Genomic DNA, 115343 nt, shown 5'->3' with positions numbered 1-115343 from the left:
CTGGTACACAATATTTTCACGCGGTTCTGGTGGTAGCTTGTCGGCGAAGCGGCCCAGATTATTCAGGCTGAAACTGTCTGCCGCCTCAACTGTTACCACGTCGCCCAGCAGTGAGCCATCAACGGGTGTCACCGCCGCCCCGAGCACATCGAATCCAACGCTCATATTGGCACTGGAAGCCGGGGCATAAACTTTAACCATGTTAGACTCCTAGCTTCCATGAAAGGGTGCGCAGCAGGTCAGCAAACACCCCTGCCGCCGTGACGTCGTTACCCGCGCCATAACCGCGCAGAACCAGCGGCAGCGGTTGATAATAGTGGCTGTAGAACGCCAGCGCGTTTTCGCCGTTTTTCACTTTGTACAACGGATCGTTACCGTCCACTTCAGAAATCTTCACCCGACAGACGCCGTCTTCTTCGATGTTGCCAACATAGCGCAATACTTTGCCCTCATCACGGGCTTTTGCCACCCGCGCGGCAAAGGCATCGTCAAGCTGCGGCAGATTCGCCATGAACGCGTCAACGTCGCCTGAATCATCAAACGCTTGCGGCAACACCGGTTCAATGACGATGTCAGACAGTTCCAGCTCGCGTCCGGTTTCACGGGCGAGGATCAGCAGCTTACGCGCCACGTCCATCCCCGAAAGATCGTCACGCGGATCGGGTTCGGTATAACCCATTTCACGCGCGATGCGGGTCGCTTCAGAGAGGGTCATGCCTTCATCGAGCTTACCGAAAATAAACGACAGCGAACCAGACAGGATACCGGAGAACTTCAGCAATTCATCGCCCGCATTCAACAGGTTTTGCAGGTTTTCGATCACCGGCAGACCGGCCCCCACGTTAGTGTCATAGAGGAATTTGCGCCGTGACTTCGCGGCAGCGAAACGCAACTGATGGTAGTAATCCATCGACGAGGTATTCGCCTTTTTGTTCGGCGTGACCACATGGAATCCTTCACGCAAGAAGTCCGCATACTGATCGGCCACCGCCTGACTGGAAGTACAGTCCACAATCACCGGGTTCAGCAGGTGATATTCCTTCACCAGGCGGATTAAGCGACCGAGATTGAACGGCTCTTTCGCTTCAGCCAGTTCGGCCTGCCAGTTTTCCAGGTTCAGGCCATGCACGTGGGTCAACAGCGCTCTGGAGTTCGCCACGCCGCACACGCGCAGGTCGATATGTTTTTTCTTCAGCCAGGTTTGCTGGCGCTTAAGCTGCTCCAGTAACGCGCCGCCTACCCCGCCGACGCCAATGACAAACACTTCAATCACCTGATCGGTATTGAACAGCATCTGATGGGTGACGCGTACGCCCGTCGTGGCATCGTCGTTATTGACCACTACCGAAATGGAACGCTCGGAGGAGCCCTGAGCGATAGCCACGATATTGATATTAGCGCGCGCCAGTGCGGCAAAGAATTTCGCCGAAATACCGCGCAGCGTCCGCATACCATCCCCAACGACGGAGATAATCGCCAGCCGTTCAGTAACTGCCAGCGGTTCCAGCACGCCCTCTTTCAGCTCGAGATAGAATTCATCCTGCAAGGCACGCTGTGCGCGGGCGCAGTCGGCCTGCGGCACGCAGAAGCTGATGCTGTACTCAGAGGATGACTGGGTAATCAGTACCACGGAAATTCCCGCACGGGACATCACCGCAAACACGCGCGCCGCCATCCCCACCATCCCTTTCATACCAGGACCGGAGACGTTGAACATCGCCATATTATTGAGGTTGGAAATCCCCTTCACCGGCAGATCGTCTTCATCGCGGCTGGCGCCGATCAGCGTGCCTGCCGCCTGCGGGTTACCGGTATTTTTGATGAGGCAAGGGATCTGGAACTGCGCGATGGGGGTAATGGTACGAGGGTGAAGCACTTTTGCGCCGAAATAGGAAAGCTCCATCGCTTCCTGATAAGACATCGATTTCAGCAACCTGGCGTCAGGTACCTGGCGCGGGTCGCAGGTATATACACCGTCGACGTCTGTCCAGATCTCGCAGCAGTCGGCACGTAAGCAGGCCGCCAGAACCGCAGCAGAATAATCAGAGCCGTTGCGCCCCAGCACCACCAGTTCACCCTTCTCATTACCGGCAGTGAAACCGGCCATCAGCACCATGTGGTCTGCGGGAATACGCCCGGCGGCGATGCGGCGAGTCGATTCGGCGATATCGACGGTGGATTCGAGGTAGTGCCCCACCGCCAGCAGTTTTTCGACCGGGTCAATAACGGTAACGTGGTGGCCGCGCGCTTCCAGTAACCCCGCCATGATGGCGATCGACATCTTTTCGCCACGGCAGATGAGCGCAGCATTAATGCTGTCCGGACACTGTCCGAGCAGGCTGATCCCATGCAGCACATGTTTGATTTGGGCAAATTCCTGCTCAACAAACACCTTCAACTGCGCCAGCGGAAAGCCCGGCTGGGCGTCGGCGAGTCCGGTCAGAAGTTCGGCAAAAATACGTTCGGCATCACTGATATTGGGTAATGCGTCCTGACCTCCGATGGTTTTTTCAATCATCGCCACCAGATGGTTGGTAATTTTAGCGGGGGCAGAAAGAACGGTCGCTACCTGCCCCTGCCTGGCATTGCTTTCCAGAATATCGGCAACCCGCAGAAAACGTTCTGCATTTGCCACTGATGTACCGCCGAACTTCAACACTCGCATGGTTGTTACCTCGTTACCTTTGGTCGAAAAAAAAGCCCGCACTGTTCAGGTGCGGGCTTTTTTCTGTGTTTCCTGTACGCGTCAGCCCGCACCGTTACCTGTGGTAATGGTGATGGTTGTGGTAATGGTGGTGCTGATGCGTTTCATGGATGTTGTGTACTCTGTAATTATTTACCCTAAATAATTCGTGTTGCAGGAAGGCGGCAATTGCGTGAAGCCCCTGGAGCATAGAAAACTATGTGACTGGGGCGAACAAAAGCAGCCAACGCACATGCAACTCGAAGTATGACGGGTAATCTGTCTGTGCTGTATGTCTATATTGGTTAAAGTATCTGGTGACCTAAGTCAATAAATATTTGATTTACTCACCTGACGAAACTTGTTCATGAGCTGCTGGCGAAGGGTTTATTTTCAACCAAACCCGCAGGATAACCCCTCTTGAAATTAGCAGTTATCACCATAAAGAAAACTAAAGACAAATTATTATTTTGTGACATTTTTTTCGATATCATGGACCAGGCGGTGCAACATTGCCGTGTCTCGCTGCCCTAATTGCCCCAGACGCTGTTGCAGCCAGTCGACCAGTTTGATGTCATCTGCAACCTCCAGAGTGGTCAATAGAGTCATGATGCGCGAGCGTAATGCCTGTAACTGAAATTCATCAGATGAATCGACTTCTTTAGCGGGTTGTTGCATTAAATTTGTTAATTGATAGCAGTAGACCATCACCGCCTGCCCCAGATTCAATGAAGGATAATCTGCAACCATTGGCACGCCGGTCAGAACATCCGCCAGCGCCAGTTCATCGTTAGTCAGTCCGGAATCTTCACGACCAAAAACCAGCGCGGCGTGATTCATCCAGGCCGATTTTTCTTCCAGCAGCGGAACCAGTTCCGCCGGCGTCGCGTAGTAGTGAAATTTTGCCCGACTGCGCGCCGTGGTAGCGACGGTAAAATCAACATCAACAAGCGCATCCGCAAGGGTCGGGAAAACGGCAATATTATCAATAATATCGCTGGAGCCATGCGCCACCCAACGCGTAGCGGGTTCAAGATGCGCCTGACTGTCAACGATACGCAACTGCGTGAATCCCATGGTTTTCATGGCGCGTGCCGCGGCACCAATGTTTTCCGCTCTGGCGGGAGCGACGAGGATAATAGTAATGCGCATTTTTCTACTCTTTATACCTGTCCGCAGGCAATTGTGTGAACTATGTCAAGATATTACGCGGAGCGAATTTACAAAATTTTAACGAAAATCAGTGGAAAACCGTTTCACCTTCCATAAAAGACGCTAAACTGTTTCCTTACTTTACTAAAGTTTTTTATGTTAACAGAAACAGTATATCCTTCTGTTTATCAGAGATAATTTGATTTAAAATGAATCTCATTCATAGGATTCGCCGTGTTAATTAGTTATCCTGTGCAACTAGTTGGATTATTGCAATTTTGTGATGAAAGCTAGCATTTGGATACGATGATTTCATCAAACTGTTAACGTGCTACAATTGAACTTGATATATGTCAACGAAGCGTAGTTTTATTGGGTGTCCGGTACGTCTTAGCCTGTTATGTTGCTGTTAAAATGGTTAGGATGACAGCCGTTTTTGACACTGTCGGGTCCAGAGGGAAACTACCCACGACCAAGCTAATGATGTTGTTGACGTTGATGGAAAGTGCATCAAGAACGCAATTACGTACTTTAGTCATGTTACGCCGATCATGTTAATTTGCGACATGCATCAGGCAGGTCAGGGACTTTTGTACTTCCTGTTTCGATTTAGTTGGCAATTTAGGTAGCAAACATGCAGACCCCGCACATTCTTATCGTTGAAGACGAGTTGGTAACACGCAACACGTTAAAAAGTATTTTCGAAGCGGAAGGCTATGATGTATTCGAAGCGACTGATGGCGCGGAAATGCATCAAATCCTCTCTGAATATGACATCAACCTGGTGATCATGGATATCAACCTGCCAGGCAAAAACGGTCTTCTGCTGGCGCGTGAACTGCGCGAGCAGGCTAACGTTGCGCTGATGTTCCTGACTGGCCGCGATAACGAAGTCGATAAAATCCTCGGCCTCGAAATCGGCGCAGACGATTACATCACCAAGCCGTTTAACCCGCGCGAACTGACTATCCGTGCCCGCAACCTTCTGTCTCGTACCATGAACCTGGGTACCGTCAGCGAAGAACGCCGTAGCGTTGAAAGCTACAAGTTCAACGGTTGGGAACTGGACATCAACAGCCGTTCTCTGATCGGGCCTGATGGCGAGCAGTACAAACTGCCGCGCAGTGAGTTCCGTGCCATGCTGCACTTCTGCGAGAACCCGGGCAAGATCCAGTCTCGTGCTGAGCTGCTGAAGAAAATGACCGGTCGTGAGCTGAAACCGCATGACCGTACCGTTGACGTGACCATCCGCCGTATTCGTAAGCATTTCGAATCCACGCCGGATACGCCGGAAATTATCGCGACTATTCACGGTGAAGGTTACCGTTTTTGTGGCGATCTGCAGGATTAATCGGGTTACCACCGTCAAAAAAACGGCGCTCAATGCGCCGTTTTTCTTATCTGCTTTTTGCTAAATTCACTTCCAGACGCGTAGCGCATCGTCCACGGGTGCGGACGGTTTCGGCGCTGTCGGTGTTGGTGTCGGTTTCGCGCGCGAGAACGCATACCAGTCCAGATGTCGCGTCAAGAACATCACGCTCCCCAGCGCCAACAACAGCACACTCGTCCCTAACAGCAGCGCGCTGTCTTCCGAGCGCAGCAGTACCCACATCACGCCATCCAGCGCTAACAATGCCAGAGTGAAGACCACGCTACTACGCCAACCCTGTAGCACCGCCTGGAGATAAACCCCGTTCATCAACGCGCCCACCAGGCTTGCGACAATCCATGCCTGGGTGAAACCAATGTGTTCTGAGAGCGCCAGCAACAGCAAATAAAACATCACCAGCGACAGCCCCACCAGCAGATACTGCATCGGATGCAATTTTTTACCCGTCAATGTTTCGAACACGAAGAAAGCCATAAATGTCAGTGTAATCAGCAGAATGGCATACTTCGTCGCCCGATCCGTCAGTTGATACTGATCGGCAGGAGTGGCAACCGCGACGCTAAATGACGGCAGGTTATACCACCCGTCTTTTCGCGCATCCACAAACCGATCGCCCAGGTTATTGGCAAACCAACTGCTTTGCCACTGCGCCTGAAACCCTGACACGCTGATTTCGCGCTTGTCGGGTAGAAAATCACCGAGGAAGTTGGGATGCGGCCAGTTGCTGGTGAGCGTCATTTGGCTGCTGCGCCCCACCGGAACCACCGAGAAAGAGCCGGTACCGCTTAAATTGAGTGACATCGCCAGGTTCACATCGCGCATCGCCCATTGCGCATCCGGAAGCGGAATGTGGAGCCCCTCCCCGCGGTCCGTTAATCCCGTCCCCGGTTCGACGGCAAGCGCCATTCCGTTCACCTTCGGTGCTTTCACCACGCCAATCCCCCGCGCATCGCCCACACCAACCACGATAAACGGTTTTCCAAGGGTTACGTTGGGCCGGTTCAGTTCACTCAGTCGCGCGGCATCAAACTCCGCTTTCAGCGTAACATCGGTATGCCAGACCTGCCCTTCGTAGATGCCCACTTTTCGCGGTTCGACATTCTGGTTCCCCTCCACCATCAGCGACTCCGGCAACCAGAAGTGGATAAAACTGCGCCTGTGCTGCACCTCTTTCTCATTTTCCAGCACGGTGTATAACTCGGTCACGGGTACGGCAATTAGCGGACCGACCACTTTTTGCGGTCCGCTGGTACTCTGCCGAATCGCATCTTCCACCGCATCACGATAATCAGCACGTTCCACAATAATCTGCCGGACCATCATCAGGGGGATCAGCAGCAACACAATCGCGCCACCTAAGGTGACGATTTTCCAGAACAGGGGGGATTTCAACATAGCGTTCTCCTTATGCAATACCCGCAGAGTACGCACGCTATGTGGGGGGAATTTGAAGTTATGTGAAGTGACGGTGAAGTGTGAGCGTGGCCTCGACGCCGCCTTCCGGCCGGTTACGTAATTCCGCACTCCCCTTCAACAGTCGCGCCACTTCGCGGACGAACGCCAGTCCCAAACCGCTGCTTTTGAGGCCATTCTCACGCGGCAGTGAGTAAAAGCGGTCAAATATCCGCGGTAAGGCAAAATCAGGAATGCCTGTACCGGTATCGGCCACCGTCAGCGTCACCGTCTCTGCATGCGCCTGTGCGCTGAGGGTGATCGCTCCGCCTGCCGGGGTGAAATCAATGGCATTGTCCAGCAGGTTACCCAACGCCTGTTCCAGCAGCGCCGGCTCCGCAGAGACGCTTAACGCCGAGGACACAATCTCCAGCGATATCGCCTTCGTCGCCAGTTGAATAGCGCGCGCGTCGCTGATTTGCGCAAACAGTTCATCGACCGCAACCGGAGAGAGGGCAATATCCTGACGGTTTTCCAGCCGCGCCTGGCGCAGCAAGGTTTCAACCAGCGCCTGCATCCGCGCATTTTGGCTGAGAATATTGTCGGTAAAGCGCTTAACAATGTCCGGAGGCGGATTTTCCCGCAGAATTTCCGCCGCGCCGCGAATGGCTGCCAGCGGACTCTTCAGCTCGTGGGTAAGCGCGTACACGTACTGTTCGATGTAATTCTTGCCTTCCAGCTTCAGACGCATACTCTCCAGCGCCTGCGCCAGCTTGCGCAACTCACTGCTGCCCAGTTCGGGCAGCGGCATCGGCTGGTTTTCGGTTACGGAATCCGCATAGCGCGTCAGGCGGGCAATCGAACGGTTAATCCACCAGACCATCCCGGCGCCAATCATCAGCGCAATGCCAAGCAGAATCGCGCTGGCCCAAAGGATCCGCCGTTCGCTGCGTTTAATCACCGGCGCCATCGCGGCATTGGGTTTTCCCACACTGAGCACGCCGATGATCTTTCCGCTGTCGACAACCGGCGCAGCAACATACATGACCGAGCTTTCCGGATCGGCGGGATCCTGCGGCGTACTGCGCGCGCCATACTGTCCACGCAGCGTTAGCCAGACATCGTTCCAGCGAGAGTAATCCTGCCCGACCGCTTTATTGACGGAGTCAAACACCACGTTGCCCTGCGCATCCGTCATGTAAACATGGTACTCGTTGCGGACTTTATTGATTCCGCTGATGTTGGCACGAAAGGGACGGTTATGCAGTTGCGTAAACGCCTGCGCCAGTTGGCCATGCGCCGGGTTACCCGACAGGAGATCGTCACGCGCCAGCGCCGCCAGCAGCGTGGCGGTATCGATCAGCGTCCCTTCTGTTGCGCGCCGTACGCCAGGTTTAATCTCCTGTACAAAAATAGAGAGAACAAACCACGCGGCAACAGCGACAATCAGGAAATAGCCCAACAGCAAACGCATGCCAATGCGCATCAGAGGCTCCTCAGGCTGTAGCCCATCCCACGATGCGTGTTGATCGGCGAGAGCGTCGGGTTGATAGCGCGCAGTTTGGCGCGCAGCGTTTTGATGTGCGTATCGACCGTCCGGTCGTATGTATCCTGCGCATCGGCCCAGACGATATCCATCAGTTGCTGGCGCGAATAGACACGCCCTGGGGATAACAGCAGCGTTTTCAGCAGCAAAAACTCATAGCGCGTGAGCGACAGGGGCGTGCCAAACCAGGCCACTTCGGCAGCCGGTTCATTCAGCTCAAAATGGCCGGTTTTGACAACAGGCGACGGCGTGGAAAACTTCTTCACCCGACGTAGCAGCGTGCGGACTCTGGCGCAGACTTCCCGCGGCGAAAACGGTTTGGCGACGTAATCGTCGGCACCGATTTCCAGCCCCAGCAGACGATCCACCTCGTCACTGCGCGCCGTCAGAAAGAGGATCGGTAATGCCGGATGGTATTCCAGCAATCGTCGGCACAGCTCAAAGCCGCTGATATCCGGCAACCCGACATCGAGAATCGCCACATCCGGGCACTGATGACGCGCTTTATCCAGCGCGGGCTGCCCGCGCTCAAAGGCTTCCACGCAAAACCCTTCCTGCTGGAGCATATAAATCAGGGTATCCGCGATACCCTGCTCATCTTCCACCAGCCAGACCGACACCTGCTGCATAATGCTTCCCTGTTATTCGCGCCACGGCATGATAGGTACCGCGCTAATGGCATTTTTCGGCGACCCGTCGACCACCTTGTCGGAATAGGCCAGATAGGCCAGCGCGTTGCGTTTGGCATCATAGAAACGCACGACCTGTAAGGATTTGAAGACCAGCGAGGTGCGTTTCTTAAAGACCACTTCGCCCTGCGCTTTACCGTTCTTGATTCTGTCGCTCAGTTCTACCGGTCCTACCTGCTGGCAGGAGATGGCGGCATCAGAAGTATCTTCTGCCAGCCCCAGCCCGCCTTTTATGCCACCGGTTTTGGCACGACTGACGTAGCAGGTCACGTTTTTAACATCGGGATCGTCAAACGCCTCCACGACAATTTTATGATCTGGTCCAAAGATCTTAAACACCGTATCGACGGAACCGATCTGCTCGGCAGATGCCAGCGGTGCCAGCATGACCAACAGGGAGGAAAGGATTAAACTCTTGTATTTCATATTGTTACCATTATTAAATTTTACGCTGCGCAATTATTCGACATTGTAAAAGAAACTGTTTACAGATCACAGGATTACAATAATCTCGTTTTATCGAATCCAAAAAAAGCATTAATGCGCAAAAAAAACACTGAATGCTAAAACAGCAAAAAATGCTATTATCCAATAATCTGATGTCAGGTGTTTGTAGTTGAAAGGATGAGGATATTTTATGGATCAGGCCGGCATTATTCGCGACCTATTAATCTGGCTGGAAGGTCATCTGGATCAACCCCTGTCGCTTGATAATGTGGCGGCGAAAGCGGGTTATTCCAAGTGGCACCTGCAGAGAATGTTTAAGGACGTGACGGGCCATGCGATTGGCGCGTATATCCGCGCGCGCCGCTTATCGAAATCCGCCGTTGCGCTTCGCCTGACGGCTCGTCCGATTCTGGATATTGCCCTGCAGTACCGCTTCGACTCTCAACAAACGTTCACCCGCGCCTTTAAGAAACAGTTTTCCCAGACGCCTGCACTGTATCGCCGTTCACCGGAATGGAGCGCATACGGTATTCGCCCGCCTCTGCGTCTGGGCGAATTTGCCATGCCTGAACATAAGTTTGTCACTCTGGAAGATATGCAACTGCTGGGTGTCACACAGAGTTACTCGTGTTCGCTGGAACAAATTTCCGATTTCCGCCACGAAATGCGCTATCAGTTCTGGCACGATTTCCTCGGCCACGCGCCAACAATTCCGCCAGTACTCTATGGCCTGAACGAAACGCGTCCCAGTCATGAAAAAGATGACGAGCAGGAAGTGTTCTACACCACAGCGCTGCCGCAGGATCAAGCCAACGGTTACGTACAGTCGGCACAACCGGTGCTGTTACAGGGCGGCGAGTATGTGATGTTTACTTACGAGGGACTGGGAACGGGCGTTCAGGAGTTCATCCTGACGGTCTATGGTACCTGCATGCCGCTCCTGAACCTGACACGCCGTAAGGGCCAGGATATCGAGCGGTACTACCCGGCTGAAGATGCCAAAGCCGGTGACCGCCCTATTAACCTGCGCTGCGAATTCCTGATTCCGATTCGCCGTTAGCGCTGTAGCTCATCCAACGCAGGGGCGTCCAGATGCGAGATGTCCCCTGCCGTTTCAACCACCCATCCCGGCGCCAGCCACAGGCTTTCCTGATAATCCACCCGCGAAATCGAGCAATTACGCAGGCGCAAGCGGCGTTCAGCATAGGCAGGAAGCCCCAGAATCGTACTGACCAGACAGCCCAGCGCAATGCCATGACTGACCAACAGCGGACGACTCCCCTGCGGCAGATCCAGGCACGCGGCAAGCGCGCCATGAACACGATCGCTCAGCTCCTGCATCGACTCCCCTTCGGGAATACGTCCGTCGACGGTGCCGTTGACTAACTGGCGACGCCAGTTCTCTTCTTCTTCGGTCAGGGTATCAATATGACGTTTTTCCAGCACGCCCATGTGCAGCTCGCGCAGGCGAGCATCTAAGGTGACATCACAACCACAGGCCTGGGCGATGATTTCAGCGGTGCGGCGGGTACGTCCCAAATCGCTACTAATAACGTGGGTGATACCGAGGCTTTTCGCGCGGTCACCTACCTGCATAGCTTGTTGCTCACCTTTAGCGGTCAGCGGACTGTCGGACTGGCCTTGAATGCGTCGCTCGGCGTTCCACTGCGTTTCACCGTGGCGAACAAGGTATACCTGTAACATGCTATTTTTCCGTATACTGCAAAGAGTTTTTATAAAATCGAGCTTAATTATGCACCATGTTGTCTCAGCAACCACCAATCCCGCCAAAATTCAGGCAATTCTGCAGGCATTTAACGAGATCTTCGGTGAAGGATCCTGCCATATTGAGTCCGTGGACGTCGATAGCGGCGTACCGGAACAACCCTTCGGAAGTCCTGAAACGCGTGCTGGCGCACGGAATCGGGTCGAAAACGCTCGTCGTGCGCGCCCCGATGCCGACTTCTGGGTAGCCATCGAAGCGGGTATTGATGAAGACGCAACCTTCAGTTGGGTGGTTGTCGAAAACGCAACCCAGCGCGGTGAAGCGCGTTCTGCAACGCTGCCGCTGCCTGCGGTGATCCTTGAAAAAGTGCGCGAGGGTGAAGCGCTGGGCCCGGTGATGTCACACTACACAGGTATCGATAAGATTGGCCGAAAAGAAGGGGCGATTGGCGTGTTTACCGCCGGGAAACTGACGCGCGCCAGCGTCTACCACCAGGCGGTGATTCTGGCGCTCAGCCCGTTTCATAACGCGATTTATCAGTGAGAGTGTAGGCCGGATAAGACGACGTCGTCATCCGGCGATGGTGCGGCTGCGGGCCTGATGGCGCTACGCTTATCAGGCCTACGAAAACGCTTTTCAGGCGTTTTTCAACAATACGGCTTCAAGCCACTGACGCAATTCAACCGGGGCAGATTTCAGGCTGTTAGAGCCGCGGGTAATAGTGGCAATCCCTGCACCCAGCTCGTTTTTAAGCTCGCGCTGGCTCATTTCGCCACGTAATAACTCTTCGATAATGCGTACACGCGTCCCCAGCGCTTCGCGCTCATCCGGGGTCAGCATCAGTTGCAACAGCGGTAAGTGCAGATCCTCTGCGTAAGACTGGCGGAGCAACTCCACAAAACGAAGCCACTCCTGATTACGTTGTTCGGCCATCGCCGATGAATAAGGGGAATGCTGGGTCATGTTATGCCGCCCTGTTGTACTCACACACGAGTACAAATCATAACATAACCCACCAGATTAATAACGTCTCTGCCACTCAGAATCGCTCATCAGGGTGTCTTTCTGCCCCATGAAATAGCGATAGTAAGCATCGTAAGCCAGCACGTTCTTCACATAGCCACGCGTTTCCGAGAAGGGAATACTCTCGACAAACGCCACGGCGTCGATCCGTCCCGCGCTGTTGCCAAGCCAGGTACGCACGCGCCCGGGTCCGGCGTTGTAAGCCGCTGACGAGAAGATCCGATTATTGCCAAACTGCTGATAGACGTACTGCAGGTAGCTGGTGCCGATGTTGATATTGGTTTCCGGATCCAGTAACTGATTCTGGCTGCTGTAACCCGGAATAGAGAACATCTTCACCGTGTGCGTCGCGGTACCTGGCATAATCTGCATCAGCCCGCTGGCGCCGACCGGCGATTTCACCTTCGGGTTCCAGGCGCTTTCCTGACGCGCGATCGCCATCGCATAGCTTTGCGGAATATCTTTGCCGCGGGTATAGCGGGTAAAGAGATCCTGATACGCCAGCGGGAAGCGCTCCTCCAGATGATCCCAGAGTTTACCGGCGATCGTCGCCTGCACGCTCAGATCCCACCACTGATTATTGAAGGCATAACGCGCCAGTTGCGCCTGCTCCGTCTTCGTCCGGCTGGTGACGAGATTCGCCCATTCGCTGCGGGCGGTGTTATCCATATTCCAGTACATCAGTTCGCGAACGCGGGCCATTTCCGCTCCCTGAGTCAACGCGTTATTCACATCGCCCGGCGCTTTATCAATTTTCAGAACGTACTCTTCTCCCAGACGCTGCGCTGCCACCATCGGGTAGAAACCGCGCTGCTGCATCAGCGCATGCAGGATCTCTTTTGCTTCCGCTTCCCGTCCCCGCTCCAGCAGCAAATCGGCCTGCCAGTAGCGCCATTCGTCCTTCTCCTTCGCTTCCATCGGCAGACGCGCCAGCCAGGTGTTCAGGCCACGGCGATCGCCAGTCCCGAGCGCCATGCGCACCCGACGCTCCACCAGCGTGGTGGACTGCGAGCGCATAATCGCGTCGTCTCGCCATTTCGCCTGCTCGTCGGTGACGTCGTTGCCCATTAATCGCCAGGCGACGATATCGCGCAATTCCTGGGTTTGATCTTCATTCAACTGCTGCGCCTGCACCAGTGACGGAATCATCAGACGTGCGTTTTCCGCATCCTGACGAGCGACGCTGGCAAAGGCCACCGCGGCCATCTGACGGGTGAAATCGGTCGCACCGGTGGTGCGCGCAAAGGTCATGACGCTGTTCGGATTGTTCGCCAGTGAGATAATCGCTGACGCAATCGTCTGGTACTCTGCCGGCATCTGCCCGGCCAGTACCGTCACCAGTCCGGTATTGCCCGCTTTCATCGCCAGGCGAATACGCTCCAGGTAAGAGAGCGGATCCTGTGTACCAGACGCGCGCCAGACGCTGAACAGTTTGTCACAGGCATTGGGCTGGCTTTTACCGGTCAGCCACAGCGCTTTCGCCCCCTGCCAGGCCTCTTCCGTTTGCCCGGTATTCCACTTCGCGTAATAGTAATTGCACTGCGCCTCGGTGGTTCTCGGCTTCTCCGGGCTAAACGCTAATAATCCGCGCCAGTCTTCACGCCGCGCCAGCTCGTTTACGAAACGCGATTCCAGCGTACGCGCTGGCGGCAGGGTTGGGTTGGCACGGACAAAGTTGGTCACCGTGACGGTCGGCTGATTCATCAGATCATCGGTGATTTGCCGATATTCCAGATAGGGATACAGGGGGTAATTCTTCAGGCCCGGCATCATCTGCTCCACGACATCCATCTGTCGGTTATCCCAGGCCTGCTTAATTTGTGCGTAACGGTTACGCTGTTCATCCAGTGAATCGGCTCGCGCAGCCTGACTTAGCGTCAGCAGGCACACACCGGCGGCAATAAGACGCCTGGTAAATCGTTGGGCTTTGTCCACAAGCTCTTCCTCTAAATATGATACGTCGTTGCAGCCTCATGCCGCCTAATGATTTCATGCTAACCAGTCATTGGCATTTACGCCACGTCGCGGACACTTTTTTACTTTTACTGCGAGTGAGATCTGCTGGCTGGGATTGAGAAGGGAAAAAGGCTACACTTCGCCTCTGAAAACATCTATATCCTAAATAATTCGAGTTGCAGGAAGGCGGCAAGGGAGTAAATTCCCCAGGAGCTTACATAAGTAAGTGACTGGGGTGAACGAGTGCAGCCAACGCACATGCAGCTTGAAGTATGACGGGTATATTCATCACGATAAATACAGAGGCGAGTCCAACGTGGCCCAATTCGTTTATACCATGCATCGTGTCGGCAAAGTCGTTCCGCCGAAACGTCATATTCTTAAAAACATCTCGCTGAGCTTCTTCCCTGGCGCAAAAATCGGCGTACTGGGCCTTAACGGTGCCGGTAAGTCCACCCTGCTGCGCATCATGGCGGGCATCGATACAGATATTGAAGGCGAAGCCCGCCCGCAGCCTGGCATCAAAATTGGTTACCTGCCGCAGGAACCTCAGCTTAACCCTGAACACACCGTACGCGAGTCTGTTGAAGAAGCGGTGGCGGAAGTGGTCAACGCACTGAAAGGTCTGGATGAGGTTTACGCGAAATATGCCGAACCGGATGCCGACTTCGATAAACTGGCCGCGCAACAGGGCAAGTTTGAAGAGATCATTCAGGCGCACGACGGTCATAACCTGAACGTGCAACTGGAGCGCGCTGCCGACGCCCTGCGTCTGCCAGACTGGGACGCCAAAATCGCGACCCTCTCCGGGGGTGAACGTCGCCGTGTCGCACTGTGCCGTCTGCTGTTAGAAAAACCTGACATGCTGCTGCTCGACGAACCGACCAACCACCTGGATGCAGAATCTGTGGCCTGGCTGGAACGCTTCCTGCACGACTTCGAAGGCACCGTGGTGGCGATTACCCACGACCGTTACTTCCTCGATAACGTCGCAGGCTGGATCCTCGAACTTGACCGCGGCGAAGGTATTCCGTGGGAAGGTAACTACTCCTCCTGGCTTGAGCAGAAAGATCAGCGTCTGGCGCAGGAAGCCTCTCAGGAAGCGGCGCGCCGTAAATCTATCGAGAAAGAGCTGGAGTGGGTTCGTCAGGGCGCGAAAGGCCGTCAGTCTAAGGGCAAAGCCCGTCTGGCACGCTTTGAAGAGCTGAACAGCACTGAATACCAGAAACGTAACGAAACCAACGAACTGTTTATTCCACCTGGACCGCGTCTGGGCGATAAAGTCGTTGAAGTCAGCCACCTGCGTAAATCCTACGGCGACCGCGTGCTGATTGACGATCTGAGCTTCTCCGTACCGAAAGGCGCAATCGTCGGGATCATCGGTCCGAACGGCGCGGGTAAATCCACCCTGTTCCGTATGATGTCCGGTCAGGAACAGCCAGACAGCGGCACCATTACGCTGGGTGAAACCGTTAAGCTGGCTTCCGTCGATCAGTTCCGTGATGCCATGGATAACAGCAAAACCGTGTGGGAAGAAGTGTCCGGCGGGCTGGATATCATGAAGATCGGCAACACCGAAATGCCAAGTCGCGCCTATGTGGGCCGCTTTAACTTCAAAGGTGTTGATCAGGGCAAACGCGTCGGCGAACTGTCTGGCGGTGAGCGTGGTCGTCTGCATCTGGCGAAACTGTTACAGGTTGGCGGCAACATGCTGCTGCTCGATGAACCGACCAACGACCTGGATATCGAAACCCTGCGCGCGCTGGAAAACGCCCTACTGGAGTTCCCGGGTTGCGCAATGGTTATCTCGCACGACCGTTGGTTCCTTGACCGTATCGCCACCCACATTCTGGACTACCAGGATGAAGGGAAAGTGGAGTTCTTCGAAGGTAACTTCACTGAATACGAAGAGTACAAGAAACGCACGCTGGGCGCAGACGCGCTGGAGCCGAAGCGTATCAAGTACAAACGTATCGCGAAGTAATCAGTAAGATTGCCGGATGGTGGCGCAAATGCCTCATCCGGCCTACAGGACGCGTATCTGTAGGCCGGATAAGCGCAGCGCCATCCGGCATTTTCGATTATTGCGCTTTAGCCGTTGCCGGTTGCTGACCCGCTGCAGGTTCCAGTTGGAACACCACATCGACCTGATCATCAAACTGAATCGCCGCCTGCTCGTAAGTTTCCTGCGCTGACACCGGTGCCGCATCCGCTTTCATCATCCGCACCATCGGGCTTGGCTGATAGTTCGAGACATGGTAACGCACGCTGTAAACCGGACCCAGTTTGCTGTTAAAACCGGCCGCCAGTTCCTGCGCCTGATGAATAGCATCATCAATCGCCGCTTTACGCGCTTTGTCTTTATAAGCATCCGGTTGCGCCACGCCCAACGAAACGGAACGAATTTCGTTCAGCCCCGCTTTCAACGCGCCGTCCAGCAGCGGGTTGAGTTTATCTAACTGACGCAGCGTCACTTCGACAGTACGTACCGCACGATACCCTTTCAGAACGCTTTTCCCATTCTGATAGTCGTAATCCGGTTGAGTGCGCAGGTTCGCTGAGCTGATGTCTTTTTTCGCGACCTGATTTTGCTCAAGGAAAGAAAGGTATTGCGCAACGCGCTCATCAGCCTGTTTCTTCGCCGTCGCTGCGTCTTTCGCCGCAACATTAACCTCAATTGCCAGCGTGGCAATATCAGGTGCAGCGTCCACGCTTGCCGTCCCGGAAGTCACGATGTGCGGTCCGTCAGGCAATTCGCCTGCCTGCACCGACATTGCACTGAATCCCACTAATGCCGCCAGGGCCATCACTTTGAACTTCACTGTCGCTCCTCCATGTTACGTAAATTGCCCCAAATTTCAGGGCGCATGCAGGCAAGCTTAGCGCGAAATAGTGCGTTGTCCATCAGACAACGCCTGGAGCGTAACGGACTGGCGCTTAGTTGAACAAGGCGTGAACATGCGCAACGCCTTCTTTTGCCAGTTGAAAAGCGATGAACCACATCACCAGACCGACCAGCGTATTGATGATCCGCTGCGCTTTAGCCGTGCGCAGTCGCGGCGCAAGCCACGCCGCCAGCAACGCCAGACCGAAGAACCACAAGAAGGAGGCGCTGACGGTGCCGAGCGCGAACCAGCGTTTGGGTTCGACATCCAGTTGTCCACCCAGACTGCCCAGCACCACGAATGTATCCAGGTAGACGTGTGGATTCAGCCATGTCACCGCCAGCATGGTGGCGATAATCTTCCAGCGCCCCTGCTTCATCACTTCCGCGCTGGCCAGTTCCAGATTGCTGCTCATCGCCGTCTTTAAGGCGCCAAAGCCGTACCACAGCAAAAAGGCGACACCGCCCCAGGTGACCAGCGCCAACAACCACGGCGACTGCATCAGTAATGCGCTGCCGCCAAAAATCCCGGCGCAAATCAGCAGCAGATCGCTGACGGCGCACAGTAGCGCAATCATGATGTGATACTGGCGACGAATCCCCTGATTCATCACAAAAGCATTCTGCGGGCCGAGCGGAAGTATCATGGCTGCGCCAAGCGCAAGACCTTGAAAATAATACGATATCACGGTAATCATCCTGAGCGTTGTCTCTATAGCGCAGACTATAGCGCGGGATGATTATTAGCGGAAATGGATAATATTAATCGCGGATTAGGGAAATTAATGACGAGGGAAGGTTGCCGGATGCCACGGTGCGCATCCGGCATACCATTATTCTGCCGCGCCTTCTTTCACACGTTTGAAATTCACGTCCATCTGCGGATACGGGAAGCTGATTCCAGCGGCATCAAACTCACGCTTAATCCGCTCCAGCACGTCCCAGTACACATTTTGCAGATCGCCGCTGTTGCTCCAGACGCGCACCACAAAGTTAATCGACGACGCGCCCAACTCATTCAGACGCACCGTCATTTCGCGATCTTTCAGAATGCGATCTTCTGACTCGATAATCCCGGTGAGGATCTGTTTCACCTTATCGATATCAGAGTCGTAAGCGACGCTGATAATAAATTCATTACGGCGTACCGGCTCGCGGGAAAAGTTGATGATATTGCCGGCAATGATTTTACCGTTCGGGATCACGACAATTTTACCGTCCACGGTTCGCATGGTGGTGGAGAAAATCTGCACATTCAGCACCGTCCCGGCAACGCCGCCCAGATCCGCATACTCACCGGCACGGAACGGACGGAACATGACCAGCAGAACGCCTGCGGCAAGGTTAGACAACGATCCCTGCAACGCCAGACCGACCGCTAAACCGGCGGCACCGAGCACCGCAATCACCGACGCCGTCTGTACCCCTACCCGGCCCAGTGCGGCAATCAGCGTGAAGGCAATAATTCCATAGCGCACCAGCGCGGAGAGAAAGTCTGCCACGGTAGCATCGATATGACGCGCCACCATCAGGCGGTTAACCGTATTCGACACCAGGCGCGCCACGATCATCCCGACAATAACAATGGCCACTGCCGCCACGATGTTGACGGCATAGCTCAACAGCAATTCCTGGTTGCGGACCAGCCAGGTCCCCGCACCGTTGATGCTGTCGACAACATTCAAATCTTCCATTACATGTTCCTTGGTCATAACAAATCAGAGCAAATGAGATCAATCTCACGAAAACACCCCGTTAAAGGTAAACAATAATGGGTGAATATGCCATTTTCGTTATGTTCCAATTCTGGATATCACGACTATTGCCGTTCTGCGGGACGATCGACCATCCGCAAAAATCCCCCCACCAGCACATGTTTTTGTTTAAAAATTGCGGCGATTTCACTGACCACTTTTCCACTTCCGGCATTCTTCCAGGCGATAGAGAGCGGTGACGGCTGGCGAGGGTTCACCACCGAACGAGCCACCAGTGCACCGGATTCTACGTAAGGTCGACACAGACGTTCCGGTAAAAAACCGACGCCCAGGCCACTTAAGTGACAGGCCAGCTTGGTGCTGAGATCCGGGACTTTAATTTCCTTTTGTCCGCTCAGCAGCCAGGCCACGCGACGGGTGAGCGTGCGCGACGTATCTTCAATATTGATAGCGGGGTAGCGACGCAGCATATCATCCGATAACACCGTTGCCGGATGGCTGGCCAGCGGGTGATTCTGCGCCACCACAAACTGCCAGCTAATGTCCCCCAGCGGCAGCAGCGAAATGTTGTTTGACAGCGATTCGGAACCGGTCACGCCAATCGCCAGTTGATAGTCGTCATACAGCAACGAATCCCACACGCCCATATAGACCTGGCGGGAGATCTGGAAACGGGTGAAGGGAAATTGTTGATGCAGCCACGTCAGTAAATCGGCGGTCGTCTGCGGCTGATAGAGCAAATTGTTGATGACGATATTAACCTGACGCTCAACGCCCGCATTAATCTGCTGCAACTCATCAGGCATGGCGTCCAGCCAGTTTAGCCACTGGCGACAATGTTCGAGCAGATGCTGACCGGCCAACGTCAGGCTGACGGAACGCGTGGTTCGTAAAAAGAGCTGCGTCCCCACCTGCTCCTCGAGCGTTTTGATGCGGTAGCTGATTGCCGCAGGCGTTTTATGCAGTGAGCTGGCAGCGCGGGAAAAACTCTCCGTTTCAGCTACCCGAATAAATGTGCGTATTGTTTCCTGATCGAGCATGCTTTCCCCTTGAGTCAGCCATCTGCAACCAGCGTTGCGCCAGCGCAATCCCTAACACAGTGTCAGCGCCGGAGGTGTGCCCCACCGTGAGCAGACGACGAAGTGCGTGGCCTGCGTCACGCCCGGTATGCAAGCTGCGCATCACCCCCAACACCGGCGTCGAAAATTCGCCCACTCTGGCGCTATTAAGATAGCTACAGCTTACCGAAGTTGTCAGCCGCGCAAGTTGATCCGCCGGGGGTAAAAAAAGGTGAACCGGTATCCCGGCAGCAATAAAGACCGCCAGCATTCCCGTAAGCATATCATCACCGCTGGGCGTGAGTCCGGGGCCTCGTCCGATAAGCCAGCGCCAGTCAGGCGCGGCGCCCTTCGCCCAACGCTCCAGCCCGGCAACGATCTCTGAATAGCACGACAGGGTATGGAGTGGCTGATTGAGTGTGCCCCCCAAACCCGTTTGCTGGACACAAGAAGACAGGTCGAGCAGTGCGATGGCGGAAGGAGTCAGTTGCAGCCTGAGCTGGCGCTGGGGGCGAAGGGTTACCCCCTGCCCGGTCAGCAGATCCCCGGTTTTGCACAGGCGCGAAACCGTCGTCAGGCGGGAAAACTGTGTACGACTCAACAGTACGCCGGTCGGCCCCATGCCTTTACCGTAGCGGTATAACGTCAGTAATTCGCCATTTGCATGGCTGAAATTGATCGCCTGCGAGAAGCGACTGTGCAGCGTCCATTCACCCTCTGGAAGTCGATAAAGCCCGGCGCAGGCCAGGGCATTGAGAATGAACATAGGTTGCTCCGAAATGCCGGATCGCGGCTTCACCTTATCCGGCCTACGATTGACGCAGATCCGTAGGCCCGGTAAGCGTTAGCGCCACCGGGCATTGCTGTTACGCCGTGATGTGATGTTCTTCCGCCAGCGCTTCCAGCGCTTTTTCAAAGCACAACAACGGTGCGCGTACGGTCCCTGCGCCAACCTGACCGATTCCGGCTTCGCGGTGGGCGATACCGGTGTTGATCAGCGGCGTAATCCCCGTTTCCACGACGCGACGGATATCCAGCCCCAGACACGCCCCTTTGAAATCCCAGGACGGGATCTGGAACAAAGGGTTGTTGGCGAGGTAGATTTCCGCCATCTCCTCGGACGTTTCCAGCGCGGCCCCCATACCGCCCGCGCCGACGAAACGCGTCACGCCAGGCGCAGCAATCATGGCTGCGCCACCGATGCCCAGCGTCTCGGTAATGGCACTATCACCGATATCCGGGTTAGCGTCAGCCTGACTGTAGCCGGTAAAGAACAAACCCTGCGGTGTATTCACTGGCGCGGTAAACCAACGGTCACCGGTACCGCTGACGCGAATCCCGAACTCACGCCCGTTGCGCGTCATTGCCGTCACCACCGAACCGGCTTTAATCACTGCCGCCGCATCCATCACCGCTTTGCTGTAGGCCATCGCCAGGTTAAGGAAGAACTGATCGGTCACGCTCAGGAATTGCAGCACCTCAATGATTTCAGCTTTCGGGCGGTCAAGACCGGCGATCACAGGAGACAGCGTGCGCAGCAGTAGCGACGAGGCCGCGATATTACGCTGATGGAATTCGTCCCCCATCGTAATCGCCTGGGCCATCATCGCCGTCAGATCCACGCCGTTATCCATGCACGATAAGGCCTCCTGTAACACCGGTGCCAGCGTATCGCGCATCCAGCGTAGACGCATCTGCACATCCTCACCGTAGGCGCCGAAACGCATGACCTTGCCGATCCCTTCGTTCAGGTTGCAACAGGACTGATTGCCGTGCACCACGTCTCGTACGACCAACACTGGCATATTCGCCGAGGTGATGCCGCCCATCGGGCCGACGGCGCCGACATGATGGCACGGGATAAATTCCACTTCGCCCTGGCTCAGGAGACTGACGGCCTCCTCTTCAGTGGTTGCCCACCCCTCAAACAGCGATGCGCCGATACAGGCACCGCGCATGGGCCCCGTCATCTCTTCCCAGGCAATCGGCGGGCCGGCGTGCAGCAATTTACGCCCGGAGGACAATTCAACCACCGCCTCTTTCGCAGGACGGACAGCAACCCAGTGCGGGCGTGCGGCTTTGATGCGTTCAATAATGGCGTCGTTGGCCTGTGCAATTGATGAATACATATCGGTACCTCTGAATTAATGTAACTGCTTGAGTAAACTGGCGAGACGCACATTGCCACCGGCAATCGGCGCCCACTGATAATGCACAACCGGCGTGCCGCTGCTTTGCAGATCCAGCGCGAAGCTGCGCAGTCCGGCATTGATCACCTGTACACCATCCAGCAAGGGGTTAGGTTCAACGGATGGGCGGGAGTCCTGATGATGTGTCAGGCTGATTGCGAGCAACACGGCCTCTTCCAGGGTTTCCACCACGGCGATGCCTGCATCACGCAGGATGTCAGTTTGTCCACTGCGTCCCTGTGGGTCGGCATCGGTTCCGGTCAGGGTGGCGATGGTGACCAGCGGCGCGTTCCGCGTTGCGCGAACCTGCTCGACAGCCTCAACAACGGCGCCCGCCGGGTCAGCACAAGCGCCATAGCCCAGCACTACATCCAGCAGCAGCACGCCCACGTCCGGCATCGCTGCCAGCTTTTCGATTTCAATGCTGCGGGTTGTCGGGTCGATCATCGGGTGCGGTCTGCCCAACGTGTAGCTGTCATCCCCCAGATCGACAATGCGGTGGCCCTGCGCGTCGAGCATGACGCCAGCAGCGTGGCTTTCGCTCACCGGCACACCCAGTCCGGCCGAAAGCAACATCGCCGCTTCAGCCGCGAGGGTTCCGCCGGCATACAGCCCATAAATGCCTTTTCCTGCCACCTCAGGTTGAATCAGGCGCTGCTGAGCCACGCGCATCAGCAACACGGCCAGTTGGGCGGCATCTGAAAGCGAATTCGCCAGCCAGACATTCCCTTCACGGCGCTGTTCCGGTTTATTCCCGAGAAAGAGCGCGACCACCGGTTTACCTACCTTTTGCATCGCATTGATAATGCGGGTTCTGACCTGCGGCGACGGCGGCTTGGAGACAAACGCGATCACCCGCGTGGCATCATCAGCCGCCAGCATCTCCAGCGCCGTTAACGCACTGATGCCTCCCACTTCCGCACTCAGATCACGCCCCCCCAAACCGATGGCATGGCTGATCCCCTGCTGGTGCAGCGCAATCTGAGAGGTGACCTCCTGAATACCCGTTCCGGACGCCCCAATTACGCCAATCCCGCCGTCGGGCAACACGTTCGCGAAAGCCAGTGGGCTACCGGCAATCATCGCCGTCCCGCAATCCGGCCCCATCACGATCAGCCCTTTCTCGCGAGCCAACGTTTTCAGCTCAACTTCCTGCTCCAGCGGTATGTTATCGGAGAACATCATCACGTTTTTACCGGCCAACAGCCCCTCTTTAGCGACGGAGGCCGCATACTCCCCGGCAACCGAAACCAGCAGCAGATTGGCCTGCGGTAATTTCTGGCACGCGCTCTCCCAGCGACGCGCCTTCAGCAGTTGCTGTGAACTGCCTGAGGCGCTGGCAATTGCGCTCAACTCTTTTTCCAGCTGTTCGCGAATTAATTCGAGGATCGCAGGTTGCTCGTCATGCGTTCGTACCGCCACACAAATATCGTTCGGTGTGGCCTCGACAAAATCGTCATGCCAGAAGCCCGTAGAATCCAGCATCGCTTTATTCGCTGGCGTTCCCATCATCACGGAAACCTGGTCAACTTCCGGCCGCTCACTTAATTTCCGGGAAATGATCATCAGGCTGACGGAGTCCTGAAAGCTTCCCTTTTTAATAAAGGCGTAAATCATTACCGCTACCTCTTATGTACGTTTTTCTTTCAAAAACAGCATCGCAACCAATCCAATCGCTAACAGAATGGCTGATACATAAAAACTGGAAGCCAGGCTGCCCGTTATATCGCGCGCCGCACCAGCAATAATGGGCGCAAGAATAGATGAGCTCATGCCGATAAAATTAAATAAGCCAAACGCGGTGCTGTAATTATTTTCATCAACGCTATCGGCAACCAGCGCAACCAGCACGGGATCCAGCGCCAGTTTGCCGACGAGACCGTAAACACACAGGGCGACAATCACGCCGGTCATATTTGGCATCCAGACAATGGACAGCATGCTGATGATCGCCACCGGGACGAGGAACATAATTAACGGTTTGCGCTTACCTAATTTGTCAGACAGGCTGGAGAATAACAGTGCGCCAGGAATTGAAATCCAGGCGACCAACGAAGAGATAAACCCGGTTTCGCTACCGGCAATACCACGTTCATTTTGCAGATAATAGGGAAGCCAGGTCAGAATAACGAAGAAACCAAACAGGCTGCAGAACACCATGATATAGGTCAGAACGAGATTGCGGTTTTTCAGGAGATCGCTGAATTTGCCTTTTTTTACCGGCTGACCGTCGGTATCTACGGTGCGTTTCTTTTCTTTCACAAACAGCCAGATCGCAATTCCCACCAGTACCGAAGGAACCGCCATCGCGTAGAACGGCATCCGCCATGAATGACCCTGATCGTACACCAGCCAGCTTGAGGTCATCAGTCCCAGCGCGATACCGAAGGCCATGCCGCTATTGATAATTGCGCTGCCAAGCGAGCGATATTTTTTGGGGATTTGCTCGGAAGAAAGGCCGTACTGTGGACCGTAATAGGTCCCTTCTCCCGCGCCCGTGACCACGCGGGCAAACAGCAGCGTGTACCAACTTTTTGCCCAACCGGTAACGGCCGTGAAAACGCCAAAGAGAATAAACCCAGGCACCAGCACTTTTTTCTTACCGATTTTGTCACCCAGTATTCCGGCCGGGACCTGTAATAACGCATAAGAAAAATAAAACACAGAATTAAGAATGCCTAATTGTGTTCCACTTAAGCCAAACTCTTTCTCCAGTTCGCCCATCACCGGGTTCAATACCGTCCGGTCGGCATACATGAAAATCCATCCCAGCCAGAACAGGAAAATGGTCACCCACCAGGCCGGTATTCCTTTTTTCTTCGTGACCTCAGTCACTTCACATGATTCAGACATAAGCAATCTCCCGGTAATATTTACCGTTGAACACCTCAGATTATCTGACGATTGATGAGGCTTGATGTTTTAACTCTGCTCACCATATCGGGCTGCGACATCATTTCGTTTGAGCAAAGTCACACAAAATCCATTGTTATAAATTCCTGGGAACTGACCGCAACATTATTAAAAAAAGTCTAACAATCATTTTTTAAATATTTTAAACAAAGTCATTAAAAACAATCCTAATTAACGCGTTATTTTTATCAGTCAATAAGCTGTCGAATAAGTCACATTATAAAAAACCCGGAACGTTATTTTGACCACGAGATATTTTGCACATTGAGGTCATAATGAAAAAGAAACTGGTCATTGCGCTGGGTGGGAATGCATTATTACAGCGCGGAGAGATATTGAGTGCGGAAAACCAACAACGCAGCATTCAGGTTTTTGCGCAACGGGTGGCGACCCTGGCTCGCGATTATCAACTGGTGATTGTTCACGGAAACGGGCCTCAGGTAGGGCTGCTGGCGTTGCAGAACGCGGCCTACACGGAATCACCCGCCTGGCCACTGGATATCCTGGTGGCCGAAAGCCAGGGAATGATTGGTGTCGCCATCGCCCAGGCGCTGACGCAAAATACGGGGGGTTGCCCCGTGACCACGCTGATGACACGGGTAGAAGTAGACCCGCAGGATGAGGCATTTGCCGCTCCGGGTAAGTACATTGGCCCTGTCTATCAACCGGATCAACAAGCTGAACTGGAACAACGCTATGGCTGGACGATGAAGGCGGATGGGCAATACATTCGCCGGGTCGTTCCCTCACCGATACCGCAAAACATCCTCGACGGCGAGGCCATCCAGATGCTGATGGAAGCGGGGCATACGGTGATTTGCTGTGGCGGCGGCGGCGTTCCGGTGGTGGCTCAGGGTAACGGATACCTGGGAACTGAAGCGGTGATCGATAAAGATCTGACAGCCGCGGTATTGGCGAATGCCATCAACGCCGATCATCTGCTGATCCTGACCGATGCCGATGCCGTCTATGAACACTGGGGCACTCCGCAGGCGCGTGCGTTGCGACATGTCACAACAGAAGAGTTGGCGCCGTTTGCAGCGCCGGATGGCGCTATGGGACCAAAAGCGGCGGCAGTGATCCAGTTTGTTAAGCAAACCGGACGCCTGGCGTTTATTGGCGCGCTGAAAGATGCGCCGCAGATATTAATGGGCGAGAAAGGCACCTGCGTGACGCAGTAGACCCCTGCCGTTTGTCATTGTCGGATGGCGAGCCTCTCCGGCAACAACGCAAAAAAATGGCTTCCCGAAGGAAGCCATTTTTACCAACAGCGGACCTTATTACAGCACGTCGATGGCGTTCAGTTCTTTGAAAGCCTGTTCCAGACGCGTGATCATGGAAGTCTGGCCAGCACGCAGCCATACGCGCGGATCGTAGTATTTCTTGTTCGGCTGATCTTCGCCTTTCGGGTTGCCCAGCTGACCCTGCAGATACGCTTCGTTCGCTTTGTAGTAGTTCAGAACACCTTCCCAGGTCGCCCATTGGGTATCGGTATCGATGTTCATTTTGATTACGCCGTAGCTTACGGAGTCTTTGATTTCCTGAGCGGTAGAACCGGAACCACCGTGGAAGACGAAGTTCAGGCTGTTGTGCGGCAGGTTGTGTTTCTTAGAAACATAGTCCTGAGAGTCGCGCAGGATGGTCGGGGTCAGAACCACGTTACCCGGCTTGTACACGCCGTGTACGTTACCGAAGGAAGCCGCGATAGTGAAGCGCGGGCTGATTTTGCTCAGCTCGGTGTACGCGTAATCCACGTCTTCCGGCTGGGTGTACAGAGCAGAAGCATCCATGTGGCTGTTATCCACACCATCTTCTTCACCGCCGGTGCAACCCAGTTCGATTTCCAGGGTCATGCCCATTTTGGACATGCGCGCCAGGTATTTGGAACAGATTTCGATATTCTCTTCCAGTGACTCTTCAGACAGGTCGATCATGTGAGAAGAGAACAGCGGTTTACCGGTCGCCGCGAAGTGTTTTTCACCTGCGTCCAGCAGACCGTCGATCCACGGCAGCAGTTTCTTCGCGCAGTGGTCAGTGTGCAGGATAACCGGAACACCGTAGTGCTCAGCCATCTGATGTACGTGGTGCGCACCAGAGATCGCGCCCATGATTGCCGCACCCTGAGGAACGTCAGTTTTCACGCCTTTACCCGCGATGAACGCAGCGCCACCGTTGGAGAACTGTACGATGACCGGCGCTTTAACTTTTGCAGCGGTTTCCAGAACGGCGTTGATAGAGTCGGTACCGACGCAGTTAACTGCTGGCAGAGCGAAGTTGTTTTCTTTTGCTACCTGGAAAACTTTCTGTACGTCATCACCGGTGATAACGCCAGGTTTTACGAAATCAAAAATTTTAGACATGTTACGAGTCCTGTATCTTCGGCCTTGGAAAGGGGTGCGTGCCACTAAAGCGCGCTGAAAATTGGGCAGGTTTCCCTGCCCTTGAGTGTCTTACTTCTTAGCGCGCTCTTCGAGCATCGCTACTGCAGGCAGAACTTTACCTTCCACGAATTCGAGGAATGCGCCGCCGCCAGTGGAGATGTAGGAGATTTTGTCAGCAATACCGAACAGGTCGATAGCCGCCAGCGTGTCACCGCCGCCTGCGATAGAGAACGCGTCGCTGTCAGCAATCGCGTTAGCCACGATTTCAGTCCCTTTACGGAAGTTCGGGAATTCAAACACACCAACCGGGCCGTTCCACAGAATGGTTTTCGCATTCTTCAGGATTTCAGCCAGTTGCTGTGCAGAAGCGTCACCGATATCCAGGATCTGCTCGTCTTCTTTCACGTCGTTGACGGATTTCAGCGTTGCAGCAGCACTTTCAGAGAACTCGGTCGCGACGCGAACGTCAGTCGGAACCGGAATATCGCACGTGGTCAGCAGACGTTTCGCTTCGTCAACCAGATCGGCTTCGTACAGGGATTTGCCCACATTGTGGCCCTGAGCGGCAACGAAGGTGTTCGCAATGCCGCCGCCAACGATCAGTTGATCAGCGATTTTGGACAGGGAATCCAGAACAGTCAGTTTGGTGGAAACTTTAGAACCGCCCACGATAGCCACCATCGGACGAGCTGGCTCTTTCAGCGCTTTACCCAGCGCGTCCAGTTCTGCGGCCAGCAGCGGACCGGCACATGCGACGTCAGCAAATTTGCCGATACCGTGAGTAGAAGCCTGCGCACGGTGAGCCGTACCAAATGCGTCCATCACGAATACGTCACACAGTGCAGCGTATTTTTTGGACAGCGCTTCGTCGTCTTTCTTCTCGCCTTTGTTGAAGCGAACGTTTTCCAGAACCACCAGTTCACCGGCAGCAACTTCAACGCCGTCGAGGTAATCTTTTACCAGACGAACCGGGTTAGACAGTTTGTCTTTCAGGTAATTAACAACCGGCAGCAGAGAGAATTCTTCGTTGTACTCGCCTTCGGTAGGACGACCCAGGTGGGAAGTAACCATCACTTTAGCACCCTGTTTCAGGGCCAGTTCGATGGTCGGCAGGGAAGCGCGGATACGCGCATCGCTGGTCACTTTCCCTTCTTTAACTGGTACGTTCAGATCCGCACGGATAAAAACACGTTTACCAGCAAGATCCAAATCGGTCATCTTGATTACAGACATGGTGAATCCTCTCGTTGATTCTTGATAAAGTTTTGCAGACGCCCTTGCGCCCTACCTGAAACCTTTTGCAGCCATCGCTAACGTGGTGTCGAGCATTCTGTTAGCAAAGCCCCATTCATTGTCACACCAGACCAGTGTCTTAATAAGGTGCGCGCCACTGACCCGCGTTTGTGTACCATCAACAATGGCGCTATGCGGGTCGTGATTAAAATCGACGGAGACCAACGGTAATTCCGTATAGTCAACTATATCATGAAATGCACCTTGTGCCGCTTTTTGCAGCAACTGGTTGACTTCATTAGCTTTTACGGGCTTCATCACCGTGACGCTTAAGTCGATTGCCGTGACGTTTATCGTCGGTACCCGCACCGCAATCGCTTCAAAACGATCGTTAAACTGCGGGAAAATTCGGGTGATGCCTGCCGCCAGTTTGGTATCGACCGGAATGATCGACTGACTCGCCGCACGCGTACGACGCAGGTCAGAATGGTACGCATCAATCACCTGCTGGTCGTGCATCGCGGAATGAATGGTCGTCACCGTACCGGACTCTATGCCATAGGCATCATCCAATAATTTGATAATGGGAATAATACAATTCGTGGTACACGAAGCATTGGAGACGATGCGATGTTCCGCGCGCAGTTGATCCTGATTGACGCCAAATACCACGGTGGCGTCGAGATCGTTGCTGCCAGGATGTGAAAAGAGCACTTTCTTCGCGCCAGCGGCGATATGCGCTTCGCCGTGTTCACGGTTCCCGTAGACGCCCGTACAGTCCAGTACGATATCAACGCCGAGCTCGCGCCACGGCAGCGCCTCAAGCGAAGGCTCATGCAGGATGCGAATCGCGTCGTCGCCCACCATGAGCTGCTCGCGCTCCTGGCGAACGTCCCATGCAAAACGTCCATGGCTGGTGTCATATTTCAACAAATGCGCCATGCCTGAAGCATCCGCCAGTTCATTGATTGCCACCACGGTGATTTCCGCCCGACGTCCGGATTCATATAAAGCACGAACCACATTACGTCCGATGCGACCGAAGCCATTAATCGCTACGCGTACGGTCATAGATCTCCTGCAAGGCTATCCCGATTCAGATGTGGCTGACAGAGTAATCCAGCGCATCGTTCAGGGAAACCTTACCTGTCGCAAACTGCGACTGATTGATTATTTGTCGAACATTTAATCGACTGAAACGCTTCAGCTAGAATAAGCGAAACGGGGAATAAAAGGAACGATTGTCCAGATGGATTCGCCATTTATCTGACTTGCGTCACATTTCAAGCCGCTTGACCGGGAGATTTATTCCATATTCCAGAATCGTGAATAAGCGATGCAAGATCTTTTCGTTGCCCTGTTCCAAATCCTGATTTATATCAGAGAGTACCGTTGCCAACGGCGATATTATCAACGCCACGTCCGAGTTTCGGAGTCCCGCACATTATGACGATCATTCACGCCCATTCCTCAACGGCACGCTTTTACGCGCTTCGCCTGCTTCCAGGGCAGGAGATCTTTTCCCGGTTACGTACCTTTATACGTCAGAACGCATTACACGCCGCGTGGATAGCAGGTTGCACCGGTAGTTTGACCGATGTTGCGCTGCGCTATGCCGGAGAAGAAGACACCACTTTGCTTACCGGCACATGGGAAGTCATCTCCCTCAACGGCACGCTGGAATTAACCGGCGAACATTTACATCTCTGTGTTGCTGACCCGCATGGCGCAATGCTGGGAGGGCATATGATGCCAGGGTGTACCGTACGCACCACGCTTGAGTTGGTGATCGGCGAGCTGAGCGAGCTGGAATTTAGCCGGCAAGCCTGCGCCCTTTCCGGCTATGAAGAATTGCATATCTCCCGCCGTTAATTGACTATTCAACAAGAGGTTACCTATGGTACGCCGCCCGTTTTCCAGCCAATCCTTAGTTCTGATTGTGATTGCTATAGCCATCAATATGATTGGTGGCCAGCTAATCAGCATGTTAAAGCTTCCCATCTTTCTCGACTCGATTGGCACGCTGATTAGCGCCGTGCTGCTGGGGCCTGTCATCGGTATGCTGACAGGGCTACTGACGAACTTACTCTGGGGGCTGTTAACCGATCCGATCGCTGCCGCCTTTGCCCCTGTGGCCATGGTCATTGGTCTCGTTGCCGGATGGCTGGCACGGGCAGGCTGGTTTCGCACGTTGCCGAAAGTGGTCGTCAGCGGTGTCGTTATTACCCTGGCCGTTACGCTGGTTGCGGTACCGCTACGTACTACATTATTTGGCGGCGTCACTGGCAGCGGCGCTGACTTATTTGTCGCCTGGATGCATTCCGTCGGCCAGAATCTGGTGGAATCCGTTGCCATTACGGTTCTGGGCGCAAACCTGGTCGATAAAATTTTGACCGCGATTATTGTCTGGATTTTGCTGCGTCAGTTGCCTCTACGTACGACACGCCACTTTCCAACGATGTCTGCTGTGCGCTAAATGCATCCGTTTACCTCGTTGACATTGTGGGCGCTGGCAGCATGCACGACCTTGCTTCTTCCGGCGCAGACGGTCTTGCCGGTTTATAGCGCCGCCACCTTTCTCTGCCTGCTGGTGATGACGTCGACGCGGCGACGGGCGAAATATGTAGCCTGGCTGATGTTCTCTCTGGGAATGGGACTATGGCTGGTGCATGGCGGCTGGTTGACGGAATGGATCAGCGGTCAGCCCCGGGATCCGCAACGTTGGGCGCATGCCGTCACGTTGTGGTTGCGAATACTGGCCATTATTTCAACGTCACAGCTCTGGATGCAGTACGTACCGGTGCAGCGTTTCATTCGGGCACTGTTCGCATCACGTCTGCCACCAGGCATCGCTTATCTTTTCGCCGGTCCCTTACTGGTCGTCGAACAGCTTAAACGACAGTTAGCCATTATTCATGAAGCGCAGCGGGCTCGCGGCGTACCGCTGGATGAATCGTGGCATCAACGTTTACGCGCGATGCCAGCATTGATTGTGCCCCTCACCCATAATGCGCTCAACGATTTAGCCGTACGCGGCGCCGCGCTGGATATGCGAGGGTTTCGCCTGCATCGGACGCGCACCACGCTGTGGGCACCGAAAGACAGCGCCTTACAGCGTCTGGCGCGCTACGGCATGATGATTCTGATAGTGGCTGAGACAGGAGTATGGATATGGTTACGTTAGAACAATTTCGCTATCTGCCTGCCTGCGCCACACGCACGTCATCCTGTCTGGATTTCCATTATTCAACCCCCGGAATGGTCGCAATCCTGGGCGATAACGGCAGTGGGAAAAGCACGCTTGCGCAGCTGATGGCGGGCTGGTATCCGGATTTTCTTCCTGGAGACATTGAAGGCAAAGGAACGCTGCTGGGTACCGCTATAGGGGAACGTCCGCTCGTGGAGCAGGCCCCCTTTATCCAGCTTGTGCAACAATCGCCTTACCTGCAGCTTTCCGGTTGTACATTCAGCGTTGAGGAGGAGATAGCCTTTGGTCCAGAAAACCTCTGCCTGGACGACGCTGAGATTATGCGGCGAATTGATACGGCCCTGACCCTGACAGAATGCCAGCCGCTGCGCCATCGCCATCCCGGGACGCTTTCCGGCGGCGAAACCCAGCGCGTGGTCATTGCCAGCGCGCTGGCGATGATGCCGAAATTGCTAATACTCGATGAAGCGTTCAGTCGACTGACATCACAGGCCACCGATATGCTACTTGGACGGCTGCAACAATGGGCACAGGAACAGCAGTCTCTGGTTGTGCTTTTCGAGCGCCATCATTTCTCTTACCTTTCCCGCTGCCAGCAGGTCTGGCAACTGCACGAGGGAGCGCTGACACCACTATGTTGATGTTGAATCAGGTGACTTATCGCTGGCCAAACGCGGAAAACGACTGCTTGCGCGATATCTCGCTTGAACTACGGGAAGGCGAATGGCTGGCGTTAACGGGTGATAATGGCGCGGGTAAATCAACGCTTCTGCGGATTATGGCCGGACTGCTCGCCCCCAACGCCGGTACGGTGACGTTCAGAGAAACGCCATTGATTCAACTGAAAAATCGGCAGCGTGCCGGTCTCTTTGGGGTGTTGTTTCAGGAAGCGGAAAATCAGATCTTTCACAGCAACGTTATTGATGAAGTGGCTTTTGGTCTGAAGCTACAAAAACGGCCGGCGGCAGAAATTAACCGTCGCACTCAGGCAGCCTTAGCACTCTGTCATTTAGAAGAGGTCGCCAACGCACACCCTTTGGATCTTCACACCGCGCAACGGCGTATGGTTGCCGTCGCCAGTCTGGAAGCGATGGCTCCGACGGTTTTGCTACTTGATGAACCCAGTCGGGACTTCGATGCGCACTGGCTGGCTATATTTGAGCATTGGCTTGCCGTTTGTCGCAAACGAGGCACCAGCGTTGTGGCGATCAGTCATGACGCTGCATTTACGCAGCGTCATTTCTCACGAATTGTTCGACTCCACGACGGAACGCTCACACAATCCGATACTCTCCTGACACCGTCATCTCCAGCGTAAGGTCTGCAGGCAGACTGTTTTCCAGAACACGCTCCACATTCGGTCCGTCTGTGCGCATGTAAAACGCCTCGGCATCGGCTGTCGATAATCCTCCAGCCAGCTTGCGTCCCACCAGTCGCGCACGCAGGGCCTCCGCTGGCGCGCGAATAAACAGGGAAAAATCGCAGAACGCCGCCAGCGCCCGCCATCTCTCGTCATCCCGCAGCAGCCAGTTTCCTTCCACAATGACAATCGGCGCGCTCACCACAATCGCGTCTTCGACCGGGTCGTGCTTTTGCCGATCATACTGCGGCCAGGTCCCTTCGCCTTCGCTAATCTGGCGCAGATTCTGCGCCAGTTTTTCAACGTCAAACGTCTCTGGCGCCCCTTTGTACGCACGCAGATGGTGAGTCTCCAGCCAGTCATTGTAATGATGGAAACCATCCATCGGGAGCGTCTGGATCGCCGGCAAAGAGGGATCCTGACGAGAAAGCCATTCCCAGAACGTGGTCAGTGTGGATTTTCCGGTCCCGGGCGGCGCACTCAGAAACACAATCGTGCGGCGCCTGGCGTTCGCGGAATGGACGTTTGCCAGTCGCTGTAATAACGGTTTATGAACGTTCGCTATCTCATCATCATGATAATGGGCTTCAACCCGCAACCCGTTGACCATCAGTCCGATTTTCACGGTGTTAATTCCTTCAAAATTGACGTCACCGCCAGCGTCATTGCCGTCTTGACCATTCCGGAAAAACGCACCTCAGACCACGCTGCAAAGTCGGCAAATTTCATCGACTCCAGCGCGCTATATAAGGTCGTATTTCGGGTGATACTGTTGACGTTGCTGATAAAATCCCAGGTGATGTCATCGGCAAATCCCGGGATCTCATCCCGTTCACTGACGTACTGATAAAACTGCGAAAAATGCGTAATGTCGGCATAAAGCCATTTGTCCATTTTTCCCAGCGCATAGATCAGGCGTAGCGCAACGTCAATATCATCAAGCGGCCCACTCTGGGCAAGTAACGGCTTCACTGCATATTCCACAATCTCTTCATCGTTATCGACAAATAGCGACGGCAGAAAGCGCTTAATGCCTTGTAGCAAAATGGAATGTGCCGTCGTCATAAACGAAAGTAAGTTATTTTGAGCATCCAGTTGCTCCAGCACATCGTCTTCTGTCAGCGTCGTCATTTGTTTCCCGATCAATCACCATGAATGCAGAGAGTCTATTATATTACACGTTCGATCCGCGCCGCCGATCAGTAAAGTTTGCGTACGCACCCCCTTTGCAACCTGTTGGATCCCATTCACAAGATCGCCGCCGGTCACTCCGGTCGCGCTAAAGAGGACGTCATGTCCCGCCACCAGTTCATCGAGCGTATAGACCCGATTGACTTCGACGCCCATTTCCGCACAGCGCTGGCGCTCCTGAGCGGCAATAAGACGATGCTCTGCGGTGTCGCCTTTCGCTTCACAAAAATCGATCAGCTCGGCCTGCATATCGCCCCCCAACGCTTTCACCGCACAGGCGGAAATGACGCCTTCAGGCGCGCCGCCAATGGTGTACATCAGGTCATAAGGGTTATCCTGCAAACAGGCCAGAACACTGGCGGCCACATCGCCATCCGGCAGGGCGAAGACTTTCACCCCCAGTTGCGTGGCTTCGGCAATCGCTGGCTGAAGCCGCGGTTTATCCAGCGTGGCCATGCGCAGTCGATCCAGCGGTTTGCCCAGCGCTTTCGCCACATGACGCAGGTTATCCGCCAGAGGCCGCGCCAGATTAATCACCCCTTTCGCCTGCCGGTTAACAACCAGCTTTTTCATGTACATATCAGGGGCATGTAACAAGCTTCCCCGCGGCGCAAACGCCATCACCGCCAGCGCATTGCTCTGCCCCATCGCGACCATCCGGGTGCCTTCAATAGGATCGACCGCGATATCCACCTCTGGCCCGCTGCCGCTGCCGACCTCTTCGCCAATCCATAGCATCGGCGCGTGATCAATCTCGCCCTCACCAATGACGATGCGCCCGCGAATGGCAATGTCATTCAAGGCCGTGCGCATCGCGCTCACTGCAAGGCCATCGATTTTGTTCTTATCGCCGCAGCCGGTTTGCGGCCAGGCAGCCAGCGCTGCCTGCTCCGTGATGCGAAACAGCGGCCATGCCAACGACTTCATGCCGCTGCCTCCCCGATATCCACGCCAAACTGCGCCAGCAGGTATCTTTCCGCTTTTTCGTTCCAGATACCGTGCGTCTGGGCAACCAACAGCGCCAGTTCTCTGAATAACGGATCGGTTTTGCCTTTCTCAGCGAAATCAGCAATGGCCGTCAGCGGCATCGTCACACCGTTATAGATAAGCTTCTTGCCACCCGGAATATCCGGCAAATTCAGAACGGTATCTGGCACCGCATCGAGACCGCCAATATGAGTCACCATAAACGACGGCTGAAGCTGGCCCGTCGCGCTCAGCGCAATCGCCTCTTTCATATCATCGGTAGAACCGCCGGAAGTTCCGACCACGTGCGTACTGTTGTAATGTACGTTGTAGAAATTAAACGGCACTTTAAAGCGACTCTCCGTCGGACCCGCAAAGAAGTTCAGACAACCATCTTCTGCCAGAATATCGTCAGCCATCTCCACGACGGCTGGTACGGCGGCATAGACAAAAACGTCATCGAACCCGGCGCCGCCCGTTAATTTGCGCAGTTGCGTCGCGGGATCGGCCATACCAGACGAATTCACATGAATGAGTTCGATTCCCTTGCGCGCGGCCAGTTCGACCGGAAGGAGTTTTTTAGCCTGCTCCAGACGCGTTTCATCAATATCCACAACCACCACGCGTGCCGGTTGGATCCCGCCGTTGATGGCATAATCAATCGCACCGATCCCCATTGGCCCGGCGCAGGCTAAAAGCGCAATATTGCCGCCGGGCTTAATCCCCATTCGGTGCTCATACACATAAGGCGTCGTATGATAATTCGCCTTATAGGCGCCGATGATGCAACACATCGGTTCCGCCAGCGAAGCGGCCGCAAAATAAGAACCGTGGTATGGCAATACGCATCCCAGATTTATCGCGACTTCAGGAATAATCATATACGTGGCATTACCCCCGAAATATTCGTAGCTGTATCCTGCGGAATAACCGCTGGGCAATCCCATTGCAGGTTGTAAAACAAAACGTTGCCCTTTCTTATATTTCCCGGTCAGGTTTTTTCCTACCTCGACAATGATTCCGGCACATTCGTGACCAGTAATCACCGGGTGATTTTCCAGATCATCAGGAACACGTTTATGCTCACTGCCTAATGTCGCGGCCTTCCAGGTGGATAAGCATACGCTATCGGAGATCACGCTGACTAACAGTTCATTTTCCGTAATTTCAGGTAATTCAAACTCACGGATACGGACATCCTGTTTGCCATATATTGCAGCAACTTTCGTTTTCATATTAACTCCAGGAACCAGAAATGCTAATTCGACGTTAAGTGATTAAATAAATCGTCAAGAAGCGGGTCACCAATATAATTTTTTATCAACACCAGAGGCTTATGACTGACTCGCTTAACGCGCCCCTCAAGGCTGGCGTGCGTCACGATAATATCGGCATCATCAGGGACATTTTCGATGGCGTAATGTTTGACATCGATAGACAACCCGGCTTTTTCCAGACGCTTACGAAACGTCGTAGCCCCCATCGCACTGGACCCCATTCCCGCATCACATACAAAGGCAATACGTTTGACATTGCGATACGAAAAGTGACCTTCCTGCTTCATGGCTTTGACGGCGTTAGCGGAATCGCTGAAGGTATCTTTACTTTCAACTTCGCTATTTTTCTCCATTTTCAAAATGAAGGAGGTAATGACAAAGGTCACCACCGTTCCCGCCATGACGCCCGCAATCGTGGCAAGGAAAGATCCTTTTGGCGTCAATGCCAGATAAGCGAAAATCGATCCTGGGCTCGGACCTGCGACCAGGCCGCCGCCTAACAGGTTAAACACCCATGTTCCGCTCATTCCCCCGGCAATCATGCCGATCAGGGTCAGTGGCTTCATCAGCACGTACGGGAAGTAGAGTTCGTGAATACCGCCCAGAAAATGGATAATCATGGCGCCGGGTGCCGATTTCTTCGCCATCCCTTTACCAAAGAAGGCAAACGCCAGCAGTAAACCTAAACCGGGGCCAGGGTTTGAGGCCACCATGAAGAAGATGGATTTTCCTGTCTCCGAGGCCTGCTGCATTCCCAGCGGATAATAGACCCCCTGATCGATAGCATTATTCAGAAAGAGGATTTTCGCGGGTTCATTAATCAATGAAAGCAGCGGTAGATAACCTGCATGTACCAGTGATTCAATACACTCTTTCACAAAATTATTGGCAATGAGGACCGCCGGGCCAATGACTTCAAACCCCAGCAGGCACAACATCATTCCGGCAATGCCTAAAGAGAAGTTATTAATTACCATCTCAAAGCCCGCAGGAATACGCTGGTCCAGCAGCCGGTCAATGTATTTAATCACCAGACCACCCAGTGGCCCCATGATCATTGAACCGAGGAACATCGGGATATCCGCGCCAATAATCACGCCGATTGTACCGATCCCCCCCATCACCGCCCCGCGCTTCCCACCTACCAGATGTCCACCGGTGGAGCCAATCATGACGGGTAATAAATAGGTAATCATCGGGCCGACTATTTTGGCGAAATGCTCATTGGGCATCCACCCTGTCGGAATAAATAATGCAGTAATAAAACCCCAGGCAATAAAAGCACCGATATTAGGGATGACCATTGCAGTCAAAAATCCCCCAAAAGCCTGGACCTTTGCACGAGCAGACTTGTGTTCCATGATAATATCCTGTCGAGGAGAAAATGATTATGCGCGGGCGATAATATCCGCCAGCTGTTTTTCTGATTTAGCAGCAAATAATGCTGCCAGGTTTTCCTCTTCACATAATAGTTCGCTTAAAGCCTGGATAGCGCCGATATGTGAATCGGCATTCGCCGCTGATAACCCAATAAGTAATTTTACGGGTTCGTCATCGTCGGCAAACTGTACTTCCTGTTTTAGTAGCGTTAATGACATGCCTGTTTTTAGCGCGCCGTATTCCGGGCGAGCATGAGGCATCGCCACACCGGGAGCCAGAATATAATAAGGACCATTGGTGATCGTCGAATCTTTTATAGCCTGGATATAACTGGTATTCACATAATGATTTGCCAGCAATGATGACATGGAAAAATCAATGGCTTCCTGCCAGTTCTTTGCCACCGGTTTTATTGAAATAGAAGCTTCAGGAAAATAGTCAATCAACCGCATAAATTATCCTTATTTTATTTTTAGGGTACAACGTCTCGCTAAAAACAAAATACGCGTGCGGCAAAATGAAAGCAATCGAGGGAAAAACAGAGGCAAGGAAAAAGAGCAATAATTCAAATCATTAAAAAACAATATGTTGTATATAAAAATTAAAATAGCAAGAGCAATTATGTGATAACCATTGCAAATTTAACAATCCACTAAATATCAATTTTGTGATAGAGATCTACAATAAACCCTTGCCTGAGTAAAAATAATTATCTCCGAAGATGATAACGGGCCGCCGAAGCGACCCGTTAGAGACTGTTGTAATGATGATTACAGCAGTGCTTTTGCTTTCGCGACAACGTTGTCGACGGTGAAGCCGAACTCTTCGAACAGCAACTCTGCCGGAGCAGATTCACCGAAAGTGGTCATCCCGACGATCGCGCCGTTCAGACCCACGTATTTGAACCAGTAGTCAGCGATACCGGCTTCCACTGCCACGCGAGCGGTAACCGCTTTCGGCAGTACGGATTCACGGTAAGCCGCGTCCTGCTTGTCGAAGGCATCGGTGGACGGCATGGAGACCACGCGCGCTTTCACGCCTTCTGCGGTCAGTTTGTCCCATGCGGCAACCGCCAGCTCCACTTCAGAACCGGTCGCGATGAAGATAAGCTCAGGCTGGCCTGCGCAATCTTTCAGTACGTAGCCACCGCGCGCGATGTTCGCCAGTTGCGCTTCAGTACGCTCCTGCTGTGCCAGGTTCTGACGGGAGAGGATCAGTGCGGTCGGGCCGTCCTGACGCTCAACGCCGTACTTCCACGCCACGGCGGATTCAACCTGGTCACACGGACGCCAGGTGCTCATGTTCGGCGTGACGCGCAGAGAAGCCACCTGTTCTACCGGCTGGTGAGTCGGGCCATCTTCGCCCAGACCAATGGAGTCGTGGGTGTAAACCATCACCTGACGCTGTTTCATCAGCGCAGCCATACGTACCGCGTTACGCGCATATTCCACGAACATCAGGAAGGTGGAGGTGTACGGCAGGAAACCACCGTGCAGGGAGATACCGTTGGCAATCGCGGTCATACCGAATTCACGGACGCCGTAATGGATGTAGTTACCGGCAGCATCTTCATTGATGGCTTTAGAACCCGACCACAAAGTCAGGTTAGACGGCGCCAGGTCAGCAGAGCCGCCGAGGAATTCCGGCAGCAACGGACCAAAGGCTTCGATTGCATTCTGGGACGCTTTACGGCTGGCGATTTTCGCCGGGTTAGCCTGCAGCTTAGCGATGAATTCGTTCGCTTTCGCATCGAAGTCAGACGGCATTTCGCCTTTCATACGACGGGTGAACTCAGCCGCTTCCTGCGGGAAGGCTTTCGCGTAGGCCGCAAATTTCTCGTTCCAGGCAGACTCTTTCGCCTGACCGGCTTCTTTCGCATCCCACTGGGCATAGATTTCAGACGGGATTTCGAACGGTGCGTATTTCCAGCCCAGCTGTTCGCGGGTCAGTGCGATTTCGGCGTCGCCCAGCGGCGCACCGTGAGAGTCGTGGGTACCTGCTTTGTTCGGGGAACCGAAACCGATGATGGTTTTGCACATCAGCAGGGACGGTTTGTCGGTAACTTTACGCGCTTCTTCGACTGCGCGTTTGATGGCGTCAGCGTCGTGGCCGTCAACACCACGTACCACGTGCCAGCCGTACGCTTCGAAACGTTTAGCAGTATCGTCAGTGAACCAGCCTTCAACGTGACCATCGATAGAGATACCGTTGTCATCGTAAAACGCTACCAGTTTACCCAGCTTCAGGGTACCGGCCAGGGAGCATACCTCGTGAGAGATACCTTCCATCATGCAGCCGTCGCCCATGAACGCATAGGTGTAGTGGTCAACGATGTCATGGCCCGGACGGTTAAACTGCGCCGCCAGCGTTTTTTCAGCGATAGCCATACCGACCGCGTTCGCAATACCCTGACCCAGCGGACCGGTGGTGGTTTCCACACCGGCGGTGTAACCCACTTCCGGGTGACCCGGGGTTTTGGAATGCAGCTGACGGAAGTTCTGCAGCTCAGACATCGGCAGATCGTAACCGGTGAGGTGCAACAGGCTGTAAATCAACATGGAGCCGTGGCCGTTGGACAGTACGAAACGGTCACGATCGGCCCAGGACGGGTTGCCCGGGTTGTGGTTCAGGAAATCACGCCACAGGACTTCGGCAATGTCAGCCATACCCATCGGGGCACCCGGGTGACCGGATTTGGCTTTCTGTACTGCGTCCATGCTCAGCGCACGAATAGCATTGGCAAGCTCTTTACGTGAGGACATTTTGACTCCAGATCGGATGATGAAGGCCATACCCGCAACGACTTGACGACAGCGCGTTTTGGGCTACGCCGGAAAAAAGTGCCAACAATGTAACCCAAGCCGCGTGTCATGTACATGGAGCATCCTTTTGCCGCTTCAGAAATCTCCGGATCACACTCGCAGGTTGCGCAATCTGCTCGCCCGCTTGTTGTTCTTTTCTTTATACTTAGCGTGAGCGCGGATTCATCTGCAAATCGCGCACTTTTAGAACAATCCTCATTTCGTGTGGAAGAAAAAACATGAAGATTCGCGCGTTACTGCTTGCTATGGGCATGGCGACGGTGCTGACCGGCTGCCAGAATATGAATTCCAATGGACTGCTCTCTTCAGGGGCCGAGGCTTTTCAGGCTTACAGTCTGAGCGACGCGCAGGTTATTGCGTTAAGCAACCAGGCCTGTACGGAAATGGATGGTAAAGCGACTATCGCGCCAGCCGGCAGCGAGTACGCGAAGCGCCTGAACAAAATCGCCACAGCGCTCGGCGATAACATCAACGGACAAGCGGTCAACTACAAGGTCTACATGGCGAAAGATGTGAATGCCTTCGCGATGGCGAACGGCTGTATTCGTGTATATAGCGGCCTGATGGATATGATGACGGACAACGAGGTCGAAGCGGTGATTGGCCATGAAATGGGTCACGTTGCGCTCGGACACGTGAAGAAAGGTATGCAGGTGGCGCTGGGCACTAACGCCGTTCGCGCAGCCGCAGCCTCAGCGGGTGGGATCGTCGGCAGCCTGTCGCAGTCACAGCTCGGCGATCTGGGGGAAAAACTGGTGAACTCGCAGTTCTCCCAGCGTCAGGAATCGGAAGCTGACGACTACTCGTATGATTTGTTGCGCAAACGCGGTATCAGCCCGGCGGGGCTTGCCACCAGCTTTGAAAAACTGGCGAAACTGGAGGAAGGTCGTCAAAGCTCAATGTTTGACGACCACCCGGCCTCCGCAGAACGTGCGCAACATATTCGCGATCGTATGAAAGCGGACGGGATTAAGTAACCATTAGAGCGGTGCCGGATGGCGGTGTAAACGCCTTATCCGGCCTACAGAACAACAAATTTAGTCCGGTGATCGGGCGTTATTGGCGAAGCCAGTTTGGGCCTGGACAGCGCACAGCCACCGGAGCGTACACGTAGTACGTGAGGATGGCGAGCACTGCCCGGGTTCAAAATGGCGAGTAAAATAGCCCGAAACCCGTTACTCGCCTTTCTTCGCCGCCTGGATGTAGAGCATCTCCATTGCCAGCGTTGCCGCTGCCAGGGCGGTGATTTCTGACTGATCGTAAGCCGGCGCCACTTCCACCACGTCCATCCCCACGATGTTCAGATCTTTCAGGCCGCGCACCAGCTTGATGGCGCGATCGGAGGTCAGGCCGCCAATCACTGGCGTACCGGTCCCCGGCGCGAATGCCGGATCCAGGCAGTCGATATCAAAAGTCAGATAGACCGGCATGTCGCCGACAATCTGCTTCACCTGGGCGATGATGTCATCAACGCCGCGATCGTTCACCTGACAAGCGTCCAGCACGGTAAAGCCGTTGTCTTTGTCGAATTCCGTACGAATACCGATCTGCACGGAGTGATTCGGATCGATCAACCCTTCGTTCGGCGCGGTGTAGAACATGGTGCCATGGTCGAACTCACAGCCGTTCGCATAGGTGTCGGTGTGAGCATCGAAATGGACCAGCGCCATTTTGCCAAAGTGTTTTGCGTGCGCGCGCAGCAGCGGCAGCGTCACAAAGTGGTCACCGCCAAAAGAGAGCATACGTTTACCGGCAGCCAGCAGTTTCTCTGCATGCGCCTGCAGTTTTTCACTCATTTCACGCGCGTCGCCAAAGGCGTAAACCAGATCGCCGCAGTCCACCACGTTCAGGCGCTCACGCATGTCGAAGTTCCACGGAAAGCGGTTGTGTTCCCAGGCCAGATTCGTTGACACCTGACGGATTGCCGCCGGGCCGTGACGTCCACCCGCGCGGCCGGACGTCGCCATGTCAAACGGCACGCCAGTGATCACCCAGTCGGCATCGCTGTCATACGGCTGGAAATTCAGCGGCAGACGCAGGAAACCAAAGGCGTTAGAAACCAGGGAGTTATCGTACTGATGACCTAAGGTGCTCATGGCAAAAACCTCATATTCGTCGATATAAAAAAACCCTCCCGCGTCGTTAGGCCCGACGAGAAAGGGTTTGATTCGTAAACACACTAATTGGGTAAATTATCGCTGCTTAATTGCCCAGGTTCAAGTCGCCCGGGCATCAGCCATTACTCGTCTTCGAGATACGTATAGCCGTACAGACCCGCTTCGAACTCTTCGAGGAACTGCTGCTGTAGCGCATCGTCCAGACCGGTTTGTTTTACCTGATCGCGGAAGTGTGTCAGCAGCGTTTTCGGATCCAACTGCACGTATTGCAGCATGTCCGCCACCGTATCCCCTTCATCCGACAGCTCAACTTCTACGCTACCGTCCGGGAAGACAAACACGTCAACCGCTTCGGTATCGCCAAACAGGTTGTGCATATTGCCGAGGATCTCCTGATACGCGCCGACCATAAAGAAACCGAGCATCGGCGGGTTATCCGGATCGTACTCTGGCATCGGCATGGTTGTCGCAATGCCATCGCCGTCGATGTAGTGATCGATAGCGCCGTCGGAATCACAGGTGATATCCAGCAGAACCGCACGACGCTCAGGCACCTGATCCAGCCCTTCCAGCGGCAGGACCGGGAACAGCTGATCGATCCCCCACGCGTCCGGCATTGACTGGAACAGCGAGAAGTTGACGTACATTTTGTCCGCCATACGTTCCTGCAGTTCGTCGATGATCGGACGGTGCGCGCGGTTTTGCGGATCCAGCTGTTTCTGCACTTCATGGCACATGCTTAAGTAAAGCTGTTCCGCCCACGCACGTTCCTGCAGGCTGAAGGTGCCGGAAGAGTAGCCGATGTGGATATCGTGCAAGTCCATCTGGCTGTCATGCAACCATTCACGCAGCGAGCGACGGGTGCCCGGCTCGTGCATCTCCTGCCAGGTTTCCCACATGCTTTGCAGCGCGCGCGGCGCGTCGTCAGCCGGAGCAACAGGCACGGTATATTCGTTACGCTCAACGCCGATGATGTTGGACACCAGCACCGTGTGGTGCGCGGTCACCGCACGGCCGGACTCGGTGATCACCGTCGGATGCGGCAGGCCATTTTCTTCACAGGCATCGCCAATTGCCCAGATAATGTTGTTGGCGTACTCATTCAGGCCGTAGTTCACCGAGCAGTCAGACTGCGAGCGGGTCCCTTCGTAGTCCACGCCCAGACCGCCGCCCACGTCGAAGCACTGGATGTTAACGCCCAGTTTATGCAGCTCAACATAGAAACGGGCAGACTCACGTACGCCGGTGGCAATATCACGGATATTCGCCATCTGCGAACCGAGGTGGAAATGCAGCAGTTGCAGGCTATCGAGACGCCCGGCTTCACGCAGTGTTTCCACCAGTTGCAGGACCTGCGTTGCCGCCAGGCCGAATTTGGATTTTTCGCCGCCGGAGGACTGCCATTTGCCTGACCCCTGCGAGGCCAGACGGGCACGCACGCCCAGACGCGGAATGACGTTTAAACGTTCGGCTTCATCCAGCACAATGGCGATCTCAGACATCTTCTCGATGACCAGATAGACCTTGTGGCCCATCTTCTCGCCGATCAACGCCAGGCGAATGTATTCACGGTCTTTATAGCCGTTACACACGATCACCGAGCGGGTCATTCCGGCATGTGCCAGGACCGCCATCAGTTCCGCTTTGGAACCGGCTTCCAGCCCCAGCGGTTCGCCAGAATGGATTAAGGATTCGATCACGCGACGATGCTGGTTAACCTTGATGGGATAAACCAGGAAGTAGTCACCGTTATAGCCGTACGACTCACGCGCGCGTTTGAACGCGGCGTTAATGGAGCGCAGGCGGTGTTGCAGGATCTGCGGGAAGCAAAACAGCGCCGGCAGGCGTTGCCCTTGCGCTTCACGCGCTTTCACCAGCTTAGCGAGATCGACACGCGCTTCCGGCACGTCCGGGTCAGGGCACACGCTAATGTGACCCAACTCATTGACGTCGTAGTAGTTATTGCCCCACCAGGCAATATTGTAAGTACGCAGCATCTTGCTGGCTTCCTGGGAGCTCATTGCAACCTCCTGCATGGAGCGTAGTACACCCTGTTCGCCTGCTGACGAAGGCGAACCCAAAGACATGTCGTCAGACATAGCGAACCTCAAATTTTATTAACAAGTGTAAAACAGTTGACTACTATCGCAATCCGAAGAGGCGATAACAACCCATAAACAGTCGGATTTTCCAGCAGAAAGTGCTGGTACTCCGCCTGCGCGACCGGTTTCTTTTTCATATCATTGTAAAACACGTAACCGAACTTACGTATGACGGTTCGGCGAAACCACGAGAAAACTCTTGTTTCCACAAGAGCGCCCTTGTTCAGTCCTTAGTGCCAGTTACCGGCTCTGGAGTCCTGAGAAGCGCCGAGATGGGTATAACATCGGCAGGTATGCAAAGCAGAGATGCAAATTGTGGGGAACATAAGCACACCAGAACGGTGCGCCAGATTCAGCAGAATACAACGGTTCATTATCTCTTATCACCTCCATGGTCGCTCCATCAGGAACGCACCCACAAGCCAAAGCTAACGTTTTAACCCGGCTGGAAGTGGCGACACGACGAAAACGTCGTGCGCTTTTTGTAAGAGCCGCGCGCCGCGTTTTATACCGGGATGGACGCCAAAAAGCAAAACATAAATGCGCACATTGCCAGCAGTGTCTGCAAAAATTTCCACCCGGGTTTTCAACACAGTGAGAGCTGATTCAAAAAATACTGGAAATCGGGTGAAGAAGTGACCTAAAATAGCCATCCAGATGTTAATCCATCCATACTGATTAACACTCAGACTGCCAGTGTCACTAACCTGCAGGCCTTGGTAGAATCTTCTGCTTTGGCTTTTCCGCACAACAGTTTGAGCTAACCAAATTCTCCTTAGGTGAAATAAAACATGGCAAAACACCTTTTTACGTCCGAGTCCGTATCAGAAGGGCATCCTGACAAAATCGCAGACCAAATCTCTGATGCCGTGCTGGATGCTATCCTGGAACAGGATCCGAAAGCGCGCGTCGCGTGTGAGACCTACGTGAAAACCGGCATGGTTTTAGTTGGCGGTGAAATCACCACCAGCGCCTGGGTCGATATCGAAGAGATCACACGTAATACCGTGCGCGAGATTGGCTATGTGCATTCCGACATGGGCTTTGATGCCAACTCGTGTGCTGTCCTGAGCGCAATTGGTAAACAGTCCCCGGATATCAACCAGGGCGTTGACCGTGCCGATCCGCTGGAACAGGGCGCTGGCGACCAGGGCCTGATGTTTGGCTATGCCACCAACGAAACCGACGTGCTGATGCCTGCGCCGATCACCTACGCACACCGTCTGGTGCAGCGTCAGGCTGAAGTGCGTAAAAATGGTACCCTGCCGTGGCTGCGCCCGGATGCGAAAAGCCAGGTGACCTTCCAGTACGACGACGGCAAAATTGTCGGCATCGACGCCGTGGTGCTCTCCACCCAGCATGCGGAAGATATCGATCAGACGACACTGAAAGACGCAGTGATGGAAGAGATCATCAAGCCGGTTCTGCCGACCGAATGGCTGAACTCTGCCACCAAATTCTTCATCAACCCGACCGGCCGTTTTGTTATCGGCGGCCCAATGGGTGACTGCGGTCTGACCGGTCGTAAGATCATCGTTGATACCTACGGCGGCATGGCGCGTCACGGCGGCGGCGCATTCTCCGGTAAAGATCCATCGAAAGTGGACCGTTCTGCGGCTTACGCAGGACGTTATGTCGCGAAAAACATCGTTGCCGCAGGCCTGGCTGACCGTTGTGAAATTCAGGTTTCCTACGCAATCGGCGTGGCTGAACCGACTTCCATCATGGTGGAAACCTTCGGTACCGAGAAAGTGCCTGCTGAGCAACTGACGCTGCTGGTTCGCGAGTTCTTCGATCTGCGTCCGTACGGTCTGATTCAGATGCTGGATCTGCTGCACCCGATCTACAAAGAGACCGCCGCGTACGGTCACTTTGGTCGCGAACATTTCCCGTGGGAAAAAACCGACAAAGCGCAAGTACTGCGTGAGGCTGCCGGCCTGAAATAAGCGACCGACATCCGTGACTTAAGGCCAGCCTCGCGCTGGCCTTTTTTATTTACGCCCCGCCTGAGATTCTTCCGTACGCCATTAATTGAAACCGCTTACACCATGGAGTGAAAGCACCAGTTTCAGAATAATCACTTTGCATGTTCTGGCTTTCTCTGCTGTTACATTTTATTTCAGCTAAGTCTTAAATCTGAGCAAACGTGATACACCTCAGTTTAATTAATCTATAATTTTCAACTTGTTAATTTAAACCATGATGAACGGTTAGTGTAACCGATTACACTTACGTGATAGCAATCACATATTTTTGCGGTGTACTCACCTACCCTAATTATCAACAAAACTGATAACCCAACCGGAGGGCATAATGCCTGACAATAAAAAACAGGGGCGTTCCAATAAGGCGATGACATTTTTTGTCTGCTTCCTTGCAGCCCTGGCAGGATTACTTTTTGGCCTGGATATCGGCGTTATCGCTGGCGCATTACCGTTTATCACGGATGAATTCCAGATCTCCGCACACACTCAGGAGTGGGTCGTCAGCTCCATGATGTTCGGCGCAGCCGTCGGTGCGGTCGGCAGCGGCTGGCTCTCTTTCAAACTCGGGCGCAAGAAAAGCCTGATGATCGGCGCGATCCTGTTTGTCGCCGGTTCTCTGTTCTCCGCTGCGGCGCCGAACGTTGAAGTGCTGATCCTTTCCCGCGTACTGCTGGGTCTGGCCGTCGGCGTGGCCTCGTACACCGCCCCGCTGTATCTGTCTGAGATCGCGCCGGAAAAAATTCGCGGCAGCATGATCTCCATGTACCAGTTGATGATCACCATCGGGATCCTCGGTGCCTATCTGTCGGATACCGCCTTCAGCTACAGCGGCGCATGGCGCTGGATGCTGGGCGTGATTATCATCCCGGCGATTCTGCTGCTGATCGGCGTTTTCTTCCTGCCGGACAGCCCGCGCTGGTTTGCGGCGAAACGTCGCTTTGTCGATGCCGAACGTGTGCTGTTACGTCTGCGTGATACCAGCGCAGAAGCCAAACGCGAGCTGGATGAGATCCGCGAAAGCCTGCAGGTGAAACAGAGCGGTTGGGCGTTGTTCAAAGAGAACAGCAACTTCCGTCGCGCGGTGTTCCTTGGCGTGCTGTTGCAGGTGATGCAGCAGTTCACCGGGATGAACGTCATCATGTATTACGCACCAAAAATCTTTGAAATGGCGGGTTACACCAACACCTCTGAGCAGATGTGGGGCACCGTGATTGTCGGTCTGACCAACGTACTGGCCACCTTTATCGCTATCGGTCTGGTTGACCGCTGGGGTCGTAAACCGACGCTGACGCTGGGCTTCCTGGTGATGGCGGCCGGAATGGGGATCCTCGGAACGATGATGCATGTTGGCATCCACTCGCCGTCCGCGCAGTACTTTGCTATCGCAATGCTGTTGATGTTCATCATTGGTTTCGCCATGAGCGCCGGTCCGCTGATTTGGGTGCTGTGTTCTGAAATCCAGCCGCTGAAAGGCCGCGATTTCGGCATCACCTGCTCTACCGCCACCAACTGGATTGCCAACATGATTGTCGGCGCAACGTTCCTGACCATGCTGCAAAACCTCGGTAACGCGAATACCTTCTGGGTCTATGCGGGTCTGAATGTCCTGTTTATCCTGCTGACGCTGTGGCTGGTTCCGGAAACCAAACACGTCTCGCTGGAACACATCGAACGTAACCTGATGAAAGGTCGTAAGCTGCGCGAAATCGGCGCGCACGATTAATCCGCCCTTTGCGTCCTCCCCCGCGGGAGGACGCCTTCCTCTTGCAGTCCCGTCCCTGTCGCACTATTCTCTGCCGTTATGAAAACCGCCCGTCTCCCTATCGCCGTCCAGCAAGCCGTTATGCGCAGCCTGCGGGAAAATCTCGCTCAGGCTAACCTGAAGCTCGGACGCAGCTATCCCGAACCAAAGCTGGTGTATCAGCAACGTGGCACCTCTGCCGGCACCGCCTGGCTGGAGAGTTACGAAATTCGCCTTAATCCGGTGCTGTTGATGGAAAACGTCGAGGCGTTTATCAACGAAGTGGTGCCGCATGAACTGGCGCATTTACTGGTGTGGAAGCGATTTGGTCGGGTTGCGCCGCACGGTAAAGAGTGGAAGTGGATGATGGAAAGCGTGCTCGGTGTTCCCGCACGCCGCACGCATCAGTTCGAACTGCAATCAGTACGCCGCAACACGTTCCCATACCGCTGCCAGTGTCAGGAGCATCAACTGACCATCCGTCGCCATAATCGCGTTGTGCGCGGCGAAGCCACCTATCGCTGCGTTCACTGCGGCGAACCCTTAGTGCCGCTTAAATAGTCAGAACTATCAGGAACTTTCCTGATCTGGCTGATTGCATCACGCATCAACTTTCGTTACGTTGCGGGCTCGCTTTGATACGGAGTTCATGATGTACCGTCCTCTTTCTTTCGCTGCCGCTCTTTTTACGGTAGCCCTTTCAGGCCAGACGTTGGCCGCTGGCATTAACAGTTTTTCACAGGCAAAGACCGCAGGCGTCAAGGTTAACGCCGATGTCCCTGGCGACTTCTATTGCGGATGCAAAATCAACTGGCAGGGCAAGAAGGGGGTCGTCGATCTCGACTCCTGCGGCTACAAGGTGCGAAAGAACGAGAATCGCGCCAGCCGAATCGAATGGGAACACGTGGTTCCGGCATGGCAGTTTGGCCATCAGCGCCAGTGCTGGCAGGACGGCGGACGGAAAAACTGCGCCAAAGATCCGGTCTATCGCAAAATGGAAAGCGACATGCACAACCTGCAACCCGCCGTCGGTGAGGTGAATGGCGATCGCGGTAACTTCATGTACAGCCAGTGGAACGGCGGCGAAGGTCAGTACGGACAATGCGCCATGAAGGTCGATTTCAAAGAAAAGATCGCCGAACCACCCGCCCGCGCGCGCGGCGCGATTGCGCGGACCTACTTTTATATGCGCGACCAGTACAACCTGACGCTATCCCGCCAGCAAACCCAGCTTTTCAACGCCTGGAACACGCGGTATCCGGTCACCGACTGGGAGTGCGAGCGCGACGAGCGGATCGCGAAGATTCAGGGAAACCATAACCCTTACGTGCAACGCGCTTGCCAGGCGCAAAAGAGCTAACCTACACTAGCGGGATATTTGATTAACCCCTTACCCCGCGCGGCGAGCCTGCGTGGGGAGATGACGCGGATTTTTAACTATGCGCATTCCCCGCATTTATCACCCAGAGCCCATCACCGCTGGCAGCCAGATTTCCCTGTGCGAAGATGCCGCCAACCATATCGGACGCGTTCTGCGGATGGGGCCGGGTCAGGAACTGCAGCTGTTTGATGGCAGCAATCAGGTTTTCGCCGCTGAAATCACCCGCGCCAGCAAGAAAAGCGTGGACGTAAAGGTGCTGCATGGCGAGATTGACGATCGTGAATCGCCGCTACATATCCATCTTGGCCAGGTCATGTCGCGCGGTGAGAAGATGGAGTTCACTATCCAGAAATCGATCGAACTGGGTGTAAGCCTCATTACGCCACTTTTTTCTGAACGCTGCGGCGTTAAACTGGACAGTGAACGTCTGAACAAGAAGCTCCAGCAGTGGCAGAAAATCGCCATTGCCGCCTGCGAACAGTGTGGTCGCAACCGGGTACCGGAAATTCGCCCGGCCATGGATCTGGAAGCCTGGTGTGCGGAAGAGGACGAAGGGTTGAAGCTGAACCTCCATCCCCGCGCCAGCGACAGCATCAACACATTGCCGTTGCCGGTTGAGCGCGTTCGTCTGTTGATTGGCCCGGAAGGTGGGCTGTCGGCAGAGGAAATTGCCATGACCGCACGCTATCAGTTTACTGATATTCTGTTAGGACCTCGCGTTCTGCGTACTGAGACAACTGCGCTCACCGCCATTACCGCGCTTCAGGTGCGATTTGGCGATCTGGGCTAACGGAGAAGAATAATGATCAAGCTCGGCATCGTGATGGACCCCATCGCAAGCATCAATATCAAAAAAGATTCCAGCTTCGCTATGCTGCTGGAAGCGCAACGTCGTGGTTACGAACTTCATTATATGGAGATGGCCGATCTTTATCTGATCAACGGTGAAGCCCGTGCCCGCACGCGTACCCTGAGCGTCGAGCAGAACTACGACAAGTGGTATGAGTTTACCGGCGAACAGGATCTGCCGCTGGACGCCCTCGACGTCATTCTGATGCGTAAAGATCCGCCGTTTGATACCGAGTTCATTTACGCCACCTATATTCTGGAACGCGCGGAAGAAAAAGGGACGCTTATCGTCAACAAGCCGCAGAGCCTGCGTGACTGTAACGAAAAGCTGTTCACCGCCTGGTTCTCTGACCTGACGCCGGAAACGCTGGTCACTCGCAACAAAGAGCAACTGAAGGCGTTCTGGCAGAAGCACAACGATATTATTCTCAAGCCGCTGGACGGCATGGGCGGCGCGTCGATCTTCCGTGTTAAAGAAGGCGACCCGAACCTCGGCGTGATTACGGAAACCCTGACCGAGCATGGTACCCGCTACTGCATGGCGCAGAACTATTTGCCAGCCATTAAAGATGGCGACAAACGCGTGCTGGTCGTCGATGGCGAGCCGGTTCCGTACTGCCTGGCGCGCATTCCGCAGGGCGGCGAAACCCGTGGCAACCTGGCCGCAGGCGGTCGCGGCGAACCGCGTCCGTTAACCGAGAGCGACTGGGAAATTGCGCGCCGTATCGGGCCGACGCTGAAAGCCAAAGGCCTGATTTTTGTCGGTCTGGATATCATTGGCGATCGCCTGACCGAGATTAACGTCACCAGCCCGACCTGCATCCGCGAGATTGAAGCCGAATTCCCGGTCTCCATCACCGGGATGCTGATGGACGCAATCGAAGCACGTTTGCAAAAATAATCAGCCATGAACCAGCATTGTAGGCCTGATAAGCGTAGCGCCATCAGGCATTAAGACACCGATGCCGGAGGGCGACACAGGCGTCTTATCCGGCCTACAGTAGTGACATCCGTGCGCTTTACCCACATACTGACCCCTGTTGCTTTTTTGAACCAGGAAACAGAACCTCTGACAATGAATTTACAGCATCACTTTCTTATTGCCATGCCTGCTCTCCAGGATCCGATTTTCCGCCGTTCAGTGGTGTACATTTGCGAACATAACGAAGATGGCGCAATGGGGATTATTGTGAATAAGCCTCTGGAAAATCTCCAGATTGAAGGGATTCTGGAAAAACTAAAAATCGCGCCAGAACCGCGCGATCCGGCGATCCGTCTGGATAAAGCAGTGATGCTTGGCGGCCCGCTAGCGGAAGATCGCGGGTTTATTCTGCACACGCCGCCGTCGCGTTTTGCCTCCAGTATCCGCATCTCGGATAACACCGTCATCACCACGTCCCGCGACGTGCTCGAAACCTTAGGCACGAGCGAACAACCTGCCGAAGTGCTGGTCGCGCTCGGTTACTCCTCCTGGGAGAAAGGACAGCTTGAACAAGAACTGCTGGACAACGCCTGGCTGACCGCCCCCGCCGATCTCAATATCCTGTTTAAAACCCCGATTGCCGATCGCTGGCGTGAAGCCGCCCGACTAATCGGCATCGACATCCTGACGATGCCCGGCGTGGCGGGGCATGCATGATGAGCGGAACATTACTGGCCTTTGATTTTGGCACCAAAAGTATCGGCGTGGCGATTGGTCAGCGGGTAACCGGCACAGCGCGCGCCCTGCCTGCCATTAAAGCGCAGGACGGTACGCCGGACTGGAACCTGATCGAACGTCTGCTCAAAGAGTGGCAACCGGATGAGATCATCGTTGGCCTGCCGCTGAATATGGACGGCACCGAGCAACCGCTCACCGCGCGCGCGCGCAAGTTCGCCAACCGCATTCACGGGCGTTTCGGCGTTACGGTCACCTTACACGATGAGCGACTCAGCACCGTCGAGGCACGCTCCGGCCTGTTCGAACAGGGCGGCTATCGCGCGCTGAATAAAGGTAAGATCGATTCCGCTTCCGCCGTCATCATTCTCGAAAGTTACTTCGAGCAGGGCTACTGATCTCATCCGTTTTTTAAAGCCGCCCTTGCGCCTGTCGCTGTTGCAGGCTTTGGGCAAAGGTCATCATCCCCATCTGCTGCCCGGTCTGAATGACATGGGGTAACTGATGGGACTTCCCTTCCCGAATCAAATTCCCCGCCGCCGGGGTGTTGATCAGCAGTTCATACAGCGCAACGCGCCCCTCCTGCTTGTCGGACTCCAGTTTCTGCGACAGCACGGCGCGCAGACTGCCTGCCAGTTGGCTGCGCACCGGGTCTTTTTCCTGCGCCGGAAAAGAATCAATCAGTCGCTCGATTGCCTGCGCGGCACCGCGCGTATGCAGCGTCGCCAGCACCAGATGCCCCGTTTCCGCCGCCGTTAGCGCCAGACGAATGGTCTCGCTGTCGCGTAACTCTCCCAGCAGAATCACATCCGGATCTTCACGCAGCGCCGCGCGTAATCCGGCGGCAAATGAGGTGCAGTGCAGTCCCACTTCACGCTGCTGAATCAGGCAGCGCTGGCTGGCGTAGACATACTCGATGGGATCTTCCAGCGTCAAAATATGTCCATCGATATGCTGATTCAGCCACGCGACCATCGCCGCCAGGGTGGTTGATTTTCCGCTGCCCGTCGCCCCCGTCACCAGAATCAAGCCATTCTCGCTGCGGAGCAGTTCGGGCAGTACGGATGGCGTCCCCAGCGTTTCCAGCGTCGGGCACTGCGTCGGCAGCAGCCGCAGCGCCAGCGACGTCCCCTGCCGCTGGTGAAAGGCGCTGGCCCGCAGGCGCTGGTTATCCCCAAGCGAAACGGCGAAATCCAGTTGCCCGTTTTGCCGTAACGCCGCCTGCTGCCCCTCATCCAGCCAGTCCGCCAGCAGTCCGGTGATGTCGGCTACGGTGAAGGGCGCACGCTCCATGCCCCCCCGTTTGCGCCAGCGCGCAGGCCACGCATTGCTTAGGTGTAGATCCGAGACGTTATGCTTTACACTAAGGGCCACAATTTCTTCCATATTCATATACAGATCCTCGGAAAATGAACGATATCGCGCATAACCTGGCACAGGTCCGGGACAAAATCTCAGCCGCCGCATCGCGTTGCGGGCGCGCTTCAGAAGAAGTTACGTTACTTGCAGTGAGTAAAACTAAACCTGCGAGCGCCATCGAAGAAGCCATCGCCGCCGGTCAGTTGGCCTTTGGTGAAAATTACGTGCAGGAAGGGGTGGAGAAAATTCGCCACTTTCGCGAGAAAGGCATTGCCGGCCTGCAATGGCACTTTATCGGCCCGTTACAGTCCAATAAAAGCCGTCTGGTGGCCGAGCACTTTGACTGGTGCCATACCCTCGACCGCCTGCGCATTGCTACCCGGCTGAGCGAACAGCGTCCGGCAGAACTGGGACCGCTGAACGTACTGATTCAAATCAACATCAGCGATGAAAACAGCAAGTCCGGCATTCCGCTGGAGGAACTGGACGCGCTTGCCGCAGAGGTCGTCGAATTACCGAATCTTCGTCTGCGTGGTCTGATGGCGATCCCTGCTCCTGAGTCAGATTATGTAAGGCAGTTTGAAGTTGCCCGCCAAATGGCTGTAGCATTTGCCGGGCTGAAAACGCGCTATCCTGACGTCGATACCCTGTCGCTGGGTATGTCGGATGATATGGAAGCCGCCATTGCGGCGGGTAGCACGATGGTACGTATCGGCACCGCCATTTTTGGTGCACGTGATTACACAAAAAATTAAGGAAATCTGAGGAACGCCATGAATACGTTGACCTTCTTGCTCTCAACGGTAATTGAGCTGTACACCATGGTGCTGTTATTGCGCGTGTGGATGCAATGGGCTCGCTGTGACTTTTATAACCCTTTCTCCCAGTTTGTGGTGAAAGTGACGCAACCGATTATTGGGCCGCTGCGCCGTATTATTCCCCCGATGGGACCGGTCGACAGCGCATCGCTGCTGGTTGCGTTTATCCTCAGCTTTATCAAAGCGATAGTGCTGTTTAAAGTGGTGACGTTCCTGCCGATCGTCTGGATCGCCGCCGTGCTGATCGTGCTCAAAACCATCGGCCTGTTGATCTTCTGGGTGCTGCTGGTGATGGCCATCATGAGCTGGGTAAGCCAGGGCCGTAGCCCGATTGAGTATGTGCTGATTCAACTGGCCGATCCGCTGTTGCGCCCGATTCGTCGCATTCTTCCGGGTATGGGCGGCATCGATTTCTCGCCAATGATTCTCGTCCTGCTGTTGTATGTGATCAACATGGGGATTGGCGAGGTTCTGCAGGCAACCGGTAATATGCTGCTGCCGGGGCTGTGGATGGCGCTATGAGTGCCGTAACCCGCTGCGATGACGGACTGGTTTTACGGCTCTATATTCAGCCGAAAGCCAGTCGCGACAGCATTGTCGGTTTACATGGCGACGAACTGAAAGTCGCCATTACCGCCCCGCCGGTAGATGGCCAGGCGAACAGTCATCTGGTGAAGTTTCTCGGTAAGCAGTTCCGCGTGGCAAAGAGCCAGGTTGTCATTGAAAAGGGTGAACTTGGCCGCCATAAACAGGTTAAAATCATTCATCCGCAACAGATCCCGCCAGAAGTCGCGGCATTAACTGATTAGGTATCCTATGCAAAAAGTCGTCCTCGCAACCGGCAATGCCGGTAAAGTGCGTGAGCTCGCGTCGCTGCTCAGCGATTTCGGGCTTGATGTGGTAGCGCAAACGGATCTCGGCGTCGATTCTGCCGAAGAGACCGGGCTAACCTTTATTGAAAACGCGATCCTGAAAGCGCGCCATGCCGCACAAATCACCGGTTTACCGGCGATTGCCGACGACTCAGGTCTGGCCGTTGACGTGCTGGGCGGCGCGCCGGGGATCTACTCCGCGCGCTATGCCGGTGAAGACGCAAGCGACCAACAGAACCTGGAAAAGCTGCTGCATACCCTGAAGGATGTGCCGGACGAACAGCGTCAGGCGCGTTTCCACTGCGTGCTGGTTTATCTGCGTCATGCTGACGATCCTACACCGCTGGTGTGCCATGGCAGTTGGCCAGGCGTGATTGCGCGTACGGCAGCAGGCAACGGCGGCTTTGGCTATGACCCGATCTTCTTCGTGCCTTCGGAAGGCAAAACCGCCGCCGAACTGACGCGTGAAGAGAAAAGCGCGATTTCTCACCGCGGGCAAGCGCTGAAGCTGCTGCTGGAAGCCTTACGTAATGGTTAAGTTGCCGCCGTTGAGTCTTTACATTCACATTCCGTGGTGCGTGCAGAAATGCCCATACTGCGATTTCAACTCGCATGCGTTAAAAGGTGAAGTCCCGCACGATGATTACGTCCGGCATTTGCTGAGCGATCTCGACGCGGACGTTGCGTATGCGCAGGGCCGTGAAGTGAAGACGATTTTCATCGGTGGCGGTACGCCGAGCCTGCTTTCCGGCCCGGCGATGCAAACGCTGCTCGATGGCGTGCGTGCGCGCCTGAATCTGTCAGCGGATGCGGAAATTACGATGGAAGCGAATCCGGGCACGGTCGAAGCCGATCGCTTTGTCGATTATCAGCATGCCGGGGTGAACCGTATCTCTATCGGCGTGCAGAGCTTTAGCGAACCCAAACTGAAGCGTCTGGGACGCATTCACGGCCCGCAGGAGGCCTGCCGCGCGGCGAATCTCGCCAGCGGCTTAGGCTTGCGCAGCTTTAACCTCGATTTAATGCACGGCCTGCCGGATCAGTCGCTGGACGACGCGCTGGATGACCTGCGCCAGGCGATTGCGCTGAATCCGCCGCATCTCTCGTGGTATCAGCTGACGATTGAACCGAATACGCTGTTTGGTTCTCGCCCGCCAGTGTTACCGGACGATGATGCGCTGTGGGATATCTTCGAGCAGGGCCACCAGCTGTTAACCGCCGCAGGTTATCAGCAGTATGAAACCTCAGCCTATGCCAGACCGGGCTATCAGTGTCAGCACAACCTGAACTACTGGCGCTTTGGCGATTATCTGGGCATTGGCTGCGGCGCGCACGGTAAGGTCACGTTCCCCGATGGCCGCATTCTGCGCACCACCAAAACGCGCCATCCGCGTGGCTATATGCAAGGGCGTTATCTGGAAAGCCAGCGTGATGTGGAGCAGGTCGATAAACCGTTTGAATTTTTCATGAACCGATTCCGTCTGCTGGAAGCAGCGCCGCGAGCTGAATTTACGCAGTATACGGGATTGTCGGAGACGGTGATTCGTCAGCCGCTTGATGAGGCCATTGCCCAGGGGTATCTGACCGAGTGCGAGACGTACTGGCAGATCACCCGGCACGGCAAGCTGTTTTTGAATTCGCTGCTGGAGCTGTTTCTGGCGGAGTAATACGGTAACGATGTAGTGAACGTAGGCCTGATAAGCGTGGCGCCATCAGGCAATTTGCCGGATGGCGGCTGCGCCTTATCCTGCCTGGAACAGGCCTGGACGCAGCCGTCTTCAGCGATTAATACTGATTAAACATCGTCTGGATCTGTTTCGGATCTTTGGTCTGGGTCAACGCCAGTTGCAGCAGCACGCGTGCCTTCTGTGGGTTCAGGGAACCAGAGGCAACGAAACCGTACTTCGCATCATCAATTTCAGCATCCTGCGTGGTTGAACCGGTCGGTACGCGGGAAGAACGCACTACAACCGTCCCTTTATGCGCCGCGGTTGCCAGCGTATCGAAGACCGTTTTGTACAGGTTGCCGTTACCCACACCAGCGCTCACAATCCCATCATAACCTGCATCCACCAGCGCTTTTGCCGGCAGATCTGAAGCATTCGCGTAGTTATAGACGATACCCACCTTCGGCAGTTCATTCAGCTTAGAAACGTCGAAAGGCGTGGAGGTGGTGTGCTTACGCGCAGGCGTACGCTGGTAGTCGATTTTGCCGTTATGAATGTAGCCCAGCGGTCCGTAGTTTACGGATTTGAAGGTCGCCACATCCGTGGTATTGGTCTTGGTTACGTCACGACCGTCAAGCACGGTGTCGTTCATCACCACCAGCACGCCACGATTGGCAGAGGCTTTATCCGCTGCCGTTACAACGGCGTTGTAGAGGTTGAACGGACCGTCCGCGCTCATCCCGGTGGACGGACGCATCGCCCCAACCAGTACCACCGGCTTGTTGCATTTCACGGTCAGATCGAGGAAGTAAGCCGTCTCTTCCATCGTGTCAGTACCGTGCGTAATCACGAAACCGTCGGTGCTGTCACACTCAGTATTGATCTTCTTCGCCAGAGTTAACCAGACGTCGTCGTTCATATCCTGTGAACCAATATTGACAACCTGTTCGCCCTTAACGTTAGCAATATCCTTAAGTTGAGGAACGGCTCTGACCAGATTCTCTACGCCAACCTTACCCGCCGTATAGTTGGATTTGGTTGCGGAGTCACCGCCACCGGCAATCGTCCCGCCCGTCGCTAAAATAGTGACGTTTGGTAAGGCGAGCGCCGCGCCGCTGAAGCCCATAACCAGTGCAGCCAGTGCCGTTTTCCTGAAAAACTCCATGTTATTTCTCCAGTTACGTGAATTTGCCGCATTATCCCAATGCCAGAGATGAATAATGTGATTTCATCCAATTAACCAGACAAATGTATCTATCAGATTGTTAAATTTAGAGGTGGATATCAAAACGAGGTGGAAAGGCAAAAGAAAATGGCACAGAGGCGATCTGTGCCATTGTTTTATATGAAAAGTTTATTTAAGGGTGCTGACCAGCGCCTTGCGGTTATCTTCCAGCGTCACCACGCGACTGCACACGTCTTTACCGAACTGCTGGAAATCTTTTTCCTGCTTCTTCCATTCGTCCTGAATCGATGTCTGTAGTCCGCCAAGACTGCCCAGTACGCCCTGCAGCGGGTTACCGCCGCCTTTCAGGACGGCTTTTGCACCCATTTCGTTGATGCTGTCCTGCAAAATGCCGCCCATCGCCTGGTTCACCAGTTGCTGACCGTCGGCACGGACCTGATCGATAGCCTTGTAGTGGAACGTCAGGCCGTCAGTGCGATGCTCGATAATCCGGTTCATCTGCTCTTTCAACTGAGCATCCAGCTTCGTCAGACGACCCCGCATGTTGCTGCTCTCGCCCACTTCTTTGGCGATAATTTTATCCAGTGCCACGCGCCCTTTTTCGACACGATTTCTGGCACCTTCATCAATCCACGGCAGCGCGCTGCGCAGTTCGGCCTGGTAATCTTTCGCCTGCTCGCGCTGTGCGGCGCTCAGCGTGTACTGCTTACCGTTGTATATCACATTGCCGTCCGGCGTGATCACCAGGTTGCCGTTTTCACCCTTCACCTGCACCGTTTGCGGGCTCAGAATCACATCGTCACGCGGCGTGACGCTGCACTGGTAGTCTGCATGAGCGGCCATCGCCGTTACAGAAAGGGCTGCCGCCAGCAGCGTTTTGCGCATCATAACTTTCCCTCAAGACAAATCGGGCCAGCAAATGCTGGCCCCGTATGCGTAGTTAGTCCCACCAAACGTCGAAAAGTTCGCTGGTACGCACTTCTTCAAGTTTGTGTTCTTCCAGCCACTTACGCACAATCGCCTGATGCTCTTCAGTGCATTTGCCGATTTCCTGCATGCAGATCAGACCTTCCCAGGCCAGATAACCGCTGCCGTCAAAGGCCAGTTTGTTCGGTTCAATAACGTCATTGATAAAGTCATCAACAATTTTATCAACCTGCTCTTCAGATGTGCCTTCCGGGAAACGCCATGCCACCGAAAATCCTAATTCCTGGAATTCGTCGATGTGCATTTTTTTACGCAGACGACGGCTACGGTTCTTTGCCATTATTTCACCCTCTCGAACATTAAGTCCCATACGCCGTGACCAAGACGATGGCCACGTTGTTCAAATTTGGTTACCGGGCGCGATGGTGGGCGCGGTACGTAATCGTTACTCTCCGACAGGTTTTTATACCCGTCAATGGAGGACATCACTTCAAGCATGTGCTCTGCATAGGCTTCCCAGTCAGTCGCCATGTGGAACACGCCGCCCAGTTTCAGTTTGCTTTTGACCAGCTCGGCAAACGGTACCTGAACGATACGGCGTTTATTATGACGTGCTTTGTGCCACGGGTCAGGGAAAAAGAGCTGAACCATCGTTAAAGAATTGTCAGGAATCATTTTATGCAGTACTTCGACCGCGTCATGACACATCACGCGCAGGTTCTCAACGCCCTCTTCATGCGCCGACGCCAGACATGCGCCCACGCCTGGTGAGTGAACTTCAATACCGAGGAAATTTTGCTCCGGACGCGCTTTCGCCATCGCCACCAGAGAAGCGCCCATACCGAAGCCAATCTCCAGCGTGACCGGCGCTTCACGGCCAAACAACGTCGCGAAATCCACCGGCTCTTCGCTGAATTCAACGCCCATCACCGGCCAGTAGTTTTCCAGCGCGTGCTCCTGCCCTTTGGTCAGTCGCCCCTGGCGACGAACAAAACTACGAATCCGGCGCAGTGGACGGCCGTTTTCATCAAATTCCGGTGAGATGACGTCGTTTTTCATAAAAGTTAAGTCTGCTTGTGATTAAGGTCTGAAAACGGGCATTATCCAAAGTTAGTTGCCGGATGCAAGTAAAGGAAGCGCTCACGCTGCGGAAAGTTCCGGTTTACACCCTGTTGCCTCTGTGCTGCAATCTTGCCCCCAACCATAATGAATTCGGTGACCATGCAAGCGTCTCAATTTTCAGCCCAGGTTCTGGACTGGTACGATAAATACGGGCGAAAAACCCTGCCCTGGCAAATTGATAAGACGCCTTACAAAGTATGGCTCTCAGAAGTGATGCTGCAACAGACCCAGGTGACGACGGTCATTCCTTACTTTGAACGGTTTATGGCCCATTTCCCGACGGTGACCGATCTCGCCAACGCGCCGCTGGACGAAGTGCTCCACCTGTGGACGGGGCTCGGTTACTACGCCCGGGCGCGCAATCTGCACAAGGCGGCGCAACAGGTCGCCACACGGCATAACGGCGTGTTCCCGGAAACTTTTGAAGACGTGGCGGCGCTCCCCGGCGTCGGGCGTTCAACCGCCGGCGCCGTACTGTCACTCTCGCTGGGTAAACCTTTTCCGATTCTTGATGGCAACGTTAAACGCGTGCTGGCGCGCTGCTATGCTGTTAGCGGCTGGCCGGGTAAAAAAGAGGTTGAGAAAAAGCTCTGGGATCTGAGCGAGCACGTTACGCCGGTGAAAGGTGTGGAGCGTTTTAACCAGGCGATGATGGATTTAGGCGCGATGGTGTGTACGCGCTCAAAACCGAAATGCTCGCTGTGCCCGTTGCAGAACGGTTGTGTCGCCTGTGCGAATGACAGCTGGTCACTTTACCCCGGCAAGAAACCGAAACAGACGCTGCCTGAGCGGACAGGCTATTTTCTGCTGCTGCAACATCAGGACGACGTTTTACTGGCACAGCGCCCGCCAAGCGGATTGTGGGGCGGGTTATTCTGTTTTCCGCAGTTTGCCAGTGAAGAGGAATTACGGGAATGGCTGGCGCAACGGCATGTGAACGCTGATAATTTGACCCAACTTAACGCGTTTCGCCATACGTTCAGCCATTTCCATCTGGATATTGTGCCTATGTGGCTTACTGTGTCTTCATGCGGTTCATGCATGGATGAAGGCAACGCGCTCTGGTATAACTTAGCGCAACCGCCATCTGTTGGCCTGGCGGCTCCGGTGGAGCGTTTATTACAGCAGTTACGTACCGGTGCCCCCGTTTAACGCACCGGACGATGAAGAGGATGAGTTATGAGCAGAACGATTTTTTGCACTTTCCTGCAGCGTGAAGCAGAAGGACAGGATTTCCAGCTGTACCCGGGCGAACTGGGGAAACGCATTTATAACGAGATTTCAAAAGAAGCGTGGGCGCAGTGGCAGCACAAGCAGACCATGCTTATCAACGAAAAGAAACTCAATATGATGAACGTCGAGCATCGCAAACTGCTGGAGCAGGAGATGATCAACTTCCTGTTTGAAGGTAAAGACGTGCATATCGAAGGTTATACGCCGGAAGATAAAAAATAAGCACGTTGCCGGATGGTTCAACGCTGTCCGGCAACACCGCACAACGACAAACACAACACGCACTCCCGGAATGATGAAAAAATTTCTCGCGCTTGCCGTTATTGCACCGTTGCTTATCTCCTGTTCCAGCTCGACCAAAAAAGGCGATTCTTATAATGAAGCCTGGGTCAAGGATACCAACGGTTTTGACATTCTGATGGGGCAGTTTGCCCACAACATTGAAAATCTGTGGGGCTATCAGGAAGTGCTGATCGCCGGTCCGAAGGACTACGTGAAGTATACCGATCAGTACCAGACCCGCAGCCATATCAACTTTGACGACGGGACCATTACCGTTGAGACCATCGCCGGGACGGAACCTGCAGCACACTTGCGTCGCGCCATCATTAAAACGCTGCTGATGGGTGACGATCCCACCTCCGTCGACCTCTACTCTGACGTCGATGACATTCAGATCTCCCGAGAGCCGTTCCTGTACGGCCAGGTGCTCGATCACACCGGACAACCAATCCGCTGGGAAGGCCGGGCGACGAACTTCGCCGATTACCTGCTGCAAACGCGGATGAAAAGTCGCAGCAACGGGATCCGCATGATTTTCAGCGTGACGATTAACCTGGTGCCGAATCACCTGGATAAACGTGCGCATAAATACCTCGGCATGGTGCGCAAGGCTTCCCATAAATATGGCATTGATGAGTCGCTGATTCTGGCGATTATGCAGACGGAGTCGTCCTTCAACCCGTACGCGGTGAGCCGTTCCGATGCGCTGGGTCTGATGCAGGTGGTTCAGCATACCGCCGGGAAAGACGTTTATCGCTCGCAGGGCCGTTCCGGTACGCCGAGTCGCAGTGAATTGTTCGATCCGGCCAGCAACATTGATACTGGTACCGCATATCTGGCGATGCTCAATAATGTCTATCTGGGCGGAATCGATAACCCTACCTCGCGGCGCTATGCGGTGATTACCGCTTACAATGGCGGGGCGGGCAGCGTACTGCGCGTCTTCTCCAGTGATAAAGTGCAGGCCGCGAATATCATCAACAGCATGACGCCAGGGGATGTGTACCAGACGTTAACCACGCGTCACCCCTCTTCTGAGTCACGCCGCTACCTGTATAAAGTCAATTCCGCGCAAAAAACCTATCGACGGAACTGATCCTTCTCTTCCCCGCTCCCGGTAAAACGGCGAGCGGGCGATCCAAAAGCGTGATAACCATCACCCTTTCGCATTGCAAAAAGGTATTGTTTTGCAATTATTTGTCACAGGTAACAAAAAATCACCCATCGTCGTTGATAGAATCACATCATACAGTCACGGCATTTGTGCCAATCGAAACATCCATTCGCCTTCCTGTGTGAGGAAATTAACATGAATCTTAAGCTGCAGCTGAAAATACTCTCCTTTCTGCAGTTCTGCCTGTGGGGAAGTTGGCTGACCACCCTCGGCTCCTATATGTTTGTCACCCTCAAATTTGACGGTGCTTCTATTGGTGCTGTCTACAGCTCGCTGGGGATCGCGGCGGTTCTGATGCCGACCCTTTTGGGGATCGTGGCGGACAAATGGCTCAGTGCGAAGTGGGTCTACGCCATCTGTCACGTGGTGGGTGCGGTGACACTGTTCATCGCCGCCGAAGTCACCACGCCGGGAGCGATGTTCTTTGTGATCCTGCTTAACTCGCTGGCATATATGCCAACGCTTGGGCTGATCAACACCATTTCCTATTACCGCTTGCAGAACGCCGGTATGGACATTGTTACCGACTTCCCGCCGATTCGTATCTGGGGCACCATCGGTTTCATCGCCGCCATGTGGGCCGTGAGCTTCTCCGGTTTCGAACTGAGCCATATGCAGCTGTATATTGGCGCGGCGCTCTCTGTGGTACTGGTGGTGTTTACGTTGACCCTGCCGCACATTCCGGTGGCGAATCAGCAGAAGAATCAAAGCTGGACTTCTATGCTGGGTCTGGATGCCTTCGCACTGTTTAAAAACAAGCGCATGGCGATCTTCTTCATCTTCTCGATGATGCTCGGCGCAGAACTGCAAATTACCAACATGTTCGGGAACACCTTCCTGCACAGCTTCGACAACAACCCGCTGTTCTCCGGAAGCTTTATCGTTGAGCACGCGTCAGTGATGATGTCGATCTCGCAGATCTCCGAAACCCTGTTCATCCTGACCATTCCGTTCTTCCTCAGCCGTTACGGGATCAAGAACGTCATGCTGATCAGTATCGTGGCGTGGATGTTGCGCTTCGGCCTGTTCGCCTACGGCGACCCGAGCCCGTTTGGTACCGTGCTGCTGGTTCTGTCGATGATTGTTTACGGCTGCGCCTTCGACTTCTTCAACATCTCCGGTTCGGTGTTCGTTGAGAAAGAAGTTCGCCCGGAAATCCGCGCCAGTGCGCAGGGCATGTTCCTGATGATGACCAACGGCTTCGGCTGTATCCTCGGCGGCGTGGTAAGCGGGAAAGTGGTGGAGCATTACACCCTGAACGGCATTACCGACTGGCAGACCGTGTGGCTGATTTTTGCCGGCTACTCACTGGTTCTGGCCTTTGCCTTCGTGGCGCTGTTTAAGTACAAGCACGTTCGCGTCCCGACCGGCACGCAGACCGTCGCACATTAATCTCTCTGCCGGATGGTGACGCTTTCGCGTCTTATCCGGCACATCGAACACCAGGCCGGATAAGCGCAAGCGCTATCCGGCATTCTCCTTCGGTTACTTCAAAACATACCCGTACAACCGCTTAATGCCATCGGCGTCGGTTTCACTGTAAACGCCCTGCAACTCCGGAGAGAAGCCCGGCAGCATATTGACCCCTTCTTCCAGCGCCAGGAAATAACGCTGCACCGCACCGCCCCAGACTTCGCCCGGCACCACGCACAGTACGCCAGGAGGGTACGGTAGCGCGCCTTCCGCGGCGATACGGCCTTCGGCATCACGAATGCGCACCAGTTCAACATCACCACGGATAAAGGCGCGGTGGGCATCCTGTGGGTTCAGCGCCACCGTCGGGAAACTCTCCTGACGGAACATCGCTTTTTGCAGATCCTTCACGTCAAAACTGACGTACAGATCGTGCATCTCCTGACACAGTTCGCGCAGGGTGTAGTCGCGATAGCGCACCGGATATTTATTGAAGATAGTCGGGAGCACCTGCGCAAGCGGCGTGTCGTCTTCGATATGCTGCTCGAACTGCGCCAGCATCGCCGCCAGATGCGCCATCTTTTCCGGACTCTCGGCGGGCGTCAGCAGGAACAAAATAGAGTTGAGATCGCACTTCTCCGGCACAATACCGTTTTCACGCAGGTAGTGGGCCAGAATGGTGGCCGGAATACCAAAATCGGTATAACGCCCGGTCTGCGCATCAATACCCGGCGTGGTGAGCAGCAGCTTGCACGGATCGACAAAATACTGATCGTCGGCATACCCTTCGAAGCCGTGCCATTTCGCGCCCGGCGCAAAGCTGAAGAACCGCCGCTCGCGGGCAATCACCTCGGTGGGATACGACTGCCACGCCTTACCATCCACAACCGGCGGAATGAACGGCGCAAGCAGCTTACAATGGGTCAGGATCGCCTTACGCGCCTCGATCCCCAGCGTCACGCACTCTGCCCACAGGCGTCGACCACTCTCCCCTTCGTGGATTTTGGCATTGACGTCCAGCGCGGCAAACAGCGGGTAGAACGGGCTGGTTGAAGCGTGCAGCATGAACGCGTTGTTCAGCCGCTTATGCGGACAGAAACGCGCCTGACCACGAATATGGTTATCTTTCTTGTGGATCTGCGAGGTCTGCGAGAACCCGGCCTGCTGTTTATGCACCGACTGGGTGACGAAAATACCCGGATCGTTTTCGTTGAGCTCCAGCAGCAGCGGCGAGCCGTCGGCCATCATCGGGATAAACTGCTCATAGCCGACCCAGGCTGAATCAAACAGGATGTAGTCACAAAGATGACCGATTTTGTCGATCACCTGACGGGCGTTGTAGATCGTGCCATCGTAGGTTCCCAACTGGATGATTGCCAGCCGGAAGGGGCGCGGCAATTGCGCCTTTTCGGCTGCTACGTCGCGGATCTGTTCGCGCAGATACGCTTCATCAAAGCAGTGTTCATCGATCCCGCCGATAAAACCAAACGGATTACGGGCAGCCTCCAGATACACCGGAGTGGCTCCCGCCTGAATCAGCGCGCCGTGGTGATTCGATTTGTGGTTGTTGCGATCGAACAACACCAGATCGCCCCGCGTCAGCAGCGCATTGGTGACCACTTTATTCGCCGCTGACGTGCCGTTCAGAACGAAATAGGTTTTATCGGCGTGGAAGACTTTGGCGGCAAACTTCTGCGCATGTTTGGCTGACCCCTCATGAATCAGCAAATCCCCCAATTTCACGTCGGCATTGCACATGTCGGCACGAAAAACATTTTCGCCAAAAAAGTCATAGAAATGACGTCCGGCGGGATGCTTTTTAAAGAACGCGCCGTGCTGATGTCCCGGGCAGGCGAACGTGCTGTTTTTCATTTCCACATACTGCGTTAGCGTGTCGTAAAACGGCGGCAGAAGGTCTTCCTCATACAGGCAGGCGGCAGATTCCAGCTCCAGCCACTCCTGCGCATTGCCGCGAATAACAGCCGTCGCGCCTGCGGGTAGAGCGATGTTCTCTTCGGTGAGAATAAAGACCGGCAGATGAAAGCCCGTGCGTTTGAGTAGCGCAAGAATGCCGCTACGGCTATCGGCAACGGTCATGACGACGGCAGCGACATCAGTAAAGTCGGTACTGTCCAGCGCCACAACGCCGCGATGAGTAGATAAACGAGAAACCAGTTCACTACTGGCGGCAATGTTCATTGATTTCATAAGCGCAAAAACCCGTTTCGGGAGAATAAGAGTCCCGGACAAGGCGCATTGCCCTGCCCCACGAGATGTTTAGGTCAAACTGGTCACCAGCTCCGACCGCCAGACATCAGTAAAAGCAGACCGCTTCTGATTTTACTGTTGTCCTGCAGTGAGCATACGTTGCCCTCACCGCATGGTGAGTAAGAGGGAAGGAATAACGAGAAGAGGCAGCCATCGCGCTAAGCGGCGATGCGAAAGGCGATGTGAAGGTGTTGCGTTCATCCCATGCGGCCCCGAACAGACTGGAGAAAATTCGCGCAATCATGGCACCTTTAACCAGGGGGGGCAAGATTTAATTCTTATGCACACTTGTTGCGGTTAAACAACACGGTAAATGAGAATCAGGTCATAATAATGCAATCTGACAAAATAATTAGCAGGAGCTTACGTGGTAATCGGACCTTTTATTAACGCCAGCGCCGTTTTGGCGGGTGGTGTTATTGGCGCCCTTCTTAGCCAACGTTTACCGGAACGGATTCGTGTCTCCATGACCTCTATTTTCGGTCTCGCGTCGCTTGGCATTGGTATCTTACTGGTGGTCAAATGCGCCAATCTTCCGGTTATGGTGCTGGCAACGCTGGTCGGCGCGTTAATTGGCGAGTTTTGCTATCTGGAAAAGGGGATCAACACCGCCGTCGCCAAAGCGCAGACACTCTTTATGCGATCGGGTAAAAAGCCGCCCCATGAATCGTTTATCCAGAATTATGTCGCCATCATTGTCCTTTTCTGCGCCAGCGGTACAGGGATTTTTGGGGCAATGCGCGAAGGAATGACCGGCGATCCGAGCATCCTGATTGCTAAATCCTTCCTCGATTTCTTTACCGCCATGATCTTCGCCTGCTCGCTGGGTATCGCCGTGTCGGCTATCTCGGCTCCGATGCTGCTCATCCAGCTTTCACTGGCAACCTGCGCGGCGCTGATATTGCCGCTCACCACCCCCGCAATGATGGCCGATTTCAGTTCGGTCGGGGGATTATTGCTGGTCGCCACCGGTTTACGTATCTGCGGGATTAAGATGTTTGCCGTGGTCAATATGCTCCCGGCGCTGCTCCTCGCTATGCCGCTTTCCGCCGCCTGGACCGCGTATTTCGCTTGAGAATGCGTGCAATAACAGCAAAGTGGTGATAGATTGTGCAGTCTGCGTTGAATTGAAGAAATTTCGTTGACGAAACGAGGCGGATCGGTTTTAATGCGCCCCGTTGCCCGGATAGCTCAGTCGGTAGAGCAGGGGATTGAAAATCCCCGTGTCCTTGGTTCGATTCCGAGTCCGGGCACCACTTATTTAAAGAAACCAGCCTACAGGCTGGTTTTTTGCTTTTGGGGTTTCGGCAAAGATCAGCTGGGGGGAGTGGTGATTCAATTCCAGGTAAGTCAACGGTCAGGTAAGCACTAAAACAGAAAGGGGGCTTTTCAGCCCCCTTGATATCAAATGCCCAGACTACTGTTCACTGTCATACCATTACTTGATTTGAATGAATAGGTCGTACTTCCCACTTTACAGGAAACAGTGATCCGATCATCCCCACCCAAATATCCCTGTCCATTAATTGGGTAAGTCATGTATCCTGATGCAGCCAGTACTCCACTATAGGTAACACCTTGTTTTCCAGTAACGCCGATGTGTGAATATTTAGTAAAAGTATAGACTTTTGTGGAACTGTTAAAGCTATTACTCCCCTCGTTGTCTGACGTACTATTATTCCACTTATCGGCACTATAGCTATAAAGGTCTCGAACACTAGACGCTTCTGCGCGGTAGCCGACTCCGCTAGTTCCAACAACGGTAACGCTATCACATTGCATTGGCGTCCCTGAGGAGTTCAGGAAACGAACCGCTGAGCCAAATGTTCTGTAAGTACTGCCGCGGTTACTTCCTCCCTGGTAAGACCACCAGGCATTTATTTGCGCAGATGCCGGAGGTGGGACCGTCAGCGTCACTGTTACATTGTTACTGCCAGTAGGGATAACACCGACATTCAACCCGCTTGTCACGCTGAACTTAACGGTACCAGCTGTTGCACCGGCCCACACGCTCAGGTAATACACACCGTCCGCCGTTCCGGGCGACATAGTATATGCAGTATCTTGCGGCATCGCTGCACCGGTGTAATTTCTCAGTAAGCCGCCTCCCGACTGCGCCGCTATTTTCAGGGTCAATCCATTAACACCATTTCCGTTTGCATCCTTCACCGTGACGACAACCCTCGTCCAGTTACTGCTACTAACAACGGCATCTAACGATTTCGTTCCCGCAAGATCGGTACCATCCGTTTTGGATGAAAGGTATATCCCTGCAACGGACGGATCGCCCGCCGTCAGGTTAACCGTCACAGTATTACTGCCAGTGGGGATAACACCAGGATTCAGTCCGCCCGTCACGCTGAACTTGACAGCACCGGTTGTCGTTCTGGACCACACGTTCAGGTAATACACCCCTTTAGTCCCTCCAGCTATCATGTCAAAATTAGTGCCTTGGGTCATCGCTACGTTGCCGGAAGTCAGCAGCCCACCTCCCGATTGTGCCGCTATTTTCAGGGGCAGACCATCAACACCGTTTCCGTTCACATCCTTCACCGTGACAACTACCCTCGTATAGCTGCTGCCATTGGCTACTAACGATTTCGTACTCGCAAGCGCGGTACCATCCATTTCAGATGACAGGTATATCCCTGCAACGGACGGAGCCCCCGCCGTCAGGTTAACCGTCACATTATTACTGCCTGTGGGGATCAACCCTGTATCCAGTCCGCCCGTCACGCTGAACTTGACAGCACCGGTTGTCGTTCTGGACCACACATTCAGGTAATACACCCCGTCAGCCCCTCCGGATATCATGTTAAAATTGGTCCCTTGCGTCATCGATACACCGCCGGAAGTCAGCAACCCGCTTCCCGACTGCGCCGCTATCTTCAGGTTCTGCAGACCATTAACACCGTTTCCGTTCGCATCCTTCACCGTAACGACAACCCGCGTATAGCTGCTGCCATTAGCGACTAACGATGTCGTCTGCGCAAGCGAGGTACCATCCATTTCGGATGACAGGTAAATCCCAGCAACGGACGGATCGCCCGCTGTCAGGTTAACCGTCACATTATTGTTGCCAGTGGGGATAACACCTGGATTCAGTCCGCCCGTCACGCTGAACGTGACGGTGCCGGTTGTGTTTCCGGACCACACGTTCAGGTAATACACCCCCTCAGCCTCTCCAGCTATCAGGTTAAAATCAGTGCCTTGGGTCATCGATACGCCGCCGGAAGTCAGCAGCCCTCCTCCCGACTGCGCCGCTATCTTCAGGTTCTGCAGACCATCAACACCATTTCCGTTCGCATCCTTCACCGTGACGACAACCCTCGTATAGTTGCTGTTAGCCACAGCCACTAACGATGCCGTCCGTTCAAGCTCGGTACCATCCGCTTCGGATGACAGATATATCCCGGCCACGGACGGAGCGCCCGCCGTCAGGTTAACCGTCACAGTATTACTGCCTGTCGGGAGCACGCCTGGATTCAGTCCGTCGGTCACGCTGAACGTGACGGTGCCGCTGGTTGTACCAGCCCATACGCTCAGGTAATACACACCGTCAGCTGTTCCACGCACCATGTCAAAATCAGTCCCTTCCGCCATCGATACGTTGTTTGCATTTCTCAGCAAGCCGCCTCCCGACTGCGCCGCTATCTTCAGGGACAAATCATTAACACCGTTTCCGTTTGCATCCTCCACCTTGACGACAACCCGCGTATAGCTGCTGCCATTAGCCACTAACGATTGACTCTCCGCAAGCGCGGTTCCATCCGTTTCGGATGACAGGTATATCCCTGCAACGGACGGATCGCCCGCCGTCAGGTTAACCGTCACAGTATTTTGACCCGCGGGGATCACACCGTCATTCAGCCCACCTGTCACGCTGAACTTGACGGTACCGCTGGTAGTTTGGGCCCACACGCTCAGGTAATACACCCCGTCAGCCGTTCCGCGAGCCATATTAAAAGCAGTCCCTTCCGTTATCGATACGCCAGCGGCATTTTTCAGCAAACCGCTTCCTGACAGTGCAGTTATCTGCGGAGCTACATCATTAATACCGTGTCCGTTCGCATCCTTCACCGTGACAACTATCCGCGTATAGCTTCTGCTGTTGCCATCAGCCACTAACGATTTCGCCCTCTCAAGCGCGGTACCATCCGTTTCAGATGACAGGTATATCCCTGCAACAGACTGAATCCCTGCCGTCAGGTTAACCGTCACACTATTCAGTTCAGGAGGGATAAGGTTGTTTGACAACCCGCCCGTGACTCTGAACTTCACGGTTCCGAGCGTTGTTCCTGCTTTCACCGTCAGGTAATACACGCCAGCCACTGTACCTGCCGCAATATTGCCATACTCCGTCTCTTCGGCTATCTCTGTGCCCGCAACGGTACTCAGCAATCCTCCGGTGTCTGCTTTTATCCTGAGACTATCCTCCAGACCCGTCACACCGTGTCCGTTTGCATCTTTCACTACGATCACAATCCTTGTTTCATCGCTACCATTGGCAGCCAGGGATGTCGTCGACGCAAGATTAGTGCCATCCCTTTCAGATGACAGATAGACACCCGCATCGGACGGTTCGCCTGCTGTCAGATTGACCGTCACACTGTTACTGGTAATAGAAATATCATTTTCTGTTAATCCTGCAGTGATGCTGAATCTCACGGAACCCGTATCCGTACCCGCCACGACCGTTTTGTAATACACACCATCGGTAGAGCTGGCGACCAGGTCATATTCCGTGCCTGCCGTCATCACACCACCGGTAACGTCTTTCAGTAACGACTGGTCTGCTTTTATCTTAAGACCCGTCAGACCCGTGGCCGGTCTCTGATCCTGATCCTTAATCACCACAACCACTCGCGTCTGAGCCGTGCCATCTGCCGCTATCGAGACTTCCCGATGTAGATCGGTCCCGTCTGTCTCAGGTGAGAGGGAAATAGTGGCGGTGTACACCTCATACCTCACAAATGTCACATCCGCACTGACTGCTGCCCCACTTCCCAGACGGGCACTTACCGTAAAGGTCCCCACCACCGTACTGGTCAGCGGCACCTCCAGTTCACCGTTGCTCTCAGTACTGGTACTCAGAGTGGCGGTGTTATTGCTAAACAGAGGGCCATCGGCCGGAACACTCAGCGTTACGGCATGGACACCAGCCAGCGGGTTATTCTGCGCATCCACGACCTTCAGCGTGACCGGGTGCGGATCCGTTCCGGTCGCGGTTCGCGTATCAGCAGACGTTTCGATGATCAGCCGTGCCGTGCTGAGATCTGCCGCAAACGTCACCTGCGCAGTAACCGGTGTACCGTTCCCCAGACGGGCGCTCACCGTAAAAGTCCCCGCCATCGTACTGGTCAGCGGCACTTCCAGCTCACCGTTGCTTTCGGTATTGCTGCTCAGACTCATTCCGCCATTACTGAACAGAGGGCCTGCTGCCGGGACATCCAGACTCACAGCATGGACGCCATTCAACGCGTTACCCTGCGCATCCTTCACCTTCAGCGTGACCAAGTGTGAATCCGTTCCATTCGCGGTTGTCGCATCGGAAGACGTTTCGATAACCAGTCGGGCCGTGCTGACATCCGCCACAAACGTCACCTGCGCGGTGACCGCGGCACTGTCCCCCAGACTGGCGCTCACCGTAAAGGTTCCCGCCACCGTACTGGTCAGCGGCACCTCCAGTTCACCGTTGCTGTCAGTACTGGTACTCAGAGTGGCCGAGTTATTACTGAACAATGCACCATTTGCCGGAACACTCAGCGTCACGTTATGAACGCTGGTCAGCGGGTTACCCTGCGCATCCTCGACCTTCAGGGTGACCGGGTGCGAATCCGTTCCATTCGCCACTGTCGTATCTGAAGAGGTTTCGATAACCAGTCGTGCCGTGCTGGCATCCGCTGCAAACATCACCTGCGCACTGCCGTTCAGCGACAGTCTTGCTGCGGTACCGGACACCGTAAAGGTCCCTGCCACGGTACTGGTCAGCGTCACCGTCATCGTGCCGTGATCACCGGTGGTACCGCTGGATTCCCCGCTAAACGCCGGTCCGCCGTTGACAGTAAAGCTCACTGGCTGGTTCGGCAGCGCGTTACCGCCCGCATCCGTCAGCGTCGCCGTCACTGTCCGGGTAGCCGTGCCGTTCGCCGACGCAGCTTCTGTGCTGTCAGCCGCCACGGTCAGTCGTGCCGTACTGGTATCTGCCGCAAACCTCACCTGCGCAGTAACCGCTGTACCGCTTCCCAGACGGGCGCTTACCGTAAAGGTTCCCGCCACCGTACTGGTCAGCGGCACCTCCAGTTCACCGTTGCTGTCAGTACTGGTACTCAGAGTGGCTGTGTTATTACTGAACAGCGGACCATCTGCCGGAACACTCAGTGTCACACTCTGGATGCTGGTCAGCGGGTTACCCTGCGCATCCTCAACCCTCAGGGTGACCGGGTGCGTATCCGTTCCGTTCGCGGTTTTCGTGTCAGAAGACGTTCCGATAATCAGTTGTGCCGTGCTGGCATCCGCAATAAACGTAACTTCCGCACTGTCATTCAGCGACAGACTTAGCGCGGCACCGGACACCGTAAAGGTCCCCGCCACGGTACTGGTCAGCGTCACCGTCACCGTGCCGTCATCACCGGTGGTCCCGCTGGATTCCCCGCTAAATACCGGTCCATCGCCGGCAGTGAAGAGCACCGACTGGTTCGGTAACGGGTTACCGCCCGCATCCGTCAGCGTCGCCGTCACTGTCCGGGTAGCCGTGCCGTTCGCCGGCACGGCTTCTGTGCTGCCAGCCGCCACGGCCAGTCGTGCTGTACTGGTATCTGCCGCAAACCTCACCTGCGCAGTAACCGCTGTACCACTCCCCATGCGAGCGCTCACCGTAAAGGTTCCCGCCACCGTACTGGTCAGCGGCACCTCCAGTTCACCGTTGCTGTCAGTACTGGTACTCAGAGTGGCCGAGTTATTACTGAACCGCGGGCCATCTGCCGGAACACTCAGTGTCACACTCTGGACGCTGGTCAACGGGTTACCCTGCGCATCCTCAACCCTCAGGATGACCGGGTGCGTATCCGTTCCGTTCGCGGTTTTCGTGTCAGAAGACGTTCCGATAATCAGTTGTGCCGTGCTGGTATCCGCAATGAACGCGACTTCCGCACTGTTGCTCAGCGACAGACCTGACGCGGTACCGGACACCGTAAAGGTCCCCGCTACCGTACTGGTCAGCGTCACCGCCATCGTGCCATCATCACCGGTGGTACCGCTGGCTTCCCCAGTAAACGCCGGTCCACCGTTGACGGTAAAGCTCACCGGCTGGTTCCGCAGCGGGTTATTGCTCGCATCCGTCAGCGTCGCCGTCACCGTCCGGGTGGCCGAGCCGTTCGCCGGCACAGCGTCTGCGCTGTCAACGGTCACGCTCATTTGCGCCGAGTTCTCATCTGCCACAAACGTCACTCTCACGCTCTGGCTGCTGCCGTTGATCGACGCCGTCACCGTAGAATCCCCCGCCACCCTACTGGTCAGCATCATGGTCACGGTGCCGTTACCACCGGTCGTACCGCTGGCCGCAATCGTTGCCCCGTTATCAGCGCTGAAGGTCACGATCTGATCGGGCAGAGGGGTTCCCCGCGCATCCGTCACCGTCGCCTTCACGCTGTTGGTCGTCTCCCCGTCGGCCCGTGCCCCTGTCTCTACTATCTCCAGTGCCCCGTCGGCAATCTGCGCCGTCCCGGTGTCCGCCACAAACGTCACGTCGACGCTTTCACTGCTGTTGTTGATCGACGCCGTTACCGTCGAATCACCCACCACTGTGCTGGTCAGTGTCATGGTCACGGTACCGTCGTTGCCAGTCGTACCGCTGGCTACAATGCTCGCTCCGTTACCGGCGCTGAAGTTCACGGTCTGGCCGATCAGGATATTCCCGTTCGCATCCGTCACCGTCGCCTTCACCTTGTTGGTCGCTGATCCGTTCGCCAGCGCCCCGGTGAACTCCACCGCCAGCGCCCCGTCAGCAATCCGCGCCGTACTGGTGTCGGCGATAAACGTCACGCTCACGCTCTGGTTGCTGTTGTTGATCGACGCCGTCACCGTCGAGTCACCCGCCACCGTGCTGGTCAGCGTCATGGTCACGGTACCGTCATCACCGGTCGTGCCGCTGGCCACAATCGTCGCCCCGTTACCGGCGCTGAAGTTCACAACCTGGCCGGACAGCGGGTTCCTGTTCGCATCCGTCACCGTCGCCTTCACGCTGTTGGTCGCTGACCCGTTCGCCAGAGCATCGTTAGTCACCCTCTCCAGCGCCCCGTCGGCAATCCGCGCCGTACTGGTATCCGCCACAAACGTCACGCTCACGCTCTGGCTGCTGTTGTTGATCGACGCCGTCACCGTCGAGTTACCCGCCACCGTGCTGGTCAGCATCATGGTCACCGTACCGTCATCACCGGTCGTGCCGCTGGCCAAAATCGTCGCCCCGTTACCGGCGCTGAAGTTCACAACCTGGCCGGACAGCGGGTTCCTGTTCGCATCCGTCACCGTCGCCTTCACGCTGTTGGTCGCTGACCCGTCCGCCAGCGCTCCGGTGTACACCACCGACAGCGCGCCCTCTGCAATCCGTGCCGTACTGGTATCAGCGGTGAACGTCACGCTCACGCTCTGGCTGCTGCCGTTGATCGACGCCGTCACCGTCGAGTCACCCGCCACCGTGCTGGTCAGCGTCATGGTCACGGTACCGTCATCACCGGTCGTGCCGCTGGCCACAATCGTCGCCCCGTTATCGGCGCTGAAGTTCACAACCTGGCCGGACAGCGGGTTCCTGTTCGCATCCGTCACCGTCGCCTTCACGCTGTTGGTCGCTGACCCGTTCGCCAGCGCTCCGGTGTACACCACCGACAGCGCGCCGTCGGCAATCCGTGCCGTACCGGTATCAGCGGTGAACGTCACGCTCACGCTCTGGCTGCTGCTGTTGATCGACGCCGTCACCGTCGAGTCACCCGCCACCGTGCTGGTCAGTGTCATGGTCACCGTACCGTCATCACCGGTCGTGCCGCTGGCCACCATCGTCGCCCCGTTATCGGCGCTGAAATTCACAACCTGGCCGGACAGAAGGTTCCCTTGCGCATCCGTCACCGTCGCCTTCACGCTGTTGGTCGCTGACCCGTTCGCCAGAGCATCGTTAGTCACCCTCTCCAGCGCCCCGGCGGCAATCCGCGCCGTCCCGGTGTCCGCGGTGAACGTCACGCTCACGCTCTGGCTGCTGCTGTTGATCGACGCCGTCACCGTGGCATCGCCCGCCACCGTGCTGGTCAGCGTCATGGTCACCGTGCCGTCTGCACTGGTCGTACCGCTGGCCAAAATCGTCGCCCCGTTACCGGCGCTGAAGTTCACAACCTGGCCGGACAGCGGGTTCCCGTTCGCATCCGTCACCGTCGCCTTCACGCTGTTGGTCGCGGACCCGTTCGCCAGAGCATCGTTAGTCACCCTCTCCAGCGCGCCGTCGGCAATCCGCGCCGTGCTGGTATCCGCCACAAACGTCACGCTCACGCTCTGGCTGCTGCCGTTGATCGACGCCGTCACCGTCGAGTCACCCGCCACCGTGCTGGTCAGCGTCATGGTCACCGTGCCGTCGTCACCGGTCGTGCCGCTGGCCGCAATCGTCGCCCCGTTATCGGCGCTGAAGTTCACGGTCTGGCCGGACAGCGGGTTCCCGTTCGCATCCGTCACCGTCGCCTTCACGCTGTTGGTCGCTGACCCGTTCGCCACAGCATCGTTAGTCACCCTCTCCAGTGCACCGTCGGCGATATGCGCCGAACCCGCGTCAGCCGTAAAGGTCACGTTCACGCTCTCACTGTTGCCATTGATCGACGCCGTCACCGTCGCCGCGCCCGCCACCGTACTGGTCAGCGTCATGATCACGCTGCCGTCCGGACCGGTCGTGCCGCTGGCCGCAATCGTTGCGCCGTTATCCACGCTGAAGTTCACGACTTTGTCGGCCAGAGGGTTCCCCTCGTCGTCCGTCAGCGTCGCCTTCACGCTGTTGGGTAAAACACCATCTGCAATGGCGTTATCCGTCACCACGATGAAATTCACAGAAATGGCTGACGTCACAAAGGTCACCGGTTTACGCAAGGAAGACAGGGCTGAGCCATTCACGACTGGCGCCATCCAGGCTTCGCCGGCAGTATTGCCGGATACGGTGGCAACATAAACGCCTGCGCTGACTTCACGAACGCTGCTGATCGTCAGTCCACCAAGGGACGATTCGTGTTGCAGGATCTCCGGATTCAGTGACGAGATGGGAAGACTCTGTCCGTCCAGCGCACGGAATGTCATCGTGGCTGTGGTGACGCCGTCGGCTTCGATGACGGCTGCACGTGCATTCGGATCGTGCGTGGGGACAATCTCAAAGGTTGAGTTGTCAGCATTAACCGCTGACTGTTCCACAAAGATATGTGTGGATGCCTGAGGAGAGTGATTACCCGCTTTATCATGGGCAACCGCACTAATCACATACGTGTTAGCGTCGATACCGCCGGTTTTCCAGAGAGGCAATGTAACCACACACTGGGTATTCGCGGTGCAGGTCACTTCCCCGCCGGCAGCACGGAGGGTACTGTCATCCCATACAATACGTTCAAGCCCGTGTCGGGCATTGACCACAACATCGAGAGAAAGACGATCGCCCTGATAGCCACGTAACGCTTCAGCCATCTTCAGCGTCAGGTTATTTTTCTCCCGATACTCCAGGACAATATTGTTGTTACGATCAACCAGATGATAACGACTGCCCGCCAGGGTACGCATCTGTCCCACGGCATCAGTATCAAGAAGCTTGTGTAATGGCGTATCAAACTGCCAGGAGAATTCCACGCCCAGACGGGTGTCGTTTTCGCCGCCTTCACCCATGCGATGGTCGGCACTGAGTGTCATCAACGGGAACGGGGTATAGCTGAGACCTGCCGTTACTGCCCGCGGATCCTGCTGGCGATTATCCCGACCAAAAAGACCGACTTCTTTACCGTAGTACTGTTCATAGACCAGCTTGCCACCCAGTTGTGGGTAAACCGGCAGATACCCTTCACTGCGGATGTCCCAGCCGTTAGCCGGACGCGCTTCGTAATCGGCCAGATCGGACGCATTTTTCCACCCGGACAGGCGGAAATAGCCATTCGCCGCCAGTTTCAGATAATCCCGGCCGTATTCCAGCCCCATCCCCATGCGGGAGTGTTCACCTGAAAAATCATAGTCATAGAATGCGTTAACCCCGGCCATCCAGTCCGGAGTGTAATAGCGGTATCCGGCCCCCAGGTTTCCCTGGGTCCGGTCATCGGTGCGGTGCAGACTGTGCTGAGAAAAGACTAATGCCTCAGGACTGTCATACCAGGGGATCAATAAATCAACGGAGGAATTCTTCAGAGAGAATTCCTCGTCAAGCTGCATCTGAACCCGGGCTGTCCCTACACGGTTAAGCCACTGTTCTATTTCTGCACTCGCTTTCCCGGTCGCCATCTGGCGGGCGATCCCCGCCGCCGCATCACCACTGGCATTATTCAGGAATTGCCCTGTTTTGCTTGCCAGCTGCGCCGTTCGGGCTTCTGTCGCATTGTCGTTTCCATTCCCGCTCTTCTCATCAGCGGCAGGATCTCCCCCCAGAGTGGGGAGCTCGCTGGCTGAAACAGAAACCGTCTGTTGCTCAGGAGGGGTCTGATACCATTTTGCCTGCGCAGCACGTACTGCTGGCGTGAACGCCAGCATCAGCGGCAGGAAAAACTGCATAACGATGTTAACCCATACCCAGAAACGAAACTGCCGGGAAAAGGATATACCTTTCCGGGGTTCAGACTGAGTAACCCTGTGAATTTCAGAAGAACGGGGACGTGGCGACATGTGTTTTATCCTTATAACTTTGCTACTTAATCCTGGTGACCTGCTTCTTACCGATGCGATTTGCCCAAAAGAAGTGATTTCCCGGCTACATCAGTCTGTTACCTGCATTTCCGATTAATATATGGTGGTGATACTTTATTGCGAATCAGAGGAACTCTTTCCCTTTGACGTGCGTAAATAGCTCTTTCTCAATACAATATTGTTTTATATTTTATATAACCTGCCTCAGATGATTACATAAAAATACAAACCTTAGGCGTCAACAGAATACCTGTACGATTTATCAATTTTATTTCGGCATTATAAACCGCAATAACTCTGATTAAATCCGGATTACCCAAAAAGCATTTGCGAAGATAAATGAACCACAATAAATAAACTTCCAAGAACAAAATACTGAAAATAACTTTAATTTATGCAAAAAACCAACAAAAGGCATGAAAGCAATAACCCCTCCATCAAAAAACAAGGCTTATTACAGTAAAGATAAAAACGTTTTTATTCGCGAAAAGAAAAATAACAACTCCATGGTTAATGAAGTGTTTAAAAAATAAACTGTCAATGTTATAGACAATGTTTTATTACCCTGTTTACGTTGAATATTACCGTCAGTTTTTGAAAACTAGTTTCTCGAAATGTATTCGACAGCAAAAAAAAACCGGTAATTCCTCGCACAACGTTAAATCCTGAAAATAGTCGTTGCATACGTATGCCAGTTTCTGGAATACAGTAAACAAGCATCCTATTAGCACGACGTAAAGTGCAATAAAATACGGGTTTTTACCGCGCAGGATGAATACCAACCGCTGAAGCGCATAAATCGGGTATATCTGGACGAGTCAGGGACTTGTCATCATTTCAGCTCAGCCTCGACAGAAATTTTCCGGCAACGCGTGTCTCAATACAGCAGCATAACCACCGCCTGATCTGACAATACAAAAGACAAACTATAAAATACAAATGTAACACCACTACAGTGTTATTATTACTGCCACTCAAGTATTTCCCCCATGAAGCATCCTCACAACAATCCGCACCTGACCCTCTTTAATGTCAGTTAACCCTGGCCTTACAGGAAAAGACATCTCCTGGATCGCCATAAGAGATCGGCAAACTTCATACAACATCGCTCTGGTTTACTCACGTTCAAAAAATCTACATGCATCACAACTTGATTTACATTTGATAATGTATAGTTGTCATATGACAAGTTAATTATCATTCTGTGTAAACAAGGAGAACTGTTATGACGGATTCAATTCCATCAGGTTACAAGCCGCTGACATGTGACACGCTGCCTGGTTATCTCTCATCCAGACTGACCCCTTCATGTGAACCGGGGGGGTTACCTGAAGAATGGAACGTTTCAGAAGTGGGGGACGGAAACCTGAACATGGTGTTTATCGTTGAGGGAACACATAAAACCATCATTGTAAAACAAGCTCTGCCCTGGCTTCGCGCAGGGGGCGAAGGATGGCCTTTATCTCTGAGCCGTGCAGGCTTTGAGTACAACGTCTTATGTCAGGAAGCCAAGTACGCGGGTCACACACTGATTCCCCAGGTCTATTTTTACGACCCGGAGATGGCACTGTTTGCCATGGAGTATCTGACGCCTCACGTAATTCTGCGTAAGGAACTGATTAACGGTAAAAAATTCCCTAAGCTAGCTGAAGATATCGGCACGTTTTTAGCCCAGACTCTCTTCAATACGTCTGACATTGGCATGCCAGCAGATCAGAAAAAAGCGCTTACCGCCGAGTTCGCGTTGAATCATGAGCTGTGCAAAATTACGGAAGATTTGATCTTCACTGAGCCCTATTACCACGCTGAACGGAATAACTGGACCACTCCTGAGCTGGACGATGCCGTCCATAAGGCGTGGGCTGATGTAGAGATGATCCAGGTTGCCATGCGTTATAAGTACAAATTTATGACAGAGGCGCAGGCATTGTTACATGGCGACCTTCATTCAGGCTCAATCATGGTGACCGACACGGATACCAAAGTGATTGATCCTGAATTCGGTTTCATGGGGCCAATGGCGTTTGATATCGGCAACTATATTGGCAACCTTCTGCTGGCGTTCTTCTCACGCCCTGGGTGGGATGCGAACGAACAACGTCGCGCTGACTATCAGGAATGGCTGCTTCAGCAGATTGTCGAAACCTGGTTCGTTTTCACCCGGGAGTTCCGTCTGTTGTGGGACAACAAAACACAGGGCGACGCGTGGCCGACAGAAATGTATCAACAAAACAGGGCCGCTCTTGAGGATGCACAGGATCAGTTTTTTGCCACGCTGCTTGAAGATTCCCTGGTGAATGCCGGCATGGAAATGAATCGCCGGATTATCGGTTTTGCTGGCGTTGCCGAGCTGAAACTGATTGAAAATACAGAGCTTCGCGCAGAATGTGAACGACGTGCGTTGGCCATGGCGCGCGATCTTATCGTCAATGCCCGCCAGTTTAAAAATATGGATTCCGTCATCCAGTCTGCGAAGGTTAAGTAAGAGGTCATTATGAATATTAAAGGTAAACACTACCGTACGGTCTGGGTTTCCGGGGATGGAAAAGCGGTAGAAATCATCGATCAGACTAAGTTGCCTTTTAAGTTCGAGGTGGTGGCGCTTACCTCTGCGGAAATGGCCGCTACGGCTATTCAGGAGATGTGGGTTCGTGGCGCCCCGCTTATTGGTGTCGTTGCAGCCTATGGTATCGCGCTGGGAATGAATCACGATGCCAGTGACATGGGTCTGCAGCGTTACTATGACCTTCTTATCAAAACCCGACCGACGGCAATTAACCTCAAATGGGCTCTCGACAGGATGAGTGCCACACTGAAGGATCTCTGTGTATCAGAGCGCAAGGATGCGGCCTGGGCGCTGGCGGCAGACATTGCCGAGGAAGATGTCGCGTTGTGTGAACAAATTGGATTACATGGCGCAGAAGTCATCCGCGAAATAGCCCAGAAAAAACCGGCCGGGAGTGTGGTCAATATCCTGACACACTGTAACGCAGGCTGGCTGGCAACCGTAGACTGGGGAACCGCGCTTTCTCCCATCTATAAAGCGCATGAAAACGGAATCCCTGTTCACGTCTGGGTGGATGAAACGCGGCCACGTAATCAGGGCGGGCTCACGGCATTTGAACTGGGCTCACACGGTATTCCTCACACCCTGATCGCCGACAACGCGGGTGGCCACCTGATGCAACACGGCGACGTTGATCTCTGCATTGTGGGGACCGATCGAACCACGGCCAGAGGGGATGTCTGTAATAAAATTGGTACCTATCTTAAGGCACTGGCGGCCCATGATAACCATGTTCCCTTCTACGTCGCGCTACCTTCTCCCACTATTGACTGGACTATCGAGGACGGGAAGACCATTCCGATTGAGCAACGTGACGGAAAAGAGCAGTCCCATGTCTATGGGATTAACCCTCAGGGAGAGTTGAGCTGGGTCAATACCGCCCCTGAAGGAACCCGTTGTGGGAACTACGCTTTCGACGTCACGCCTGCCCGATACATTACCAGCCTCATTACTGAGCGGGGAGTCTGTGCTGCCAGTGAGTCAGCGCTGGCGGATATGTTTGCTGATCTGAAGAGTAAATCACACCAGGACGAGCAGCAGTAACGTGACGATCACTGCTGTTAAGGAGCAGGAATGGAAAGGATTACGTTAGCAGAAAATATCATTTCCACTTGTCGGGAAATGAATGCGTCAGGTCTTAATCAAGGAACATCAGGTAATGTGAGTGCCAGATATACCGGTGGCATGTTGATTACGCCGAGTGGGATCGCTTATTCAAAGATGACGCCGGACATGATTGTCTTTGTAAACGATAAGGGAATACCTGAAGCGGGTAAAATACCGTCAAGTGAATGGTTATTTCATCTGGCGTGTTATAAAGCCAGACCAGAATTGAATGCTGTCATACATACGCATGCGGTGAATTCTACGGCGGTGGCAATACATAATCATTCAATTCCGGCCATTCATTATATGGTGGCGGTATCGGGGACGGATCATATTCCCTGTATTCCCTATTATACCTTTGGCAGCCCTGAACTGGCCGACGGTGTCTCTAAAGGGATCAGAGAAAGTAAGTCCTTGCTGATGCAGCACCACGGTATGCTGGCCATGGACGTCACGCTGGAAAGGACGTTGTGGCTGGCGGGTGAAACCGAGACGCTGGCTGATTTATACATCAAATGTGGCGGATTACATCACGATGTTCCCGTGCTGTCTGAAGCCGAAATGGCCATCGTCCTTGAAAAATTCAAAACGTATGGTTTGAAAGCGTAATTACAGCTTTATTTTAATTAAAACATATGACAGCCATTCGTGGAATGGCTGCTATCCCCTCTGTCCACAACGATTGATTATAACTACCACAAGGAGTTATTTATGTTTATCGTGGAATCGTATGCTGTCGCCATAATAATGTGTTTTATTACCATGATTTGCTGGGGTTCATGGGCGAATACAACCAAACTTGTCAGCAATAAAAAATGGGAGTTCCCTTTATTCTATTGGGATTATTCAATTGGATTATTGCTGTGTTCTTTGTTATTTGCCTTCACGCTGGGTTCTATGGGCGAAGCCGGTCGCAGCTTTATACCTGATATTCAGCAGGCGAGCAGCAGTAGTCTGATATCGGCAATACTGGCAGGGATTATCTTCAATATTTCCAATATTCTTCTGGTGGCTTCTATTAATCTTGCCGGTATGGCAGTAGCTTTTCCTGTGGGTGTGGGACTGGCGCTGGCTCTGGGTGTGATCACCACCTATATCGGTAATCCGCAGGGCGATCCGCTCATTCTGTTCCTCGGTGTCGCCTGTGTCGTGATCGCCATTATTTTTACCGCGATAGCCTATGGTCGTGTCACGCAGGAGGCGGATAAATCTCGCCGTAATAAAGGTCTCATCACTGCCATTCTGGCGGGTATCATCATGGGATGGTTTTTCCGCTTCCTGGCGGACGCCATGTCTGACAATTTCAGCCAGCCTGCCAGCGGTCTGATGACGCCGTACTCAGCGCTTGTTCTGTTTGCCATAGGGCTGTTTTTGTCGAACTTTGTCCTTAACACGCTGGTCATGAAAAAGCCTATTTCAGGAGAACCGGTCAACGGGAAAATGTATTTTTCCGGGAGTTTACGGGATCATGTTTGCGGCTGGCTGGGCGGTATGATTTGGTGTGTCGGTCTGGCATTCAGTCTGATTGCGTCTGGTCAGGCGGGTTATGCCATTTCCTACGGTCTGGGACAGGGTGCCACGATGATTGCCGTGATCTGGGGAGTCTTCATCTGGAGAGAATTTGCCAGTGCGCCAGCCGGAACCAATAAACTGCTGCTGACCATGTTTATTTCATACATTGTGGGTATTGTTCTTATTATCGCCGCTAATCAATAAAATCCTGCCCCATATCCACATGGGGCAGTTGTTCATTCTTTTAGTGTGGTAATTCACACGCCAGCAAAAACTCTGCCGTTCCTTCATCTACAATCAGGTCCGTGACATATCCTCCCAGCAGGGCACCCAACGTTGCGTCATAGCCTCTTTCCCCACCAGCAAGGAAGATCTTCCGTTCAATCTGCCTTAACTGAGCCAGACTGATTCCCAGAATACGCTGGTCAACATCAGCCACGACGGGCATCCCTTCCTTGTCATAGAAGCGGCCACAAATGACACCTACTGCGCCTAAATCCCGATACGTCTGCATTTCCTTCTTATTCAGCACGCCCACCCGAATCAGGGGATTTTCATCAAGCGCGTTACCCACGACAAAAAAGGCTTTTGTACAACGAGTCAGAACGTCAAAATTCGATCGAATAATAGGCTCTGCCTGTAACTCCATGGCCAGTCTGGCGCTTGATACCACGGCGGGAACGTGCAGCGAGGCGACACGGCCTGAAAGCTTGTAGGCGATTTGCGATGAGGATTCAATAATCGTCAGGTCTGGCTGAGAGGGCATAGAACCGAGCATCTGTATAACGGTGACATTTTTACATGACTTCGGCGTCATGGTTTTGCTCATCTGATGGATTGTTCTTCCCCAGGCAACCCCCAGCACATCACCATTCTCAATCACCTGATTCAGATACATGCCACCGGCACGTGAAAGGCGAGTCCGCATCAGCTTTGTATCATCACGTTTTCCGGCATGTTCGCCATCCGGCACGATGATCACTCTCTGGAGACTGAATTTATCGCGGATCTGCAAAGCGGCATCGATAGATCCAAAGACATTCACATCCAGGTTGATGTGAACCAGACCATTTTCCCGGGCTGTCTGCAGGTATTTGACAACCGTGACGCGGGATACCCCCATGATGGCTGCAACTTCAGTCTGGCTTTTGCCTTCCTGATAGTACAGCCAGGTTGCATGAAGTACGGGATCGTCATTGAACAGGCTGCTGTTTGTTTGATCTCTATCCACTTTTTTATCCCTGTATTATGCCGGGGAAATGCTCATCTTGACCCTGTTTACCCGGAGAGTTGATGCAGATTGCCAGTGGCATGATTTTATACAGATATTTTATTCTTTTACATGAAATAAACCAGCATACTCATGGCGCGTTCGACACCGCGCGCTCAAGACAAAAAAGCCGGAGACATACTCCGGCTTTATCCGTTTTCTGTGCGAGATGACGAAGAAAAGATTATTCCTTCAGCACAATCAACGGCTCAATATCGCTCTCTTTTTTGATTACCAGCGATTCATCACCACGCAGACAGGTGCCGCCGTAGTTTCCACCGACGGTAAAGGTGCACACCTGAATATACTTACCGGCAACGTTTGGCAGACACCATAATTGCTGATAAATGTTTTTCTGCTCGGCAAATTTACCGCTGGTTTTATCCAGCAGCTCTTCCTGATGACTGACCAGGTCGATATTACTCCCACAGCGACCGGCAATCGGTTTCACCGCATAACCGGTTTGCGCCAGTTCATCATTGACGATGAAATCGGTATCCAGCAGGTAACGGTGGTGCGGGAAGAGTTGCCACAGGATCGGCAGGATGGCTTTGTTACCCGGGATCACCGTCCACAGCGGCTCAAAGACCAGCACTTCCGGGCGCAGTAGCACGTCAATCAGCCGAACGTCCTGATGGGTATGCCCGGTACGAATCGGCACGGCGGCATATTCGGTTTCGCTGACTTCACGCACCTGTTCAATCGCCGTTTCCCACGCCCAGGTTTTCCAGACGCAGTTCACCAGCCGTCCGTCACCGTCAATGAGTTGTCCGGCATCGTCCCAGCGCAGTTCATCCAGCCCACGCAGGATCTTACTTTCAAACCCGGCCTGATGCAGCGCCTGCTGCATAAACTGGGCATGATAGTTTTCCTCAATATCCTTATCCTGCATGATGTGCACAAAAGGACGCGCGTGGCTGTGTTTCCAGGCTCCCGCCAGCTCGTTAATCAACCCTTCTGCCGGGTTGTGCCCCGGCCCTTTATAGCCCTGCTCCGCCCAGCGTTCGAGGATCAGCCCTGCCTCGGTATGACACGACGCAGAATCGGCGTTGTATTCGTACACCTTCAACCCGCGCTCATCCATACAGAAATCCATACGACCAGTGATCATATGGTGGCGACGGCGCTGCCACGAGAGACGCAAACGCGGCCAGAGGATTTTGGGAATGTCAAACAGCGCCAACAGGTTGTCGTCTTTCAGCACCTTATCCGTGGCGTGCAGATACATCAGATGCAGCTCGTTGGTCGCTTTGATCAACTCCTGCTCAGCACTCTCTGTCATCGTGAAATACTGGTATGGATCCTGATTGATCACGTGACCATTTGCGGCCACATAGGCTTTTTGCAGCGGATCCTTTTCGTCCAGCCATTTACCGTCAAACTGGCCTTGTTCTTCCAGTCTTGCGGCGCCAATCTTCAGCGAATCATTGGCAATCTCCGGCTGCGGCAGGCTGTGCTCAGTATCGTCGGTCTGGATCATCCATCCCAGAATGGTGGTATCGTCAAAGGTGTCTTTCAGGGTATAGCAGCCATTTTCCACCACCATCTCCAGCTCACGCGTCCACTGCTGTCCGGGAGGAAGCGGAGTGTGAATGACGTTCTGCTCGGCAATGCGGATTTTGTTGTCCAGCAACTGAGTGATAATCGCAACGTGGCCGGTGTCTTTAAATTCACCGCCTTTCTGCCAGATGAGCAACGCCCCGGCGACCGGCGCGCGGGGCGACCCGTTCGGAAACGCCTGCAACGGCAAAATATTGTCGTTCACCACTTCGCGCAGAAAACGCAGTGAGAAGATCTCCCACGCCATGCCGACATCGGTGAACACCGCACCATAATTCAGGAAGAGGAAACGGCGCGCGAATTCGACGCACTGCCATTTGTGGCCCATATATTCATTGTCGATATAGCTGCGGAATGCAGCATCATCGTCATAGTCCCGTGGGTCGAGGGAGCTGTAATCTGAAGAGTAGATCGCTACACCACCGGGGGCATAGCCCAATAATGTCCCGAACGGGGCATCCTGACTGGTCGTTCCTTTGCTCATGCACCTTACCTCAAAACTGTACAGCTGGGCAGCTTCTGCTTGCCTGCCCTACACCGCCGACCATCATACACCTCAACGCAGCGGGAGCGTGCGCAACAACAAAAAATAGGCAGGTGTAAATGTGCCGATCTGTTAAAGGTACGGATGGCGACCTGCTACACTGCTTCAACACAACCACTCAGAAGGCAGGTCAACATGTCAGATAACACTTATCAGCCCGCGAAAGTCTGGACGTGGGAAAAATCCAACGGCGGTGCGTTCGCCAACATCAACCGTCCGATCTCTGGTCCGACACACGACAAAACGCTGCCTGTCGGTAAGCATCCGCTTCAGCTCTATTCGCTGGGCACGCCGAACGGTCAGAAAGTCACCATCATGCTGGAAGAACTGCTGGCGCAGGGGGTGAGCGGCGCGGAGTACGATGCCTGGCTGATCCGCATTGGCGAAGGGGATCAGTTCTCCAGCGGCTTTGTGGAGGTTAACCCGAACTCAAAGATCCCGGCATTACGCGATCATTCGCAGAATCCGCCGGTGCGCGTGTTTGAGTCGGGCTCGATCCTGCTGTATCTGGCAGAAAAGTTTGGCTACTTCCTGCCGCAGGATCGGGCAAAACGTACCGAAACCCTGAACTGGTTGTTCTGGCTCCAGGGCGCAGCGCCCTTCCTTGGCGGTGGTTTCGGTCACTTCTATCACTACGCGCCGGTGAAGATTGAGTACGCGATCAACCGCTTTACGATGGAAGCCAAACGCCTGCTGGACGTGCTGGATAAACAGCTGGCGCATAACGCTTACGTAGCGGGCGATGAGTACACCATTGCCGATATGGCTATCTGGCCGTGGTTTGGCAACGTAGTGTTGGGCAATGTGTACGACGCGGCAGAATTCCTTGACGCGGACAGCTATAAAAATGTGCAACGTTGGGCGAAAGAGATCGCTGAACGCCCGGCGGTCAAACGCGGACGGATTGTGAATCGCACCAACGGACCGTTGAATGAGCAACTTCATGAGCGTCATGACGCCAGTGATTTCGACACGAGCACCGAAGATAAACGCCATCCGGCATAATACTGCCTGATGGCGCTACGCTTATCAGGCCTACCATACGCCAACCGTAGGCCGGACAAGACGTTTACGTCGCCATCCGGCTGGATGCCACTCTCTGAGAGTCAGGCGAATCCATGCTGACAGAGAATTAATCCCGCCTGCGGCGACAGTAAAAAATCGGCGAACGCCTTTCCCTTTTCGCTCAGGCAGGCAAATCCATATTCTGCGACCGGATTGTAAGGCTCCGGAATCTCCACCACCGTCAGCGTCTCAATCAGTCGCAGCCTGGGCGCATAGCTGGCATACCCGATGAAGATATCGGTGTAATCCTTGTTGATTAACCACTCAGCAGCCAGACTTCCTGCCGGAAGCGGTAAGGTATCCCTGCCGCCGACCAGCGCCACCGCCCGTTTCCGGGCGCGTGCACCGGCATCGCCCATTCGTGAAAAGAGCTGCTGAGTGTAATCCCCGGACGGATCGCATCCCGCCGTTGAAGTGCCAATCCGCAGGTCCGGGCGCGTTAACAGCGATAACCAGTCATCGCCTTCTCGCACGACATCCGCCCGCACGGTGAGACACAGGCGATTGCTCGCAAAGGGAGCCACTGACTGTGCACGACCAGCGTCCAGCAGCGCTTGTGGATGCGCCATATTCGCCGAGGCAAAAAAGTCACAGGGTTCACCGGCTTCAATCCGTTCGCGCAGCAATCCCGCCGGACCAAAATCACAAAGAACATCCTTCTCCTGATAACAGGCCATCAGCGACTGCCACACCGCACGCAGACTGCCCGCTGCGAGGATATGCATCAGTCAACGCCCTGATAGTCGGTGCGATAAAAACGCTGATACCAGCCATTCGCTACGCTGCGCATATCAATGTCCGTAAATTTCTGCGGATACAGCTTTTTCGCCATCCACAGCTCGCCAATCCCCATCGCTTCCGGCATTGGATAGCCCCAGGCCTTCGCGTAGTCAGGCATCAGGTAGACACGATGATTTTTCACCGCATCAATCACCTGCCACTGCGGGCTTTGCAGGATCTCGTCAACCACTTTCGGATAACGATCCTGCACAAAAATAACCTGCGGGTTCCAGGCAATCACCTGTTCCATCGCCACCGGCTTGAAGCCCTTAACGGTTGAGGCCGCCACGTTCAGCGCCCCGGCGTGCGCCATCATCAGGCCGGTATATTTGCCTGAACCGTAGGTAGTCAGATCCGGGTTGGCCATATAGGCGCGAACGCGTTGATCTTCAGGGATCGCCTGCAGACGATCGCTCACCAGCTTGCGTCCCTTATCGGTGGCGTCGATCAGCGCCTTCGCCTCTTGCGGTTTATTCACAATATCGCCGATAAGCGTGATCCCTTCCCGCAACCCCCGATCGTAGGCCTGTTCCTCATCCGCCATGGTGGGGTTCATTTTGGCCTGTTCCCCTGCCGCGTCGTGACGCAGAGAGATCGCTACCACCGGAATGCCGAGGCTGCTGATTTTGTCGATCATCTCCTGCGGCGCGTAGTTCGTGACAAACACCACCTGTGGGTGCAGCGCCACCAGTTGTTCCGGATCAACGTGGGTTAAATCGCCCAGCGCGGTTTTTTGGGCCAGCTCCGGCGCCAATCGCGCGTAGCCATCACCCAATTGCTGCTTCCAGTTCGCCATCACGCCGACAATTTTGTCGGTCGCATTCATCTGGACCAACAGGTTGAGCGTCTGATGCTGAAGCACGACAACGCGATCTACCTTGTCCGGCACGGTAACCTGGCGGCCAATCTGATCGGTAAAGGTACGGTCGGCTTGCGCCATGAAGGGAAGAGAAAAAAGCAACGCCAGCAGGGAGAGCTGGCGTAAGGATTTAAGCATGAGTGTATCCTCGCATTCGATGTATAATTAAGTATACAGCGATGTGAGAACACTTAACAGATTGTCATCTGGAGTTATCAGGCGCTGGTCACGTCGTACTCCATACGGCGTAGCGCATCCAGCGTGGCTTTGGCTTCTTCTTCATCGATGATGCTCATCGCAAACCCCACATGCACTAACACCCACTGCCCGACCAGTTCTGCAGGACTGCCTTCACATATCAGCGCAATATTCACATCACGCTTGATGCCGCACACTTCCACCTGCGCAAGCTGGTGAATATCTTCACCGACGGCCAGAACCTGGCCCGGAACGCCTATACACATATCTGACTCCGCCCCATGTCACATCATGGTTTATTCAACTTCAATACTTTTCACTTTCAGCGAATCGCCGGTATCAACGCGCAGTCGGTCGCCATGACAACGCGGACATTGCGCATCGTGCTGGGTGATTTCAACCGCCTGACTGCAATCCCAGCACCATGCCTGTGCCGGTTTGTAATCGATGTGCAATTCACAGCCTTGCGCCACCGTCCCCTGGCAGACAATGTCAAAACTAAAACGTACCGCGCTCTCTTCGACACAGGACAGCGCGCCAATCTCCAGCCACACGCCGGTGACGCGCTTTACGCCATGCTGCTCAGCCTGCTGTTGAATGATTTCAACCGCACTCTGGCAAAGAGACAGCTCATGCATTCTGCAAACCCCGACGCCCAAACAGCAACGCGCGACGGCTTGTCTGCGGCGCATCCGGATCGCTGACCGGCAGCGACAGCAGCATGCGCGCGCAGTCATCGGCCAGACGCACGCCCTCTTGCGCCGACAGGCTGTGATTGAGCGGCGACATCAGGGAACAAGAGAGGTATTGCGATACACCATCCAGCTCACCCACCGTGAACGTCATTGTGCCATACGGCAGACGCAACCCAAGCTTTTCACTGACTTTACGCACCGGCCAGAGCTGGTCTGGCCCTGGGAAAATCAGCGCGCTCAGCATCCACGGCGTAATCACGCATCCCGTCCACTGCCCTTCAAACAGCGTAAAGTCAGAGACATACACTGGCATATCAGGATGCAGAAAGGACAGATCGTGCATTGAACGCTGCGCAATCGCTTCAAACGCAGCCTGAACCTGTGCTTTCGGAGCAGTCTGGAACCCGGAAATCTCCTCAGACATGCGACGCCTCCCGTGGGATCGCTTCAACGCCCGACTCACGCAGCGCAGCCAGAACCTGCGCAAGCGCAGGTTCAATCATCGCTTCAACCGTTGGCGTTAAGCCAATATTCGGCTCCAGCGATTCCGGAATGACGCCAATTAGCGTCAGTTTTTTCGGAAACTCGCCGGTAAAGCGAAGGGCCGACAGAACGTCGGCCAGGCCCAGCTGGTGCGGGGAGATTTTGTTGGTAAACAGCGCCGGCACTTCATCATCCCGCAGGATCATCAGCGTACCCGGGGCGTTTTTTCTCGAGACAATGGCGTCCGCGATGATCAGATGATCCCGGTTCGCCATGTCGCCGAGCAACTCCATACCCGCCGTACCGCCATCGAGGATTTCAACGAAATCCGGCAATTCGTATCGCTGCTCTAAGGCTTCAACGATACGAACGCCGATGGCTTCATCGGTCAGCAAAATATTGCCGACCCCTAAGACTAAAATCCGCATTACAGAACCTTCACAGAGACAACTTCGTTCCCGTCAGCGTCAACAACGTGCACCGCACACGCCATACAAGGGTCGAAGGAGTGAATAGTACGTACCACTTCCAGCGGTTTTTCCGGATCGGCAATCGGCGTACCGACCAGCGACTGTTCGTACGGACCGACGTCATCGTTGAAGTTACGCGGACCGGAGTTCCAGGTTGACGGTACTACCGCCTGGTAGTTGCTGATAATGCCGTCTTTAATCACCATCCAGTGAGAGAGCATCCCGCGCGGCGCTTCAAGGAAACCAACGCCTTTGAATTCACCCGTTGCCGGAATATTCGGTTTCACGAACGTGGTGTGATCACCTTTGCCGATATTGGCAATCAGCGCACTGTACTGATTCTGCAGGATACCCTGTAGTTCGCAGCAGTGAACGGTACGCCCAATAATGCGACCCAGCGTAGAGTGCAACTGCGCCACTTCCAGCGTTTTGCCCGTCAGCTTCTGATAAATCGCAATGATTTCATTCAGTTTCGCCTTCGTGGCCTCACGTCCGGACGCCAGTTTAACCAGCATGTTCGCCAGCGGACCCACTTCGACGGTTTTACCGTAGAAGGTCGGGGATTTCACCCATGAATATTTGCCATCATCCGACCAGCCGTTATATTCCGGAATGGTCGTCCCTTCCCACGGTGCCTGCGGAGCTTCGTCTTTATACCAGGCGTGCTTGGCGCTCTCCTGGATCCCTTTGATCAGGTACTCGTCGGAGTGAGAAGAGATCGGGCGATAGCTCGACAGATCCGCATTCTCGATATAGCCGCCCGGGAACAGGAAGCTGCCGTTCTTCCCGTCAGTCGGGAATTCCGGCGCAGCCAGATAGTTAACCGCCCCTTTACCATGCTCCAGCCAGTCCGGATAAAACGCCGCGATCACCGCGGTATCCACCTTGTAAACCTGTTCAACAAAGTCGCTCAGTTTGTCGATGAAGGACTTGATGTACATCAGGCGTTCCAGGTTCAACACGCCCAGACCATCGAGGTTGATCGGGTTGGCAACGCCACCCACCGCCAGGTTCTGGATGTGCGGTGTTTTACCGCCCAGCAGCGCCACTACGCGGTTAGCATCACGCTGACATTCCAGCGCCTGTAGATAGTGAGCTACCGCAATCAGGTTCACTTCCGGCGGCAGTTTCATCGCCGGGTGTCCCCAGTAACCGTTGGCGAAAATCCCCAACTGGCCGCTGGCAACCAGGTCTTTGATCTTGTTCTGAACCTTCGTGAACTCTTCCGCACTGTTCAGATGCCAGGTCGACACGCCGTTCAGCATCGCTGACGCTTTTGCCGGATCGGCTTTCAGCGCCGAGGTAATATCCACCCAGTCCAGCGCCGAAAGCTGGTAGAAGTGAACGATATGGTCATGAGTCGTATGCGCCGACAGAATGATGTTACGGATATACTGAGCGTTGACCGGAACGTCGATGTTCAGCGCGCTTTCTGCCGCACGAACGGAGGCGATCGCGTGCGTGGTCGTACAAACGCCACAAATACGCTGCACAATCATCCACGCGTCACGCGGATCGCGATTCTTCACGATCTCTTCCATACCGCGCCACATGGTGCCGGAAGCCCATGCTTTTGAAACAACGCCGTTTTCGATTTCGCAATCGATACGTAAGTGCCCCTCAATACGGGTTACGGGATCAATAGTAATTCTCTGGCTCATGCTTTGCTCGCCTCATGACGATTGTGATCGTTTTGTTTTAAAGGAGGAAGTATCGGCAGTAGACGAATGAGTACGATATAAGCGCAAATCTCAATAGCCACAAAACCAATAGAAATCAACAGTTCTTCCCAGGTCGGGAAGTAGTGGTAGCCACCGCCTGGATTGAATGCCACCAGCGAATAGGACAGACGCCATGCAGCACAACCCAACAGCGCACTGAGCGCAGACAGGTACAGCATACGGGAGTCAAAACGCCACTTCGCAACGCGCAGCACCACTATCGGGAATACCATCAGCACGACTTCAAGCCAGAACATTGCTGAGTAGAAATCGCCTGCAAAGGCATACGACAGCTTGTCCCGGTAAATCAGCTCACCAAAGCGCAGCACGACAAAGATCGCCAGCATCACACTGATGGTGTTCGTCAACTTGATGAACAGGTTCTTCTCATCCGGACCGTTTCCTTTCAGACCCGCCTGAACCAGCGAGCCTTCAAAGATGACGATCGAGAAGCCCATAATAAAGGCGGTCAACACCGAGAACAGCGGCAACATTTCATAGCTTTGCCACAGCGGATGCACCTTGTAGCCTGCCGAGATCATCAGCGAGCCCATTGAGGACTGGTGCATAGTTGGCAGCAGCGCACCGAGGGCGATGATGAAGAACATCAGCTTGTTCAGGCGTTTCAGCGACACCTTCCAGCCCAGACGTTCAAACAGCGCAGGGGCAAATTCCAGTGCCATCACCCCAATGTAGATGGTCATACAGACCGCCGTCTCGAACAGCACCGAGTTCACGTTGAAGTGACCCGGAATGTAGAAGTACGGCAGGTTCCAGTAACGACCCACATCAATGGTGATTGACAAGCCACCCAGAGAATAACCAAACAGACTCGCCAGCAGCGCCGGACGCACCAGCGGATGGTATTGTCCCCGGTTGAAGACATACACCGCCCACGCCAACGCCCAACCACCACAGGCAAAGCCGGTGCCGATTAACAGGTCAAAGGCAATCCAGACGCCCCACGGGAAACCGCCGTTCAGATCGGAGACAGACCCCAATCCAAATACCAGACGCTTCACGATCAGGAGCATACAGAGGATGATTAACGGCCCGAAGATGATGACCGGTTTGCTGATAATTTTGCCGCCCAGCGGTTTAGGATCATGACTCATGATCGTCTCCTCCGTCGTGATGGTCGTTTTTGGTATTACGACGAACCAGCACGGTCAAGCCCGCCAGCACGGCCAGTGGTAGCATCATGCCTTTATACAGGGTGTGTTGAACATGTTCGGAACGCGCGCCGGTTGAAATCTCATCCAGCTTCGGCAGATCCAGATTCTCGTAAGGAACACCTGTCAGTACCAGCACCTGAGTCCCACCGCCCTCTTTTTCACCGTAAAGATGCGGATAGTACTTCGGTACCGTATGCAGATAGGTATCACCTGCTTTCACCGTCTGACGCGGATAGTGATATTCGCTGCCAGGCTTCAGCGCCAGACGTTTTTGCGCCTCGGCCATCAACTCTTCACGGGTACCAAAAATGACCGCCCCGGCAGGACAAACCTCAACACAGCCAGGCAAGCCACCCTTATCAAGACGCTCAACGCCTTTCTGGTTACACAATTCACATTTGTGAAGCGCACCAAACGGGTTGTTGTAGTCATACTTCGGCACGTTGTACGGACAGGCAACCATGCAGTAACGGCAGCCGGTACAAACGTCTTTGTTGTAATGAACGATGCCGGTTTTCGGATCTTTTTTCAGCGCGGAAACCGGGCAGACAGAAACGCAGTTGGGATCGACGCAGTGCATACACTGTTTCTTGATGTAGGCATAGCCGTTCTCTTCCTGATCTTTATTGACGCCCGTGCCGCTACGCCACACCTGAATGATGTTATTGGTATACGGCGACAGTTTGTCGTTGTTCGACCAGGTCTGCTCCCCTTCCGGGTTACGCATCGGGAAGTTGATATCCTGACACTTGGTCACACAGGCCTGACAGCCCACGCACAGCGTCGAGTCATACAACATACCCAGAGAACCGGGGATGGGCGGGCGATTTTCTGCAGCCGCGTGGCTGATAGACGGCGCAGCGCCTAACAGCAACGCCCCGCCGGAGGCTGCTTTGATAAAGTTACGTCTGTTCACGGTTATTCTCCCCGTGAGTCAGCGTTATCTTTCTTTTGCTGACGCCCCAGTTCACGTACCGCCATCACGCTGACGCCGGCCACCAGACCGACAACGCCGCCAAGCAACCCGATAGCGCCGGCAGAAATGTTGCCGCCCTCTTTCATGTTCACATCAGGTTTTTCGGAGCGGGGTGTCTGATTTTCCACGTGAGCAAGTTGGTGAATGCCCTTATGGAAACCAACGCCTTCTTCGTTGCAGCCGTAGCATGGGTGACCAATCGCCACCGGCCAGACGCCGCCAACGTCGCAGAATTGCAGTGTGGAGCAGTTGCCCCAGGTTTCTGGCCCTTTACAGCCGAGGTGGTAGAGGCACCAGCCTTCGCGGTGACCTTCATCGCCGAACTCTTTCGCGAAGCGACCGGCATCGAAGTGCGGACGACGTTCGCAGTGTTCGTGAATCAGGCGGCCATAGGCGAAGGTCGGACGGTTTTTCGCATCCAGCTTCGGCGGTTTGCCCCAGGTGATGATATGGGCGACGGTCGCCAGGAAGTTATGCGGGTTCGGCGGGCAGCCCGGAATGTTGATGATGGTTTTACCTGGCAGAACTTCCTGCAGGCCAACCGCACCGGTCGGGTTCACGCCGGCAGCGGCAACACCACCCCATGCGGCACAGGAACCGATAGCGATAATCGCTGCCGCACCTTCTGCCGCTTTGCGGATATGATCCACAATCGGCTCACCGGCAACCATGCAGTAAATACCGTTATCTTTTAAGGGGATGGAACCATCAACGACCAACACATACTGCCCTTTGTACTTCTCGAGCGCATTGTGTTTGTTCTCTTCAACCTGGTGGCCGAAGGCAGCGGAAAGTACCTCATGATATTCCAGAGAGATGGTCTCCAGAACAAGGTTTTCTACCGTGGGGTGGGTCGCGCGAAGGAGGGATTCGGTACAACCCGTGCATTCCTGAGCACCAATCCAGACAACCGGTGGGCGCTGCGGACGGGATACCGATTCAGCCATTTCGGCGGCGGCTTTGCTACTGAGCCCCATCGTGGCGGCGAGTGCTGCACAAAGCTTCATGAAATCACGGCGGTTAACGCCATGGGAATTAATGAGAGTGTTATCTCCAGTCATTTTATAGTTATTCCGTTACGAAGACCTGGCTCTTATTTTGCATCAATCGCAAAACCGTAACTGCGATCGGTGCGCCATTTACCACACTTTTGTTATGGTTATGTAGCCTATGATACTGCGAGGGAATACTAAAACGAAGGGAGTAGCGGCTAGTGTAATTAATTAAAGCAAGATAATACCCCCTTTGGATCAACCTTCGAGTCGATAACCCGCCATGAAAAAGCGAATTGTGGTGCTGGATTGATTTTCCCGAAAGAAGTCCATCACCATTTCTTTATCCAGCCCATAACGCCGCGTCAGGATCCCTGCCTCCCAGGCGCTGAGTTGTCTGTCGCCGGTTTTTTCAAACATGCGATGCGAGAATCCTAATACAAATCCGCGCTTATAATCCGAGCAAAAATCCACCACATTGCGAGCGCTGTCCGCTTGCGTGGCGCTTAATCCGGCCATCAGGCCCTTGCCAAAATGATTATTCATGACCCCTCCTCAATCGCTATATAATAAATTATATAGCGATCTTTTAAACAAAGGCCAGAGGGTTCAGCGACTTTTTTACTCTCCCTTAGAACGCCACCCACTCATCGCCTGGCGCAGCGGTTTCCGTGCGGCGTTGACCGGCGGGCGCCACACTTTTGGCGGGGAGATTGGGCGTGTCATTTTGCGACAACCGGAACTGTTGTACGGAACGTTGTAAATCTTCCGTCTGTCTCTCCAGCGCTGCGGCGGCGGCGGAAACCTGCTCCACTAGCGCGGCGTTTTGCTGCGTAACGCCATCCATTTGAGTAATCGCGACGCCGACCTGAGAAATCCCTTTGCTCTGTTCTTCAGACGCCGAGGCAATTTGTTTCATGATGGTGTCGACTTCCGTCACGCCACGCAGGATCGCCTCCATCGTTGAGCCGGTATCCTTCACCAGCACCGCGCCGTGGTCGACGCGACGCACGGATTCGGCAATCAGTGTTTCAATCTCTTTTGCCGCATTCGCACTGCGGCTTGCCAGATTACGCACTTCACCGGCGACGACGGCAAAACCACGCCCTTGCTCACCCGCACGCGCCGCTTCGACCGCAGCGTTCAATGCAAGAATATTGGTCTGGAAGGCAATGCTATTGATGACGGTCGTTATTTCCGCAATCTGCTTCGAGCTGGCGGAAATCCCGTCCATGGTCTCGACCACTTCGGACACCAGCGAACCGCCTTTTCCTGCCGTGCGTGATGCCGCATCAGCCAGAAGACTTGCCTGACGGGCGTTATCCGCATTCAGTTTCACCGTTGCGGTGAGCTGCTCCATGCTGGCAGCGGTCTCCTCCAGCGCCGCGGCCTGCTCTTCCGTTCGCGACGAAAGATCGTTGTTGCCGCTGGAGATTTCAGTCGCGCCGCGCCAGATATTGTCGCTGCCAGAGCGGATCGTGTTCACCGCGTCACGCAGGCTGTCCTGCATCGCCCGTAATAAAGGCACTAGCTGGCCGACGCAGTTGCGGCCAATATCGTCAATCGGCTGACTGAGATCGCCCTGAGCTATCTGGCGAAACTGCTGGCGGATCCGCGCCAGCGGTTTCACCAGCATGGTCACCAGATAGCGATCGGTGAAGAAGAGGATCGCGATCCCCAGGATCACCGCACCGATGATCAGCGTACGGATGATCGACGTTTTGCCATCCACCATCACGCGGGTTTGATCCAGCATGACGCCTGCAGTTTTATTAAAACGTTCCGCACTGGCACCAAACGCCCGGCTCAATACCGGCGTCACCTTGTTTGCCTGCTCGCTCCAGGCACTCTGGGTACCCTGTTGCGCCAGCTGCATTTGCGGCGTGACACCCTTATCAAGCAGATCCTGCCAGCTTGCCAGCACGGCGGCAGACACCTCGGGATCCATCGGGCCCGGCGAAAGAGTTTTCATCTCTTGCAGATTTTTGCTCATGTTATCCAGCGCCTGCTGCACGGGAGCGAAATCCGGCGTGCCGCCGCTGGCTTTCAGTTCCATCGCGCGACTGAGACGGGTAACAAAGCGGAAATACTGATCGTTGCCCTGGCTGAGCACCGTCATCTGGCGAACAAGATGGCGATCGACTTCGTTGCCTTCAGCGACACGGGAAAGAGACCAGGTGCTGTACAGACCCACACCCACCCACATTAAACAGAAAATACCCAGGATCGTCAGCATGACGGCCCGAATGGTGAAATTACGCAGTATGTACATATATGTTCCTTGCCGTTAGGGAAAAGTCGCCCAGAGGCGAGTCTTAACCTCGTTATCGGCAGAAACGGGCGAAGTTATAATCTTTCGTAGGTATTTTTATAAAAATTTTCGATCCCTTTCATTTCCCAGGAAACAGATGCTCAGAAGATGAAAATCCCTCTGGAAATTACGTGTTTATTTTTTTCAGGGAATGTTGAAATGTAAAACACTGACTCAGCAAATTATTTACCCATCCCGAATGAGGCATGCCATTCTGAATGGTAGCATCTATGAATGTTGTCCAATTTTGGATAAAACACTAATAATTTGTCCGCTAAGTGCACAGTTGCATTGATAGAAAAAATGTAATCATGTGAATTAATTAATTTAAATAGCCATCACGCATGATATTTTTTCAGTCCAATTTTAGACTTTATTACATCAACACAGCTTAAGATGTTTCTTAATCGCGATTATTTCCATTAAAAAGAGATCAAATTCACTCCCTACGTTTAATGGAATAAAAAATGCGCAAATTAATGAACCGCACAGTGTTGTCGCAATGTGTTTTAGTCGCTTTAGCCTCATTTAGTACTCATGCTTTAGCCTCAACCAACTCGACCTGCACTGAGGGAAATACCTCACAAACCTGTGGCTTAAGAGCGGCAACGGCCAGCGGGATTAATGTTTATCAGCAAGACACTGGCGTCACAAACGCCGTGATGGCAGACCCGACTTCCGGTTCAATTTTTATGAATGGCCATAAAAATGCGGGCGAAACCCAGTCATTAACCGTCAACGGAACCAATATGACGGGCAGTTACATTCAGGGCAGCAAAGGCGGTACGGCAAATATCACCGTCATGAACGGCGCAACCGTCGATATGATAGAAGTGGGTGATGTCGGCACCACCACCAATACCACTGTCACCGTCAATCATTCGACGCTAAATGGCGAAAATGATGCGATTTCCTACCCCAACAATAAAAATTACATGTTGGGTGCAGCGATTTATCTCGACCCGGCGGATGACGGTTATCATACTGCCAATATTGCCAATGGCAGCGTTTTGCACGGCAGCATTATGAGTGGTGGCGCGGGCGCACAAACGATATCCATGAGCGACAGCACCCTGGATAAAGGCGGTATTTACGCCGGTAGCGAAAATTCTGATACGACCATTTCACTGACCAATACAACGGTAAACGGCACCGAGAGTCGAGTAGCGTTAAATCCCGACCAGGCTGCGGACTTCCTGAACGATACGATATTTGAAGATACCAACCTTAATACGTATGGTGATATCACTGTTGCGATGTTCGGTACCACCAACACAACGCTGACGATGAGTCACAGTACCGTCACCGGTGATGTGGGGGCAGACAATGAAAATGGCACCACCCGCCTTTCTCTCACCAACAACAGCGTCATCAACGGTAATGTCATTCTGAGTGGCCAATCAAATAATAACGTTCTGGTCGATAACAGCGTCATTAATGGCGATGTAGACGCCAGTACGAACAGCGGCAATACCACCATCACTCTGCAAAATAATGCGAACGTCAACGGCGATATTACGACAGGGACAGGCAATGACACGCTGGTACTGACCAATAACTCCCACGTGAGCGGTAATGTTAACGGCGGCGACGGCAGCGATACCCTGTCTATGGACGCGGGAAGTTCTGTCTCCGGTCAAATCAGTCAGTTCGAAACGGTCAATACGACCAGTAACAACAACATCAACATCGATACAATTAACGATGCGACAACCTGGAATCTGCAAAATGGTTCAAGGCTGATCGCCAGCACCACGGGCAGCAATGCGTCCGTCAATATGAGTACCGACAGCTTTGTTGATTTTGGCACCATTACCGGTACGAACAATGCCGTCGTGGTAAGCTCGATTTCCCCTTCCTCACAGAATCAGTCAAACCTGAAGCTGGGCACTTTCACTACCACGGGCACCTCGACACCACAGAGCTATGCCGGCGCCTCGTTTACCAATGGACAACAGTCCGTTGAAAACCGTAGTGGCGCCTACAACTACGACAATAGTCTGGATATTGTCGCCGCCGACACCGCACCGCAGACGAGGCTGAAAGCGGAGAATAGCCAGACCTGGAATATCCTGTTCAGCAGTTCAAAAGGATCGCTGGCAAGCGACGTTCAGGGGCTGATTGCCGGTCTGGATGCCGCGGAACAGGCGGGCCATCAGGTCGCTGACGATATCAGCAATCATATGAATCAGGTTCATCTCGCCAGCCTGTTTGGCGAACAACAGGACGGAGCGCAGGTGTGGGGCGACTTCCTGTACCAGAATGGTAACTTCAGCAACGATGTCGATTACAAGAGCATCACCCAGGGCGCACAGGGCGGCGTTGACTGGACGACGCATCTGGATAACGGCGACAGCGTAACGGGTGGTATCGCACTGGCCTGGACCCGCAGTCGCGTGCAGGACACCAGCAACAGCGCGGATAGCTTCAAAGACACGGTTTACGGTAACTATTACAGCCTGTACGGCGGATGGCAGCAGGCGCTGAACGGTAAGGACTGGGGCCTGTTTGCCGATGGCAGCTTTAGCTACGGTGACATGCGTTACTCGCTGTCAGCCAACAATGTGACCGGCGATACCAGCGGTATGACCGAAGCGCTGAGCGGGTCGACCAATGGCAGCCTGTATATGGCGCAAGGCCGCACCGGCGTCAATATCCTGCTGCCAGGCGACACGCTGCTGCAACCCTATGCCACACTGGGTTGGGATCAAACCAAAGCCGATGGTTTCTCCGACCAGCAGATTACGTTCTCTGACAGTCAGGTTTCTTCCTGGAACGGCGGCGCGGGTATTCGTCTGACGACAGCGATTCGCGATCTGAATAAGAACGTGCAGGTCATGCCGTGGATCGACGCACGCTTCCAGAAAGAGTTCAGTGATGATACCGACATCAAGGCAGCGGACTATCACAACACTGCGGGCCATAACAACACAATGGGCATCTTTGGCGCGGGCATCAACGCGACCATCGCACATAACTTCGTGGTGAATACCGGTATCTATGTAGGAACAGGTGACGTGGATAACGATGCCAGTGTGCAGGCAGGGATGAGCTACAGCTTCTAAGCGAGACAGAGTGCCCGGCGGTGCTACGCCTGCCGCGCATTTTTTCAGTTAGTTCAAATATTTATCAAACCATTCCAGTGTCCGCTTCCACGCTAATTCGGCGGCAGCCTCGTCATATCGCGGTGTGGAATCATTATGAAATCCGTGGTTTACCCCGGGATAGACCCAGGCTTCATAGACCTTATTGTTGGCCTTCAGCGCGGCTTCATAGGCGGGCCAGCCTTCATTGATATTTTTATCCAGCGCCGCGTAATGCAGCAGTATCGGCGCTTTTATCTTCGGCACATCCGCAGCGGCAGGCTGGCGGCCATAAAACGGCACCGCACACGCCAGTTCCGGATAGGCCACGGCAGCGGCATTTGAGACTCCGCCGCCGTAACAAAATCCGGTGATCCCCACTTTGCCGCTGGCGTCCGGGTGTTGTTTCATAAACTCGACGGCAGCGAAAAAGTCATTCATCAGCTTTGTCGGATCCACTTTCTGCTGCAAGACCTTCCCTTCTTCATCGTTTCCAGGATACCCGCCCACCGAGCTTAAACCGTCGGGCGCCAACGCAATGTAACCTGCTTTTGCTACCCGCCTTGCGACATCTTCAATATAGGGATTCAGTCCCCGGTTCTCATGCACCACCACCACGGCGGGGACCTTGCCCGTTGTGTTGGCCGGTTTCACCAGATAGCCGCGCACGCTGCCATGGCCGTTTGGCGACGGATAGTGAATATATTCAGGCAAAATATCGGGATCGGTAAATTTCACCTGTTCCGCCAGCGCATAGTTGGGCTTGAGCATATTGAACAGCGCCAGCGCCGTCACCCCGCCAACGGCGTACTTTGCCGCGAGATTGAGGAACTCCCGTTTTGAGATTTTCCCGTGTGCGTAGTAGTCATAATAATCGAGTAATTCTTGCGGAAAATCTTTGGCTGTCAGACGCGTCATCGCATATCTCCGGGATTTGTGATTTTATAAGCATAGAATGAAAACGCTGTTTCGAAAATTCATCACAAGAAAGGAGACATCATGTCCTGGAACGCCTCCCCTGACCGCTATGAGAATATGCAGTACCGCTACTGCGGTAAAAGCGGCCTCCGACTGCCTGCGCTATCGCTCGGTCTGTGGCACAGCTTCGGTCACGTCCAAGCCCTCGACTCGCAGCGCGCGCTGCTGCGAAAAGCCTTTGATTTAGGCATCACTCACTTTGACTTAGCCAACAACTACGGGCCGCCTCCGGGCAGCGCGGAAGAAAACTTTGGTCGCCTGCTACGCAAAGACTTTGCTGCCTGGCGCGATGAGCTGATCATTTCGACCAAAGCCGGTTATGACATGTGGCCAGGTCCTTATGGCTCCGGCGGCTCGCGTAAATATCTGCTCGCCAGTCTCGATCAAAGCCTGAAGCGAATGGGTCTGGATTACGTCGATATTTTCTATTCTCATCGCGTGGATGAAAACACGCCGATGGAAGAGACGGCCTCCGCACTGGCGCACGCCGTGCAAAGCGGGAAGGCGCTGTATGTTGGCATTTCGTCATACTCGCCGGAACGGACGCAAAAAATGGCAGAGCTTTTACGCGAGTGGAAGATCCCGCTGCTAATCCATCAGCCTTCTTACAACCTGCTGAACCGCTGGGTGGATAAAAGCGGTTTACTGGATACGTTGAAAGCCAACGGCGTGGGCTGCATCGCCTTTACGCCACTGGCGCAGGGATTGCTCACCGGGAAGTATTTGAACGGTATCCCGGACGGCTCACGTATGCAGCGCGAAGGGAAGAAAGTGCGGGGTCTGACAGAGAATATGCTGACGGAAGCTAACCTCAGCAGTCTGCGTTTACTGAATGAGATGGCGCAGCAGCGCGGTCAGTCAATGGCGCAAATGGCGCTTAGCTGGCTGCTGAAAGACGATCGCGTCACTTCCGTGCTGATTGGCGCGAGCCGTCCGGAGCAACTGGAAGAAAACGTTCAGGCGTTGAAAAATCTGTCGTTCACCGCAGAAGAGCTGACACAGATTGATAAGCATGTCGCTGACGGCCAACTGAACCTCTGGCAGGCATCGTCCGATAAGTAACGTTCAGCGCCGGGTAGCGACAACGGCTGCCCGGCCTGTTCTGTCAATGCTTATGGCGAGTTAACCGGTCAAGATAGCCCATCACAAACGCCGACAAGACGAAAGTGAGATGGATAATGACGTACCACATCAGCTTGTTATCCGGCACGTTTTTCGCATCCATAAATACCCGCAACAGATGAATGGAAGAGATGGCGACAATCGAGGCCGCAACTTTGTTTTTCAGTGAGGTCGCATCCATCTTCCCCAGCCAGTTCAGCTTTTCCCGTCCCTCAGCGATATCAAGCTGCGAGACGAAATTCTCATAGCCGGAAAACATCACCATCACCAGCAGTCCCCCGACCAGCGTCATATCCACCAGCGACAGCAGCACCAGAATCAGGTCAGCTTCTGCCATCGAAAAGATATTGGGCAGAACATGAAAAATTTCCTGAAAGAATTTTAGCGCCAGCGCAACCAGCGCCAGCGACAAACCAAAGTAGACCGGGGCCAGCAGCCAGCGAGACGCATACATAACGTTTTCGAGAAAGCGTTCCATAAATTCCTGTGATGTAGCAAAAACCGGGCGACAGTATATCCCAACAGTGCAACATCAGATCAACATCCTCCTCAAACTTCGTCGGGATTGATCCACGGGCGCTGATACTCGGGCCACACCAGTGCCACCAGCGACGGATACGCCTCGACGCTAAACTCCCGAAAGCACTGGCGTAAGTTCAACACATCGAGATCGGAATGGGGGACTTTTTCGCCGTTGAGACAGCGTTTTTTTATCGTGTCGTAGTATTTATACACCGCTGAATTGAGATCGCTGCAGCGTCGCTGGGCGTCAAACAGCCCTGGCGTGTCATTCAATTGCGCCATCGTCATGCGTTTTATTGTTGCGTGAAGGAAATCAATATATTCGTGATTGACGCGCCAGTACCATACCGGTGTAATAGCATTCATCAGCGCGGAAAAATGGTCCTCCCCCTCTTCTTTAGTCAGCGGTATTGATTGAGTCGCAGAGGCCAGTTCTTCAGCGTTGCGCGGTTTATTAAACTCGCGCATTAATAAAAGCACGCCGCCGGTCAGCAATAGCAAGGTAATGACAGAATAAAAAATACTGTTCATAGAATGACTCCATTTTTTTTGATTCTAAAATTACCCCATGTTATTGTCAACGCGACCTGCCAAATAAAAATAACTATACATTTGATATTAAAGGATATTGTGACATGCTGCCCGAGCACCTTGTCCCACCGCGTTTTCATCTGTCATCCTCAGGTCAGACGGAAGAAACAGCAGAAAATAATGATAATTTCACTCAGGGAAAAACAACCCTCAGCGATTACGAGGTCGATATCTTAATAAGCACAACCGCCACCGGGCAATCTAAAAATATCCTGCTCGAAGAACGTGACCGTCATTTTAAAGAACGTCTTGAGCGAGTGGCGAAAATTGAGACTTTCGCTCGGGTTATTAATGCGTTACAGGCTGAAGGCGATATCGATGCCCAGACCTTAAGTAAAATAATCTCTGAAATGACCACGCATATAAATGAAAACGGCAACGAAATTTGGCTTAATTTAATTACCCGGGAGAAAGACTCGCCCCTTTTCTATTCTCTGGACGACGAACAATGATTAAAGATGTTGAAGATAACAATGTCTATTTGGCTTTAGATGAGAATAAAAGCGATCAATTTATCTTAAAGCAGAATCTTGCCGCGCTCATCGCCAATAAAAACGCGGTCCTCGAAAGCGTAGCGCAAGAAGTGACTTCTATTCCTGCGGCGCTGGTTCGTCTGAAATGGCAGAACCGGCGGGAAATATACGCGCTTCAGGTGAAGGAAGAGATTTATGGCGCGACGATCAACGCCATTATCAAACAGAACCCGGCGCTGGGTGATAAAATCATGGCGCGGCTGGAGAGCACCTGGCAGCATTTGCTGGCTCGTGAGACCGCTACGCTGCGACTGACGCGCAAACTGGCCGAAGGAAATACCCGCACGATTACCATCACCACCGTTGCGCTCAATGAACACCAGGTACAAACCCGGCGCGACGGGCAATAAAAAAGCCGGGCAGCGATAACGCCTTACCCGGCTTTTCTTCTCATTGTGCCCGTGGCGACAACGATTATTTCGCTTTCGCGACCTCTTCGCCGACCAGACCGATCTTCAGATAACCCGCCTGATGCAGCGTGTCCATCACCTTCATCAGGGTTTCATAGTCGACGGTTTTATCCGCACGGAAGAAGATCGTGGTGTCTTTCTTCCCTTCGGTCAGCGCGTTCAGTTCTGCCACCATGGTCTCGTCCGTCACCGGATCGTTACCAATAAACATGCTGTTGTCCGCTTTGACCGACAGATACACCGGTTTTTCCGGGCGCGGTTGCGGCGTACTGGAGGACGCAGGTAGATTGACCTTCACATCCACAGTCGCCAGCGGTGCAGCCACCATAAAGATGATCAGCAGTACCAGCATAACGTCGATGAACGGCGTCACGTTGATTTCATGCATTTCACCGTTATCGTCCAGATTTTCATTAAGACGCATTGCCATGAAACATTACCCTACACGTAATTTCTGCGCGGTACGCACCGGATGGGCAGATGCGCTTGCATCCAGATCCAGGTCGCGGCTTTGCAGTAACAGCACCTGTGCTGCCACATCGCCCAGCATCGCTTTAAGACCGCCAATCTGGCGGGCAAAGATGTTATAGATAACCACTGCAGGAATGGCCGCAACCAGACCGATGGCTGTCGCCAACAGTGCTTCTGCAATGCCGGGGGCGACGACGGCGAGGTTAGTGGTCTGCGTTTGCGCAATCCCAATGAAGCTGTTCATGATACCCCAGACCGTACCGAACAGGCCGACAAACGGTGAAATCGCCCCAATGGTCGCCAGGTAGCCATTTCCGCGTCCCATATGACGTCCCGCCGCCGCAACGCGACGCTCCAGACGAAAACCGGTACGCTCTTTAATCCCTTCGTTGTCTTCACTGCCCTGAGACAGTTCCAGTTCGTTCTGCGCTTCATTGAGCAATTGGGTGCTTAAGCTTTTGGCACCAAAGTTTGCTGCAATATCGCTTGCCTGATCCAGAGAGCGGGCTTCCGCCAACAGTTGTTGTTCGCGCTTAAGCCGACGCTTCTGGGAGAAGAACTCCACGCTCTTACTGAAGAAGATAGCCCAGGTGACCACTGACGCCAGAATCAGACCAATCATCACGCACTTAACCACGATATCGGCGTGCTGATACATACCCCAGACGGAAAGATCCGTCTGCATCAAATTATTACCCACTCTGTATCTCCAGGACGCAAATCACAAATTCTGAGCGTAATAATATCAAAACGACGTCGAATTGATAGTCGTTCTCATTACTATTTACATAGTGCCGCACCTTTGGTTTCTTTTCCTTGCGCTTACGCAGTAAAACGTCACGGGAGGCGATTTTGATAAAATATTGTGCTTTATCCCGTTCCTGAGGATGCGCATTTTTCCATTCGTGATAGTTTAGACGTCCAGACGTATAAAAACAGGAAACACAACATGGCAGATAAACAACTGGACACCCGACTGGTCGGCGCAGGGCGCAGTAAAAAATACACGCTGGGCTCGGTGAATAGTGTGATTCAGCGCGCTTCTTCGCTGGTTTTTGAAACGGTCGAAGCCAAAAAGCACGCCACCCGCAACCGCGCCAACGGCGAACTCTTTTACGGACGTCGCGGCACATTAACCCATTTTTCGCTGCAGGAAGCGATGTGCGAACTCGAAGGCGGCGCGGGCTGTGCGCTGTTCCCCTGCGGCGCAGCGGCCGTCGCCAATACGATTCTGGCTTTTGTCGAACAGGGCGATCACGTGCTGATGACCAATACGGCCTATGAGCCGAGCCAGGATTTCTGCACCAAAATCCTCGGCAAACTGGGAGTGACGACTGGCTGGTTCGATCCGCTGATTGGCGCTGACATTGTTAAACATCTTCAGCCCAACACCAAAGTCGTGTTCCTCGAGTCTCCGGGATCCGTGACCATGGAAGTCCACGACGTCCCGGCAATTGTCGCCGCTGTCAGACGCGTTGTGCCGGACGCCATCATTATGATCGATAACACCTGGGCGGCAGGCATATTGTTTAAAGCCCTCGACTTCGGCGTTGATATCTCGATTCAGGCCGGGACTAAGTACCTGATTGGTCACTCGGATGCCATGGTCGGCACCGCCGTTTCGAACGCCCGCTGCTGGGATCAATTGCGTGAGAATGCCTATCTGATGGGACAAATGGTCGATGCCGATACGGCCTATATGACCAGCCGCGGGCTGCGCACCCTGGGCGTGCGTCTGCGCCAGCATCATGAAAGCAGTCTGAAGATTGCCGAATGGCTGGCTGCCCATCCGCAGGTCGCACGGGTCAATCATCCGGCGTTACCAGGCAGTAAAGGACACGAATTCTGGAAACGTGACTTTACAGGGAGCAGCGGCCTGTTCTCATTTGTGCTAAATAAAAAGCTCAATAATGACGAGCTGTCCGCTTATCTGGATCACTTCAGCCTCTTCAGCATGGCCTATTCGTGGGGCGGTTTTGAGTCGCTGATTCTGGCCAATCAGCCTGAACAGATTGCAGAAATTCGCCCGGAAGGGGGTGTGGATTTCAGCGGCACGCTGATTCGTCTCCACATTGGTTTAGAGAATGTTGACGATCTGATGGCAGATTTAGCCGCCGGATTTTCCCGCCTCGTGTAAAATTGACGCCAATGGACATCTGTGCAGACACGTCGAGCGAAATTGTCTGCATTTGTTGCGCCCGGGATCAAGTCATCCGGGCCTGTTCAGGAGTACAATAGGATCATTAAGGCGTAAACGCTGTTCCACAGGAAAGTCCATGGCTGTCATTCAAGATATTATCGCTGCGCTCTGGCAACATGATTTTGCCGCGCTGGCGGACCCACATGTTGTTAGCGTCGTCTACTTTGTGATGTTCGCCACGCTGTTTTTAGAGAATGGCCTGTTACCGGCCTCATTTTTACCCGGCGACAGCCTGCTGCTCTTAGCGGGCGCATTGGTCGCGCAGGGCGTCATGAGCTTTGTCCCTACCCTGCTGATCCTGACGACGGCGGCCAGTCTCGGCTGTTGGCTCAGTTATATTCAGGGACGCTGGCTGGGCAATACGCGAACGGTAAAAGGCTGGCTGGCGCAACTTCCGGCGAAATACCACCAGCGCGCGACCTGCATGTTTGACCGTCACGGTCTGCTGGCGCTGCTGGCGGGACGTTTTCTGGCGTTCGTGCGCACGCTGCTGCCCACCATGGCGGGGATTTCCGGACTCTCTAACCGCCGCTTCCAGTTTTTCAACTGGCTGAGCGGTCTGCTGTGGGTCGGCGTGGTCACCAGCTTTGGCTACGCACTCAGCATGATCCCGTTTGTGAAGCGCCATGAAGATCAGGTCATGACCTTCCTGATGATCCTGCCCATTTTTCTGCTGGCGGCGGGGTTGATCGGCACGGTGGTGGTGGTGATTAAGAAGAAATACTGTAGCGCCTGACCTGAATCCAGCCGGATGACGCGTCGCTCATCCGGCTGACTCGCAATAACGTTAACTCCCCTGCATGGTGCGGATCCGCGCCGCATCTTCTCCCGGCGTCACACCAAAATAGCGTTTAAATTCACGACTGAACTGCGACGCGCTTTCATAACCCACCCGCATTGCCGCCGCACTGGCCTTCATGCCGTCGTGAATCATCATCATCCGCGCTTTATGTAACCGATAGGTTTTCAGGTACTGCAACGGCGATGTGCTGGTCACTGACTTAAAATTATGGTGAAACGCAGAGACGCTCATGTTGGCTTCGGCCGCCAGTTGCTCGACGTTGAGGTTTTCGGTGTACTTATTTTCAATGCGCTTGAGCACGCGACTAATCAGGCTGAAATGGGTCTGACGACTCACCAGCGCCAGCAGCGCGCCGCCGCGTGGCCCGGTCAGCACGTGATAGAGGATTTCACGGATAATCTGTTTACCGAGAATCCGCGCGTCCAGCGGTCGCTCCATAACGTCGAGCAGACGTTCTGCCGCGCAGAGGATCTCCTCAGAGAGCGTGGCGGAGTTGATCCCGCTTGCCGCCATCGACGGCTGAAAATGTTCGTCCTCGCCAATATCCATCAGCAGTTCCTGCAATTGCAGGATATCGACATTGATGCGAAATCCGGCGAGCGGTACGTCCGGTGTCGCATAGGTTTCACATTCGAAGGGTAAAGGTACGGTTAGCAGCAGGTACTCATTGGTGTCGTAACGGAAAACCCGCTCATTGATGTAACCGATTTTATGGCCGGAAAAGAGAAATATGATGCCGGGGTCGTACATCACGGGTGTCCGTAAACCCGGTTCTGTACCATACAGCAGACGGATGTCCGGCAGCAGCTCACTGAGCTTATGTTCATTGCTTTTCAACTGCTTAACTTTATCTGTCAGCAGTAAACAGATCTCTTCGCGGTTCATAACGGGTTATTTTCTCAACGGATGACGACGCCTTGATTGTGCGCAAATTTATCGCTTTTCTCCAGCACTCTGGAGAAATGGGCAAGACATTGGCAGAAATGAGCATTGAGAGGATAGCCGCGCACGACCACAATGTTCTCCATCCGGCAGACCCACCTGCCCTCTTTTTTTTACCCACATAAGGGAACGAGCAATGAATAACTTTAATCTGCATACCCCGACCCGCATTCTGTTTGGTAAAGGCGCAATCGCTGAACTGCGCGCACAAATCCCACAGGACGCACGCGTGCTGATCACCTATGGCGGCGGCAGCGTGAAAAAAACTGGCGTACTGGCGCAGGTACAGGATGCGTTGAAAGGGATGGACGTGCGTGAATTTGGCGGCATCGAACCTAACCCGTCGTATGAAACGCTGATGAAGGCAGTCAACATCGCCCGTGAAGAGAACATTACCTTCCTGCTGGCCGTCGGCGGGGGTTCTGTTCTTGATGGTACCAAATTCATCGCCGCTGCCGCCCACTATGCGGATGGCGTTGACCCGTGGCACATCCTGCAAACCAGCGGTAGCGATATCAAAAGCGCCATCCCGATGGGCTCTGTGCTGACGCTACCGGCAACCGGTTCTGAATCCAACAAAGGCGCGGTTATCTCGCGCAAAACCACCGGCGACAAGCAGGCCTTCCATTCTGCCCATGTGCAGCCGGTCTTTGCGGTACTGGATCCGGTTTACACCTACACCCTGCCGCCGCGCCAGGTGGCAAACGGCGTGGTTGATGCGTTTGTGCATACCGTTGAACAGTACGTCACGTATCCGGTTGATGCCAAAATTCAGGATCGCTTCGCGGAGGGCATTCTGCTGACGCTGGTGGAAGATGGCCCGAAAGCGCTGAAAGACCCGGAAAACTACGATGTACGTGCGAACGTCATGTGGGCAGCCACCCAGGCGCTGAACGGCCTGATTGGCGCAGGCGTGCCGCAGGACTGGGCAACCCATATGCTGGGCCATGAACTGACGGCGATGCACGGTCTGGATCACGCTCAGACGCTGGCGGTTGTTCTGCCCGCGCTGTGGAATGAAAAACGCGATACCAAACGCGAAAAACTGCTGCAATATGCTGAGCGCGTATGGAACATCACCGACGGTTCTGAAGATGAGCGTATCGATGCCGCCATTGCAGCCACCCGCAATTTCTTCGAGCAACTGGGCGTCCCGACTCGCCTGTCAGGCTATGGCCTTGACGGCAGTTCAATCCCGGCCCTGCTGGCGAAACTGGAAGAGCACGGCATGACGCAACTGGGTGAGCATAAAGACATTACCCTGGACGTCAGCCGCCGCATTTACGAGGCAGCCCGCTAAGCTTTTTTCACCTCTGACTTTCGTTTTTGGGCATTTCGTCCAGACTTAAGTCACCTTACATCACCGGAGTCCCCCTCCGGTGATGAGCACATGAAGGAGGAAAAATGGCAAACCAAACCGTAATTAAGCTTCAGGATGGCAACGTAATGCCCCAACTGGGGTTAGGCGTATGGAAAGCCGGTAACGACGAGGTCGTCTCCGCCATTCATAAAGCACTGGAAGTCGGCTATCGGTCCATAGATACCGCCGCCGCATACAAAAATGAAGACGGCGTCGGCAAAGCGTTAGCCAGCGCAGGTCTCCCCCGCGATGAGTTGTTCATTACCACCAAGCTGTGGAATGACGATCAGAAACGCCCCCGCGACGCGTTGATGGAGAGTCTGGAAAAACTCCAGTTGGATTATCTCGACCTGTATCTGATGCATTGGCCGGTTCCGGCAATCGATCACTATGTTTCCGCCTGGCAAGGCATGATCGAGCTGCAAAAAGAGGGGCTGATTAAGAGCATCGGTGTGTGTAATTTCCAGGTTAACCACCTCCAGCGTCTGATTGACGAAACGGGCGTTACGCCGGTGATTAACCAGATCGAACTGCATCCGCTGATGCAACAGCGCCAGCTACATGCGTGGAATGCGACGCATAAAATCCAGACGGAATCCTGGAGCCCGCTGGCACAGGGCGGCGAAGGCGTTTTCGATCAAAAAATCATTCGTGACCTGGCAGATAAGTACGGTAAGACCCCGGCACAGATTGTCATTCGCTGGCATCTGGATAACGGTCTGGTGGTGATCCCGAAATCCGTCACGCCATCGCGTATCGCTGAGAACTTCGACGTCTGGGATTTCCGTCTCGACAAAGACGAACTCGGTGAGATTGCGAAGCTCGATCAGGGCAAACGCCTGGGCCCCGACCCGGATCAGTTCGGTGGCTAATTCCCTTCTTTCAGGCCCGGCTCTATGCCGGGCTTTTTCGTTGACATATTGAGAAACAATTAACGCCAGGTTTTCGGTGTATTTTCCGCGCATCTCAGTGCAGCATACCTTCCAAATAACCCTTTAATTATCAATGGTTATTATAAATATAAACAATCCATATTAAATATTTATAGGTGTCAAAACCGTGGCGGAAAACAATCCTCAGAGCGTCAAATGGCTCCCATTAATTCTAATTCTTCTCATTGCCGTCATACTCTGGCAACTGACCCCACCCACTGGGTTAAGTACACCAGCCTGGCATTCGGCTATTATCTTCGTTGCTACCATTGCTTCGATTGTCGCGAAAGTCTTGCCTATCGGCGCGGTAGGCATTATCGGGATTACGGTTTTTGCCCTCGCTTATGCCGCAGGGGATAAAACGGCCAGTGGGGCTATCTCAACAGCTCTGAGTGAATTAAACAGCTCGCTGATCTGGCTTATCGTCGTCGCCTTTATGATCGCCCGTGGTTTTATTAAAACCGGGCTGGGGCGACGGATTGCCTTACAGATGATTCGTCTGCTAGGAAAAAGAACGCTGGGGCTGGCATATGGTCTGGCCTTTGCCGACCTGATTCTCTCGCCAGCCATGCCCAGCAATACCGCACGCTGTGGCGGCGTTATTTATCCTATTGCCGATTCGCTGGCGCGCAGCTTCGATTCACGCCCGGAAGATGAGTCACGCAGTAAAATCGGGACGTTCCTGATCACTTGTATCGGTAACGTCAATGATGTGACTGCCGCCCTGTTTATGACTGGCTATACCGGGAACCTGCTGGCGGTAAAACTGGCTGCGAACGCTGGCGTGACGCTGACCTGGGGAAGTTGGTTTATGGCGGCGCTACTGCCCTGTCTGGTGTCACTGCTGATCGTACCGCTGCTGGTTTATTGGTTGACTCGCCCGGAAATTAAACATACGCCCGATGCCCCAGCGCTGGCGCGTAACGAACTGGCGCAAATGGGACATATGTCACGTGGCGAATGGCTGATGCTGGGTACCGTCGGTGTATTGCTGGTCTTGTGGATTTTTGGCGATGTGCTGGGCGTCGATGCGACAACAGCGTCGTTCGTGGGCCTTTCCATCCTGCTGCTTAGCGGCGTACTGAGCTGGGAAGATGTTAAAAGCGAAAAAGGCGCGTGGGACACGCTCATCTGGTTTGCCGCACTGTTGATGATGGCGAATCAGTTGAAAAAACTGGGCTTCACCACCTGGTTTGGCAATCTGATTGGCGACAGTATTGGCAGCGCCATGCACGGCACCAGTTGGGTTATCGTGTTGTTGCTACTGAACGCAGCGTATTTCTATACCCATTACTTCTTTGCCAGCGGTAACGCGCAGATCGCCGCACTATATGCCGTTTTTCTCGGTGTGGGGCTGCACCTGAATATTCCTGCGGCACCGATGGCGCTGATGCTGGCCTTCACCAGCAGTCTGTATTGCTCTTTGACGCAGTACACCCACGCACGCGGCCCCATTTTATTTGGCGCGGGATACGTCCCCACGGGCGTCTGGTGGCGAACAGGTTTTGTCATCAGCCTGTTTAATCAGGCGGTCTTTTTGACCGTCGGCCTCGCGTGGTGGAAGGTGTTAGGTCTGTATTAACAAATAAAAAAGGGCTGCCAGTGCAGCCCTCATGTTTACCATCACATCCGCCCGGTATTCCGGGAACGTTGATTTATCGCCCGGCGACTTTGGTACGCTTTTTGTTGCCGGCAGGCGTCTGACGTTGATGCGCTACCGGCGTGTGCTTGGTCAGCGCCGGTCGGGTATGACGATTCTGACGACGTGCTTCACGCATCTCTTCCAGCGTCGGCGCCGGTACCAGGCACTCGCGGCGTCCGCCTATCAGATGCTTTTTACCCATCTCTTCCAGCGCCTGACGGATCATCGGCCAGTTCGCCGGATCGTGGTAACGCAGCAGCGCTTTATGTAGACGACGCTGCTTATCCCCCTTCGGCACCACCACATCTTCACTCTTATAGCCAATCTTACCCAGCGGGTTTTTGCCGGTGTAATACATGGTGGTCGAGTTGGCCAGCGGCGACGGATAGAAGTTCTGCACCTGATCAAGACGGAAGCGATGTTTCTTCAACCACAGCGCCAGATTCACCATATCCTCGTCACGCGTTCCCGGATGCGCGGAGATGAAGTACGGGATCAGATACTGCTCTTTCCCGGCCTGTTTCGAGTAGAGATCGAACAGTTCTTTGAAGCGGTCATAGCTGCCCATACCCGGCTTCATCATCTTCGACAGCGGCCCTTCTTCGGTATGTTCCGGCGCAATCTTCAGGTAACCGCCGACGTGGTGGCTCGCCAGCTCTTTGATATAGCGCGGATCTTCCACTGCGATGTCGTAACGCACGCCGGAGGCGATCAGGATCTTCTTGATGCCTTTTAGATCGCGCGCACGGCGATAGAGGTTGATCGTCGGCTCATGGTTGGTATCCATATGCGGACAGATATCCGGATAAACACACGACAGGCGACGACAGGTCTGTTCT

105 protein-coding genes, 1 tRNA gene, 1 pseudogene and 1 other annotated feature (2 of these 108 running past the window's edge) are annotated in these 115343 nt (G+C 54.1%); of the genes and pseudogenes, 44 read left to right on the top strand and 63 right to left on the bottom strand.

The genetic code is table 11. The annotated features are described in order from the left end of the window. The 5 genes from thrB to yjjY form a co-directional block, all read right to left on the bottom strand. Window positions 1-201, bottom strand: the 5' portion of a protein-coding gene (gene thrB / locus AL479_RS13115; RefSeq protein ID WP_061076364.1) for a homoserine kinase. It extends 729 nt beyond the left edge of the window; 201 of the gene's 930 nt are visible here — the first part of the coding sequence; the start codon lies at window positions 199-201; the stop codon falls past the left edge of the window. 1 nt (window position 202) lies between these two features. Next, the gene (thrA, locus tag AL479_RS13110; RefSeq protein ID WP_061076363.1) at window positions 203-2665 is read right to left on the bottom strand and encodes a bifunctional aspartate kinase/homoserine dehydrogenase I; all 2463 of its coding nucleotides are present in this window, start codon (window positions 2663-2665) and stop codon (window positions 203-205) included. A 25-nt stretch (window positions 2666-2690) separates the two neighbouring features. Beyond that, window positions 2691-2811: a sequence feature (Thr leader region), on the bottom strand. Beyond that, on the bottom strand, window positions 2747-2812 hold the full coding sequence (thrL, locus tag AL479_RS13105; protein ID WP_001386572.1) for a thr operon leader peptide: 66 nt from the start codon (window positions 2810-2812) through the stop codon (window positions 2747-2749). It overlaps the preceding feature by 65 nt. Window positions 2813-3148: 336 nt before the next feature. Next, window positions 3149-3835: a tRNA/rRNA methyltransferase gene (locus AL479_RS13100; protein WP_061076362.1), complete on the bottom strand. Its 687-nt coding sequence runs from the start codon at window positions 3833-3835 to the stop codon at window positions 3149-3151. A gap of 398 nt (window positions 3836-4233) precedes the next feature. After that, window positions 4234-4374, bottom strand: coding sequence for a protein YjjY (gene yjjY, locus AL479_RS13095; protein WP_042998021.1), 141 nt, complete (start codon window positions 4372-4374; stop codon window positions 4234-4236). Between the two features lie 95 nt (window positions 4375-4469). Here yjjY and arcA point away from each other — a divergent pair, with 95 nt between their 5' ends. Then, on the top strand, window positions 4470-5186 hold the full coding sequence (arcA, locus tag AL479_RS13090) for a two-component system response regulator ArcA (RefSeq protein WP_001194359.1): 717 nt from the start codon (window positions 4470-4472) through the stop codon (window positions 5184-5186). Window positions 5187-5252: 66 nt separating this feature from the next. Here the strand turns inward: arcA and creD are convergent, their stop codons facing one another. Genes creD through creA form a run of 4 tightly spaced genes read right to left on the bottom strand, consistent with a single transcriptional unit; the run spans window position 5253 to window position 9278 of the window. Next, entirely contained in the window at window positions 5253-6620 is a 1368-nt protein-coding gene (gene creD / locus AL479_RS13085) for a cell envelope integrity protein CreD (protein WP_105291756.1), read from the bottom strand. A 58-nt stretch (window positions 6621-6678) separates the two neighbouring features. Beyond that, entirely contained in the window at window positions 6679-8103 is a 1425-nt protein-coding gene (gene creC / locus AL479_RS13080) for a two-component system sensor histidine kinase CreC (RefSeq protein ID WP_061076361.1), read from the bottom strand. Next, entirely contained in the window at window positions 8103-8792 is a 690-nt protein-coding gene (creB, locus tag AL479_RS13075) for a two-component system response regulator CreB (RefSeq protein WP_061076360.1), read from the bottom strand. Before creB ends, creC begins: the two co-directional genes overlap by 1 nt. Before the next feature lie 12 nt (window positions 8793-8804). Beyond that, complete coding sequence (gene creA / locus AL479_RS13070) at window positions 8805-9278, bottom strand: protein CreA (RefSeq protein WP_061076359.1); 474 nt, start codon at window positions 9276-9278, stop codon at window positions 8805-8807. A gap of 211 nt (window positions 9279-9489) precedes the next feature. Here creA and robA point away from each other — a divergent pair, with 211 nt between their 5' ends. Continuing rightward, a complete protein-coding gene (gene robA, locus AL479_RS13065) occupies window positions 9490-10359 on the top strand; it encodes an MDR efflux pump AcrAB transcriptional activator RobA (RefSeq protein ID WP_061076358.1) in 870 nt (289 codons plus the stop codon). Here the strand turns inward: robA and gpmB are convergent. Beyond that, window positions 10356-11003, bottom strand: a complete 648-nt coding sequence (gene gpmB / locus AL479_RS13060; RefSeq protein ID WP_061076357.1) for a 2,3-diphosphoglycerate-dependent phosphoglycerate mutase GpmB — start codon at window positions 11001-11003, stop codon at window positions 10356-10358. The genes robA and gpmB overlap by 4 nt on opposite strands. A gap of 49 nt (window positions 11004-11052) precedes the next feature. Between gpmB and yjjX the strand changes: the two genes are divergently transcribed. After that, complete coding sequence (gene yjjX, locus AL479_RS13055) at window positions 11053-11568, top strand: inosine/xanthosine triphosphatase (protein WP_061076356.1); 516 nt, start codon at window positions 11053-11055, stop codon at window positions 11566-11568. A 93-nt stretch (window positions 11569-11661) separates the two neighbouring features. Here the strand turns inward: yjjX and trpR are convergent, their stop codons facing one another. Together trpR and sltY are read right to left on the bottom strand one after the other, a co-directional pair. After that, entirely contained in the window at window positions 11662-11988 is a 327-nt protein-coding gene (gene trpR / locus AL479_RS13050; protein ID WP_046497355.1) for a trp operon repressor, read from the bottom strand. Between the two features lie 57 nt (window positions 11989-12045). After that, window positions 12046-13983 carry a murein transglycosylase gene (sltY, locus tag AL479_RS13045; RefSeq protein ID WP_061076355.1) on the bottom strand — a complete coding sequence of 646 codons (1938 nt, stop codon included), beginning with the start codon at window positions 13981-13983 and terminating at the stop codon, window positions 12046-12048. A gap of 337 nt (window positions 13984-14320) precedes the next feature. Between sltY and ettA the strand changes: the two genes are divergently transcribed. Beyond that, window positions 14321-15988, top strand: a complete 1668-nt coding sequence (ettA, locus tag AL479_RS13040) for an energy-dependent translational throttle protein EttA (RefSeq protein WP_061076354.1) — start codon at window positions 14321-14323, stop codon at window positions 15986-15988. Between the two features lie 97 nt (window positions 15989-16085). Here the strand turns inward: ettA and AL479_RS13035 are convergent, their stop codons facing one another. The 8 genes from AL479_RS13035 to AL479_RS13000 form a co-directional block, all read right to left on the bottom strand. Then, window positions 16086-16826 carry an oxidative stress defense protein gene (locus AL479_RS13035; protein WP_061076353.1) on the bottom strand — a complete coding sequence of 247 codons (741 nt, stop codon included), beginning with the start codon at window positions 16824-16826 and terminating at the stop codon, window positions 16086-16088. A gap of 115 nt (window positions 16827-16941) precedes the next feature. Beyond that, on the bottom strand, window positions 16942-17577 hold the full coding sequence (gene argO / locus AL479_RS13030; protein ID WP_061077976.1) for an arginine exporter ArgO: 636 nt from the start codon (window positions 17575-17577) through the stop codon (window positions 16942-16944). Between the two features lie 144 nt (window positions 17578-17721). Further along, entirely contained in the window at window positions 17722-18582 is an 861-nt protein-coding gene (locus tag AL479_RS13025; RefSeq protein ID WP_061076352.1) for a small-conductance mechanosensitive channel MscS, read from the bottom strand. Window positions 18583-18707: 125 nt separating this feature from the next. After that, the gene (gene allS / locus AL479_RS13020) at window positions 18708-19643 is read right to left on the bottom strand and encodes an HTH-type transcriptional activator AllS (RefSeq protein ID WP_061076351.1); all 936 of its coding nucleotides are present in this window, start codon (window positions 19641-19643) and stop codon (window positions 18708-18710) included. Next, window positions 19600-20427: a DUF2877 domain-containing protein gene (locus tag AL479_RS13015; RefSeq protein WP_105291755.1), complete on the bottom strand. Its 828-nt coding sequence runs from the start codon at window positions 20425-20427 to the stop codon at window positions 19600-19602. Before AL479_RS13015 ends, allS begins: the two co-directional genes overlap by 44 nt. 100 nt (window positions 20428-20527) lie before the next feature. Further along, window positions 20528-21790: a DUF1116 domain-containing protein gene (locus AL479_RS13010; RefSeq protein WP_061076350.1), complete on the bottom strand. Its 1263-nt coding sequence runs from the start codon at window positions 21788-21790 to the stop codon at window positions 20528-20530. A 15-nt stretch (window positions 21791-21805) separates the two neighbouring features. Next, a complete protein-coding gene (locus tag AL479_RS13005; RefSeq protein ID WP_061076349.1) occupies window positions 21806-23467 on the bottom strand; it encodes an acyl-CoA synthetase FdrA in 1662 nt (553 codons plus the stop codon). Window positions 23468-23479: 12 nt separating this feature from the next. Beyond that, window positions 23480-24703, bottom strand: a complete 1224-nt coding sequence (locus tag AL479_RS13000; protein WP_061076348.1) for an MFS transporter — start codon at window positions 24701-24703, stop codon at window positions 23480-23482. Window positions 24704-25038: 335 nt separating this feature from the next. Here AL479_RS13000 and AL479_RS12995 point away from each other — a divergent pair, with 335 nt between their 5' ends. After that, window positions 25039-25944, top strand: coding sequence for a carbamate kinase (locus AL479_RS12995; RefSeq protein ID WP_061076347.1), 906 nt, complete (start codon window positions 25039-25041; stop codon window positions 25942-25944). A gap of 99 nt (window positions 25945-26043) precedes the next feature. Here AL479_RS12995 and fbaA read toward each other — a convergent pair whose 3' ends face one another. The 3 genes from fbaA to epd all read right to left on the bottom strand — a co-directional run bounded on the left by fbaA (window position 26044) and on the right by epd (window position 29448). After that, a complete protein-coding gene (gene fbaA, locus AL479_RS12990; RefSeq protein WP_042324053.1) occupies window positions 26044-27123 on the bottom strand; it encodes a class II fructose-bisphosphate aldolase in 1080 nt (359 codons plus the stop codon). Between the two features lie 90 nt (window positions 27124-27213). Next, a complete protein-coding gene (gene pgk / locus AL479_RS12985; RefSeq protein ID WP_042324055.1) occupies window positions 27214-28377 on the bottom strand; it encodes a phosphoglycerate kinase in 1164 nt (387 codons plus the stop codon). 51 nt (window positions 28378-28428) lie between these two features. Then, on the bottom strand, window positions 28429-29448 hold the full coding sequence (gene epd, locus AL479_RS12980) for an erythrose-4-phosphate dehydrogenase (protein ID WP_061076346.1): 1020 nt from the start codon (window positions 29446-29448) through the stop codon (window positions 28429-28431). 375 nt (window positions 29449-29823) lie between these two features. Here epd and AL479_RS12975 point away from each other — a divergent pair, with 375 nt between their 5' ends. The 5 genes from AL479_RS12975 to AL479_RS12955 are packed head-to-tail and all read left to right on the top strand — an operon-like array spanning window position 29824 to window position 32903. Continuing rightward, window positions 29824-30249, top strand: a complete 426-nt coding sequence (locus AL479_RS12975) for a PPC domain-containing DNA-binding protein (RefSeq protein ID WP_061076345.1) — start codon at window positions 29824-29826, stop codon at window positions 30247-30249. A 25-nt stretch (window positions 30250-30274) separates the two neighbouring features. Next, window positions 30275-30853 (top strand): ECF transporter S component, encoded by a 579-nt coding sequence (locus AL479_RS12970; protein ID WP_061076344.1) that lies wholly within the window; start codon window positions 30275-30277, stop codon window positions 30851-30853. Next, window positions 30854-31561 carry an energy-coupling factor transporter transmembrane component T gene (locus AL479_RS12965; protein ID WP_061076343.1) on the top strand — a complete coding sequence of 236 codons (708 nt, stop codon included), beginning with the start codon at window positions 30854-30856 and terminating at the stop codon, window positions 31559-31561. After that, window positions 31549-32226 carry an ABC transporter ATP-binding protein gene (locus tag AL479_RS12960; protein WP_061076342.1) on the top strand — a complete coding sequence of 226 codons (678 nt, stop codon included), beginning with the start codon at window positions 31549-31551 and terminating at the stop codon, window positions 32224-32226. Before AL479_RS12965 ends, AL479_RS12960 begins: the two co-directional genes overlap by 13 nt. Beyond that, window positions 32220-32903: an ABC transporter ATP-binding protein gene (locus AL479_RS12955; protein WP_061076341.1), complete on the top strand. Its 684-nt coding sequence runs from the start codon at window positions 32220-32222 to the stop codon at window positions 32901-32903. Before AL479_RS12960 ends, AL479_RS12955 begins: the two co-directional genes overlap by 7 nt. Here AL479_RS12955 and AL479_RS12950 read toward each other — a convergent pair. The 7 genes from AL479_RS12950 to tkt all read right to left on the bottom strand — a co-directional run bounded on the left by AL479_RS12950 (window position 32860) and on the right by tkt (window position 40521). Then, window positions 32860-33570 (bottom strand): nucleoside/nucleotide kinase family protein, encoded by a 711-nt coding sequence (locus AL479_RS12950; protein ID WP_061076340.1) that lies wholly within the window; start codon window positions 33568-33570, stop codon window positions 32860-32862. The two genes, AL479_RS12955 and AL479_RS12950, sit on opposite strands and share 44 nt — an antisense overlap. Next, the gene (locus tag AL479_RS12945; RefSeq protein WP_042998043.1) at window positions 33567-34076 is read right to left on the bottom strand and encodes an MltR family transcriptional regulator; all 510 of its coding nucleotides are present in this window, start codon (window positions 34074-34076) and stop codon (window positions 33567-33569) included. Before AL479_RS12945 ends, AL479_RS12950 begins: the two co-directional genes overlap by 4 nt. 15 nt (window positions 34077-34091) lie before the next feature. Then, window positions 34092-35063, bottom strand: coding sequence for a class II fructose-bisphosphatase (glpX, locus tag AL479_RS12940; RefSeq protein WP_102602675.1), 972 nt, complete (start codon window positions 35061-35063; stop codon window positions 34092-34094). After that, on the bottom strand, window positions 35060-36337 hold the full coding sequence (locus AL479_RS12935; RefSeq protein WP_061076339.1) for a zinc-binding dehydrogenase: 1278 nt from the start codon (window positions 36335-36337) through the stop codon (window positions 35060-35062). Before AL479_RS12935 ends, glpX begins: the two co-directional genes overlap by 4 nt. A 23-nt stretch (window positions 36338-36360) precedes the next feature. Beyond that, window positions 36361-37740, bottom strand: a complete 1380-nt coding sequence (locus tag AL479_RS12930) for a PTS mannitol transporter subunit IICB (protein ID WP_105291754.1) — start codon at window positions 37738-37740, stop codon at window positions 36361-36363. Window positions 37741-37767: 27 nt separating this feature from the next. Continuing rightward, window positions 37768-38211 carry a PTS mannitol transporter subunit IIA gene (gene cmtB, locus AL479_RS12925; protein WP_061076338.1) on the bottom strand — a complete coding sequence of 148 codons (444 nt, stop codon included), beginning with the start codon at window positions 38209-38211 and terminating at the stop codon, window positions 37768-37770. 318 nt (window positions 38212-38529) lie between these two features. Further along, complete coding sequence (tkt, locus tag AL479_RS12920) at window positions 38530-40521, bottom strand: transketolase (protein ID WP_061076337.1); 1992 nt, start codon at window positions 40519-40521, stop codon at window positions 38530-38532. Window positions 40522-40799: 278 nt separating this feature from the next. Between tkt and AL479_RS12915 the strand changes: the two genes are divergently transcribed. Further along, the gene (locus AL479_RS12915) at window positions 40800-41558 is read left to right on the top strand and encodes a M48 family metallopeptidase (protein WP_061076336.1); all 759 of its coding nucleotides are present in this window, start codon (window positions 40800-40802) and stop codon (window positions 41556-41558) included. A 198-nt stretch (window positions 41559-41756) separates the two neighbouring features. Here AL479_RS12915 and speB read toward each other — a convergent pair whose 3' ends face one another. The 5 genes from speB to AL479_RS12885 form a co-directional block, all read right to left on the bottom strand. Next, the gene (speB, locus tag AL479_RS12905; RefSeq protein WP_061076335.1) at window positions 41757-42677 is read right to left on the bottom strand and encodes an agmatinase; all 921 of its coding nucleotides are present in this window, start codon (window positions 42675-42677) and stop codon (window positions 41757-41759) included. 143 nt (window positions 42678-42820) lie between these two features. Continuing rightward, the gene (speA, locus tag AL479_RS12900) at window positions 42821-44797 is read right to left on the bottom strand and encodes a biosynthetic arginine decarboxylase (RefSeq protein WP_042998051.1); all 1977 of its coding nucleotides are present in this window, start codon (window positions 44795-44797) and stop codon (window positions 42821-42823) included. An 8-nt stretch (window positions 44798-44805) separates the two neighbouring features. Continuing rightward, the gene (yqgB, locus tag AL479_RS12895) at window positions 44806-44937 is read right to left on the bottom strand and encodes an acid stress response protein YqgB (RefSeq protein ID WP_043001726.1); all 132 of its coding nucleotides are present in this window, start codon (window positions 44935-44937) and stop codon (window positions 44806-44808) included. Between the two features lie 93 nt (window positions 44938-45030). Then, a complete protein-coding gene (locus AL479_RS24125) occupies window positions 45031-45174 on the bottom strand; it encodes a hypothetical protein (protein WP_269467242.1) in 144 nt (47 codons plus the stop codon). 54 nt (window positions 45175-45228) lie between these two features. Continuing rightward, a complete protein-coding gene (locus AL479_RS12885) occupies window positions 45229-45453 on the bottom strand; it encodes a hypothetical protein (RefSeq protein ID WP_081093728.1) in 225 nt (74 codons plus the stop codon). 138 nt (window positions 45454-45591) lie between these two features. Between AL479_RS12885 and metK the strand changes: the two genes are divergently transcribed. The 8 genes from metK (at window position 45592) to ruvX (ending at window position 52811) form a co-directional block, all read left to right on the top strand. Beyond that, window positions 45592-46746 carry a methionine adenosyltransferase gene (metK, locus tag AL479_RS12880; RefSeq protein WP_061076334.1) on the top strand — a complete coding sequence of 385 codons (1155 nt, stop codon included), beginning with the start codon at window positions 45592-45594 and terminating at the stop codon, window positions 46744-46746. A gap of 367 nt (window positions 46747-47113) precedes the next feature. Beyond that, on the top strand, window positions 47114-48508 hold the full coding sequence (galP, locus tag AL479_RS12875) for a galactose/proton symporter (RefSeq protein ID WP_042324088.1): 1395 nt from the start codon (window positions 47114-47116) through the stop codon (window positions 48506-48508). Window positions 48509-48586: 78 nt separating this feature from the next. Further along, window positions 48587-49087 (top strand): SprT family zinc-dependent metalloprotease, encoded by a 501-nt coding sequence (locus tag AL479_RS12870; RefSeq protein WP_061076333.1) that lies wholly within the window; start codon window positions 48587-48589, stop codon window positions 49085-49087. Window positions 49088-49178: 91 nt separating this feature from the next. After that, window positions 49179-49886: a deoxyribonuclease I gene (gene endA / locus AL479_RS12865; protein WP_061076332.1), complete on the top strand. Its 708-nt coding sequence runs from the start codon at window positions 49179-49181 to the stop codon at window positions 49884-49886. A 79-nt stretch (window positions 49887-49965) separates the two neighbouring features. Then, window positions 49966-50697, top strand: a complete 732-nt coding sequence (rsmE, locus tag AL479_RS12860) for a 16S rRNA (uracil(1498)-N(3))-methyltransferase (protein WP_061076331.1) — start codon at window positions 49966-49968, stop codon at window positions 50695-50697. Between the two features lie 12 nt (window positions 50698-50709). Then, entirely contained in the window at window positions 50710-51657 is a 948-nt protein-coding gene (gene gshB, locus AL479_RS12855) for a glutathione synthase (RefSeq protein WP_061076330.1), read from the top strand. 174 nt (window positions 51658-51831) lie between these two features. Next, complete coding sequence (locus tag AL479_RS12850; RefSeq protein WP_061076329.1) at window positions 51832-52395, top strand: YqgE/AlgH family protein; 564 nt, start codon at window positions 51832-51834, stop codon at window positions 52393-52395. After that, the gene (gene ruvX / locus AL479_RS12845) at window positions 52395-52811 is read left to right on the top strand and encodes a Holliday junction resolvase RuvX (protein WP_061077975.1); all 417 of its coding nucleotides are present in this window, start codon (window positions 52395-52397) and stop codon (window positions 52809-52811) included. The genes AL479_RS12850 and ruvX overlap by 1 nt, the downstream gene beginning before the upstream one ends. Window positions 52812-52824: 13 nt before the next feature. Here ruvX and AL479_RS12840 read toward each other — a convergent pair whose 3' ends face one another. Continuing rightward, window positions 52825-53805, bottom strand: coding sequence for a type IV pilus twitching motility protein PilT (locus AL479_RS12840; protein ID WP_061076328.1), 981 nt, complete (start codon window positions 53803-53805; stop codon window positions 52825-52827). A 17-nt stretch (window positions 53806-53822) separates the two neighbouring features. Between AL479_RS12840 and AL479_RS12835 the strand changes: the two genes are divergently transcribed. The 5 genes from AL479_RS12835 to hemW are packed head-to-tail and all read left to right on the top strand — an operon-like array spanning window position 53823 to window position 57129. Continuing rightward, entirely contained in the window at window positions 53823-54527 is a 705-nt protein-coding gene (locus AL479_RS12835) for a YggS family pyridoxal phosphate-dependent enzyme (RefSeq protein ID WP_061076327.1), read from the top strand. Between the two features lie 18 nt (window positions 54528-54545). Further along, the gene (locus AL479_RS12830) at window positions 54546-55112 is read left to right on the top strand and encodes a YggT family protein (protein WP_042998061.1); all 567 of its coding nucleotides are present in this window, start codon (window positions 54546-54548) and stop codon (window positions 55110-55112) included. Beyond that, window positions 55109-55399 (top strand): DUF167 family protein YggU, encoded by a 291-nt coding sequence (gene yggU, locus AL479_RS12825; RefSeq protein WP_044255664.1) that lies wholly within the window; start codon window positions 55109-55111, stop codon window positions 55397-55399. The genes AL479_RS12830 and yggU overlap by 4 nt, the downstream gene beginning before the upstream one ends. 7 nt (window positions 55400-55406) lie before the next feature. Further along, window positions 55407-56000, top strand: coding sequence for an XTP/dITP diphosphatase (locus AL479_RS12820; RefSeq protein ID WP_061076326.1), 594 nt, complete (start codon window positions 55407-55409; stop codon window positions 55998-56000). Then, entirely contained in the window at window positions 55993-57129 is a 1137-nt protein-coding gene (gene hemW, locus AL479_RS12815; RefSeq protein ID WP_061076325.1) for a radical SAM family heme chaperone HemW, read from the top strand. The genes AL479_RS12820 and hemW overlap by 8 nt, the downstream gene beginning before the upstream one ends. A gap of 118 nt (window positions 57130-57247) precedes the next feature. Here the strand turns inward: hemW and ansB are convergent, their stop codons facing one another. The 4 genes from ansB to trmB all read right to left on the bottom strand — a co-directional run bounded on the left by ansB (window position 57248) and on the right by trmB (window position 60301). Next, a complete protein-coding gene (gene ansB / locus AL479_RS12810; RefSeq protein ID WP_061076324.1) occupies window positions 57248-58294 on the bottom strand; it encodes an L-asparaginase 2 in 1047 nt (348 codons plus the stop codon). 189 nt (window positions 58295-58483) lie between these two features. Beyond that, window positions 58484-59203, bottom strand: a complete 720-nt coding sequence (locus tag AL479_RS12805; RefSeq protein ID WP_061076323.1) for a DUF2884 domain-containing protein — start codon at window positions 59201-59203, stop codon at window positions 58484-58486. A 52-nt stretch (window positions 59204-59255) separates the two neighbouring features. After that, window positions 59256-59582 (bottom strand): YggL family protein, encoded by a 327-nt coding sequence (locus AL479_RS12800; protein ID WP_061076322.1) that lies wholly within the window; start codon window positions 59580-59582, stop codon window positions 59256-59258. After that, on the bottom strand, window positions 59582-60301 hold the full coding sequence (gene trmB / locus AL479_RS12795; RefSeq protein ID WP_061076321.1) for a tRNA (guanosine(46)-N7)-methyltransferase TrmB: 720 nt from the start codon (window positions 60299-60301) through the stop codon (window positions 59582-59584). The genes AL479_RS12800 and trmB overlap by 1 nt, the downstream gene beginning before the upstream one ends. A gap of 162 nt (window positions 60302-60463) precedes the next feature. On the opposite strand from trmB, the gene mutY reads away from it, so the two are divergent. From mutY to AL479_RS12770, 4 genes are all read left to right on the top strand, one after another. Continuing rightward, window positions 60464-61516 carry an A/G-specific adenine glycosylase gene (gene mutY / locus AL479_RS12785; RefSeq protein ID WP_061076320.1) on the top strand — a complete coding sequence of 351 codons (1053 nt, stop codon included), beginning with the start codon at window positions 60464-60466 and terminating at the stop codon, window positions 61514-61516. Window positions 61517-61543: 27 nt separating this feature from the next. Next, window positions 61544-61819, top strand: coding sequence for an oxidative damage protection protein (locus AL479_RS12780; RefSeq protein WP_042998071.1), 276 nt, complete (start codon window positions 61544-61546; stop codon window positions 61817-61819). A 73-nt stretch (window positions 61820-61892) separates the two neighbouring features. Continuing rightward, on the top strand, window positions 61893-62975 hold the full coding sequence (mltC, locus tag AL479_RS12775) for a membrane-bound lytic murein transglycosylase MltC (protein ID WP_071887622.1): 1083 nt from the start codon (window positions 61893-61895) through the stop codon (window positions 62973-62975). A gap of 213 nt (window positions 62976-63188) precedes the next feature. Beyond that, window positions 63189-64445 (top strand): nucleoside permease, encoded by a 1257-nt coding sequence (locus tag AL479_RS12770; RefSeq protein WP_061076318.1) that lies wholly within the window; start codon window positions 63189-63191, stop codon window positions 64443-64445. A 93-nt stretch (window positions 64446-64538) separates the two neighbouring features. On the opposite strand, the gene AL479_RS12765 is transcribed toward AL479_RS12770, so the two are convergent. Next, window positions 64539-66674 carry an ornithine decarboxylase gene (locus tag AL479_RS12765; protein ID WP_061076317.1) on the bottom strand — a complete coding sequence of 712 codons (2136 nt, stop codon included), beginning with the start codon at window positions 66672-66674 and terminating at the stop codon, window positions 64539-64541. Window positions 66675-67101: 427 nt separating this feature from the next. Between AL479_RS12765 and AL479_RS12760 the strand changes: the two genes are divergently transcribed. Both AL479_RS12760 and AL479_RS12755 read left to right on the top strand, forming a co-directional pair. Then, window positions 67102-67809, top strand: coding sequence for a DUF554 domain-containing protein (locus AL479_RS12760; RefSeq protein WP_061076316.1), 708 nt, complete (start codon window positions 67102-67104; stop codon window positions 67807-67809). Between the two features lie 105 nt (window positions 67810-67914). Then, window positions 67915-67990: transfer RNA gene (locus tag AL479_RS12755), tRNA-Phe, on the top strand. Between the two features lie 148 nt (window positions 67991-68138). Here AL479_RS12755 and AL479_RS12750 read toward each other — a convergent pair. Then, window positions 68139-78500: an Ig-like domain-containing protein gene (locus tag AL479_RS12750; protein ID WP_192575232.1), complete on the bottom strand. Its 10362-nt coding sequence runs from the start codon at window positions 78498-78500 to the stop codon at window positions 68139-68141. 1357 nt (window positions 78501-79857) lie between these two features. On the opposite strand from AL479_RS12750, the gene mtnK reads away from it, so the two are divergent. The 4 genes from mtnK to AL479_RS12730 all read left to right on the top strand — a co-directional run bounded on the left by mtnK (window position 79858) and on the right by AL479_RS12730 (window position 84021). Then, window positions 79858-81117, top strand: coding sequence for an S-methyl-5-thioribose kinase (gene mtnK, locus AL479_RS12745; RefSeq protein WP_061076314.1), 1260 nt, complete (start codon window positions 79858-79860; stop codon window positions 81115-81117). Window positions 81118-81126: 9 nt separating this feature from the next. Next, window positions 81127-82242 (top strand): S-methyl-5-thioribose-1-phosphate isomerase, encoded by a 1116-nt coding sequence (mtnA, locus tag AL479_RS12740; protein WP_061076313.1) that lies wholly within the window; start codon window positions 81127-81129, stop codon window positions 82240-82242. A gap of 30 nt (window positions 82243-82272) precedes the next feature. After that, window positions 82273-82914, top strand: coding sequence for an L-fuculose-phosphate aldolase (locus AL479_RS12735; RefSeq protein WP_061076312.1), 642 nt, complete (start codon window positions 82273-82275; stop codon window positions 82912-82914). A 102-nt stretch (window positions 82915-83016) separates the two neighbouring features. Further along, window positions 83017-84021, top strand: a complete 1005-nt coding sequence (locus tag AL479_RS12730; protein ID WP_061076311.1) for a GRP family sugar transporter — start codon at window positions 83017-83019, stop codon at window positions 84019-84021. A 40-nt stretch (window positions 84022-84061) separates the two neighbouring features. Here AL479_RS12730 and AL479_RS12725 read toward each other — a convergent pair whose 3' ends face one another. Next, a complete protein-coding gene (locus AL479_RS12725; protein WP_061076310.1) occupies window positions 84062-85048 on the bottom strand; it encodes a sugar-binding transcriptional regulator in 987 nt (328 codons plus the stop codon). A gap of 223 nt (window positions 85049-85271) precedes the next feature. Further along, complete coding sequence (gene gss / locus AL479_RS12720) at window positions 85272-87131, bottom strand: bifunctional glutathionylspermidine amidase/synthase (RefSeq protein ID WP_061076309.1); 1860 nt, start codon at window positions 87129-87131, stop codon at window positions 85272-85274. A gap of 195 nt (window positions 87132-87326) precedes the next feature. Here gss and yghU point away from each other — a divergent pair, with 195 nt between their 5' ends. Further along, entirely contained in the window at window positions 87327-88196 is an 870-nt protein-coding gene (gene yghU / locus AL479_RS12715) for a glutathione-dependent disulfide-bond oxidoreductase (RefSeq protein WP_061076308.1), read from the top strand. A 101-nt stretch (window positions 88197-88297) separates the two neighbouring features. Here the strand turns inward: yghU and AL479_RS12710 are convergent, their stop codons facing one another. The 12 genes from AL479_RS12710 to AL479_RS12655 form a co-directional block, all read right to left on the bottom strand. Next, window positions 88298-88981 (bottom strand): molybdate ABC transporter substrate-binding protein, encoded by a 684-nt coding sequence (locus AL479_RS12710; RefSeq protein WP_061076307.1) that lies wholly within the window; start codon window positions 88979-88981, stop codon window positions 88298-88300. Further along, window positions 88981-90033, bottom strand: coding sequence for an ABC transporter substrate-binding protein (locus AL479_RS12705; protein ID WP_061076306.1), 1053 nt, complete (start codon window positions 90031-90033; stop codon window positions 88981-88983). Before AL479_RS12705 ends, AL479_RS12710 begins: the two co-directional genes overlap by 1 nt. 77 nt (window positions 90034-90110) lie before the next feature. After that, the gene (gene hybG, locus AL479_RS12700; RefSeq protein ID WP_042998137.1) at window positions 90111-90359 is read right to left on the bottom strand and encodes a hydrogenase maturation factor HybG; all 249 of its coding nucleotides are present in this window, start codon (window positions 90357-90359) and stop codon (window positions 90111-90113) included. A gap of 30 nt (window positions 90360-90389) precedes the next feature. Beyond that, complete coding sequence (gene hypA, locus AL479_RS12695; protein WP_042324177.1) at window positions 90390-90731, bottom strand: hydrogenase maturation nickel metallochaperone HypA; 342 nt, start codon at window positions 90729-90731, stop codon at window positions 90390-90392. Continuing rightward, window positions 90724-91212, bottom strand: coding sequence for a hydrogenase-2 assembly chaperone (gene hybE / locus AL479_RS12690; protein WP_061076305.1), 489 nt, complete (start codon window positions 91210-91212; stop codon window positions 90724-90726). The genes hypA and hybE overlap by 8 nt, the downstream gene beginning before the upstream one ends. Next, window positions 91205-91699 (bottom strand): HyaD/HybD family hydrogenase maturation endopeptidase, encoded by a 495-nt coding sequence (locus tag AL479_RS12685; protein ID WP_061076304.1) that lies wholly within the window; start codon window positions 91697-91699, stop codon window positions 91205-91207. Before AL479_RS12685 ends, hybE begins: the two co-directional genes overlap by 8 nt. Further along, window positions 91699-93402, bottom strand: a complete 1704-nt coding sequence (gene hybC, locus AL479_RS12680; RefSeq protein ID WP_061076303.1) for a hydrogenase 2 large subunit — start codon at window positions 93400-93402, stop codon at window positions 91699-91701. Before hybC ends, AL479_RS12685 begins: the two co-directional genes overlap by 1 nt. Continuing rightward, on the bottom strand, window positions 93399-94577 hold the full coding sequence (gene hybB / locus AL479_RS12675; protein WP_061076302.1) for a Ni/Fe-hydrogenase cytochrome b subunit: 1179 nt from the start codon (window positions 94575-94577) through the stop codon (window positions 93399-93401). Before hybB ends, hybC begins: the two co-directional genes overlap by 4 nt. Continuing rightward, the gene (gene hybA, locus AL479_RS12670; protein ID WP_061076301.1) at window positions 94567-95553 is read right to left on the bottom strand and encodes a hydrogenase 2 operon protein HybA; all 987 of its coding nucleotides are present in this window, start codon (window positions 95551-95553) and stop codon (window positions 94567-94569) included. The genes hybB and hybA overlap by 11 nt, the downstream gene beginning before the upstream one ends. A gap of 2 nt (window positions 95554-95555) precedes the next feature. Then, on the bottom strand, window positions 95556-96674 hold the full coding sequence (gene hybO / locus AL479_RS12665; protein ID WP_042998143.1) for a hydrogenase 2 small subunit: 1119 nt from the start codon (window positions 96672-96674) through the stop codon (window positions 95556-95558). Between the two features lie 189 nt (window positions 96675-96863). Further along, window positions 96864-97151 (bottom strand): DUF2623 family protein, encoded by a 288-nt coding sequence (locus AL479_RS12660; RefSeq protein ID WP_061076300.1) that lies wholly within the window; start codon window positions 97149-97151, stop codon window positions 96864-96866. Between the two features lie 85 nt (window positions 97152-97236). Next, window positions 97237-98877: a methyl-accepting chemotaxis protein gene (locus AL479_RS12655; protein ID WP_061076299.1), complete on the bottom strand. Its 1641-nt coding sequence runs from the start codon at window positions 98875-98877 to the stop codon at window positions 97237-97239. 731 nt (window positions 98878-99608) lie between these two features. On the opposite strand from AL479_RS12655, the gene AL479_RS12650 reads away from it, so the two are divergent. Further along, window positions 99609-101981: an autotransporter domain-containing protein gene (locus AL479_RS12650; protein ID WP_225851834.1), complete on the top strand. Its 2373-nt coding sequence runs from the start codon at window positions 99609-99611 to the stop codon at window positions 101979-101981. 48 nt (window positions 101982-102029) lie between these two features. Here the strand turns inward: AL479_RS12650 and yghX are convergent, their stop codons facing one another. Next, window positions 102030-102917 (bottom strand): YghX family hydrolase, encoded by an 888-nt coding sequence (yghX, locus tag AL479_RS12645; RefSeq protein WP_061076297.1) that lies wholly within the window; start codon window positions 102915-102917, stop codon window positions 102030-102032. Between the two features lie 81 nt (window positions 102918-102998). Here yghX and AL479_RS12640 point away from each other — a divergent pair, with 81 nt between their 5' ends. After that, the gene (locus AL479_RS12640; protein WP_061076296.1) at window positions 102999-104039 is read left to right on the top strand and encodes an aldo/keto reductase; all 1041 of its coding nucleotides are present in this window, start codon (window positions 102999-103001) and stop codon (window positions 104037-104039) included. A 43-nt stretch (window positions 104040-104082) separates the two neighbouring features. On the opposite strand, the gene AL479_RS12635 is transcribed toward AL479_RS12640, so the two are convergent. Both AL479_RS12635 and AL479_RS12630 read right to left on the bottom strand, forming a co-directional pair. After that, entirely contained in the window at window positions 104083-104577 is a 495-nt protein-coding gene (locus tag AL479_RS12635; protein ID WP_061076295.1) for a TIGR00645 family protein, read from the bottom strand. Window positions 104578-104648: 71 nt separating this feature from the next. Further along, complete coding sequence (locus tag AL479_RS12630) at window positions 104649-105152, bottom strand: ESA_00282 family adhesion-associated protein (RefSeq protein ID WP_061076294.1); 504 nt, start codon at window positions 105150-105152, stop codon at window positions 104649-104651. Between the two features lie 104 nt (window positions 105153-105256). Here AL479_RS12630 and AL479_RS12625 point away from each other — a divergent pair, with 104 nt between their 5' ends. After that, window positions 105257-105664: a hypothetical protein gene (locus tag AL479_RS12625; protein WP_061076293.1), complete on the top strand. Its 408-nt coding sequence runs from the start codon at window positions 105257-105259 to the stop codon at window positions 105662-105664. Continuing rightward, window positions 105664-106095 (top strand): hypothetical protein, encoded by a 432-nt coding sequence (locus AL479_RS12620; RefSeq protein WP_061077974.1) that lies wholly within the window; start codon window positions 105664-105666, stop codon window positions 106093-106095. The genes AL479_RS12625 and AL479_RS12620 overlap by 1 nt, the downstream gene beginning before the upstream one ends. A 64-nt stretch (window positions 106096-106159) precedes the next feature. On the opposite strand, the gene exbD is transcribed toward AL479_RS12620, so the two are convergent. Beyond that, window positions 106160-106585 carry a TonB system transport protein ExbD gene (exbD, locus tag AL479_RS12615; protein WP_042324207.1) on the bottom strand — a complete coding sequence of 142 codons (426 nt, stop codon included), beginning with the start codon at window positions 106583-106585 and terminating at the stop codon, window positions 106160-106162. A 6-nt stretch (window positions 106586-106591) separates the two neighbouring features. After that, complete coding sequence (exbB, locus tag AL479_RS12610; protein WP_042324209.1) at window positions 106592-107326, bottom strand: tol-pal system-associated acyl-CoA thioesterase; 735 nt, start codon at window positions 107324-107326, stop codon at window positions 106592-106594. Between the two features lie 249 nt (window positions 107327-107575). On the opposite strand from exbB, the gene metC reads away from it, so the two are divergent. Continuing rightward, window positions 107576-108763 carry a cystathionine beta-lyase gene (gene metC / locus AL479_RS12600; protein WP_061076292.1) on the top strand — a complete coding sequence of 396 codons (1188 nt, stop codon included), beginning with the start codon at window positions 107576-107578 and terminating at the stop codon, window positions 108761-108763. A 139-nt stretch (window positions 108764-108902) separates the two neighbouring features. Continuing rightward, on the top strand, window positions 108903-109562 hold the full coding sequence (gene yghB / locus AL479_RS12595; RefSeq protein WP_042998153.1) for a DedA family general envelope maintenance protein YghB: 660 nt from the start codon (window positions 108903-108905) through the stop codon (window positions 109560-109562). A 51-nt stretch (window positions 109563-109613) separates the two neighbouring features. Here yghB and AL479_RS12590 read toward each other — a convergent pair whose 3' ends face one another. After that, entirely contained in the window at window positions 109614-110513 is a 900-nt protein-coding gene (locus AL479_RS12590) for an AraC family transcriptional regulator (protein WP_061076291.1), read from the bottom strand. A 193-nt stretch (window positions 110514-110706) separates the two neighbouring features. Here AL479_RS12590 and yqhD point away from each other — a divergent pair, with 193 nt between their 5' ends. The 3 genes and pseudogenes from yqhD (at window position 110707) to AL479_RS12575 (ending at window position 114444) form a co-directional block, all read left to right on the top strand. Further along, a complete protein-coding gene (gene yqhD / locus AL479_RS12585; protein WP_061076290.1) occupies window positions 110707-111870 on the top strand; it encodes an alcohol dehydrogenase in 1164 nt (387 codons plus the stop codon). Between the two features lie 104 nt (window positions 111871-111974). Then, window positions 111975-112802, top strand: coding sequence for a 2,5-didehydrogluconate reductase DkgA (gene dkgA, locus AL479_RS12580; RefSeq protein ID WP_061076289.1), 828 nt, complete (start codon window positions 111975-111977; stop codon window positions 112800-112802). A 155-nt stretch (window positions 112803-112957) separates the two neighbouring features. After that, window positions 112958-114444: pseudogene (locus AL479_RS12575) on the top strand (DASS family sodium-coupled anion symporter). Between the two features lie 73 nt (window positions 114445-114517). Here AL479_RS12575 and AL479_RS12570 read toward each other — a convergent pair. After that, window positions 114518-115343, bottom strand: the 3' end of a protein-coding gene (locus AL479_RS12570) for a YgiQ family radical SAM protein (RefSeq protein WP_061076287.1). It continues 1346 nt past the right edge of the window; 826 of the gene's 2172 nt are visible here — the last part of the coding sequence; its start codon lies off the right edge, out of view — the gene reads right to left on this strand; it ends in the stop codon at window positions 114518-114520.

This window comes from Citrobacter amalonaticus (genome assembly GCF_001559075.2).
GTDB classification, from domain to species: Bacteria; Pseudomonadota; Gammaproteobacteria; order Enterobacterales; family Enterobacteriaceae; genus Citrobacter_A; species Citrobacter_A amalonaticus_F.
Note: the sequence above shows the minus strand (reverse complement) of the source record. Positions and strands in the feature narration are given on the sequence as shown.

Coding starts and splice junctions, on each gene's coding strand:
- thrA (WP_061076363.1), bottom strand. CDS start 2,665: ATGCGAGTGTTGAAGTTCGGCGGTACATCAGTGGCAAATGCAGAACGT.
- AL479_RS13100 (WP_061076362.1), bottom strand. CDS start 3,835: ATGCGCATTACTATTATCCTCGTCGCTCCCGCCAGAGCGGAAAACATT.
- yjjY (WP_042998021.1), bottom strand. CDS start 4,374: ATGACTAAAGTACGTAATTGCGTTCTTGATGCACTTTCCATCAACGTC.
- arcA (WP_001194359.1), top strand. CDS start 4,470: ATGCAGACCCCGCACATTCTTATCGTTGAAGACGAGTTGGTAACACGC.
- creD (WP_105291756.1), bottom strand. CDS start 6,620: ATGTTGAAATCCCCCCTGTTCTGGAAAATCGTCACCTTAGGTGGCGCG.
- creC (WP_061076361.1), bottom strand. CDS start 8,103: ATGCGCATTGGCATGCGTTTGCTGTTGGGCTATTTCCTGATTGTCGCT.
- creB (WP_061076360.1), bottom strand. CDS start 8,792: ATGCAGCAGGTGTCGGTCTGGCTGGTGGAAGATGAGCAGGGTATCGCG.
- creA (WP_061076359.1), bottom strand. CDS start 9,278: ATGAAATACAAGAGTTTAATCCTTTCCTCCCTGTTGGTCATGCTGGCA.
- robA (WP_061076358.1), top strand. CDS start 9,490: ATGGATCAGGCCGGCATTATTCGCGACCTATTAATCTGGCTGGAAGGT.
- gpmB (WP_061076357.1), bottom strand. CDS start 11,003: ATGTTACAGGTATACCTTGTTCGCCACGGTGAAACGCAGTGGAACGCC.
- yjjX (WP_061076356.1), top strand. CDS start 11,053: ATGCACCATGTTGTCTCAGCAACCACCAATCCCGCCAAAATTCAGGCA.
- trpR (WP_046497355.1), bottom strand. CDS start 11,988: ATGACCCAGCATTCCCCTTATTCATCGGCGATGGCCGAACAACGTAAT.
- AL479_RS13025 (WP_061076352.1), bottom strand. CDS start 18,582: ATGGAAGATTTGAATGTTGTCGACAGCATCAACGGTGCGGGGACCTGG.
- allS (WP_061076351.1), bottom strand. CDS start 19,643: ATGCTCGATCAGGAAACAATACGCACATTTATTCGGGTAGCTGAAACG.
- AL479_RS13015 (WP_105291755.1), bottom strand. CDS start 20,427: ATGTTCATTCTCAATGCCCTGGCCTGCGCCGGGCTTTATCGACTTCCA.
- AL479_RS13010 (WP_061076350.1), bottom strand. CDS start 21,790: ATGTATTCATCAATTGCACAGGCCAACGACGCCATTATTGAACGCATC.
- AL479_RS13005 (WP_061076349.1), bottom strand. CDS start 23,467: ATGATTTACGCCTTTATTAAAAAGGGAAGCTTTCAGGACTCCGTCAGC.
- AL479_RS13000 (WP_061076348.1), bottom strand. CDS start 24,703: ATGTCTGAATCATGTGAAGTGACTGAGGTCACGAAGAAAAAAGGAATA.
- AL479_RS12995 (WP_061076347.1), top strand. CDS start 25,039: ATGAAAAAGAAACTGGTCATTGCGCTGGGTGGGAATGCATTATTACAG.
- fbaA (WP_042324053.1), bottom strand. CDS start 27,123: ATGTCTAAAATTTTTGATTTCGTAAAACCTGGCGTTATCACCGGTGAT.
- pgk (WP_042324055.1), bottom strand. CDS start 28,377: ATGTCTGTAATCAAGATGACCGATTTGGATCTTGCTGGTAAACGTGTT.
- epd (WP_061076346.1), bottom strand. CDS start 29,448: ATGACCGTACGCGTAGCGATTAATGGCTTCGGTCGCATCGGACGTAAT.
- AL479_RS12975 (WP_061076345.1), top strand. CDS start 29,824: ATGACGATCATTCACGCCCATTCCTCAACGGCACGCTTTTACGCGCTT.
- AL479_RS12970 (WP_061076344.1), top strand. CDS start 30,275: ATGGTACGCCGCCCGTTTTCCAGCCAATCCTTAGTTCTGATTGTGATT.
- AL479_RS12965 (WP_061076343.1), top strand. CDS start 30,854: ATGCATCCGTTTACCTCGTTGACATTGTGGGCGCTGGCAGCATGCACG.
- AL479_RS12960 (WP_061076342.1), top strand. CDS start 31,549: ATGGTTACGTTAGAACAATTTCGCTATCTGCCTGCCTGCGCCACACGC.
- AL479_RS12955 (WP_061076341.1), top strand. CDS start 32,220: ATGTTGATGTTGAATCAGGTGACTTATCGCTGGCCAAACGCGGAAAAC.
- AL479_RS12945 (WP_042998043.1), bottom strand. CDS start 34,076: ATGACGACGCTGACAGAAGACGATGTGCTGGAGCAACTGGATGCTCAA.
- glpX (WP_102602675.1), bottom strand. CDS start 35,063: ATGAAGTCGTTGGCATGGCCGCTGTTTCGCATCACGGAGCAGGCAGCG.
- AL479_RS12935 (WP_061076339.1), bottom strand. CDS start 36,337: ATGAAAACGAAAGTTGCTGCAATATATGGCAAACAGGATGTCCGTATC.
- AL479_RS12930 (WP_105291754.1), bottom strand. CDS start 37,740: ATGGAACACAAGTCTGCTCGTGCAAAGGTCCAGGCTTTTGGGGGATTT.
- cmtB (WP_061076338.1), bottom strand. CDS start 38,211: ATGCGGTTGATTGACTATTTTCCTGAAGCTTCTATTTCAATAAAACCG.
- tkt (WP_061076337.1), bottom strand. CDS start 40,521: ATGTCCTCACGTAAAGAGCTTGCCAATGCTATTCGTGCGCTGAGCATG.
- AL479_RS12915 (WP_061076336.1), top strand. CDS start 40,800: ATGAAGATTCGCGCGTTACTGCTTGCTATGGGCATGGCGACGGTGCTG.
- speB (WP_061076335.1), bottom strand. CDS start 42,677: ATGAGCACCTTAGGTCATCAGTACGATAACTCCCTGGTTTCTAACGCC.
- speA (WP_042998051.1), bottom strand. CDS start 44,797: ATGTCTGACGACATGTCTTTGGGTTCGCCTTCGTCAGCAGGCGAACAG.
- yqgB (WP_043001726.1), bottom strand. CDS start 44,937: ATGAAAAAGAAACCGGTCGCGCAGGCGGAGTACCAGCACTTTCTGCTG.
- AL479_RS24125 (WP_269467242.1), bottom strand. CDS start 45,174: ATGAACCGTTGTATTCTGCTGAATCTGGCGCACCGTTCTGGTGTGCTT.
- AL479_RS12885 (WP_081093728.1), bottom strand. CDS start 45,453: ATGGCTATTTTAGGTCACTTCTTCACCCGATTTCCAGTATTTTTTGAA.
- metK (WP_061076334.1), top strand. CDS start 45,592: ATGGCAAAACACCTTTTTACGTCCGAGTCCGTATCAGAAGGGCATCCT.
- galP (WP_042324088.1), top strand. CDS start 47,114: ATGCCTGACAATAAAAAACAGGGGCGTTCCAATAAGGCGATGACATTT.
- AL479_RS12870 (WP_061076333.1), top strand. CDS start 48,587: ATGAAAACCGCCCGTCTCCCTATCGCCGTCCAGCAAGCCGTTATGCGC.
- endA (WP_061076332.1), top strand. CDS start 49,179: ATGTACCGTCCTCTTTCTTTCGCTGCCGCTCTTTTTACGGTAGCCCTT.
- rsmE (WP_061076331.1), top strand. CDS start 49,966: ATGCGCATTCCCCGCATTTATCACCCAGAGCCCATCACCGCTGGCAGC.
- gshB (WP_061076330.1), top strand. CDS start 50,710: ATGATCAAGCTCGGCATCGTGATGGACCCCATCGCAAGCATCAATATC.
- AL479_RS12850 (WP_061076329.1), top strand. CDS start 51,832: ATGAATTTACAGCATCACTTTCTTATTGCCATGCCTGCTCTCCAGGAT.
- ruvX (WP_061077975.1), top strand. CDS start 52,395: ATGAGCGGAACATTACTGGCCTTTGATTTTGGCACCAAAAGTATCGGC.
- AL479_RS12840 (WP_061076328.1), bottom strand. CDS start 53,805: ATGAATATGGAAGAAATTGTGGCCCTTAGTGTAAAGCATAACGTCTCG.
- AL479_RS12835 (WP_061076327.1), top strand. CDS start 53,823: ATGAACGATATCGCGCATAACCTGGCACAGGTCCGGGACAAAATCTCA.
- AL479_RS12830 (WP_042998061.1), top strand. CDS start 54,546: ATGAATACGTTGACCTTCTTGCTCTCAACGGTAATTGAGCTGTACACC.
- yggU (WP_044255664.1), top strand. CDS start 55,109: ATGAGTGCCGTAACCCGCTGCGATGACGGACTGGTTTTACGGCTCTAT.
- AL479_RS12820 (WP_061076326.1), top strand. CDS start 55,407: ATGCAAAAAGTCGTCCTCGCAACCGGCAATGCCGGTAAAGTGCGTGAG.
- hemW (WP_061076325.1), top strand. CDS start 55,993: ATGGTTAAGTTGCCGCCGTTGAGTCTTTACATTCACATTCCGTGGTGC.
- ansB (WP_061076324.1), bottom strand. CDS start 58,294: ATGGAGTTTTTCAGGAAAACGGCACTGGCTGCACTGGTTATGGGCTTC.
- AL479_RS12805 (WP_061076323.1), bottom strand. CDS start 59,203: ATGATGCGCAAAACGCTGCTGGCGGCAGCCCTTTCTGTAACGGCGATG.
- AL479_RS12800 (WP_061076322.1), bottom strand. CDS start 59,582: ATGGCAAAGAACCGTAGCCGTCGTCTGCGTAAAAAAATGCACATCGAC.
- trmB (WP_061076321.1), bottom strand. CDS start 60,301: ATGAAAAACGACGTCATCTCACCGGAATTTGATGAAAACGGCCGTCCA.
- mutY (WP_061076320.1), top strand. CDS start 60,464: ATGCAAGCGTCTCAATTTTCAGCCCAGGTTCTGGACTGGTACGATAAA.
- AL479_RS12780 (WP_042998071.1), top strand. CDS start 61,544: ATGAGCAGAACGATTTTTTGCACTTTCCTGCAGCGTGAAGCAGAAGGA.
- mltC (WP_071887622.1), top strand. CDS start 61,893: ATGAAAAAATTTCTCGCGCTTGCCGTTATTGCACCGTTGCTTATCTCC.
- AL479_RS12770 (WP_061076318.1), top strand. CDS start 63,189: ATGAATCTTAAGCTGCAGCTGAAAATACTCTCCTTTCTGCAGTTCTGC.
- AL479_RS12765 (WP_061076317.1), bottom strand. CDS start 66,674: ATGAAATCAATGAACATTGCCGCCAGTAGTGAACTGGTTTCTCGTTTA.
- AL479_RS12750 (WP_192575232.1), bottom strand. CDS start 78,500: ATGCAGTTTTTCCTGCCGCTGATGCTGGCGTTCACGCCAGCAGTACGT.
- mtnK (WP_061076314.1), top strand. CDS start 79,858: ATGACGGATTCAATTCCATCAGGTTACAAGCCGCTGACATGTGACACG.
- mtnA (WP_061076313.1), top strand. CDS start 81,127: ATGAATATTAAAGGTAAACACTACCGTACGGTCTGGGTTTCCGGGGAT.
- AL479_RS12735 (WP_061076312.1), top strand. CDS start 82,273: ATGGAAAGGATTACGTTAGCAGAAAATATCATTTCCACTTGTCGGGAA.
- AL479_RS12730 (WP_061076311.1), top strand. CDS start 83,017: ATGTTTATCGTGGAATCGTATGCTGTCGCCATAATAATGTGTTTTATT.
- gss (WP_061076309.1), bottom strand. CDS start 87,131: ATGAGCAAAGGAACGACCAGTCAGGATGCCCCGTTCGGGACATTATTG.
- yghU (WP_061076308.1), top strand. CDS start 87,327: ATGTCAGATAACACTTATCAGCCCGCGAAAGTCTGGACGTGGGAAAAA.
- AL479_RS12710 (WP_061076307.1), bottom strand. CDS start 88,981: ATGCATATCCTCGCAGCGGGCAGTCTGCGTGCGGTGTGGCAGTCGCTG.
- AL479_RS12705 (WP_061076306.1), bottom strand. CDS start 90,033: ATGCTTAAATCCTTACGCCAGCTCTCCCTGCTGGCGTTGCTTTTTTCT.
- hybG (WP_042998137.1), bottom strand. CDS start 90,359: ATGTGTATAGGCGTTCCGGGCCAGGTTCTGGCCGTCGGTGAAGATATT.
- hypA (WP_042324177.1), bottom strand. CDS start 90,731: ATGCATGAGCTGTCTCTTTGCCAGAGTGCGGTTGAAATCATTCAACAG.
- hybE (WP_061076305.1), bottom strand. CDS start 91,212: ATGTCTGAGGAGATTTCCGGGTTCCAGACTGCTCCGAAAGCACAGGTT.
- AL479_RS12685 (WP_061076304.1), bottom strand. CDS start 91,699: ATGCGGATTTTAGTCTTAGGGGTCGGCAATATTTTGCTGACCGATGAA.
- hybC (WP_061076303.1), bottom strand. CDS start 93,402: ATGAGCCAGAGAATTACTATTGATCCCGTAACCCGTATTGAGGGGCAC.
- hybB (WP_061076302.1), bottom strand. CDS start 94,577: ATGAGTCATGATCCTAAACCGCTGGGCGGCAAAATTATCAGCAAACCG.
- hybO (WP_042998143.1), bottom strand. CDS start 96,674: ATGACTGGAGATAACACTCTCATTAATTCCCATGGCGTTAACCGCCGT.
- AL479_RS12660 (WP_061076300.1), bottom strand. CDS start 97,151: ATGAATAATCATTTTGGCAAGGGCCTGATGGCCGGATTAAGCGCCACG.
- AL479_RS12655 (WP_061076299.1), bottom strand. CDS start 98,877: ATGTACATACTGCGTAATTTCACCATTCGGGCCGTCATGCTGACGATC.
- AL479_RS12650 (WP_225851834.1), top strand. CDS start 99,609: ATGAATGGCCATAAAAATGCGGGCGAAACCCAGTCATTAACCGTCAAC.
- yghX (WP_061076297.1), bottom strand. CDS start 102,917: ATGACGCGTCTGACAGCCAAAGATTTTCCGCAAGAATTACTCGATTAT.
- AL479_RS12640 (WP_061076296.1), top strand. CDS start 102,999: ATGTCCTGGAACGCCTCCCCTGACCGCTATGAGAATATGCAGTACCGC.
- AL479_RS12635 (WP_061076295.1), bottom strand. CDS start 104,577: ATGGAACGCTTTCTCGAAAACGTTATGTATGCGTCTCGCTGGCTGCTG.
- AL479_RS12630 (WP_061076294.1), bottom strand. CDS start 105,152: ATGAACAGTATTTTTTATTCTGTCATTACCTTGCTATTGCTGACCGGC.
- AL479_RS12625 (WP_061076293.1), top strand. CDS start 105,257: ATGCTGCCCGAGCACCTTGTCCCACCGCGTTTTCATCTGTCATCCTCA.
- exbD (WP_042324207.1), bottom strand. CDS start 106,585: ATGGCAATGCGTCTTAATGAAAATCTGGACGATAACGGTGAAATGCAT.
- metC (WP_061076292.1), top strand. CDS start 107,576: ATGGCAGATAAACAACTGGACACCCGACTGGTCGGCGCAGGGCGCAGT.
- yghB (WP_042998153.1), top strand. CDS start 108,903: ATGGCTGTCATTCAAGATATTATCGCTGCGCTCTGGCAACATGATTTT.
- AL479_RS12590 (WP_061076291.1), bottom strand. CDS start 110,513: ATGAACCGCGAAGAGATCTGTTTACTGCTGACAGATAAAGTTAAGCAG.
- yqhD (WP_061076290.1), top strand. CDS start 110,707: ATGAATAACTTTAATCTGCATACCCCGACCCGCATTCTGTTTGGTAAA.
- dkgA (WP_061076289.1), top strand. CDS start 111,975: ATGGCAAACCAAACCGTAATTAAGCTTCAGGATGGCAACGTAATGCCC.